Below are 115,343 nucleotides of genomic sequence, written 5' to 3' on the forward strand. Positions count from 1 at the left end.
CGGCTGGCCGCCCAGCATGACGGATGGAGATTCGACCTCCACCCGCGTGTTGAACAGGTTCATCGCCGGTGAGCCGATGAAGGAGGCTACGAAGGTGCTGGCGGGGCGGTGATAGATATCGAGCGGATGACCGACCTGCTCCACATTGCCCTTGTTCATCACCACCAGCCGGTCGGCCAGCGTCATGGCTTCCACCTGATCATGGGTGACGAAGACGGAGGTGGCCGACAGGCGCTGGTGCAGTTTGCGGATTTCGGCGCGCATCGTCACACGCAGCTTTGCATCGAGGTTGGACAGCGGTTCATCGAACAGGAATACCTGCGGTTCGCGGATGATTGCGCGGGCCATGGCCACGCGCTGGCGCTGGCCACCGGAAAGGGCGGCAGGCTTGCGTTCGAGATAGTCGGAAAGGCCAACGATCTTGGCCGTTTCCTCGATGCGGCGCAGGCGCTCAGCCTTGGGAACGCCTGCGACCTTCAGCGCATAACCGATATTGCCTGATACCGTCATATGCGGATAAAGCGCGTAGTTCTGGAACACCATGGCGCAACCGCGCTCGCGCGGCTCCAGCGTGTTGACGACGCGCCCGCCAATGGCGATTTCACCTGACGTGATATCCTCCAGCCCGGCGATCATTCGCAGAAGTGTGGACTTGCCGCAGCCCGAGGGGCCGAGGATGACGACGAATTCGCCGGTTTCGAAAGTGAGATCCACGCCGTGCAGGGTCGGGGTCTTGCCATAGGATTTGCGGACCTGCCGAATATCGATCTGAGCCATGATATTAAGAACCTTGTTGTTGAGAGCCACGCGTCGCGTCGTCACTTGTCGGATGACACGAGACCGCGCACGAACCAGCGTTGCAGGAACGCCACGACGAGAAGCGGCGGCATGATGATGATGAGGGAACCGGCAAGCGTGACGTTCCAGTCCGGCGTGCCGTCCTCCGAAGGCAAAAGGGCACGCAACGACATCATCACCGTCTTGTAGGAGGGGTCGGTGACCATCAGCAGCGGCCACAGATACTGGTTCCACGAGGAGACGAAGAGAATGGTGGTTAGGGCCAGCATGTTGGTGCGCGAGAGCGGCAGCAGCACGTCGAAAAAGAAACGCACGGGGCCGGAGCCATCCATGCGCGCCGCCTCCGCAAGTTCATCAGGCAGGGTCATGAAAAACTGCCGGTAGAGAAAGGTGCCGGTGGCCGTGGCGACAAGCGGCAGCGACAGGCCCGCATAGGAATTCAGCAGGTTCCATTCGACGTTGACTTCGACACCGCTCACCAGCGCTATAAGGTAACGGAACGGCTGGAACACATCCGCTGCCACGGCATAGGTCGGAACGGCGCGAATTTCGAGCGGCAGCATCAGCGTGATGAAGACGGACCAGAAAAACAGGTGTTTCAGCGGCGAGCGGAAAAACACGATGGCGAAGGCGGTCAGAGCGGAAAGGGCTACCTTGCCCGCTGTGACGAGCGAGGCCATCACCAGGCTGTTGAACATGGCGTTGCCCAGATTGGCGCGGTTCCAGGCGGTGCTGAGATTTTTGAAAAGCTCGCCCTGCGGCATGAAGCTGAAGGGCGTGTGATTCACCTGCTGCACCGTCTGGCTGGCGCCTGCCAATACCACGATGAAGGGGCCGATAAGAAGCAGAAGTCCCGCGACCATGACCACGTAGGTAAAGGCGTCGGCATAGGGCGTGCGCTGTATCATCTCTCAGGCCTCACTTGTAATGGACGCGCCGCTCGATGAAGCGGAACTGGATGAAGGTGAAGACCATGATGAGGCCGATGAGGACGATGGTTTGTGCCGAGGCGCCGGAATAGTTCAGCCCTTCGAAGGCCTCGGTGACGATGCGGTAAACCATCACATCGGTGGCGCGGTTGGGGCCGCCCGCCGTCAGCGAATGCACGATGCCGAACGTGTCCTGGCCGACGAAACCCTCGGTCATCATCGTCACCATCAGGAAGAACAGCGTAGGTGCGAGCAACGGCACCTGAATGTCTATAGCGCGGCGGATCGGGCCGGAGCCATCCATCGCCGCAGCTTCCGTCAGCGAACGGGGTACGGATTGCAGGCCGGCAAACAGGAAGATGAAGGTGTAGCCCGCCCATTTCCAGATAAAGATGGCGATGACGAGCGTCAGTGCATGTTCGCCGTATTTCGCCGGGTTCCAGATATCTGGCCAGGCGGCGTTGAGTGAAGCGGCCAACCCGCGTTCCGGCGACAGGATGAAGCGGAAGGCCATGCCTGCGGCGGGACCTGCGATGGCGAAGGGCAGGATATACAGAACCCGGAAAAATCCGGAGCCGGGAAGCTGGCGGTCGACGGAGAGCGCCAGGGTGAGGCCGATGAGGATGGCGACGAAGGGGCCGACGGTCGCGAAGATCAGGCTGACGGTAACGGAATGCCAGTAGAATGGATCAGAGAAGACTTCCTGGAAATTGGCAAAACCAACGAATTCTGCCGCGCCGCCGAAGGGCGGCTGGAGGGTGAAGGCCCAGTTGATCACCGCCGCCACGGGCCAGTAGAAGAACAGGAGGATCAGTGCCAGCTGCGGCAATGCGAACAGCAGCGGCAACCATGTGCTTTTGAAAACGGCGCGCTTTTCCATGAAATATCCGAAACAGAAAATGGCATTAAGGGTTTGCCCGCGCGGAGACGGGCAAACCCAGGCGAAAAGGACCGCTTAGTTCAGCTTGGCGCCGGCATAGGTCTTTTCGAAGCGGCGCAGGCCGGCATTCGAGCGCTCGACAGCCTTGTCGAGTTCGGTCTGAATATCGGCGTTCTGCATGAAGATGGCTTCGAGCGAGGTCGAGACTTCCTTGCGGATCTGCGTGAAGCCGCCGAGGCGGATGCCGCGGGTATATTCGGAAGGCGGCGTAAACGTGAGGCTTTCGATTGCCTTTTCACGGCCCTTGTAGGGCGCCTTGTCGTAGAAGCCGTTGGCCTTCATGGCGTCGAAGCCGGTCTTGGTGACCGGGATGTAGCCGGTAACAGTTGACCACCACTCAACCATATCAGGCTGCGCGATGAAGTTCAGGAATGCGGCCGCACCCTTGTATTCAGCTTCCGGACGACCAGCCATGACCCAAAGCGAAGCGCCGCCAACCAGCGAGTTGTGGCGCTCGGTGCCCTTCCAGATCGGCAGCATGGCGACGTCCCACTTCACGCCCTCAGGCATGGTCTTGCCGACGGTGCCATGGCCGGCAATCGAGGACATGAACATCTGGCAGGTCTGCGAGGTGAAAGCGGGCAGGATGTCCATGCCGAGCTGCTTGGTCTTGACGACGAACAGCTTCTCGTCCTGCATCTTCTTGAAGAATTTGACCTGATCAACGAACTTCGTCTTGTTGATCGTCAGTTCGGCGTCGAGGCCCTGATAACCGTTGCCCTTGGTGGCGATTGGCTGGTTGTGGATGGCAGAGAACTGTTCCATCAGCATCCAGGTGTCGAAATTAAAGGCCAGCGGGCATTCGAAACCGGCCGTCTTGAGCTTCCGGGCGGCTTCTTCAACCTGTTCCCATGTGTCGGGCTTGAAGGTGATGCCGGCTTTTTCGAAAGCGGTGACATTGTAATAGAAGACCGCAGTGGAGGAGTTGTAGGGGAAGGAGTTCAGCTCGCCGTCAGCCGTTGCATAATAATTGGCAATGCCGGGGAAATAGTTGTTCCAGTCGATTTTGTAGCCGTTGTCGGCCATCAGCTTCTTGGCGGGAACGAAAGCCTTGGACAACATCATGTCCAGCGTGCCGGCATCGTAGATCTGGGTAATGGCGGGCTGCTTCTTGGCGCGGTAGGCGGCAATGGTGTTCTGCAGCGTGGCGTCGTAGTCGTTCTGCGACGTGCAGACGATTTCGAATTCAGCCTGGGAGTCGTTGAACTTCTTGCAGGTTTCCTGAACGCGGTCGCCGAGATCGCCGGAAAGGCCGTGCCAGAATTCGAATTTGGTCTTTTCTGCGTGGGCAGCCGTGGCGCCGAAGGCGGCGGCAATGGCAACGCCTGCCACGAAAGAGGTCAGAGCGGAAGATTTCATAAGTTGAGCCCCGTTGATGGAGTAATGGCATGACCGGCGAGGACGTCACGTCCCCAACACGAAGCCACGGGCTCTGCTAGCAGCCGTCTTTGACGGATCGCTTACACTTTGTTGAACGTTTTGTGATGAGTGAAGATACAGGTACGCATAGGCGTCCAGGGAAAATCAGATAAACGGGTTTTATCTGATTTTCCGTTGCTTTTCAGTTCTTTACTTAAAATGTCTTTCTTCGCTACTTGTCGCTGAATGACTTGTTAGCATCAACCTCGACGTGCCGCTTCGATGGTGGCGACGTCGATTTTCTTCATATCCATCATTGCCGCGAAGGCACGTTTGGCCTCGGCGCCGCCGGCAGACATTGCTTCCATCAACACCCGCGGGGTGATCTGCCAGGAGATTCCCCATCGGTCCTTGCACCAGCCGCAGGCACTTTCTTCTCCGCCGTTGCCGACGATGGCATTCCAGTATCGGTCCGTCTCTTCCTGATCCTCCGTCGAAATCTGGAACGAGAAAGCCTCGGTGTGCTTGAATGTCGGCCCACCGTTGAGGCCGATACAAGAGACGCCTGCCACCGTGAATTCCACCATCAGCACGTCCCCCTCCTTGCCGGAGGGGTAATCGCCCGGCGCCCGATAGACGGAATTGACGGTACTGTCGGGAAAGGTCTCGGCATAAAATCTGGCTGCGGCCTCGGCATCCCTATCGTACCAGATGCAGATCATGTTCTTCTTCACGGCGTGTTCCTCCCAAAAGAAAGCCCCATTCGGTAAACAATGTCGCCATGCGCCGATCGTTCCGAAAGGAGGCGGGAAGGTGCAATTTTGCAAAGGAATAAAGGTTGTGCGTCATGACGGTGCCGGCGCGATGATCAAACGCGACGCGCATGGATATTTAAATCCAGCGCCTCACCCTTCGGTGATAGGCATCATATGCCGGGCCCAGCCGCGCCCGTTCTGAAGAATAAATATGAAACAATGTCTCTTTGTAACGTGAAGCGCGTGCTTGACCTAATATGCAGATTATTGCGGCAGGAAGACGCGTATTGCCCAAATTTCGCCCGTACCATCAACTCGCGTGATCAACGTCAAGATTATCCTTAAATATTATTTAATAATGTAATCATATTGTTGGTGAACGATTTTCAGTAGAAACTGTCCAGCTGCCATCGGAGGATCGCGCGTGAGTTTTCTTGATCGTGGTGCCAATGCTTTCGCGGTTCTTGCCGCGCTCTCCAAATCTCAAGCCATCATCGAATTTGATATGGCCGGAAAGATTCTCGCCGCCAACGAGAATTTCTGTCGTGCGCTCGGTTACGAGCTGGCGGAAATAGTCGGCAGACATCACAGCATGTTCGTTGAACCTGAAGTCGTGTCATCGCAGGACTACAAGGCCTTCTGGTCAAAGCTTTCGGCCGGCCAGTTCGATCAGCGGCAGTACAAGCGCATTGGCAAGGGTGGCAGGGAAGTCTGGATCGAGGCCTCCTATAATCCGGTGTACCGTCGCGGCAAGCCGGTGAAAGTGGTCAAGATCGCCACGGATATTACCGAGCGCAAGCTGAAGGCGGCGGAAGATGCGGGCAAGATCGACGCCCTGTCGCGGGCGCAGGCCATCATCGAGTTCTCTCCGAACGGCGAGGTCCTGACGGCCAACGAGAATTTTCTGGCGGCGCTCGGCTATTCGCTCGCCGAGGTGCAGGGAAGGCATCATTCGATGTTCTGCGAACCCGCCTACACACAGTCCCCGCAATATGCGCAATTCTGGAAAAGGCTTGCTGGCGGCGATCTGGTGGCGGATGAATTCATGCGGCTTGGCAAGGGCGGTCGTAAGGTTTTCATTCAGGCCTCCTATAATCCGATCTTCGATTTGTCCGGCAAGGTGTTCAAGGTTGTCAAATTTGCCACCGACGTGACCGGACGTGTTGAAAATGTCGAAAAGCTCGCGCAGTCCCTGACCAATCTGGCTGACGGTGATCTTTCGCAGAGCATCGATAAACCCTTTATCCCCTCGCTTGAAAGATTGCGGTCCGACTTCAACGCTGCCTCGAAAAAGCTCAAGAAGGCCATGACGCTGGTCTCTGAAAATGCCGGCGCCATTTCTTCGGGGTCGAATGAAATAAGATCCGCGGCCGACGATCTCGCCAGACGTACGGAACAGCAGGCCGCCTCTATCGAGGAGACGGCTGCGGCCCTCGAGGAGATCACCACCACCGTCAATGATTCAAGCCGCCGGGCGGAAGAGGCTGGAAAAATCGTCGGCCGTGCCCGCGACCACGCCGAACATTCAGGTCAGGTTGTGCGCGATGCGATCAGTGCCATGGACCAGATCGAAAAATCGTCGCGTGAGATTTCGAATATTATCGGCGTTATCGACGAGATTGCCTTTCAGACCAATCTGCTTGCGCTGAATGCAGGCGTGGAAGCTGCCCGCGCAGGCGAAGCAGGCAAGGGTTTTGCCGTGGTTGCGCAGGAAGTTCGCGAACTTGCGCAACGCTCGGCGACGGCCGCAAAGGAAATCAAGAGCCTGATCAACGCGTCTGGCACGCAGGTTGAAAACGGCGTTGGCCTTGTTACCAAAGCGGGCTCTGCCTTGCAGGAAATCGCGGAACAGGTGCGCGACATCAACACCAATGTCGTAGCGATCGTCGATGCCGCGCGCGAACAGTCGACCGCGCTCGCCGAGATAAATCAGGCAGTCAACACCGTTGACCAGGGAACGCAGCAGAATGCCGCGATGGTTGAGGAGCAGACGGCTGCCAGCCACAGCCTTGCACGGGAAGCGGCAGCGTTGTTTGAGCTTCTAGGGCAATTCCGGTTCGATGACGCATCGCACTCGACATCGTCGTCGCGGAGCGGCTTCGAGCAGCAGGCTACCTTTGCCACTCCGCGTCGCCCGGCATCCCGCCCGCTTGCGGTGCGCGGTTCCGCTGCAGTTGCCGTCGAACATGAGGATTGGCAGGACTTTTAAGCACACAAGATGGCCTTGCCGACGCGGAAATGCGACTTTTATTCTGGACGCATGGAAGCCTCGGCAAGGCCCAAACCGAAGCTTCCATTGAAGAAGAGCCGTAGGTCTGGGCATATCTTGCAGAATGCCTGATAATCGGCGTATCGGGCGTGGGATTTGCGGGGAGTTTTGCTTGGCGGGGATATCGACACGCTGCGTGGGTCTTGCTCTGTGGTTGCTGGCGCTTGCCAGTGGCACGAGCGGGGCCGAGGAGAAGGCCGATGGCAAAGTCTCCTGCACCTACACCCATGATGTCGCGCCGGAATTGTGCATCCGTGTCGAAAGCTACAATAACGACCTGTGTCACGCCATCGAGGTTCTGGCCGGGCGCCACGCCGTTCCGCCGGATTATTTCGCCCGGCTCATCTGGCGGGAAAGCCTGTTCCGGGCCAATGCGGTCAGCCCGAAGGGCGCGGAAGGCATAGCGCAGTTCATGCCTGGAACCGCAAAGCTGCGCGGTCTCAAAGACAGCTTCAACATAATCGCCGCACTCGAGGCCTCTTCCCGGTATCTGTCCGAGCTGAATACGCAGTTTGGCAATTTCGGTCTCGCCGCCGCAGCTTATAATGCGGGCGAGGCGGGATTGCGGAATTTTATCGCGACCGGTCGGCTGCCGACGGAAACCCGGGATTATGTGTTTGCGATAACGGGATATCCGGTTGAGAAATGGAAGGACAATCCGCCGGAAAAGGCGGCCCCGGCATTGGATGAGACCCGCTCCTTCATCGATGCCTGTCTGCGTCTGGCCGATACGCGAACGATGAACGATCCTGTCCTCATCTCGTCGGCCGACTGGGCGCCCTGGGGCGTGCAGCTTGCCGCGCATTATAATCCGGCGGTGGCGAACCGGCTTTTTACCCGCGCCATTGGCCAACTATCCGGGTCGCTTAATGCCGAGCGGGCTTTGATCGTGCGGCAGCGAGGCGGCAATTTCGGTTCGCGCCCGCGTTATGCCGCCCGCATCGGCCGCGATACACGCGCCCAAGCCAACGAGCTTTGCGGCGAAATCCGCCAGGCCGGCATTCCCTGCACCGTGTTCCGCAACAGATGAGAACAGCTGTATGACCCTGTCGATCATAACAAGTTGATCAGCATCTGGGTCGCACCTCCTTTCAGAGCAAAATTATCGAGCCTAGATTGCAACGCTGACGACGGAACGTGTCGGCTGATGGTATTCTGTGAGGGAAGAAAACTGAAAATGAGATGGCTTGAAACGGGGTGTCTGGTCGGCGTGCTGGCCGCCATTTCTGGGTGCGCCACGACCGGGCAGACGGACGCATCGCGAACGGTGGCGAGCCTCGTGGGCCAACCCCTGGATGCGGCTATCGCCAGACTTGGCCGTCCTAACAAGGTGGTCATCGAAAAGGGCGCGACGGAATCCTATTGGCTGAAGGTGGATGTTGAGACCTATGCCGGCCTCTCCAACAAGCGGGAAATCCGCACCTTGAACGGGCAGGTGCGGATATCGGAAACGGAAGGCATGAAGATCAAGGAGCATCGCCGCGACTGCATCATCAAGATCACCGCGGATCCCGCTTCCACCATCAAGACCAGCGAAATCATCGGCAATCCGGCCAATTGCGAGAACATTATCAATCGCCCAAACACCTGAGACGGTCGCATTCGCGACTGTTGCATCGCTTCGAACGACCGAACCACCGTAAGAGGTGGATTGTGGGCGATCTCCTAATATGCGACCATCCGTGCCGGAGGATGCGTGCATGGTATCGACGCTGTCGCATATACGGGAGATCGAACGTGTCGGCATGGGCGCGGTCAGCCCGCGTGATACGCCGGTCATCCAGTCCTGGCTGCGCTGCCTCAATGACTACAAGCTCGACCCAACGATTGCGCAGGAAGCCTATATCGTGCCCGAGCTGAAGCTTCGGGAGCATCGCGAGCAGGCCGAGGAGCTCATCCGTATCGGCCGCTCCGGTCTCGAAGCCCTGTTCAACCAGATTGCCGAGCAGAATTACGTCCTGCTGCTGTCGGATGCGCGCGGCGTTACCGTCGATTTCATGGGCGACCCGACCTTCGACAACCAGTTGCGGAGGGCGGGGCTTTACCTTGGCTCGGAATGGTCGGAAAACCGGGCCGGCACCTGCGCTGTTGGCGCCTGCCTCGTTTCCGGCGAGCCGGTGATCATCCATCAGGATGACCATTTCGATACCAGCCATATCGGGCTGACCTGCACTGCGGCGCCCGTCTTCGATACGCTCGGCGATCTCACCGCCGTGCTCGACATTTCCCAGTTGCGCTCGCCGACGGCCAAGGCCAGCCAGCAACTGGCGCTGCATCTCGTTGCCTCCACCGCGCGGCGCATCGAGCTTGCCAATCTCATGACCCGCACCCGCAATGACTGGGTGTTGCGTCTTGCCCGTTCACCTGAGTTTCTTGACGTCGATCCCGATGCGGCGATCGCCCTTGATGGCAGCGGACGTATCACCGGCATGACCCATGGTGGCTTCGGGGCGCTGGCGCGCTCCATGAACATGCACGGCCTTGCCACCCGCGATTTTCTCGGCCAGCCGATTTCCTCGGTCTTCGATATCGATGTGGACGACCTGCCGCGCTTCATGCGCGGGCGGCCGAATGGCGAGCGGCTTTTGCGCGCCCGCAACGGTCTGGTGCTTTTTGCCAGCGCGATCGCGCCCGCCGTCAGCATTCGCGCTCCTGTCACGCCAGAGCCACGCTTGCCGCGAGCGCTGAGGGACATGAGCAACGGCGATCCGGCGATGGAAAAGGTGCAGGCGCGGGCAGCAAAGCTTGCCGCCCGCGATATTCCCATCCTCATTCAGGGTGAGACGGGCAGCGGCAAGGAATATCTGGCACGGGCGATCCATGACAGCTGCAACAGCGACGGTAATTTCGTCGCCGTCAATTGTGCGGCAATCCCGGAGCATCTGATCGAATCCGAATTGTTCGGCTATACGCCAGGTGCCTTCACCGGCGCCAGCCAGAAAGGCAAGCGCGGTCTCATCGAGGAGGCAAGTGGCGGCACTTTGTTCCTGGATGAGATTGGCGACATGCCGCTTTCTCTTCAAAGCCGCCTGCTGCGCGTGCTTTCGGAAAACGAGGTGCAGCCGGTTGGCGCATTGAAAGCCAAGCCGGTGCGTCTGAGAGTACTGTCCGCATCGCACCGCGATCTTGTCGAACTGGTGAAGGAAGGCCGTTTCCGGCAGGACCTCTATTATCGCCTGAACGCCGCAACGGTGACGCTGCCGGCGCTGCGGGAGCGCGAGGATCTCGGCTGGCTGATCGATCAGTTTCTCCGCCGCATCGAGAAGGAAAACGGCGAGACCTACAGGATCGATAAGGCGGCACGGGCAATTCTGCTTGACCATGACTGGCCGGGCAATCTGCGCGAACTCTTCAATGCATTGCGGGTTGCAGCCGCGCTTTCCGATGGCGGCAAGATCGATCCGGGTTGCCTGCCTGAACACCTTTTTGCCGAAGTCGCCACCGATGATGCATTGCGCGATGACGACGATCTGCGCCGGGCGCTGAAGGACTGCGGCAACAACGTCTCGGCGCTGGCGCGAAGCCTCGGCGTCAACCGCTCCACCATTCACCGCCGTCTCAAACGCCTGAATTGACTGCGTCCGAACCGGTGCGTCCATTGCAACACCTGTTGCACGGAACCTGTTGCATTCTGCCGGCGAGCCTCAGAGCTGAATTTGTAACCAATTGAAAATACGTCAAGATATGGCGCAAGCCATTCTGGCATGCCGCTTGCTGATCTTTCTGTGCAAGAACTACAGGAGGAAATGCAATGAAAGCACTGCGCTTTCACGCCGCCAAGGACCTACGCATCGAGGATGTGGATATGCCGCCCGAGCCCGGTTCGGGTGAGGTGCTCGTCGAAAACAAGTTCTGCGGCATCTGCGGCACGGACCTGCACGAATATGCCTATGGCCCGATCTTCGTGCCGAAGGAGCCGCATCCTTTCACCGGCGCGCACGGGCCGCAAATTCTCGGTCATGAATTCGGCGGTGTCGTAAAGGCCGTAGGCGAGGGCGTTAGCCATGTAAAGCCCGGCGACCGGGTATCGATCCAGCCGCTCATCATGCCGCGCCATGGCGACTATTATGCTGATCGCGGTCTTTATCACCTGAGCACAAATCTCGCTCTCGCCGGTCTGTCCTGGCATTCCGGCGGCATGGCGCAGGCCGCTCTTCTCAACGACTATAACGTCCAGCCGATACCCGATGCGCTCTCCGATCAGGAAGCGGCCCTCATCGAGCCGACGGCAGTCGCGGTTTATGCCTGCGACCGTGGCGGTGTCACGGCCGGCAGCAGCGTGCTTGTGACCGGTGCCGGGCCGATCGGCATTCTCGTCGCCATGGCGGCCAGGGCGGCCGGTGCCTCGCAGATATTTCTTTCCGATCTCAACGACACGCGTCTGGCGCTGGCGCGGGCGGCGCTTGGCGAGGTGCGCACGATCAATCCCAAGACGGAAAAAGTGGGCGATGTCATCCGCGCCGAGACCGAAGGCAATGTTGGCTGCGATGTCGCCATCGAATGCGTCGGCAATGAATATGCGCTGAAGAACTGCGCCGATGCCGTGCGCAAGCAGGGCGTTGTGGTGCAGACCGGCCTCCACCCCGGCGAAAACCCGCTGAACTGGTTCGACGTGACCTTCAAGGACATCGATATCCGCGGCTCCTGGGCCTATCCGACTCACTACTGGCCGCGTGTTGCCCGGCTGATCGCCAGCGGCCAGATCCCGGCGAGCCGGATCGTTACCAAAAACGTCTCACTCAGCGAGGCGGTCACGGAAGGGTTCGACCAGCTGCTCGACCCGGCCGGCAAGCATCTGAAGATCCTGATCGACCTGTCGCGATAGGCCGATTTGAAGTGCGGGGCGGTTGAGGAGCCGTCCCGTTTCCACATTGAGCAGGAGGAGGAATACATGCTCGACAAGACCCCCACCACCCGCCTTCAGGCGCTTCTCGATACGTTCGGGGCAGCACTCGAAGCTGGCCGCATCGATGATGCCGTTAATCTGTTTGCCGAGGATTGCTACTGGCGCGACCTCGTTGCCTTTACCTGGAACATCAAGACCGTTGAAGGTCGCGATCAGGTGCGCGACATGCTGCAGGCGCAGCTTTCGACGGCCAGACCCACAAACTGGCGCATCGCTACCGGCGAGGAGGCAACGGAGGCGGATGGTGTGCTTGAAAGCTGGATCACCTTCGAGACGGCGACAGGGCGCGGCTACGGCCTCGTGCGCTTCAGGAACGGGCAGATATGGACGCTGCTGACGGCGCTTTCCGAACTGAAGGGCCATGAGGAAAAATCGGGCTTCACCCGCCCGCTCGGCGCAAGGCACGGCCAGAACCTTGGTGCCAAAACCTGGATGGAGGAGCGCGAGGAGGAAGCGCGCACGCTCGGTTATGACAAGCAGCCCTATACCGTCATCATCGGCGGTGGGCAGGGCGGCATCGCGCTCGGTGCCCGGTTGCGCCAGCTCGGCGTGCCGACGATCATACTCGAAAAGAACGAGCGGCCGGGTGATAGCTGGCGCAAGCGCTACAAGTCGCTCTGCCTGCATGACCCGGTCTGGTACGACCATCTGCCTTACATCGATTTTCCGAAGAACTGGCCGGTCTTTGCTCCCAAGGACAAAATCGGTGACTGGCTCGAATTCTACACGAAGGTGATGGAACTGAACTACTGGACCCGCTCCACTGCCCAATCCGCCAAGTGGGACGAGGCGGCGAAGGAATGGTCGATCGTCGTCGATCGCGATGGCGAGGAAGTCGTGCTCCGGCCAAAGCAACTGGTCTTTGCCACCGGCATGTCCGGCAAGGCTAATATTCCGGATTTCAAGGGGCGCGAGCGCTTCAACGGCGATCAGCACCATTCCTCGCAGCATCCGGGGCCGGATGGGTACAAGGGCAAGAAGGTCGCCGTGATCGGTTCCAACAATTCGGCCCATGATATCTGCGCCGCACTCCACGAAGCGGGTGTCGATGTGACCATGATCCAGCGCTCGACGACCCATATCGTCAAATCCGATACGCTGATGGATATAGGGCTCGGTGCGCTCTATTCCGAACAGGCGTTGGCGAATGGGGTGACGACGGCGAAGGCCGATCTCATCTTCGCGTCGCTGCCCTACCGGATCATGCATGAGTTCCAGATCCCGCTTTACGACAAGATGAGGGAGCGCGACGCTGATTTTTACGCCGCACTGGAAAAAGCCGGGTTCCAGCTAGACTGGGGTGCGGATGGCTCGGGCCTCTTCATGAAGTACCTGCGGCGCGGCTCCGGTTATTATATTGATATCGGCGCCTCGCAGCTGATCATCGACGGCAAGGTGAAGCTTGCCGCCGGTCAGGTGGACGAGATCACCGAAAATTCGATCAAGCTCGCTGACGGCAAGGAGATCCCTGCTGACGTCATTGTCTATGCGACGGGATATGGTTCGATGAATGGCTGGGTCGCCGATCTCATCGATCAGGAAACGGCCGACAGGGTCGGCAAGGTCTGGGGTCTCGGTTCGGATACGCCGAAAGACCCGGGGCCGTGGGAAGGCGAGCAGCGCAACATGTGGAAGCCGACGCAGCAGGAGGCGCTGTGGTTCCACGGCGGCAACCTGCACCAGTCGCGGCATTATTCGCAATATCTCGCCTTGCAGTTGAAGGCGCGCATGGAGGGGCTTCCTACACCTGTCTATGCATTGCAACCGGTTCACCACACACGCTGACCACGGGTATTTCGATCGATAAAGGTAATGCAGAAAGGGGGCGGAACATTCCGCCCCTTTTCTGAATCCAATGCGGGCAATGCCAAACGGACGCCGCCCGGTTTCTGTGGATCACGGCAACCGCTGTTGTTAGTGTGAGCCTCTGCGCATATGTTGGAAAACTCAATATCGATTTCCGGCCAAAGCGGACAGAAGAACAATGACCTCCCAGTTGGATTTTTTTGCTTCCGCGACGGTGCGGCTTCCTCAGGCTGAGCGCGGGCGAAAAGCGGGTGGTCGTGAAACGATGCAGAAATCGGTTCCTGATGATGAGGCCTTGGTCGAATATCTCGAATCCACAGGCAATTACCGCGTCCTGCGCAAGTTGCAGCCGCGAGCGATCTGCGAGCAGCCGCGACCGGGGTTTCCACGTCAGGGCGTGATCCTCGACACCGAGACCACGGGCCTCAACCATCGAACCGATGAGATCATCGAAATCGGCGTCATTACCTTCACATTCGACGATCAGGGCACGATCGGGGATGTCACCGGGGTCTATGGCGGTCTGCGACAGCCGAGCACTTCCATTCCGGAAGAAATCACGCGCCTGACGGGTATCACCGATGAAATGGTTGCCGGACAGACGATAGACATCGACCGGCTGACCTCCCTTGTTGAAGGTGCTGATCTGATCATTGCCCACAATGCCGGCTTCGATCGTCCGTTTTGTGAGGCCTTCTCGCCGATCTTCCGCAATAAGGCCTGGGCCTGCTCCGTTTCTGAGATTGACTGGAGTGGTTGGGGTTTTGAGGGCAGCAAGCTCGCCTACCTCATCGGGCAATCCGGCTATTTCCATGACGGCCACCGAGCAGTCGACGATTGTTTCGCTCTGCTGGAGGTGCTGGAACAGGTACGCGCCGGCCAAAGCGGGACGCCCTTCATGGAACTCCATGAAGCCAGCCAGCACTCCCGGGTTCGCATTTACGCGGAGAACAGCCCGTTCGACATGAAGGATCATCTGAAAAAGCGGGGCTATCGCTGGTCTGATGGTTCCGATGGCCGGCCGAAATCCTGGTGGGTGGAACTGGCGGAGGAAAAGCTCGAAGAAGAGCTGCATTTCCTCCGAACCGAAATTTACCGCTGGGACGCCGATCCCACGGTCAAGTATCTGACGGCATTCGACCGGTTCAAAGCCGGCTAGAAAGAAACCGCGACGGCCGTACCGTCAAGTTTGCACAGCTCTGCGTTTTTTTTGGTGTTTGTCGATTTTCTTGCTCAAAATTTGAGCGAGTAGGCGCGAGCTTTTTCGCGGCATTTTGATTTTAAAACAATATCTGTTCTGGCACGGGCTTTGCTTTCAGTCTTGTATGCAAGATTTACATACCAAGCAGGACCGTCAGATAAACATCGAAGAAGCCATCGTTTCCGGCATTCTTTCGGCGCGCATCCGGCCGGGCACGCGGCTCAGCGAAAATCAGCTGGCTGGACTCTTCTCCGTTTCACGTACGCGGGTACGGGAGGCGATGATGCGGCTGGAAACACGTGGCATCGTCCATGTCAGCGCGCGGCGAGGGTGGTTCGTCGTCGAGCCCTCCGCCGAGGAGGCGATGACCATCTATGAGGCGCGGCGGATTATCGAATCCGGATTGCTTCGCAGCATGCGGATGCTGTCGGAGGAGGGGCGCAAGGTCCTCGTCGCGCATCTTGAGGAAGAGAAAGTCGCGATAGCCGCAGGTGACCGCCAGCGCCTTACCTGCCTCATGGGCGATTTTCATATCCGCATCGCCGAGCTTTGCGGCAATGCCGTGCTCATCGAGCTGCTACGCGATCTGACCGCCCGGACAATTCTGATCTCCATGCTCTACCAGTCGGAGTTTCATGCCCTCCAGTCCCATGAGGGGCATTGCCGTATCTTCGACGCGATGGCTGCGGGCGATTTCGTGAGGGCGGCGGAGCTTTCCATCGAGCATCTGGACGAAGTGGAAACCGGCCTCGACCTCACACGACGCCCCGATCCTCTCGCCGGCCTTCGCCGGTCGCTCGCCCTACCGGAAATGAATGGCGGCGATCCGGATAAAATTCACATGCAACACAATCAACACAAGGAGAATGACATATGATCTTCAGACGGACCCTCATCGCTGCCGCCGCCATGGCTGCCGCCTTTGGTCTTTCCGCGCCCGCCAAGGCGGATGCCCTTGCCGACATCACCGCACGCGGCACGCTGCGTGTGGCCGTACCGCAGGATTTCCCGCCCTTCGGCAGCGTTGCTGCTGATATGACCCCGCAGGGCTATGACATCGACATGGCCAAGATGATCGCCGACAAGCTGGGCGTGAAGGTGGAACTCGTCCCGGTCACCAGTGCCAACCGTGTTCCCTATCTCCAGACCAATAAGGTCGATCTCGTTATCTCCAGCCTCGGCAAGAATCCAGATCGTGAAAAAGTTATTGATTTCTCTGATGCTTACGCGCCTTTCTTCAACGGCGTTTTCGGCCCGGCCGATGTCGCGATCTCCAAGGCCGAAGACCTCAAGGGCAAGACCATCGCCGTCACGCGCGGTGCCGTCGAGGACCTGGAACTGACGAAGGTCGCGCCTTCGGACGCCACCATCAAGCGTTACGAGGACAATAACGGCACCATCTCGGCCTTCCTTTCGGGCCAGGTGGAAGTTGTCGCGACCGGCAACGTGGTTGCAGCCGCCATCCTCGCCAAGAACCCCCCGAAGCGTCCGGAATTGAAGTTCCTCATCAAGAACTCTCCCTGCTACATCGGCCTCAACAAGAACGAGCCGGCCTTACTGGAAAAGGTTAACGCCACCGTAGCTGCGGCCAAGGCCGACGGCTCGCTGAATGCGATCGCCACTAAGTGGCTTGGCCAGGATCTGCCGAAAGACCTTTGATCATCGTTTGCCATGGTCATCCCGGATCCGCCGGGATGACGCCTTTCTCCACCGGCGCAAGGGGACTGTTTCTTGAGCTATCAATTTGATTTCCTGTGGCTTGGCGAATATTGGCCACAAATTGCCAAAGGCATCGCCATTACCAGCCAACTCACGCTGGTCGGCGGCGTGGTCGGCGTTTCACTTGGCATCGCCTGCGCCTGGGCCCGGGCGCTCGGACCTTCATGGTTGAAGCCCATCGTCGGCACCTATGTGGAGCTCATCCGCAATACGCCTTTTCTGATCCAGTTGTTTTTCATCTTCTTTGGCCTGCCATCGCTTGGTTTCAAGCTTACAGAGCTGACCGCGGCCAATCTGGCGATGATCGTCAATCTGGGCGCCTATAGTTGCGAGATCATCCGCGCCGGTATTCAGGCGACGCCGAAGGGCCAGTTCGAGGCGGGCGCGAGCCTTGCCATGACGCGCTTCGAAACGTTTCGCCATGTGGTGCTCACACCCTCGCTGCAACGCATCTGGCCGGCGCTTTCCTCGCAAGTGGTGATCGTCATGCTCGGCTCGGCCGTCGTTTCGCAGATTGCGGTGGAAGACCTGACCTTTGCGGCGAACTTCATCCAGTCGCGCACGTTCCGCGCCTTCGAAGCCTACATCCTGTCAACCGTCATCTACCTGCTGCTCGCCATCCTGTTGCGGCAGGGCATGCTGGCGCTCGGCAGCTTTCTTTTCCCGAGGAGGGCGCCACGATGACTGAATTCACCTTTTGGGACATTCTGCGCAACCTGCTGCTCTCCACCCGCTGGACGCTGTTGCTATCGCTCGTTTCCTTCATCGGCGGCGGTATGGTGGGCATCGTGCTTTTGTGGTTGCGCATCAGCCCGCGCCGGGCTTTGAACCGCGCTGCCCGCATCTATATCGAAGTCTTTCAGGGCACCCCGCTGCTGATGCAGCTTTTCATCGCTTTTTTCGGCCTCGGTCTCCTCGGGGTCGATGTTCCGGCCTGGCTTGCGGCTGGCGTGGCGCTTATCCTCTGGACCGCTGCCTTCCTTGCGGAAATCTGGCGCGGCTGCGTTGAGGCGATTGCGAAGGGCCAGTGGGAGGCGTCCGCCAGCCTTGCCATGGGCCGCCTGCAACAGATGCGCTACGTCATCCTGCCGCAGGCGCTGAAGATCGCCATTCCGCCAACGGTCGGTTTTTCCGTGCAGGTCGTCAAGGGCACAGCACTCACCTCCATCATCGGTTTCGTTGAACTGTCCAAGGCCGGCACGATCGTCACCAATGCCACCTTCCAGCCCTTCACCGTCTATGGCCTGGTTGCTCTCATCTATTTCGCCCTCTGCTGGCCGCTGTCGAAATCCAGCCAGTTCCTAGAAAGGAAGCTCAATGTCGCTCATCGAAATCACTGAAGTCCACAAGAGCTTTGGCGACAATGAGGTGCTGAAGGGCATAAATCTGGATGTCGAACCCGGCGAGGTGATCGCCATCATCGGCAAAAGCGGCTCTGGAAAATCGACGCTGCTTCGCTGCATCAACGGACTGGAGACGATCAGCGCCGGCTCGATCCAGGTGGCAGGTGCGCAGTTGCTGGACGATGAGCTGCATCTGAAGGCATTGCGGCTGAAGGTCGGCATGATCTTCCAGCAATTCAACCTCTTTCCGCATCTGACGGCCGGCGGCAATGTCATGCTTTCGCAGATGGTGGTGAAAAAGGTCACCAAGCCGGAGGCCGAGGTGACGGCGCGCAGGATGCTGGAGCGTGTCGGGCTGGCGCACAAGTTCGATGCCTATCCGGATGAACTGTCCGGCGGCCAGCAGCAGCGCGTGGCGATTGCCCGCGCCCTTGCCATGCAGCCTATCGCCCTTCTCTGTGACGAGATTACCTCGGCGCTCGACCCCGAACTCGTGTCTGAGGTGCTGGCCGTCGTGCGCGAACTGGCAAAGGAAGGCATGACGCTGCTGATGGTGACGCATGAAATGAAGTTTGCCCGCGACGTCTGCTCGCGCGTTGTCTTCATGCATCAGGGCCGCGTTCACGAAATCGGGCCGCCGGAAGATGTTTTTGCCAATCCCCAGACGCCGGAACTCAAGCAGTTCCTTGGCATGATTTAAGCACAGTACCGACGCACGCGACCGGAGCGGTGCGTGCGTCGGCAGTAGCCTTTGTGTTGTGTTTGCCGGGAAAATGTCCGCTATTCCAGTAGTGTCAGCCAGTTCGTTTCGATGGCACTCTTTTCCCGATTTTATGTTTCCCTGTCGGTCGCTCAGATCGCATACAATTTCCGCACCAAATCGAAAACAATCGATGTAAATTTGAGCAGGCCGGTGGCGGGACTGGCGGACACATCGAAATTCCCTTTTTATATCAATGACAAAGCCGATTGGCACGGCTCCTGCATGACAAAGACGTCGCAGGAGAGTGTTCATGAGCAAAGCCGCAGCAATCGACATCGCTTCCGTTTCCAAGATTTATGGCAACACCACCGCGGTGCATGCCATAAGCCTCAAGATACCGGCAGGAAGTTACTGCTGCCTGCTCGGTCCTTCGGGCTGCGGCAAGACCTCGACACTGCGAATGATCGCCGGCCACGAAAGCATTTCAAGCGGCGATGTCAGGCTTGGCAATGTGGTCGTCACCGATCTGCCGCCCGCCAAACGCGGCACGGCAATGATGTTCCAGTCCTATGCGCTGTTTCCGCATCTCGATCTCGTCGACAACGTTGCCTTCAGCCTCAAGATGAAGGGGGTGGACAAGGAAGCGCGCCGCGCCAAGGCGCTGGAGATGCTGCGGCTGATGCAGCTCGAACCCTATGCCACCCGGCGCCCGGCCCAGCTTTCCGGCGGGCAGCAGCAGCGCGTGGCGTTGGCTCGCGCGCTTATCACCGACCCCGAGGCGTTGCTGCTGGATGAGCCGCTTTCAGCACTCGATCCTTTCCTCAAGATCCGTATGCGGGCCGAGCTGAAGAAGCTGCAAACCTCGCTCGGCATCACCTTTGTTCACGTCACACACAGTCAGGAAGAGGCAATGGCGCTGGCCGACGTCATCGTCGTCATGAATGATGGCCGCATCGAGCAGGCAGCGACGCCGCGCGAGTTGTTTGAGCGCCCGGCTACCGCTTTCGTCGCCCGCTTCATGGGCGATCACAATGTCATTTCCGGTCGGTTCAAGGAAAAGAACGGCGATCTCGTCACGCTGGAGGTTGCAGGCGGCGGCACCTTCACGGCAGGCGGCGTTGCCCCGGATGACGGCGCGGTCGATATCGCCGTTCGTACCGACCGTGTGCGCGTCGGCGAGGCGGATCAACCCGGTTTCGGTTTTACCGGTATCGTCTCGAATGTCGAATATCGCGGTGCAAGCGTGAAGATCGCCGTGACCGGCGCGGGCATTGAGGATTTCAACGCCATCCTCAGCGACGTCGCCTTCTTCGAAAAGCCGGTAAAGACCGGCGACGCCATACCGCTTTCATGGAATGCGGCCGATGCCGTCGTGCTCGGCCGGGTAGAGAAGTGACCCCAAAAATAACCAGAGGAGAACTTTGAAATGACCGACAACTCCAACAGCAACAAGGGCCTGTCCCGCCGCGGCCTTCTAAAAGCAGGTGCCGCCGCAACAGGCGCGGCCATCGGCTCCGGCCTTGTCACCGGTTTCCCGACCATATGGGCGCAGAACCCGATCACGATCCGCCAGTTCGGCACGGGTGTTTCGAACCTCAATGCGATTGCCGAAAAGTGCAAGGCTGATCTCGGTATCACACTGGAGATGACGGCGACGGATTCGGATGCGGCCGCGCAGCGCGCCGTGACCCAGCCGAACTCCTACGATATCGCCGATATCGAATACTGGATCCTGAAGAAGGTCTACCCGGCGGGTGTCATTCAGCCAATGGAAATCAAGAAGCTGAAATATTACGACAAGATCGTTCCGCTGTTTAAAAACGGCAAGCTGACGCCCGATAGCGTTGTGGCCCAGGGTACCGCCCCGCACACGGTCGGTTTCGTCGAAAAGCCCGGCGACAAGAAGTTTGCGAAAAGCGAAACCGATTATTTCACCATGGTTCCGACCATCTACAATGCCGATACGCTCGGCATTCGCCCCGATCTCGTCGGCCGCGATATCACCAGCTGGGCCGATATCATGGACCCCAAGTTCAAGGGCAAGGCCTCTATCCTCAACATCCCCTCCATCGGCATCATGGATGCGGCGATGATCATGGAAGCCATGGGCAACATCAAATATGCCGACAAGGGCAACATGACGAAGGAGGAGATCGACAAGACCATCGACTTCCTCATCAAGGCCAAGAAGGACGGCCAATTCCGTGCCTTCTGGAAGAGCTTCGATGAAAGCGTCAACCTCATGGCGTCGGGTGAAGTCGTGATCCAGTCCATGTGGTCGCCCGCCGTCGCCGCCGTTCGCTCCAAGGGCATCGCCTGCAAATACCAGCCGCTCAAGGAAGGTTATCGCTCGTGGGGCGGCGGCCTTGGCCTTGCCAAGCACCTCTCCGGTGCCAAGCTGGATGCGGCCTATGAGTATATCAACTGGTACACCTCCGGCTGGGTCGGCGCCTACCTCAATCGTCAGGGCTATTACTCCGCCGCCATGGATACGGCCAAGGAACATATGTCGGCCGACGAGTGGGGCTACTGGGTCGAAGGCAAGCCCGCGCAGGGCGATATCATCGCGCCTGATGGCAAGGTCATGGAAAAGGCCGGTGCAGTGCGCGACGGCGGTTCGTTCCAGGAGCGCATGGGCAAGGTCGCCTGCTGGAACTCCGTCATGGACGAGGACCGCTACATGGTTCGTCGCTGGAACGAGTTCATCGCGGCCTGATCTTCTCGCCTTTCGCAGACATGAGGCCGCGCCGACGCGGCCTCTCTTTCACAGGCAGCCAGCAGGAGAAAAGCCTTGGCGACAGTCAGATTCATCGGCGTGAGCGAAAAAAAGGACAAGCCGTCCCGCAGCTTCGCCCTGCCGCAGAAGCTTGTGTCCTATATTCAGGCCACACCGCTTTTCCTGATCCTCGGCTTTTTCCTGCTTTTACCGATCGTCATGATCGCCGTCGTCAGTTTCTGGGATTATGATTTTGCCCAGATGTATCCGGGTTTCGTGACCTTCAACTATACCGAGACGCTCGGTTCCTGGGTCACGTGGCAAACCTATATCAACACGCTGAAATTCGCCGCCATCGTCTGGGCGATCACGCTGTTCTGCGGTTTCTGGGTCGCTTATTTCCTCGCTTTTCATATCCGCACCACCACCATGCAGATGGTTCTGTTCCTCGTCTGCACCGTGCCTTTCCTGACTTCCAACATCATCCGCATGATTTCCTGGATTCCCGTTCTCGGGCGCAACGGGCTGGTCAACAGCGCGCTGGTCAGCGCCGGCATCGTACCTGCGCCAATCGAATGGCTGCTCTATTCGGATTTTGCCGTGGTGCTGGCCATGGTGCATCTTTATACGCTTTTCATGGTCACACCCATCTTCAACACGCTGATGCGCATCGATAAATCGCTGATCGAAGCGGCGCGCGATGCCGGGGCGACTGACTGGCAGACCCTCTGGAACGTTATCATTCCGCTTGCCAAACCGGGCATGGCGATCGGCAGCATCTTTGTCGTGACGCTTGTCATGGCCGATTTCTCCACGGTTCAGGTGATGTCCGGCGGGCAGAGCGCGTCGGTGGCACTGATGATGAAGAACCAGATGTCGCTGCTGCAATATCCCGCGGCGGCCGCAAATGCCGTCATCCTGCTCATCCTCGTTCTTCTGATGGTCGCGGGCATCCTGCGCATCGTCGATATCCGCAAGGAGCTGTGACCCATGCATTCGGAAAAACGCGGCCGTGAATTCTATGTCCTCGCCTTCTTTTTTCTGCTCTTCGTGCTGTTCCTCTACGGCCCGCTGTCGGCGATCCTCATCCTTGCCTTTCAGGGGCCGAATGGCGGACTGACCTTTCCACTCAACGGCGTTTCGCTGCACTGGTTCGGCAATCTTTTCGAACAGCAGGCGGTCGGCGATTTTGGCGGCTCGTTCCGCCGTTCCTTCGGGCTTGGCGTTATGGTCATGGTCGTCACGGTGCTCGTCTCGCTTTTGGCGGGTCTCGCTTTCCGGCGCAAATTCATCGGCGCGACGCCGCTATTCTATCTTTCCGTCGCAAGCCTCGTGGTGCCATCGATCATCATATCACTCGGTATCGGCGTTCTTTTCCAACAACTTGGGCTGGAACCTTCATGGTATACATCAGCATTTGGCGCGCACCTGACCTGGACGCTGCCATTCGGCGTGCTCATCATGCTGGCGGTTTTCAACCGCTTTTCTCCATCCTATGAAGAAGCCGCCCGCGATCTCGGGGCATCCGCCTGGCAGACCTTTGCCCATGTGGTGCTGCCGATGATTGCACCGAGCCTGATAGGCGTCGGCCTGTTCGGCTTTACGCTTTCCTATGACGAATTTGCCCGTACGCTGATGACGTCAGGCACCTACAACACCCTGCCGCTGGAAATCTACGGCATGACCACCAACGTCACGACGCCAGTGCTTTACGCGCTCGGAGCCGTCACGACCCTTTTCTCCTTCCTGGTTATTGCGGCCACGCTTGGCCTGATCGTTACTCTGAACCGTCGCCATTCGCGTTGATGAAAAAACAGAACATGCGCATCCTCGTCATTAATCCGAATACGACGCAATCCATGACGGCGACGATCGCCGACGCGGCGACGCGGGCGGCCAGTTGCGATACGGAAATCCTGGCAGTGACCTCTTCCATGGGGCCTGTCTCCATCGAAGGATATTACGATGAGGTTTTCGCGGTACCCGGCCTGCTGCTCGAGCTTGCCAAGGCGCCGACGCTTGGTGCCAGGGCAGCCGTCATCGCCTGTTTCGACGACACCGGGCTCGATGCGGCCCGCGCGCTCGCCGACATACCCGTAATTGGGATTTGCGAAGCGGCGGTTTCAGCCACGGCATTCATCGCGCAGAGGTTTACGATCGTTACGACGATGGAGCGTTCGCGGCTGCCGCTCGAACATCTCGTTCACCGTTATGGCATGTCTGCCCGCTGCAATGTGCGTGCCGCCGATATTCCCGTCCTGTCGCTGGAAGATCCGGCATCAAATGCCAGGGAGAGGCTGCGGGAGGAGATTTCACTGGCCCTGCGTCAAGATCGCGCCGAAGCGATTGTGCTTGGCTGCGCCGGTATGGCGGATCTCACCGCCGAGTTGCGCAGCGAATTCGGCGTGCCTGTTATCGATGGCGTCGCTGCGGCGGTGAAACAGGCAGAATCGCTGGTATCGATGGGGCTTTCGACCGCCAAGCGCGGCGCCTACGCCACGCCACTCGCCAAGCCCTATCGCGGATTGCTTGAAGCGTTCGGGCCGGACAGGCTTGCCGGGGTATCTGTGGACGGTTGAAACAGCCGTTCCAATGTGTTCGGGCGGTGACGCGGTCTGCCGTAAAATGCACGCGAATATTTCCCAGAAATCGGCGACGGATTTTGCGCGGGTCTGCGTTAAAGTGGCAAGGTGCGGGACATCCTCACTGAAGCCGCCGTCATTCCGCATGGATTTCGCCCGTGTCCGACAGGACAGTACGGAGACAAAGCCCGATACATGGTAAGCGATCCGGATGCAGATTTGGTGGCGGATGTCGCTGCGGGAGATGTCCGCGCGATGCAGGCTCTGGTGACGGCCAAACTGCCGAGGATCATGGCGCTTGCCACGCGTATGCTGGGTGATCCGGCACAGGCGGAAGACATCGCGCAGGAGACCTTCCTGCGGATATGGAAACATGCAGGCACGTGGCGGCAGGGGCGTGCGAAATTCGACACATGGATCCACCGGGTGGCGCTGAACCTCTGTTACGACCGCTTGCGAAAGCGCCGGGAAATATCGGTTGCTGAGCCGCCCGAACAGATTGACGGCAGTGTGCTGCCCGATGCCGCCCTGCCATATGATGGTGACGAGAGCGGTGCCGTGGCGCGCGCCTTGCAGGCCATACCCGCGCGACAAAGGGAGGCGATCGTTCTGGTCTATTATCAGGAGATGTCGAACCGCGAGGCGGCTGATGTCATGCATGTCAGTGTGGACGCACTGGAAAGCCTTCTGGCGCGTGGCCGCCGGGCACTCCATGCGATTTTGAATGAGGGCGACCAATGAACGGGGCGAAGAAGACGCTCATGGATAACAAGGTTTTTTCCGATCTTGTGGCTGCCTATGGTGCCGATCCACAACGCTGGCCGGAAGACCGGCGGCTGGAGGCCATGGCTTATGCGGAGACGGCAGACGGCAGGCGCCTGATTGCGCAGGCGGCACCTCTCGATTTTATGCTGTCGGCATATCGTCTTCGCGACCCTTCGGCCATGCTCAACGCGAAGATCATGGCGCAGGCAAAGGCGCAGACCACCAGACGCAGATGGATCGTCCGGTACGGGCTGGGTGCGGGCATGATCGGCATCAGCCTTGCGGGCGCGCTGACGGGAGCGGTTGCCGTCATCAACCTCACGCCACCGCCCGCCCTGACATTGGGCGATACGTTGACCGCGTTCGGAAACCTGCAAACCGAAAACGAAATGACCGAGGAGACGAAATGAGCGATCAGAATTTCCGCTGGATAGTCGTTGTCCTTCTCGTCGCGAATACGTTTCTTGTCTGCGCGCTTGCCGGCGCAGGGTTCGTTTATCTGCGGAACGACCCGGCCGCTGCCGCTGCCCGCATGCCGCTTGCGGGCGAACAATTGCCAAAGACCGAAAGGGAGGCCTTCCGGCGCAGCCTTAGCGATGCACGCAGGACCATGCGGGAAACCTCCGCCGAGGCGCGCCAGGCGCGTATCGAGGCGGCGTCCCTGATGGGGGCAGAAACGCTTGACCCGGAGGCATTGTCCGCAGCGCTTGAGCGTGCCCGCAAGGCGGAATATGAGGTCCGCGCCGCAACCGAGATGCAGGCCGTGGAGTTCGCCCGCACATTGTCGCTAGAGGCGCGGCGCCGGCTGGCGGAAGGCTTGCTCGCCCGTGAGGCGCCGAAACCGGCCACGAAATAATCACATTTCAACAGCGACGGATTTTGGCCCTGGCGCCCGTTGAATGGTCGATAACGAAACGGAGTTCGTATCGGCCATGTCAAATTCCAGGGAATTGGATGCAGCACTCTGTCTGTGGCGTTTCGGCCTCGGCGCGCGTGAAGGCGATATCCAGGCGATCAAAGACGACCCGCGCGATCTGTTGCGGCTGGAAATTACCGAACGCGCCACACCAATTCCTGTCGGCGCACAGCTTCATTCCAGCGCCGATCTTCTGATATCGCTGATGGCGTATAACAAGGAGATCAAGGCCGAGCGTGAAAAACCTGCTGTCCTCACAGTCGCGGCCACCACCGGCGCCGCAGGTGCGACCGCAGGGGCCATGAGCCCACCATCGCCGGCAATGGCAACTGCCGCAAACGCTATGGACAATGCGGGCATGATGCCGCCTGCCAGTGCTTCACAGGACAAGAAGCCGGACGTGCCGGCCACCAAGCGCCCCTATTTTCCCCAGCAGATACTGCTTGCGGAGGCGGACGCCCGCTTCAACGGCACGATACGCCAGCCGCTGATCGGTTTTGGCGAGCGGTTGGCAATGTTCTGGGCCAATCACTTCGCGGTTGCCACCGGCAAGGGCGGTGATGTGCACATTCTCGCCGGCGCTTTCGAGCGTGAGGCGATCCGTCCGCATGTCTTCGGCAATTTCGAGGATATGCTGGTCGCAGTCGAGACCCATCCCGCCATGCTGTATTTTCTCGACAATCAGCAATCGATCGGACCGAATTCGCAGGCCAACAGGAACGGCAAGCGCGGGCTCAACGAAAACCTCGCGCGCGAAATCATGGAACTGCATACGCTCGGGGTGGATGGCGGCTATAGTCAGGCTGATGTTACAGCACTTGCCCGCATCATCACCGGCTGGAGCGTCTATCGCGACGAGAAGCGTCCGGGTCCGCTTGGCCGATTTTCCTTCAACGCCAACAACCATGAACCCGGCGACCATGCCGTGATGGGCATCACCTATGGTGAAGCGGGGGTAGAGCAGGGGCGGCGGGTGCTGCGCGATCTTGCGCACCATCCGTCCACCGCGCGCCATCTCGCCTACAAGCTCGTACGTCACTTCATCAGCGACCAGCCACCGCCGGAGCTGGTGGCGAAACTTGCCGCCGCCTACACCAAGAGCCACGGCGATCTTTCTGCCACCTATATGGCGCTGATCGAGGCTGAACAGTCTTGGAGCCCGGCGCTGACCAAGCTCAGACCTCCGTTAGATTTCGTGACGACCGTCATCAGGGCGAGTGGAATAGTGCCAAAACCCGAGCAGGTAATTTCCGTGCTCAACGCGTTGGGACAGCCGCTGTGGAACCCCTCCGGACCGAACGGTTTTGCCGATGTCACCGATAGCTGGGGTTCTTCCGAGGGCCTGGCGACGCGTATCGATGCCGCCAGTCTGTTCGCCCATCAGGTTGCGGGTTCAATCGATCCGCGCGACTTCATCGCAGACCGGCTGGGGCCACTTTTGTCCGAGGAGACGAAAAAGGCCGTGCAGCGGGCTGAGAGCAAACCGCAGGGACTGACGATTGCTTTCCTTTCCCCCGAATTCCAGAGGCGTTGACCATGCTGTGTGAACATCTTTCCCCAACCCGCCGCGCTCTTCTTGGCACAGGCGGCGCGCTTTTTGCCTGGGCCTTCATGCCGCGTTTTGCTTTTGCTGCCGGCGGGCGCGACCCACGTTTCGTCACCATCATCCTGCGCGGCGCGCTCGACGGGCTGACCGCCGTGCCGCCCGTCGGCGACCCCGACTATGAGGCGCTAAGGCAAGAGATCGCCATGCGCACTGAAGGCGACAATCCAGCCCTCGCGCTGGATGGTTTCTTTGCGCTCCATCCATCCCTTCGCAATTTCCAGCGGCTGTACCGGAAGGGCGAGGCAGCGGTGGTCCACGCCAGCGCCACCGGTTATCGTGACCGTTCGCATTTTGATGGCCAGGATGTGCTGGAATCTGGTTTTCCGACCCCCGGCCATGTCGAGACGGGTTGGCTGAACCGTCTGCTCGAACAGTTGCCGGCGGGTGAAACCATCAATCCAGCTGCGGCCGGGCAGCGGGTGAGCGGCCTTGCCATTGGCGCCAGCGCTCCGCTTGTCATTCGCGGCAAGGCACCGATATTGGGATGGGCGCCATCCGTTCTCAAACCCGCCGATGGCGATCTCGCTCCGCGCCTTGCCGATCTCTACGGCCAGACGGACCCGATGCTGGCGGCATTGCTTGCCGAGGGCATCGAAACCGGCAGGATCGCCTCCGGCGTCGATATCAAGGCGCGCGGTGGTCCGGGTGATCCTGTTGGCATGGAGCAGATGGCGCGGGGTGCAGCGCGGCTGATTGCGCACCCGGAAGGGCCGCGCGTTGCGGCGCTGGCTTTCGAGGGTTGGGACACCCATGCCCATGAGGTCGAGCGTCTTTCAAAATTGTTGAGCGGGCTGGACAATGCGCTTGCCGCCTTCGAGCAGGAGCTGGGGCCGGTCTGGAAGGATACGGCCATATTGGTCGCGACGGAATTTGGCCGTACCGCCCGTATCAACGGTACGGAAGGAACTGACCACGGAACGGCAACAACGGCCTTTCTCGCCGGCGGCAGCATCCGTGGCGGGCGTGTCATCGCCGATTGGCCCGGCCTCAAGCTCGCGCAGTTGCGGGATGGGCGGGACCTTGCGCCCACGACGGATATTCGCGCGATCATCAAGGGCCTCGCGGTCGATCATCTCGGCGCAAGCGCTGCCATGCTCGACAAGGCGGTCTTTCCCGGTTCGGAGGCCATCCGGCCCATGAAGGGACTGATCGTCTGAGGCTCGAAATGACGTAAAAACGAAGATATGGAGCGCGTCGAACGATCCCGTTCATCGAGGATGCGCTTCCGCCTCTTCATATCCCTGTCATAATAGTGTCTGATATCGATATCGTTTTTGATACGGACATTGTGTAGACGAACAGCCGTTGCACGCTCAGGGAGCTTTTTCGTGAAGTCGTCAACGCAAACCATCCGCACTGAAGCGGCCACCCCTCGAAGCGGCACGCCCGGCGAAGTTTTTACGGCGTTCCTGAAGCTCGGGGTCACCTCCTTCGGCGGTCCCATCGCCCATCTCGGTTATTTTCGCGATGAGCTGGTCTTGCGGCGTAAATGGATCGATGAGGCGGGTTATGCCGATCTCGTGGCGCTCTGCCAGTTCTTACCGGGGCCGGCCTCCAGCCAGGTCGGTTTTGCCCTTGGGTTGCTGCGGGCAGGGCCGCTCGGTGCGCTGGCGGCCTGGACGGCCTTCACCCTGCCATCCGCTATCCTCCTGCTTCTCCTCGCCATGGTCGCCGCGTCGATAGAAGGGCCGGTCGGTACCGGCCTGTTGCATGGCCTCAAGATCGTTGCGGTCGCCGTGGTGGGGCAGGCCGTCTGGGGCATGGCAAAGAGCCTTGCCCCAGATAGACAGCGTGCCAGCATCGCGCTCGTCGGCATCATCTGCGTCGTGTTTGTCGCGGGGGCTTTTGGCCAGATTCTGGCGCTTGCCTTGGGTGCCATTGCGGGGCTTTGCTTCTGCCGCAGCGAGGCCGCGCGTCAGGCATCCCATCTCGCATTCCGGGTGCCGAAAAGTGTCGGATACATTGCGCTTGCCACTTTCGCGCTCCTGCTGGCCTTCCTGCCGGTCTTCGCGGCGATGGCCGGCTCGCAAGGCCTCTCATTGTTCGATGCGTTCTATCGTGCCGGCGCCCTTGTCTTTGGTGGCGGCCATGTGGTGCTGCCATTGCTCCAATCGGCAGTGATTTCCTCGGGCTGGGTGACTGAAGATGCGTTTATCGCCGGTTACGGTGCAACCCAGGCCGTTCCCGGCCCGCTGTTCACCTTCGCGGCCTACCTCGGCGCTGTGGTGGGGCCGCAGCCGAACGGTATTGCGGGAGCAGTCATTGCGCTTGTCGCGATCTTTCTGCCGGGCATGCTACTGCTCGTCGGTGCGCTGCCCTTCTGGGAGGGGTTTCGCAAGCACCTTCTGGCGCAGGCTGCCATGCGCGGCGCAAATGCCGCCGTCGTTGGCATTCTCGGGGCCGCGCTTTATGATCCGGTGTGGACAAGCGCCATATTCATGCCGAAGGATTTTGCACTTGCGCTGACGGGTTTCATTCTGTTGACGGTGTGGAAGACGCCGCCATGGATCGTGGTGGTCATCTGCGCGATTGGTGGCGTTCTGCTCGCCCTGTCATAGGCCGTCTTGCGCAGGACCGATATTGGTAAACATCCAGTCCGAGAAGGCCTGCATGGCTGGTGTCGGCGGCTTTGATTGCAGCCTCGTCAGCCAGTAGCTGCCGAGCGATATGGTGACGGGGAAGGGCTGGACGATAGCCCCGGATGCCAGATGCCGCGAGAACATCGATGGCGGGGCAAGCGCCACGCCGAGCCCTTGCAATGCGGCCTCCATCATGCCGAGCGAGGTATCAAAAACGATGCCGGCATTCACCTGCGCCACCGGTGTTACGCCAGCCGCTGCAAACCACGTGGCCCATTCGTCAGACCTGTAGCTACGCAACAGCGTGGCGTCCGCGAGATCAGCGGGGGATTTCAGTGTCTCCGCCAGTTTCGGCGTACAGAGAGGCGAAAGGGGCGCCTCGAAAAGCCGGAATGCATCCGTGCCATGCCAGGAGCCCTGGCCGAATCGAATAGCGAAATCGAGGCCTTCGGCGGCCATGTCCACGCGGTTGTTGTTGGTGGAAACGCGCACGTCGATGAACGGGTGCCGCTTTTGAAATTCCCTCAGCCGCGGCAGCAGCCAGCCCACCGCAAAGGTTCCCACGACGCCCAGAAACAGCAGTTCGCGCACCTGACCGGCTTCGATCCTGTCGAGCGTGATCGCCATCTGATCGAAAGAGCTGGTGACCGTCGGTAGCAGGGCTTCGCCTTCCGCGGTGATTTTCAGGCCTCTTGGAAGCCGTTGAAAAAGGGAAACCCCCAGTCGTTTTTCGAGGCCCTTCACCTGTTGGCTCACAGCCGCCTGCGTCACGCAGAGTTCTATGGCCGCGCGGGTGAAACTGAGGTGCCGCGCTGATGCCTCAAATGCCCTCAAGCCGTTCAGTGGAAGAAATTGCCGAACCATTCAAGACCTAGATTTTGTTATGCCTCGTCCGAGATATCATGATTTGTTCGTGCAATGTAGGGCGGTTAAACGTCTTTCGCTGGGGACGGCGCAGGCGCCGAAAATCCACTTGAGGTTTTGGAGAACGCGAAAGATGAAACTTAATCGCAGACATATTGCATTGGCCACATTGATCTCGACGAGCCTGTTCACGCAGACTTTTGCCGCTGATGATGCCAGGCTGAAAGCGATAACGGATCCAGCGATCAAGCCGGTGATGGAGAAGAACGGTATTCCGGGTCTGGCCGTTGGCATCAGTGTCGATGGCGAAAACCACGTCTTCACCTACGGTGTCATGTCCAAAACTACGGGCCAGCCGGTTACCCCGCAGACGCTTTTCGAGCTGGGTTCCATCAGCAAGACATTCACGGTCACGCTCAGTACCTATGCGGAGACGCAGGGGAAACTGTCACTGTCAGGCAAGGTCGAAGACTATCTTCCCTCCATGAAGGGCAAACCGTTTGGCGATGTCACGCTGATGCATCTTGGCACCCACACCGCCGGCGGCTTTCCGTTGCAGGTACCGGACAGTGTCAAGACGGAGCCGCAGCTTTTGGCCTATCTCAAGGCCTGGAAGCCCGCATACAAGGCGGGAACGCACAGAACCTACGCCAATCCCAGCATCGGAATGCTCGGATACGTCACCGCAAAGGCCATGGGCCAAAGCTATGACAGCGCAATGCAGGACGTACTGTTTCCGGCGCTTGGATTGAAGAGCACCTTCACCGTGGTGCCCAAGGCAAAGATGGCCGATTATGCGCAGGGTTATAAGAGAACCGGCGAACCGGCCCGCATGACGCCAGCCATTCTCTCATCGGAGGCTTACGGGGTCAGATCGACGGCGACCGACATGATCCGTTTCGTCAATGCGAATATGGGGCTGGAAAAGCTGGACGGAAAACTCCAGCAGGCGATCGCCAACACTCATACGGGATATTTCAGCGTTGGCGCGATGACGCAGGATATGATCTGGGAGCAATATGCCTACCCAGCCGCGCTGAAAACACTTATCGAAACGAACTCCGGCGCCTTGCTCAAGACGGTGCCGGTATCGGAAATTTCGCCGCCGATGAAGCCGCGTGGCGATGTCTTCATCAACAAGACCGGCTCCACCAACGGTTTCGGAGCCTATGTGGCGTTCATACCGGAGCAGAAACTCGGTATCGTCATTCTGGCCAATAAAAACTATCCCAATGAGGATCGTGTTGCCGTGGCTTACGAGATTTTGAACGGACTCAAAAGCTCCGAATGATGTCAATGCTGGCGTAAACGCGTACAGGACAAGGGTGGCATTTCGGTCGTATTTCATTTGCTCGCCGACATTGTCTTCCTTGCCCTGAAAGCATGCATTTCCGACCCTGAAAATCGGCGTATGCCCATATTTTGAGCGCTTGTAATCAAGGCTCAAAAATGGGCTTGACGTCTGCCGAAATTTCTCACCAAATGAACCAATGTTCGATTGGTTCACGCAAATGGTGCGGCTTGGCGACAAACCCTAACGACAATTCAAACTACGCTCTGGCGAAGCTTCGCGAGTATATTCAGACGAAGAATCTCGCGAATGACGGCCGCCTGCCGACGGAGCGGGCATTTGCCGAGACCTTCAATGTCGGCCGCCGGTCAATCCGCCGTGCTCTGGAGGTTTTGGAGGCCGAGGGTCTTATCTGGCGTCGCCAGGGGGCCGGAACCTTTGTGGGCGAAAAGCCGGACGATTGGTCCATTCAAGTGACCGAAATGGTCGCCAGCACCGATATCATGGAAATCATGGAAGTCCGCCTGCGCATCGAACCGCAACTGGCGCAGCTTGCAGCCATGCGCGCCAAGCCCGCCGAGGTGGAGCGCATGCGCGCGCTCGTCAAGAAGACCGGCGAAAGCACGGATGCCGATGCCAAGGAATTGTGGGACGGCTCGCTCCACCGCCAGATAGCCCAGAGTGCTGGCAACAAGCTGTTCCTGTCGATCTTCGATGTCGTGAACCGTATTCGCCAGGACGATGCCTGGCAGTCGATACGCGAACTCGCCCGGCGCAGTGGCACGAATGGCAAGGCGTCTTTCGAACAGCATGTCGCTATCGTCGATGCCATTGCCGATCGCGATCCGGCGCGTGCCGGAGAGGCAATGCGCCAGCACCTTCTCATGCATCAGGAACGATTGATCCGCGCCACTTCGCTCGGGTTTCAGGAGGAGAGCGCTGCGGAAGACCGTGCGGCGAAGAGCATCAACGAAGCCGACAATCCGCTTACTCCGGCCTCATAGGCCGCGGACGAAAACCCGCCGGTCCTTCGGGGCTGGCCAATGACAAAAGTCAAAGAAAACCAGACCAGAGGATCGAACATGAAGAAAATCTACACACTGACTGCGGCGCTGTTGGCAAGCGCGTTTCTGACCGCACCAGCTATGTCTTCCGAATTGCGCATCGGCCTCAACGATGACGCGGACGTGCTTGATCCCGCGCAATCGCGCACCTTCGTCGGCCGTATCGTCTACACCTCCATGTGCGACAAGCTGGTGGATATCTCGCAGGACATGAAGATCGTTCCCCAACTTGCCACCGAATGGGCCTGGTCCGAGGGTGGCAAGGTGCTGACGATGAAAATTCGCGACGGCGTGAAGTTCCACGACGGCGAGACGCTGGATGCGGCCGCCGTCGTTGCCACCATCGAGCGCAACATGACCCTTCCGGAATCTCGCCGCAAGAGCGAGTTGTCCTCGGTTGAAAAGGTTGAGGCCACCGGGCCGCTGGAAGTCAAGTTCACGCTGAAGACGCCCGATGTCACGCTGCTTGCCCAGCTTTCAGATCGCGCGGGCATGATCGTCGCGCCGAAGGCCGCCAAGGAACTGGGCGCGAATTTCGGCTCCAAGCCGGTTTGCGCCGGACCGTTCAAATTCGTCGAGCGCATCCAGCAGGACCGTATCGTCCTCGAAAAATTCGCGGATTATTGGGACAAGGACAAGATCAAGGTCGACAAGATCGTCTACTTGCCAATTCCCGATACCACTGTGAAGCTTGCAAACCTCCGCTCTGGCGATCTCGACATTGCCGAACGTATCTCGGCGTCCGATGCGGAATCCGTCAAGAATGACCCCAAATTGACCTATGCGGACGTGATCGGTCCGGGCTACATGGCCATGTATGTCAACATCAACAACGGCGCGCGCGCTGACAATCCGCTCGGCAAGGACAAGCGCCTGCGTCAGGCCTTCTCTTACGCGATTGACCGCGAAGCGATCGGCCAGATCGTGTTTGAGGGTACGTCCAAGGCTGGCAATCAGTCATTCCCGCCGACAAGCCCCTGGTTCAACCAGAACCTGCCGGTGCCGCCACGCGATATCGACAAGGCCAAGCAGCTGATGAAGGAGGCTGGCTACGAGAAGCTCGATATCGAACTTCAGCACGCCAACAACACCACGCAGACGCAGATGATGCAAGTGATCCAGTCCATGGTGGCGGAGGCTGGCTTCAACGTGACGCTGAAGGCCACCGAATTTGCGACGCTTCTTTCCGAACAGACCGCCGGCAACTATCAGCTCAGCCGTTCCGACTGGTCTGGTCGTATCGATCCCGATGGCAATCTTCACCAGTTCGTCACCTGCAAGGGCGGCATCAACGATGTGAAATATTGTAATCCTGAAGTCGACAAGCTGCTGAACGAAGCACGCGCCTCGACTGAAGATGCGGTCCGAAAGGAGAAATACGATGCGGCAAGCGTCATCCTAAACGACGACATGCCGATCATCTATCTCGGCCACCAGCCCTATGCCTATGCCATCTCCAAGAAGGTCAAGGGCTGGGAGCCTTCGCCTGATGGCATGATCCGCCTTCTCGGCGTCAGCAAGGACTAAGCGCTTCAAATCCGCCGCACGGCTTGCCGTGCGGCCCTCCAGAACGTGCACGAACGGGGGCAATGCCATGCCTGTCTATATCGGCAAGCGACTGCTGGTCGCGATCCCGACGCTTTTGATCATCTCCATCTTCGTCTTCTCGCTGCAGAAACTGTTGCCGGGTGATCCTGTTCTCGCCATGGCGGGTGAGGAGCGTGATCCGGCGACGATTGAATTCCTGCGGGAGAAGTATCGCCTGAACGACCCGGTACCGCTCCAGTACATCAACTGGCTGGGCGGCGTGGTGACCGGCGATTTCGGTATTTCGCTGAGGACCAACCAGCCGGTGCTGGAACTGATCGGCCAGAAGCTGCCGGTAACCATCCAGCTGGCTGTGATGGCGATGTTCTTTGCGATGGTCATCGGTATTCCGATCGGCATTCTGGCCGCCGTCAAGAAAAACACATGGATCGACTACACCGCCAATATCGTGGCGCTTTCCGGCCTGTCGATCCCGAATTTCTGGCTCGGTATCATGCTGATCCTGCTGGTTTCAGTGAAGCTCGGCTGGCTGCCGGCATCCGGATATGAATCGATATTCGTCGACCCCGTTCGCTCCATCGAGACGATGATCATGCCCGCCTTCGTGCTCGGCAATGCGCTTGCGGCAACGTTGATGCGCCACACGCGTTCGGCAATGGTCGCGGTTTTGAGTTCAGACTATATCCGCACCGCCCGCGCCAAGGGGCTTTCGCCGCGCGAGATCATCCTGTCGCACAGTTTTCGCAACGCGCTTCTGCCCGTCATCACGCTGTTGGCACTGCTTTTCGGTGAGTTGCTGGCCGGTGCGGTTCTGACGGAGCAGATATTCACCATTCCCGGCTTCGGCAAGATGACCGTCGATGCGGTCTTCACCCGCGATTACGCCGTCGTCCAGGGCATCGTGCTCTGCACCGCGGTCGGCTTCATCCTCATGAACCTGCTGGCGGACATTGCCTATGTCCTGCTTAACCCTCGCCTCAGGGCGACGATCTGAGGCCTGATATCATGACCGCTCTCGATCAAAACCTGTCCGTACCGGTGCCGCGGCAGGAAAGCCGCGCCTGGAAGAAAATGAAGCGCAACAAATCGGCGCTGGCCGGTCTGATTATCGTGCTTTTCTTCACGGTACTTGCCGTTGCAGCACCGATCCTGCCGATTGCTGACCCTATTGCGACCAGCTGGTCGGCCATCCGCAAGGCGCCGTCCGCCGCCCACTGGCTCGGCACCGACGATCTTGGCCGTGATATCCTTTCGCGCATGATTTATGGCGCGCGCGCCTCGCTGATGGCCGGTGTTGTCTCCGTCATGATTGCGGTGGTCATCGGCGTGCCCTTCGGGTTGATCGCCGGTTATTTCGGTGGCTGGGTGGATATGGTCATATCGCGCATCACCGAAGCGCTGCTGGCTATGCCGTTCCTCATCATGGCTATTGCCCTTGCGGCCTTCCTCGGCCCGAGCCTTACCAACGCGATGATCGCCATCGGGCTTTCCGCCATGCCGATTTTCGTTCGGTTGACCCGTGGTCAGGTGCTGGCGGTCAAGATGGAAGATTATGTCGAGGGGGCAAGGTCGATTGGCCTCAACCACTTCGACATCATGACACGATACATCCTGCCAAATGTCTTTGCTCCCATCATCGTGCAGGCGACCTTGACGGTTGCGACGGCCATCATTGCGGAAGCGAGCCTGTCTTTCCTCGGCCTTGGCCAGCAGGCACCGGCGCCGTCGTGGGGTTCCATGCTGAACACCGCGAAGAACTTTCTGAGCCAGGCGCCGTGGATGACGATGTGGCCCGGCATTGCAATTTTCCTCGTCGTCATAGGCTTCAATCTCCTGGGCGATGGCCTGCGTGATGCGCTCGATCCGCGCGAAGCATGATTTCTCATAAGGAACTGACTGAATGACCGAATTTACCACACGCCCCGAGATCCTTGGCACATTCGGCGTCGTCACCTCGACGCACTGGATCGCATCGGCCGTGGGCATGGCAATCCTCGAAAAGGGAGGTAACGCCTTCGACGCAGCGGTTGCCACCGGCTTCGTGCTGCAGATCGTCGAACCGCATCTCTGTGGCCCCGGCGGCGACATGCCTGCCGTCTTTTATTCAAAGAAGAAGGACAAGGTCGAAGTCATCTGCGCGCAGGGGCCTGCTCCGAGTGGCGCCACCATCGAGCACTATACCTCGGAGGGGCTTAAGCTGATCCCCGGCGATGGTCTGCTTGCAACCGTCATTCCCGGAGCCTTCGATGGCTGGATGCTGATGCTGCGCGACTACGGCACGATGAGCGTGCGCGAGGTGCTGGAACCAGCCATCTATTATGCCGAATACGGACATCCGACTCTGCCGCGCGTTTCCGCCACCATCAAGGGGCTGGCGGAATTCTTCGAGAAGGAATGGCCGACATCCTACGAGACCTGGCTGCCGGGTGGTGCCGCACCCGAGCCGCACGCCCTTTTCAGGAATCCTGTACTTGCGGAAACCTACAAGCGGATCGTCACTGAATCCGAAGCGCGTTCGGGTCGCGAAAACCAGATTGAAGCCGCACGCGACGCTTTCTATCGGGGTTTCGTAGCGGAAGCCATCGACACTTACGTCAAGACCGCTGAAGTCATGGATGCAAGCGGCACCAAGCACAAGGGCGTGCTGACGGCGCAGGATATGGCCGACTGGAGCGCGACCATCGAAGCGCCGCAGACGCTTGATTATCATGACTGGACGATTGCAAAGACGCCTGCCTGGGGGCAGGGACCGGTTCTGTTGCAGTCGCTCGCCCTGTTGAAAGGCTTCGATCTTGCGGCCATGGACCCGTCCGGCCCCGATTTCATCCACACCATCGTTGAGGCCATGAAGCTCGCCTTTGCCGACCGTGAGGTCTATTACGGCGATCCTGATTTCGGCCAGATTCCGACGGAATATCTTCTCTCTGAAGGCTACAATGCCGGGCGTCGTAAACTGATCGGCACCGAGGCATCGCTCGATCTGCGTCCCGGCATCGTGCCGGGTTACGAGAAGCAGGTGGACGCCACCATGGCCATGCTCGCCGAAATGAGCGGCAAAGGCACCGTCTACGAGCCCACCATGTCGCATCTTACCGAAAAACGCGGCGATACCGTGCATATCGATGTCATAGACCGCTGGGGCAACATGGTCTCAACCACGCCGTCCGGCGGCTGGCTGCAATCATCGCCAATCGTTCCGGGATTGGGCTTTGCGCTTAATTCCCGCGCCCAGATGTTCTGGTTGAAGGAAGGCCTGCCGACCTCGCTTGCACCGGGAAAACGCCCGCGCACTACGTTGACACCCTCGCTTGCGCTGCATCAGGGACGCCCTTCCATGGTGTTCGGTACTCCGGGCGGCGATCAGCAGGATCAGTGGCAGCTGCCCTTCTTCCTGCGTTATGCGCATCACGGCAAGAACCTGCAGGCGGCCATAGACATGCCGCTGTTCCATACCTCGCATTTTCCGGGCTCGTTTTATCCGCGCACCAGTTCGCCGGGCGAGATCATGGTGGAAAGCACCGTGGGTGATATCACGCTGCAGGAGCTTCGCCGCCGCGGACACAAGGTCACCGTTGCCGATGCGTGGTCGGTGGGCCGCCTGACTGCCGCAAAGCGGGATGCCGATGGCCTGCTGCGGGCCGCCGCAACCCCGCGACTGATGCAGGCCTATGCTGTGGGACGATGACATCATGAATACGACACCTGTTCTCTCCGTTAGAAACCTGACCACTTCTTTTCTCGTCGATGATGCTTGGAAGAGCGTCGTCCGTAACGTCTCCTTCGATGTCGCTCCGGGCGAAACCGTCGCGATTGTCGGCGAGTCCGGTTCGGGAAAGTCCGTCACCTCGCTGTCCATCATGCGTCTGCTTAGCCCCGCTTTCAGCCGGATTGAGGGTGAAGTTCTCTTGAACGGGCGCAATCTTCTGGCGCTTTCAGAGAAGGAAATGCGGGGCGTTCGGGGCAACGACGTCTCGATGATATTTCAGGAGCCTATGACGTCGCTCAATCCGATCTTCACGATCGGCCGCCAGATTTCCGAGGTCCTCATCCGGCACAAGGGCTTTTCGAAGCAGCAGGCAAGGGCGGAGACGGTCCGGCTTCTCGAAAAGGTTCGTATTCCCAACGCGGCCGGTCGCTTCGACGAGTATCCGCATCAGTTTTCCGGTGGCATGCGCCAGCGCGTGATGATCGCAATGGCGCTCGCTTCCCGGCCGAAACTGCTGATCGCCGATGAACCGACGACCGCGCTCGACGTCACCATTCAGGGCCAGATTCTCGATCTGATCAAACTGCTTCAGGAAGAGGAGGGCATGTCGGTCCTCTTCATTACTCATGATATGGGCGTCGTGGCGGAGATCGCCGACCGCACCATTGTGATGTTCCGGGGCGATGAGGTCGAGACCGGACCAACCGGGGATATATTCCAGCGCGGCAAGCATCCCTATACGCGGGCGCTGCTTTCGGCGGTGCCGAAGCTCGGCTCGATGCGCGACCGGCAGTGGCCGACGCGCTTTCCGGTCCTCGACATGAAAACCGGCCTGTCGACCGAGCCGGTAGAAGTGGCCGAAACGGTTGCGAGCGGACAGACACCTGTCCTGTCGGTCAAGAACCTCGTGACGCGGTTTCCCATCCGCTCCGGCCTTTTGGCCCGGCAGACGGGTGCGGTTCACGCGGTCGAAAACGTCTCCTTCGATCTGTTTCAGGGGGAGACGCTTGCACTGGTCGGCGAGTCCGGTTGCGGAAAGTCGACGACCGGCCGCTCGATCATGCGTCTTGTCGAACCGACGGCCGGCGAGGTTTCGCTCGATGGTTACGATGTGATGCGGCTCGATACCATTGGCCTGCGCAATATGCGTAAGTCCGTACAGATGATCTTTCAGGATCCGTTCTCGTCGCTCAATCCGCGCATGACGGTGGGTACGGCGATTTCCGAACCCTTCATCAAGCACAAACTGGGCACCACGAAGCAGGCGAAGGAAAAGACTGCCGATCTCCTCGAAAAGGTTGGTCTAACCGCCGACATGGCGAGCCGCTATCCTCACGAATTTTCCGGCGGCCAGCGCCAGCGCATCGCGATTGCCCGTGCGCTTGCCCTCGATCCGAAGGTCATTGTTGCCGACGAAAGCGTGTCAGCTCTTGATGTTTCGATCAAGGCGCAGGTCTGCAACCTGCTCCTCGACCTGCAACAGAGCCTCGATCTCGCCTTCCTCTTCATCTCCCACGATATGGCGGTGGTGGAGCGCGTCAGCCATCGCGTCGCGGTGATGTATCTCGGCGAGATTGTGGAGATCGGCCCGCGCGCTGCTGTTTTCGACAATCCGCAACATGCCTACACGAAGAAACTCATGGCGGCAGTGCCGGTACCCGATCCGGCGCGACGCGGAATAAAGCGCGGCATATCCAACGATGAACTGAAAAGCCCGATACGGCCGATGGGATTTCAAACGCCGACGCGAAACTATAAAACCGTTTCCCCGGGCCATCTGGTTCAGGTTGTTTAAGGCAATTCTGGCATTCCGGGTTGAAAAACCGTGAAGTTTCGCACCGCTATCCGCTATTCTGAGCGGAATATTTTTTACAGCCTCGCTCAACGCGCGTCGTCAAAAGTGGTTCCCATATGAATCGAAAATAAAACGTTCGATTCAATGCGCCGCATATTCTAGTTTGCGCGCGAATGAGGTGCATGCCGGGAATTTACAACTGTGATTAGTTTTTCGCCTTTTGCTCAGCGAAGCCTGTTTATGCTCGCTGTAGGTGTTGCAATATTGACCGGAATGGTCGCCACTTCGCTGTGGCTGGTGCAGGTGAACAACCGGTACTCGCAAGAAACAGCCGAGTTGCGCCGTGTGCGGGCTGCCATTCTCGATATCCTGACGTCGATGCAGGACATTGAAACGGGGCAGAGGGGTTATCTGCTGACCAACAACATCGAGTATCTGAGCCCATATCAGGAGGCCTTGAGCCTGTTGCCGCAGAGGCAGTCCAGACTTCTCGAAGTGCTGAAGGACCAGAAGCAATACGAGCAGGATCTGACGGATCTCGGTAATGCCGTCGCCAACAAGCTGGCTGAAACCCAGGAAACCATCGATCTGCAAAAGGCAGGACGCATCACCGAGGCAGTCGAAGTCGTCCGTGAGAATGACGGCAAACGGTTCATGAACGAAATCAGGGCGATCTTGTCGAAGCTGCAATCGCAGACCGACGATCGGCTCCGCATCATCGTCGGAGACCAACTTGGCGCCGCCAATACATTGCAATGGGTAACGCTCGGCGGCACGCTGGCGATCCTGCTTGTTGTCGGCGGTTCAATCTTTCTGGTTTTCACATATATCCGTGCGTTGAACCGGTCTCGGGAAGATGTTGACGAGTTAAATCGCCATCTGGAGGAGCGGGTTGAGGAAAGAACCCGTGATCTTCGCAGCGCCAATCAGGAAATTCAGCGCTTCGCCTATATCGTCACGCATGATTTGCGTGCGCCGCTCGTCAATATCATGGGGTTCCTCTCCGAATTCGATACGTCCCTGAAGCCGGTCACCGCATATGTGCTCGCAGACGGCAAAATGCCTTCCGACGACGTGGTTCGGGATGCCAGACTGGCTGTCGAGGAAGATCTTCCCGAGGCGATCAGTTTCATCCGCTCTTCGACACGCAAGATGGACCAGCTGATCAATGCGATCTTGAAGATATCGCGCGATGGTCAGCGAAAGCTGCAACCGGAAAAAGTCGACATAGAGACATTGCTGTCATCGCTCTCCGAGACGGTTCGTCACCAGATCAATGCCAATGGCGGCGAGATCAGTGTCGAGACATCAAAGCTGACAGTCGTGACGGATCGTATCTCTCTCGACCAAATCCTTGGCAATCTTTTCGACAATGCGGTGAAATACCAGATGCCGGGACGACCGCTGCGATTGACTGCCCGTGCTTATCCGTCCGGGCGGGGTGCCATCAGCATCGAAGTCAGCGACAACGGGCGTGGCATTGGCGAGCATGATCTGGAACGGGTGTTCGAACTCTTTCGCCGCGCCGGTGATCAGGATCAACCGGGGGAAGGCATCGGCCTTGCCCATGTTCGGTCGCTAATAAGAAGTTTAGGAGGAGACATTAAGGTGAGTTCCGAACTTGGCAAAGGCAGTACATTTACATTGCTGTTGCCGAGCGATCTCAGAAAAGTGACGAAAGAAGGCGAAAAATGAAGGCAACCGGTCAAGAGGTAACGATCATTATGATCGAGGATGACGAAGGTCATGCTCGGCTGATCGAGAAGAACGTACGTCGCGCAGGTGTGAATAACGAGATCATGCCCTTTACGCTCGGTGCAAAGGCACTCGACTACATCCTCGGTGAAAACCGCGATGGCGTTGTCAGCAAAGATCGATATCTTCTCGTTTTGCTCGATCTTAACCTCCCTGATATGTCGGGTATCCGAATTCTCGAGGAGATCAAGAGCAACGAATATACGCGCCGTTTGCCGGTGGTCGTTTTGACGACGACGGATGACGAAACCGAGATTCAGAAATGTTATGACCTTGGTGCAAATGTCTATATAACCAAGCCGGTCGACTACGAAGGCTTTGCGAGTGCGATAAAGAACCTCGGCCTGTTCTTCTCCGTAATTCAAGTACCTTGAAGGCATGATGGCATTGCGCGTTTTGTATGTTGATGATGATCCGGCTCTGGCGCGGCTTTCCAGCCGGATCCTTGGTCGTCACGGAATGGAGGTGGTCCATGCCGCATCCGTGGCGTCCGGGCTCAAGATGTTTCAAGACGAGCAGTTCGATATCGTCGTTCTGGACCATTACTTCCAGACATCGACGGGAATGGAGTTCCTTGCCGCGATTCAGTCCTTGCCGGGGCGGGTTCCCGTTCTTTATGTAACGGGATCGAACGAAGCCCAGATCGCGATCGACGCCCTCAAGGCGGGTGCCGCCGACTACGTCATAAAGAATGTCGGTGACGACTTTTTCCCGCTGTTGCTTACGGCTATCGATCAGTCGCTGGAAAACCATCGTCTGCGTCAGACGAAGGAGGAATCCGACCGGTTGCTGGTAAAGGCCAAGGAACATGCGGAAATGATGGTGAAGGAGATGAACCATCGGGTCGCCAACAGCCTCTCGCTGGTATCCGCCATGATTCGCCTGCAGATAAACACCATCAAGTCTGAGGAAGCCGAAGTCGCCTTGCTGGAAACCCAAAGCAGGATTTCGGCGATCGCCGGCGTTCACCGCAGCCTTTACAATACCGACAATATAGGTCTGGTATCGCTCAATTCGTACCTGACGTCGATCATCGATGGGTTGTTTCAGGCGGTTCCCGGATCTTCGTCCATTACCGTCGAAACATCGCTTTGTGACATCAGCCTCAAGGCAGACCATGCCGTAGCTCTGGGTGTCATCATCACCGAGCTGCTGACCAACGCGCTGAAATACGCTTATCCAGATCAATCCGGCACGGTTCGCGTCGAACTTTCGGAAGAAAATAGGCAATTTGTTCTCGTTGTCGAAGACGATGGTGTGGGTTCAAAGCCCGACGCATCTCCGCGTGGTACTGGCCTCGGAACAAAGCTGATTATGGCAATGGCTCAGAACATTGGTGCTCGCGTCGAGCAAACGCATACGCACCCGGAACAGGCCAAGGGAACGCGTTACACGATGACCTGGAGCGAGACGTAAACGCCGATAGCTTCGGTTTTTAAATATAATTCTAATTTAGTGATTTAATACAATTGGCGCCGCGCTTGGGCAGCTGGAACGTAAGCTTGCCTGGGAGTTGACAGGCATGCAACAGCTCAAGGCCCGGCGTCTGTATATACCGGGATGGTCAGGAAGCCGTCTGATGCGAATTGGCTTCAGGCACCTGTTCTGACGATGCCGTCAAAACCATCATCGTGCACGGGCACGCTTGGCAAGAAGAGCGGATGTCGCAGAAATGCGATCAGACTGTTCCTTTGCAAGACGTGCTTCCCGCAGCCGCAAGGTCTTGGCGTCGCGGGATTGCGTGATCGAATCAAGCTCGTCGAGCGCTTTATCCTTTGCGAAGAACGGCGTCTGGATGTTGCTGAAGGCAACCTCGGCCTTCTGGCGCGAGATACTGTATTTTTCTGTCATGGGTGTTCCGGTGGTAAGGCTCGGCATGCGAGCGGAAAACAAAAGGCCAGGCAATTTGCCTGGCCTTGATTGGTTCGGGGTGCTTCCGGCAGTGCCAGTACATCCGTGGTCAAAGGGAAGCAAAACCCGTTAGGCAGCCTGCAGATTGCAGGCCGACATTTTGCCGGACTTGTTGTCGCGTTCCAGGTCGAAGCCGATCTTCTGGCCTTCGACGAGTTCGCGCATACCAGCCCGCTCAACGGCGGAGATATGAACGAAGGCATCTGTGCCGCCGTTGTCAGGCTGAATGAAGCCGAAGCCTTTAGTGGAATTAAACCATTTAACTGTGCCAGTGGTCATGATGAACCCTTTCATAGCGATAGAGGACCCACAGCACTGAGAAGCGCTGCGAACATTGATAGCGATTTTGAAAGGAAAGGTTCGTTCAGAACGCGGTGCCAATCGCGCAACAAGCAAAGCTAAGCAAGCAAATTCGATGGTTCGTTATAGCGTGCTTGCACGGTTGCGTCAACTATTAGTTTTTCTAATTTTCGCGTCTCGACAAAAAGTTGTGCTTGGCCATCCCTTTTACTCGCTCTGCATTGTTTTTAGCGGGAAGGTCTTCACGCAGTATCGCCGTGCGGGCGGATCCCGCACAGGCGTTTTGCCGGACTTTTTTATTGGAGCTCATGCCGCGGTTCAAGGTCTCCCGCTTCTGACACGAGACGTAGGCCGATATCGATCCTGTTTCCCAACAGTGACATTGATCGCTCCTGAACAGGAAAGCTGACAGGTACGGTATCGAGACAATGGTATGTTGTAGGCCCCCGCAAATAGCTGCAAGGGCCATGCGACATCAGATGAGGTCGCGTTTGTAGCGCTCATCCCACTTCCGGGTTTTGACGAGGCTGCCATGTTCGAGTGCCGAAAGTTCTCCGGTCAGGTAGAAATTTTCCCTGTCGGAGCGCATCTCGGTGCGGCTCTCGATCTTGATGCGCCACCCATCCCGGCCAATTTCATATGTCTGGGTGAGGACGTATTTCGCGGAGAGGGGATCTCCGTCGCGAATGGTCAATTCACGCCGCAGACTATGGCTGAGTTCGGTGCCGATGTCGTCAAACCGCAACACGCCCTCGCCGAACAAGCCGCCCACGCCTTCCGTGACATAGGTGTTGATACCCGTCTCATGGTCCTGTTCGGTCCAGCGGCGGACCGTGCCTGGATCGACCTGCGTCATGGGTGTCGATGGGCCGTGGGCAGGGGCCTCGAAACGCACAGGCTTGTCGTCACCGGTGGCACGCACGGGCAGGTCAAGCGCGCTTTCTGCAACGGAAACGCTGATCGTCGCATCGTAAGGCGATGTCCATACCATCGGCCAGTAGGCCGTGGCGATGGCGAGTTGCAGCCGGTGCCCTTTGGCAAAACGATAACCGCAATCATTGAGCTTGATTACGACATCGTAAAATTTGCCGGGTTCCAACGCTTCCGGATTTTCGTGGCTATCGCGGTGGGTCAGGTTGAAAACCTGATAACTGACACGTGTGGCACGGCCATCCGGCAGGACGTCGTTGAGGCGCAGTGAAATCTGCGCGACTGGGCAATCTGCGGCAATGCGCAGACGCGCTACCGGCGCACCGAGAATATCGAAATCCTCTTCCATCAAGGCGGTTTCGAAAACGAGCGCGCCACCGTTGTCGAGCCGCTGATCGGTTGGATGTTCGCCGGGGCATCCGGTCGCCATCCATTCCCCGCCCGCCTTGCCGTGGCTTTGCGGCGAACGAATGCTGAGAATTGCCGGTTCGCTTGCCGTATCGCGCAGTTCCTTCGCTGCACCGGGGTAAAGCGAGCGGGTTGCAATTTCGGGCGAAGGCCATGTTGCTTCGCCCACCCAGCGGCCTTGCGTCGTCGTCCGCGTACCGGTCGGTTCGATCGTGTCGCTGACGAAGGCGCGCAGCATCGGCTCGTCCATGACGCCGGTTTCCTTGCCTTTCAGCCAATGGTCCCACCAGCGCGTTGCTTCCTGCAGGAAGCCAATTGCGGGACCGGGAACACCATCTTGGGGGTAGATATGGCCCCACGGACCGATGATGCCGCGACGCGGGACCTGAAGGTTCTCCAGAAGCCGCGGGACGGCATTGGTATAGCTGTCCGCCCATGCGCCGATGGCAAGGACCGGGCATTCAATTGCGCTCCAGTCTTCGCAGACCGAGCCGTGTTTCCAGTAATCGTCGTAACGTTGGTGTTCCAGCCAGAGTGCGGGAAAGAAGGGGAGCTTCTCCAGGCGCTCGATCCAGCTGTCGCGCCACGTGTCGCCGACGATCTCCGGATCGAGCGGACGGCTCTGATAAGCAAGCATGATGGTGCCCCACCACAGATTGTCGTTCAGCAGCAGGCCGCCCATGTAGTGAATGTCGTCGGTATAACGGTTGTCGGTCGAATAGGCGGTGATGACGGCTTTCAGTGCCGGCGGACGGCGGGCGGCGACCTGCAGGCCGTTGAAGCCGCCCCAGCTCTTGCCCATCATGCCGACATTGCCGCTGCACCACGGCTGGCGGGAAATCCAGTCGATCACCTCGAGTGCGTCGTCCTGTTCCTGCTTCAGATATTCGTCTGCCATGTGGCCATCGGATTCGCCTGTGCCACGCATGTCCACGCGAATTGCGGCATATCCCTGGCTGGCAAAATAGCCGTGCATCGGCTCGTCGCGCCCGCGGGTTCCGTCTCGCTTGCGATAGGGAATATACTCGAGAATGGCGGGAACCGGCGATTGTTCCGCGCCCTCCGGCAGCCAAAGGCGAGCACCAAGGCGTACGCCATCGCTCATGGGAATCCAGATATGTTCTTCAATACGTATTGTCATTTGGGGTATTCCAGTCGGGTCATTTGAAGCGGGCATCGCTTTGCCGGGAAACAACAATGAAAGAATGCGAGGCGACACCCATCAAAGAGTGAACCGCCCCGCAGATCATGCGGCGGGGAGGCCACGTTTTGCCAGCACGCCATCCAGCCAGTCGCGCCGCAGTTCGGGGACCGAGGTTATGAGCTGTTCTGTATAGGGTTGGTAAGGAGGTGCAAAAACCTCCTTGGTCGTGCCGGTTTCGACAATGCGGCCATGCTGCATCACCATCGTCCTGTCGGCGAGCCGGCGAACGACGCCGAGGTCATGGGTGATGAACAGATAGGAGACGCCCAGTTCATCCTGCAACGAGCGCAACAGTCTGAGAATTTCTTCCGCCACGAGAGGATCAAGTGCCGATGTCACCTCGTCGCAGATGATAAGGTCGGGTCTTGCGGCAAGTGCGCGTGCGATACACACGCGCTGCTTCTGCCCCCCGGAAAGCGCTTTTGGCAGGCGCTCTGCAAACTCCCGGGGCAGACCGATCAGGTCCAGCAACCGGTTCACCTCGGAGGCGCGCTCATCTTCATTCATTCCGAAATAGAACGACATGGGACGGCCAATGATCTCGCCGACGGTGTGGCGTGGATTGAGCGCCACATCCGGAAGCTGGTAGACGAGCTGGATGCGGCGAAGATCTTCGCGCGAACGCCTGGAGTACTTGTCCGCAAGCCGGTGTCCAGCCAGCGAAATGACTCCGGAGGATTGCGGCGGCAACCCGGCAATAACCCTGGCCAAAGTGGATTTTCCCGAACCGGATTCACCCACGACTGCCAGTGTTTCGCCCTTTCGGATTTCGCAGTGAACGTTGTCCAGCACCTTCTTGCGACCGTAGTAGGCGGTGACGTCACGCGCTTCCAGCAGGATTTCACCACCCCTGTTCTGGACGGATTCGCCGGACATGCTGGCTTGGCGTTCGGAAACAAGGCGGCGCGTATAGTCTTCCTGCGGGTGCTCGAGAATATCCTCGGCAGAACCGGCTTCTACCTTTTTGCCATGGCGCAAGACCATGATGCTGTCAGCAATCTGCGCGACGACGGCAAGGTCATGCGTGATGTAGAGGGCGGCGGTATTGTAGCGCTGGATGAGGCTGCGGAGCAGGGCCAGAACCTCTATCTGCGTGGTGACATCGAGTGCCGTTGTGGGTTCGTCCAGCACGAGTATGTCAGGGCGGCATGACATCGCCATGGCCACCATCGCGCGCTGTAACTGCCCACCGGAGACCTGATGCGGGTAACGGTTGCCGAAATTCTGATAATCGGGAAGTTGCAGCGCTTGCAGCAGTTCCAGCATCCAGGCTTCGGCTTCCCGCCGGTTCATGACGCCGTGGTAAAGCGGCCCCTCGATAATCTGTTCGCCAATCTTCATGGCAGGGTTGAACGCCGCAGCTGCACTTTGCGCCACATAAGCGATGCGCGCACCGCGCGCCGCCTCACGACCGGCGCGATCCACCGTCATCAGCGAAACGCCATTCACGACGATTTCTCCACCAACGATTCGGCAACCGTTTCGGCCATATCCCATGGCGGCAAGCCCGATGGTGGATTTACCGGCGCCGGATTCACCGATCAGCCCTTTGACCTCACCGCGCTTGAGATCCAGATCGATACCATCAACCAGAATTGCTCCATTCGGTGCAGCAACTTTCAGGCCGCGAATTTGCAAGACCTCATTGTTACTCATCGGTCTGCTCCCTGAATTGCGCTGCGGCCAGCCAGCAGCCAGTCCACGACGAGATTGACGCCGATGGTGAGAACGGCGATGGCAGCGGCCGGATAAAGCGGTGCGTAGAGGCCATAAAGAATGGCCTGCTGGTTGTCCTTCACCATGCCGCCCCAGTCTGCGAAAGGCGGCTGAACGCCAAGCCCGAGAAAGGACAGACCGGCCACGAACAGAAAGGTGAAGCAGAAACGCAAGCCGAATTCCGCAATGAGCGGCGGCAGGGCATTGGGCAGTATCTCCCTGAACACCAGCCAGATCAGGCCTTCTCCGCGCAGGCGCGCGGTCTCGGCATATTCCAGCACATTCACGCCCTGGGCGACAATGCGCGCCAGACGGAAGACGCGGGTGGAATCCAGAAGCGCAATGGTCACTATCAGCACGGGGATGGACGAGCCTAGCGCCTGCAGCACGACAAGAGCCGAGATCAGCACTGGAATACACATGACAGTGTCGACGATGCGCGAGAGAACCATATCGAGCCAGCCGCCGAAGATAGCCGCGATGAAACCAAGCGTGATGCCGATTGTGAAGGAGAGCAGGGACGCCGCCAGCGAAACGCCGATGGAGATTTGCGCACCGGCCAAAAGGCGCGACAGCATATCGCGTCCGTTCTGATCAAGGCCAAACCAGTGCATTGCCGAAGGCGGATCGAAAGGCGAACCGACGATCTCCTCCTGCCCGAAAGGCGCGATATGCGGACCGGCTGCGAACAGGACGATGTTGACCGAAATGATGAAAAGACCGACCCATGCGGTTGGGGTGATGGTGCGGAGCATTTTCATCGGGGATGCCTCAGGCGCGGGTTAAGCGCAATTGCCGACACATCGGCAATGATGTTTAGAATGACGTAGGTTGCGCCGAAAACGAGGGCTGCCGCCTGTACCAGTGGAAGGTCCCGCTTCGAAACGGCATCGACCATGAAACGGCCAAGGCCGTTATAGTTGAACACGGCCTCTACCAGCACCACACCGGTGATGAGATAGGCGATGTTGAACGATACGACGTTGACGATCGGGGCCGCGGCGTTGGGAAGCGCGTGGCGAAGAACCACGCGTTTGGTCCGCAATCCCTTGAGATAGGCTGTTTCGACATAGGCCTGATCCATCACCGCAAGAACGGCGGTACGGGTCATGCGCAGCATCTGCGCCACAGTCACCAGAACCAGCGTCAGAGCAGGAAGCGTGGTGGCTTTCAGCCAATCCGCAAAGCCCATGCCCGGATAGGTGTCGGCTAGGCTCGGCAAAAGATTGTACTGCACGGACACGAAAAGGATCAGCAACAGGCCCAGAAAATACTCCGGAAGGGAAACAAAGCCCAGCGCAACGATGTTGACAGCCCGATCGAACAGGCTGCCGCGCCAGATGGCACTGAACAGACCCAGAAGTACGGCAACCGGAACGGACACGACGGCGGCATACAGCGCCAGCGCCATGGTGTTCCAGAACCGCGGCCATAAGAGAGCTGCAACGGGCTGGTGGTTTGCCAGCGAATTTCCAAGGTCGCCGGTTACGAAACCGCCGAGCCAGGAAAGATAACGTTGCAGAAGGGGCTGCTCCAGACCGAGATCGGCGCGCAGCACGGCGAGAGATTCAGGCGTCGCATTCTGTCCGAGTATTGCCGACGCCACATCTCCGGGAAGAAGCTGAGTGCCGGCGAAAATAAGCGCCGACACCAGCAGAAGCGTCAAAATACCCAAAGCAATGCGCTTCAGGATAAGCTTAGTCATTATGCGTCCAACCAGACCTTTTCAGCGAGACGGGCACCCATGAAGTTGAACATCGGATGCGTGGTCACGCCCTTCAGTTTCTTGGATGTCGCATCCAGATAATCTCCGAACATCGGGATCATGGCGCCGCCCTCATTGGAGATGAGCGCCTGAAGCTCGGCATAGATTTCCTTGCGCTTCGCATCATCGAGAAGTGCACGCGCCTCAATGAGTTTCCTGTCGAAGTTTTCGTTCTTCCAGTGCGTATCATTTTGCGCCGAGGTGGACTGGTAAGCGATGGTCAGCATCTGGTCTGCTGTCGGGCGTCCGCCCCAGTATGACATGCAGAATGGAGCTTTCATCCAGACATTGTCCCAGTAGCCATCGGCGGGTTCGCGCTTGATAGAAACATCGATGCCGCCCTTGGCCGCACTCGTGCGGAAAATCGCCGCTGCATCCACAGCGCCGGAGAAGGCGGCGTCGGAAGCGGAAATCTCTACCTTGAGCGTATCGAGGCCAGCCTGCTTCAGATAAAACTTCGCCTTCTCGGGGTCGTAGGGACGCTGCACCAGATCCGCGGCATAAAAGCGGTCAGAACTCGGGATCGGATGATCGTTCCCGATGCGGCCGTAGCCACGCAGCGCGGTTTTCAAAAGCTGCTCGCGGTCGATGGCGTGCTTGATGGCAAGGCGGATATTGTTGTCCTTGTATGGCGCCTGCGTGCAATCCATCAGGAATGTGAAGTGCTGGCCGCCAGCCGATTGGACGATGTTGAGGTTGGGGTTACGGCGCAGCAGGTCTACTGTCTTGAAGTCGAGCTGGTTGATCGCATGGACCTGACCCGACATCATGGCATTGGTGCGTGCGGCGATATCGTTGATGACGATGACTTCCACGGCGTCAACGTGAGCGGCATTCGGCTTCCAGTAATTCGGATTACGGGTAAAGCGCGAACGAACGCCCGGATCGTAGCTTTCGAACACGAATGGCCCGGTGCCGACAGGTTTGCTGAAATCCGTCCAGCCTTCCGGCACAACGAGGAAATGGTAGTCGGACAGGATGTAAGGAAGGTCGGCATTGCCGCTTTCGAGGACGATCTTGACCTCGGTGTCGGAAAGCTTGTCGACGCTCTTAAGCGCAGACGCAACCGAGCGTGCTGCAGAGGTGGTTTCGCCACGGTGCAGGTTGATGGAGTAGATGACGTCTTCCACCGTCAGGGTCTTGCCGTTGTGGAAGGTGACACCCTGACGCAGCTTGAAGACCCACTCCACGGCGCCGGGCTGCGCTTCCCAGCTTTCGAACAATTCAGGCACAGCGTGATTGCTTGCATCGATCTCGACAAGGCCGTTCATGATCATGAAGGCCTGATTGACCGGCACCCAGTCTTTCAGGATGCGGGGATCGAGATTATCCGTGGTGCTGCCGCCGCCGATACCCAATTTCAAAACGCCACCCTTCTTCGGTGTGTCCGCGCCTTGCGCACTGGCGTCTGTGATGAAACCGGCAGAAAGCGCCGCGAGGCTGGCCGCGCCGGCAAGAAAATGCCGCCGGTCGAGCGAGAAGGAAAAGGGGGAGGATGTCATGTTTGGGTTCCCTGTTTTTTATCGGGGCCGGACGAGGCGCGGCTGGCAGTGGCGTATCGTACTCGACGGTTCGGCACTAGATACCGATGCGCGCAGGGGGGTATGATTTTTGCGCATGGGGTCATGAAATCTGAGCGCATCCGGTTATCTGCGAAGCGGAGTAAAGGGATGCGCCGGAGCGGGTCCGGTGTAGCAGGCGCTCGCCGGGCGGGCGTGTTTATGGAGTGGATACAAATGGGGCTAGCGGATCTTGTCGGCCTTGCAGGAGCGTTTTTTTATCTCTTCGCCTATGCCCTGTTGCAGCTACGACTTCTGACGATAGAAGACTGGCGCTACACTCTCTTAAACGTTCTGGGTGGCGTGTTTCTGATCTACTCGCTGATATGGAATTTCAACCTCGGCTCACTGATTTCACAGGTCGCCTGGCTGCTGTTCACCATCATCGGCTACGCGCGGTTCCTCCTGGACCGGCGCCGCAAAACACCTCCTGCGCAGGCATGACGGGTTTCAGCGCGCGGTTTTATGGTTGTCTGCAATCAGCCAATCGGAAACCTCGCGCACAATTTTACGCTGGTGGCGATCTGCCGGTCGCATCAGGTAAAATTTGCCTTCCGAGCGCATGGCATGGGAATGCACAGGAACGAGCGCTCCGCTATCCAGTTGGTCGCGGATGAGCCAGGTCCACCCAAGCGTTGCACCAAGCCCCTGCGATGCCGCCGCGACGCAGAGGCCATAGTCTCCGAGTTTCCACTGGATTGCATCCTGTGGCGGCAACAGGTGTGACGAGCGCCACCAGTCGCTCCAATCCTGCCATTCCCGCATCGAATCTTCGATGGAGATCAAAACCGGTGCCCTCTGCTCCATAAGATTGGTCATGCCGCGGGCAGAAACGGGGACGACCTCCTCCTGGCCGAGTTCCGATAGCCAGACGCCAATCGGTCTTTCCTTGCGATAGAAAATAGCCAGGTCGAATTCATCCAGACGCAGATGCGCCACATCGTCAGTTACCCGCACCCGCAATTCGATGCCGGGAATATCGCGTTTCAGTTTCTGCAGGCGAGGCATGAACCATTGATCCGCAATCCCGCGAGAGCAGGCGATGGTGATTTGGCTGGCGCCGGTCCACGAGCGGACGCCGTCCGTAACACTTGCGATATCGAGGATCAGCCGCGATATATCGATCGAGTAGTTTTCGCCGATGGTCGTCAGTCGCACGCCTGTCGGCACGCGCTCGAAAAGCTTGGAGCCAATGAACGCTTCCAGCTTGCCGATCTGCCGGCTGACGGCGCTCTGCGTCAGGCCCAGCTCGTTGCCCGCGCGGGAGAAGCTGCCCAAACGGGACGCTGCCTCAAAAACAACAAGCGCCTCCAGCGGCGGCAATCTAAAAGACGGTTGCATTCAGGTTCCCAAAAACAGAGTTTGCGATCCGATACACCGCCGCCGCAAACTCTTCAATTTTTTTTGGGATTCCATGCTGCGCTCAGGCTTTGCCACTAGCGCCTTTCTGTTACCCAAGACTAGGGCTGGCGGTCCGGCATTATCAGCCAGAACAATTGCACGAGGTCGCGCCAGGTTCGAGCCAGATCCTCGGCCGTCGATGTCAGCTCCCTGTAAATATAGATGCCCGCAAGCGTGAGAACGGCTGCAAGCGTTAGAACGGCCAACAGCACCCAAGGCCAGATGAGGCGTTTGCTCTTTGGCTTTGGTTCGGGCTTTGTGTCCAGATTGGGGTTCAATCACCGTCTCCTCATTCGCTTGAGGACTATGACGAAAACCGCGGGACTGCAACCGGAGGGGATACATCGCGCCCCTTCAAACCACTGGCACATAAAAGAATAACAGGTCTGCATTGACTGGGGCGGGGCAGTGAGCCGCGCCGCCTTGACGCCGCTTCACCCTTTCGCAGCGGTCGGAACGCGAAGCCGGCATCTGCCACAATTGTGGAGTTTTTGCCACGAAAACATCAAGATTCATTCAGCCACAGTTCACCGGCAAGGGCGCTAAATCCCTCCATCCCGGAAGGAGGGAGATGAAATGCGTAAGATGATTTTAAGCGCTGGAATAATTCTCGGTGCCCTGTTCGGCAGTGGCGCGAACGCGATGCCTGTCGGTCAACCGGCCGCACCCCTGGCATCCAACGTTCAAAGTGTGGACTATGCTTGCGGACGCGGCTTTCATCTATCGCCGCGCGGATATTGCCGGCCCAATGGACCGCCGAGATATGAGCGCGGCTGGGACAGACGTGATCGCTGGGAAGCCCGCAGGGAGTGGCGTGAACGTCAGGCCCGCAGAGAATGGCGCGAGCGCAGAGATTGGCGCGAACATCGCGAATGGCGAGACCGTCGCGACTATCGATGGTAATGAAAACAGGCCCTCTCCGAACCGGGAGGGCCTTTTCCATCTGGGTGCGTCTTGAGTTTTTAGCGACGATCTTCAACGCATAGATTGATCGGTTTGCGCCAATTGCCGTCATAAATCATTTGGGCCGAACTCTTCCCAAATGATCCAAGGTTTTGACGCGTTTACCGGGAGTGCCACAGAACTGATCGGTGGAAATTCGACCTTTACTATCTTCCGTCATAATGGGGGCAATGGACCAAGAAGGTGCGGTCATTCCATAGCCCGTTATTCTAGCTTCCCGGTGCTGCGGCTGATCCTGCAAGAATGCCGCCATCGATGTTCAGTTCGGCCCCAGTCATATAAGTTGCCTCGTCAGATGCGAGCAGGACTGCGAGTGCGGCTACCTCCTCGGCCCTGCCAAAGCGTTGCATGGGCGTTTCTTTGACCAGCGCGGCTTCACGATCTTTGCGATCTGGGCCATTTCCCAACATCGGCTCCCACATCGGTGTCATCACGGCTGCAGGGTGAATTGAGTTGCACCGGATGTTCAGGCCCTGACCGGCGCAGTATAGGGCCACGCTCTTGGTGTGGTTGCGGACGGCGGCCTTGGATGAGGCGTAGGCCGCTGCCATTGGAATTCCGACAAGCCCTGAGCGTGAGGAAATGTTGATAATCGACCCCGCACCATTTGCTCGCATGGCGCGGATGGCATAACGGCAGCCCAGAAAGGTGCCATCCAGGTTGACCGCATGAACCTTGTGCCAATCAGCAAGTTGGGCATTTTCTGGATCATGGGCTGGCGGGGCCCCTTCGAACGGTCCTTCAAAGCCTGTTATTCCCGCATTGTTGACGACGACGTCCATCTTGGGAAATTGACTGGCAATTTTCGCCCAGTCTGCCTCGCATGCGACGTCGAGACGGACAAACCTCCCGCCGATTGAGCCTGCGGTCAACAAGCCGCCATCCACGTCTATATCGGTAACGATGACCTGTGCGCCCTCGTCAGCAAACGCTTGGGCGATAGCCGCACCAATTCCGCGCGCCGCGCCGGTCACGAGTGCGGTCTTTCCAGAAAGTCTGGGCATGAATGTTCCTTTGATGCAAATGCTGAGCTAGCCAACGCGTCGTTTTAAAAAGACTGCGCTGTCATCGACGTAAGTCCGGATTATCGGCGATCTTTGTCCATGGTCATAAACTCCTCATCTGCATCCTTTATCTACCCACCACCGTCTTATCGGTCAAGAAATGCACCGTACTAGTCCGCCGATGGCTTCAATGGACGAACTCCACCGGCGCGCATAAGCCCGCCGGCATCTGTCATGCGCAGATACTCCAGTCACGTTTCGACAAACAGATTTTCGATCGCAAAATCGATGAAAGCGCGCAGCCGCGGCGCCATGAAGCGGGCTGATGGCCAGACAATTGAAAACTGGCCTGGTGCGGCGAGATGTTCGTTCAGGACCGTCTCGAGCAAGCCATCCCTGATGGCGTCCGTCGCCAGGAATTCAGGCATGTAAGCGAGCCCCATCCCGTCAATCGCCGCCGCCCTTATCGCCTCCATATTACCGCAGGTGAGGGCGATACGCATGCTCGACAGGGGGTTGTCGCCGTTTTCCAGCAGCCATTCCTGAAACCTGCCGGAGGTCGGAAAGCGGAAGCGCAATGCTTCATGCTCTGGCAATTGGCTGGGGTGCCGGGGCGTGCCCATTCGTTGAAAATAGTCCGGCGACGCGCATAAAATGAAGCGGAATGGACCAAGACGCCGCGCTATCAGGCTGGAATCATCAAGCTCGCCACTGCGGATTGCAGCATCAAAGCCGCCCTCGATCAGATCGACACGCCTGTCGTTAAAGTCGAGTTCCAGATCGATATCGGGATAACGCCGGCGAAATTCAGGCACGATCGGCAGCAGAAAGCGGTATCCGATTGTCGGAAGCGTCACGCGCAGACTGCCGCGGGGCAGGGCCAGATTGTCCGTTACTGCTTCATGTGCGTCGCGCAGATCGGTCAGGATGGACCGATACCGCTCAAACAGCATTGCCCCTTCATTGGTCAGAGAGACCTGCCGGGTGGTGCGATTGAACAGCCGTACGCCCAGAGATGCCTCCAGTCGGGCAACGCTCTTTCCGACAGCAGAAGGTGACAGCCCCAGGCTCTGCCCGGCCTTGGCAAAATTCAGCCTTTCGGCAACCCGGACGAAGGCATCGATCTCGCTCAACTTATCCATTGTCACTGATTAGAGAATTTTAATCCGCAATGAAAGGCCCGTGAGGCCGATTGTCGAATTCATGTCGTCTGATGAGGATGGATGCCGATACGCGACCTTGGTGTCGCGATGCCATTTCACGATTGGAGTTCGCATGAACGACGCCCCTCATAGAGCCTCAGCCAGCCGGAATTCGGTATTGGTGGCGGTGTGTCTTGCCGCCTTGACCCTTCCTTTGAACTTCTCCGCCGGTGCGGTTGCCACACCGGCGATCGGGCAGGACCTCGGGGGATCGCCTGCATCCCTCACCTGGATCACCAATGCCTTCATGCTGGCTTTCGGAAGTCTTCTGATGGCGGCAGGCGCGCTGGCAGATCGATATGGCAGAAGGCGGGTGTTCTTGATCGGCCTTGCGCTGTTTACCGGCTTCTCCTTTGCGCTTGGATTTGCGCCTTCGGTGTGGATCATCGATCTGCTACGTGCCGGTCAAGGCGTGGGCGCCGCCGCGGCCCTGGCCGGAGGTACGGCCGCACTTGCGCAGGAATTCGACGGCCACGCTAGGACGCGTGCCTTTGGGTTGCTTGGAACGACCTTCGGCGTCGGTCTTGCATCTGGTCCGCTGCTGACGGGATTGATGATTGAAACGGTCGGATGGCGGGCAATATTCCTTGCCGGCGGCCTGATCGGCCTCTTTGCCCTGATCCTCGGCCCGCCACGGATGCGTGAAACGAGGGATCCCAATGCGGCGGAACTCGACTGGCTGGGCGCTGCAAGCTTTACCCTCACACTCACCCTCTTCACCGTTGCGATGATCGAACTGCCTGTTCTCGGGTCTAACGGTATCATCGCTTTCAGCACAGGATTTGCGTTTTCGCTTGCAGCCTTCGTCTTGATCGAAATGCGGGCGGCGCGACCGATGCTGGACTTATCGCTGTTCCGTTATCCGCGGTTCGTGGGGGTGCAGCTATTGCCAATCGCCACCTGCGCCTGTTTCGTTGTTCTTCTTGTTATCATCCCGTTGCGCCTCATCGGTATCGAGCAACAAGGAGCAATCGGGGCGGGGTTCATCATGTTGGGACTGTCGGCTCCGATGCTGGTGGTGCCTATAGTCGCGACGATGTTGGCGCGTCATGTTTCGCCGGGCATGCTCTGCGGCATCGGCCTGCTGATCGCCGCCTCTGGCCTCGTCTGGCTTGCCGGCTTCACTGCAGAGGATGGAGCCATGATCGTTCTGCCCATGCTCGTCATCGGGGTGGGCGCAGGCCTGCCATGGGGCCTGATGGATGGCTTGTCCGTTGGCGTCGTGCCGGTGGAGCGTGCGGGAATGGCGACCGGCATATTCAGTACCGTGCGGGTTGCCGGTGAGGGCATCGCGCTTGCAGTCGTCAGCGCCGCCCTGTCGGCATTGACCTCAGCATCCCTCGGACGGCTGGCGCCTTTGTCTACGACCCTCTTGAATCAGTCAGGTCAGCGTCTGGCAGTGGGCGACCTGGCGGGTGCAGCGGCAATATCGTCCCACATCGGGGACGACCTGTTGCGGGATGCCTATCAGACTGCGTTTTCGACACTTTGCTGGTGGCTTGCCGCGGTGACGACGCTATGCGCCATCGCAGTCCTGTTCCTGCTGCCCAATAGTACTGCGGTCGCCGACAAGGTGACGGCTCCGTAGATTATCGGGAACGAACACGGTGTTCCCGGTTGGGCATGGAGGAGGAGAGTCCAGTGATGCGGCCGAAGAACATTTGCGGGCATATCCTTTGATATGCTCCGCCGGCCCGCCTTCCGGGCGATCTCCTACTCATGTGCCGTTGTTCAATGAACTAGACTACGGGAGCAGGCAAGATCGCCTCTTTCACAGCCAGTTCTGCCATAGCGAGGGCGGCATCACGGGTTTTGGCGGCGGCAATAAACCGGCCGTTGTGGCAGAAACTCGCGCCTTCAATGCCGCAAACGGCTTCCAGATCGCCATTTGTAAGGCCAGCCCATGCCGCAGGCAGGTCTGCCCGCAGTTCAAAGCCTTCATCTGCGCGACGGATACCGGTCAGACACCAGTCCTTGTCACGCGGGTGAACGACAAACAGCAGATTGTCGGCGCCTGCCTTCACAATGGCGGGCCGAAACGGCATCCCCATCGGCAATTCCAGAATATGACCTTCACCGGCATCGACGATAGCCTGCATTACAAGCGCCTCGGCGCGCAGTTTCGCAGCGCTTTTGGCTATTTTTGCCTCGACGAAGCTGCGGGCAATGACGAGCGCCGCGTGGAAACTGCGATCATCGGCTTCGGGGTCGGTCTCGTCAAAAACAGGTTTCAGAGTTTCCAGCAGGACAGGCAGCGTCAGCGCAACCAGTGGCCCGGCGACGGAGGGGCTGACCGCACCATTGTCGACCAGATCGACCGGCAGCACAAAGCTGCCATCGAAAGAGGTATGGACGGTTTGGACAAGTTCATCGGGGATGCCGAAGGCGGCAAGATAGTCCCGGCCGAAATGCTTCCAGATCAGTCCGAATGAACTATATGGCTGACCGTCATCCCTCAGCGGCGCGCCGCGCTGATGGTGATCGAATATCCTGCTTGTCGCGTCATAGGCGCCGCCGACATCGTAGATGATGCGGTCCACGCCGGGGGTGATCCATTCCGGCGCCCGGCTGCGGACGATGCGTGCCTGCGGGAAAAGTCGGGTCAGGATGACGCTGGACAGCAGTTCGTCGGCATGGAAGCCACCGGAATGGGTGACGAGAAAATCCGGGATCATGTCAGGATAAGCCTTGTTGCTTGCGGGAGGTCCGCCTGGAATTGAGGCACCTGATACCCTTTGCCCGACGCCATCTCAACCCGTCATTCGCCGCTTCTGTATCATATTGCCGGTTCGGGACTGGCTCCACTCGTAGTGGAAGGTAACGCCGCTCCCCTTATCGCCTTCCTGCACTACGTTGATTTCCGTGTTTCGTATGTACTGGAAAACCCATAGGTATTGCAGTCGGGGAGGAGCGGCATTTGCCTCTTCGTCAGGCGGCATCCAGAGAGAGGGTCAGGTCGGCGACCAGATCGTCGGGATGTTCGATGCCGATTGACAGCCGGATCGTGGAATCAAGCACACCAATGCGCTGGCGGACGTCGGCCGGAACACCCGAATGCGTCATCGTTGCAGGATGGGAGGCGAGAGATTCCGTACCGCCAAGGCTGACCGCGAGTTTGAATATCGTGAGAGCGTTGAGGAATTTGAAAGACGCTGCCTGCCCGCCCGCAATGTCAAACGAGAAGGTCGATCCCGCACCGGTGCATTGATCTGCAAACACCTTGCCAACCGGGGACGCCGGATCGTGAAACGGCAGATAATGGATTTTCTCGACCTTGGGATGCGCCTTCAGGAATTCGGCCACCACCTCGGCATTGCTATTTGCCCGCTCCATGCGGATTTGTAGCGTCTCAAGCGAGCGCCCGAGCATCCAGCACGAATGCGGGTCGAGCTGCGTGCCTATCGCTCCGCGTAATGCCTTCACCTGCTTCATGACATCCTTGCGACCGAGCGCTGCTCCGGCAATGAGGTCGGAGTGCCCGCCAACGTATTTTGTCAGTGAATAGAGCGAGATATCGGCACCGTGCTCGATAGGCCGCTGGAACACCGGACCGAGGAGTGTGTTGTCGCACGCGATGATTGGCCTGTGCCCCTGCTTCTGGCCGATCACGTCGGCAACGCGGCTGATCATAGCGATATCGACAATACTGTTTGTCGGGTTGGCGGGGGTCTCGATGAGGATGACGGATACCCTGCCTTTCGCCATCGCAGCCTCTGCGGCGGATATCACCGAGGCCTCGCTGACACCATCGGCGAAACCTACCGCCGAAACGCCGAAATTGTGGAAGGTCTTGGCCAGCAGCGTCTCAGTGCCGCCGTACAAAGGCTGGGAATGGAGTACGGTGTCGCCGGGCCGGACGAAAGCGAAAAGCGTCGTCGAAATGGCGGACATGCCGGACGAGAAGAGCGCACAACTCTCGGTGCGTTCGTAAACGGCAAGGCGGTCCTCGACGATCTCGCTATTGGGATGGTTGAAACGCGAATAGACGAGGCCTGCACCTCTGCCTGCTGGCGGCTCCTTGCGGCCGGAGACATAGTCGAAGAAGTCGCGACCGTCCTCCGCCGACTTGAAGACGAAGGTCGAGGTCAGAAACACAGGCGGCTTCACCGCTCCTTCCGACAATTCCGGATCGTAGCCGTAATTGAGCATCTGGGTTTCAGGATGGAGAGCGTGGTTGCCGATATGGGTTTTAGACGGATGCGGTGCAGTCATTTGCGGAAGGTCCTCCTCAACAGACGTTGAACTGTCCGCAGCTTACATCCAATCAAGCCAAAATACCTTGCATTCTGAAGCGTGGATATGTCTGATGAAGCAATATATTGCGGAGAATTGTGCTTTATGTCGCAAAAAATTGCAGATCCGATCGACCGGCGGATAGTCAAGGAGCTGTCTGCCGACGCAAGGATCACCAACAACGAACTTGCCGAGCGAGTCGGCTTGTCGGCATCTGCATGTCTGCGGAGGCTGCGACGGCTGGAAGAGACGGGGGTGATTAAAGGTTATTCCGCGATCGTCGATCCGGCAATCGAGGGATGGACGATGACCGCGCTTGCATCCATCCGCCTCAGTCGCCAGCACGATGACGAAATCCAGATGTTCGAGGCGGCCGTTCTGGACTGGGACGAGGTTCTGGAATGTCACCTCGTCACGGGTTCGAGGGACTACATGCTCAAGGTCATGTGCGGTGGGCTCGAGGACTACGAGCGCTTCATCAAGGAGAAGATCGCGAAGCTGAAATGCGTCGACACCATCGAGACCAGCTTTGTCATGAACACGATCAAGGCGCGGCGCATCTGAGCTTTGCTAGAAGCTCCGCGCCCGGTGTGTTCAAGCTCCGAGAACCGGAGCTTGAACCGTTTGGGGGTGCGATCGGACGACTTACTCGGCCGTCGCCTGGATATCGACCTTGTCGAGAAGAAGCATCGGGTTTTCAGACGCTGCAACCAGATCAAAAAGACCAAGACCGTTTGGTCCAGTGGAGCGGGCGGTAACCGTAAGAGTACCTGGGTTGTTGATGAAGCGAAGCAACGCGTCCACCGCATTCTTGAGTTTGGGCTGTTCAGCTGCGATCTGCTGCAACCCCGCGCTTGCCACGAGTGTCAGAACACCGCGCACTTGATCCTCGGTCATGTCGTTTTGCAGAGCATACAGCTTGATAGCCTTGGCCATCATGCCTTCGTCCTTGATCGTCAGCTTTACCTCGCGACCCGCGAGCCCCAGGAGGGCGGCCTGGGTACGATTGGTGTCGAAGGAGAAGAACTCCTCCGTGAACCCGCTCGCCAGACCGGAAAAATTGACGCTGCCAATATCCTTGCCGCGCATGGAGATTTCCCGGATCACCAGGTTCTTGTTCGGTTCATCCCAGCCGGCGGCAAGGGCATAAGACAGGGCGAGTGCCTCGAAACCCAGTTTGCGGGCTTCGACAAAAACTTCCTCGGTCGAATCTTCCGGGATCGGAAGAGAAAGGTCATCCTGCCTGATCACGATATCTGTGGGTATGCCGTTAAAGGGCTTTGTCAGACCCATCTCGAAATTCCTGAGCGTGAACTTGATGCGCTCAGGCACGCCCTCCGTCTTTTCACCAGTCTCGTCGTCTGTCTGTTCCGGGGCGGCGACATCAACATTGATGCCTCCGACGCGGACGGTGCCCAGTTCCGGTATCAGGTGATTAAACGGGAAAGTCTCGATCTGCTTGTCGTCAAGCCCGACGATTTTGGAGAGACTCTCGATTGTGGAACTCCAGTCAAAGCCCTTGAGGCTTGCCTCGGCGACTTCGATCGTGTCGACGCCATTTCCGATCGACATGCCATTCAAGCCGAAGTCGAGCTTACGGCTGTCCATCTGCATATCGATACGATCAATGCCGACCTTGACCCTTTTGCCGGCAGCCCCTTCGCTTTCATCAGGTGCGTCGGCCTTGAACCCGAGCAACTGCATGTTGCTCTTGCCAATCATATCGAGAATGGACAAGGCCTTGGCGAAAATTGCCTGGCGTTCCTGAGGTGAAAGCTCGTCGGTATTTTTGGTCGCCGAAAGCGCGTTCATCGTTTCCAGAAGCGGCTCGGCCGGCATGCGGGCGCTGAAGCCGTCGCTGCGTATTTCATCGTAAGTGAAATGACCGTCTCCGTCTGAGAACGAGATTTTGCTGACGGAGAGCGGGCCATAGAGAAGCTTTGCGTCCTTATCTTCGGGACCCGCTTTTTCCGTATAGAGCCTTGCGAGGTAAGCGGCATCGAAGTCCTGCCCGGCTATGGCGCCGGTCGATACGACCAAGTGCTTCTTCTTCATCGCGCCAGTGCTGTCCGGTAGATCCATCTGGATGTCGTAGCTGGCATTGTCGATGGAATATCGGGCGACCCGGCCTTTGGCGATGTCCGAGAAGGCTACGTTCTTATAAACAGTCTTCTGCTCGGTGGTGGCGATGGACTGCGTGAATGTCATCTCAGGCGTGGAAATACGCTCTGCTGCAAAGCGCTCTATGCGCTTAGGCAGAGAGTTGGCATTTCCGTCTCCGGATACTTCAGCCGCATCCGGTTTTGTGAACGCGGCATTCTCGACACGCGCATGCGCCATCGAGATCTTGCCGGTTGGCACATCAACATTGATGTCGTTCAGCTCCAGTGCGCCATCCAGGAAAGGAAATTTTGGACGTCCATCGATAGCGGCAATCCGGATGTTCTTGCCATCGGCAAGCGGCAAGGCCAGTTCGCGAATATGAATCTGCCCGAGGAAATCAACCTCAACGGAACGGGCAGTTGCGCCAGTGCGAGCAACGAGTTCGCTGACCTTTGCTTCGTAGAAGGCCTTACCCCCGATGACGCCTGCAGCAGCAACAGCAATAATCGCAACCGCTGCCCATAAAGCTTTGGTCCGGCCCTTACCGGTTTGGGTATTTACCTGTTCCACGAAATTGGTCCTCTCCGACGCGATTTGAAACTGCACGCCTTTTAAGCACGCGAAAGTTGCTCCGCAAGTGGGCGCTAGCGGGACAGTTGGAGAACTTGTCCCAAAACGCAAAACGCCGGGTCCGCTCCTGACCAAACATCAAACGGGACCGCCTGGCATTTTGCAGATCATAAAGGTCAAGAATGCTGGGCAGCGCCAACGCGGTGCCGGTTCGAGCGTCTCAGCTGCCGCCCCTCACTGGACAATATAGTAGACATAGTCCACCATATTGTTTCCGACGTATGAAGCGTCGGCCAAAGCGAACAAAGTTACAAAAAAACAAGGGGAACTTATGTCGCATCCAACCACGTCAGCCGACGTGGTGCTGTCCGTTCGCAATCTCACGGTGGATCTTCCGCCGGGAATGGAGCGCACCCACGCGGTCAAGAATATCTCTTTCGACCTCCACGCAGGTGAAATCCTGTGCATTATCGGTGAATCCGGGTCCGGCAAATCCGTCACTGCCAGCACGATCATGGGGCTCTTGTCGCCCGTGATAAAAGTCAGCTCCGGCGAAATCCATTTCAAGGGAATGGACATACTTGCGGCCAGGGAAGATAAAATCCGGCCGCTGCGTGGTCAGGCGGTCTCAATCATTTTCCAGGATCCGCTCTCCGCGCTCAATCCGCTGATGACAATCGGGGATCAGATCGCCGAAGTGCTTGAAGCGCATGGCTATGGAACGCCTGAAACCCGCAAGACCAAGGTTCTGGATCTACTTGAAGAAGTCGGTCTTCCCGACCCGCCTCTGATGCGGCTGCAATATCCATTCCGTCTGTCTGGCGGACAACGCCAGCGGGTCATGATCGCCATGGCTCTGGCACTCGATCCAGATGTCCTGATTGCCGATGAGCCAACAACCGCTCTCGACGTTACCACCCAGGCGCAGATCCTTGAGCTCATCCGCAAGATACAGAAGCGCAAGAACATGAGCGTCATGTTCATCACCCACGATTTCGGCGTCGTTGCCGAAATTGCCGATCGCGTCGTGGTGATGGAGAAGGGATATCTTGTGGAGCAGGGAAGGGCCGACCAGGTTCTGGTCAATCCCGTCCACCCCTATACCCAGCGACTTGTCGCTGCGGTTCCGCGGATGCGGAGCACTGAGCGTTCAGTCAGCGAAGAAGCTCCCGTCGTTCTCAAGGTCGAAAATCTTGAGAAGGAATATCGCAGCTCCGGCTCGTTTTTCCGAAAGGCCCGTATCGTCAAGGCAGTCAATGGTGTCAGCTTCAAGCTTCACAAGGGCCAGACCCTTGGTATCGTTGGCGAAAGCGGGTCGGGCAAGTCCTCGCTCGGGCGTGTCCTGCTGAAATTGCTGGAGGCGGATGGCGGTTCAATATGCTTCGATGGCCGTGACATAGCAGCGATGGACGAAACGACGTTTCGATCGTTGCGACCCTATATCCAGATGATTTTTCAGGATCCTTTCGCGTCGCTTAATCCCCGCCATACGATCGGCAGGATCTTGACGGTCGGCCCCGTTGCCCACGGAATGGCTGTGCATGAGGCGAGAATAAAGGCTTTGGGAATTCTGAAGCTCGTGGGGCTGGATGAACAGGCCTATGACCGTTACCCGCACGAATTCTCCGGCGGCCAACGCCAGCGCATCGGCATTGCCCGTGCACTGATGTTTGATCCGGTCGTCCTTGTGGCCGACGAAGCCGTGTCTGCTCTCGACGTTTCCATACAGGCGCAGGTTCTGGAGCTTCTGGCGCGGGTGCAGGCTGAAATGAAGGTGGCGATGATCTTCATCACCCATGACTTGAGAGTCGCAAGCCAGATTTGCGACGATGTGCTTGTCATGCACAAGGGAACGGTTGTCGAACAGGGGCCGCCGACAAAAATCTTCCGGTCGCCGGCCCATCCCTATACCCGCAAACTCGTTGCTGCGATCCCCGGTGCGGACTGGGAACCTGCGGCAACTGCCGTCGGCACATAACATCGAAGTCTGACGAGCCGGACACCTCGTCAGACTTTGCATCGCGCGACATCAAAGACCGATTGCACCGCCGGATTATCGTGGATCCGGCGGCGCGAGAGGTTTTCCTTTTAAAGGTCTGATTTAAATAATAAAAATATGATTTCAGGAATAAAAAGTAGTTGCGTTTGTCTACTAATTATCCTTTCATTCAGTCACGAAACTGACATACGACATGGCCGAAAACCTGCACTGCGGCACGCCGGGAAAGCGTGTGCGCCAATGTCGATCTTTGACCATTCGAACGGAAACTCCATGTCCAAACCAACTGAAAACCCGCCGACATCGCCAACTGATATCAATCTCGACGTGCTTGAAGACACGCTGAGCTTTTACATCCGCACGATCAACCTTGCCGTATCGCGCGATCTCGATGCCCGGCTGGACGGGCTGGATGTGGCGAAGGGAACTGGAAAGATCACGACCCTGCTGCTCGTCGATGACTACCCGGGTATCCGTCCTTCAGTGATAGCTCATCTGACGATGCGGGACCGGTCTGCGATGGGCAGGATCATCGACCAGATGGTGTCGCACGATCTGATACGCCGGGAAGTGTCGCAGGAGGACAGCCGCGCCCAGGAGCTTTACATCACCGAAGCCGGAGCGGCACTTGCAACGAAAATCCGGGAGATCGTTCCGCAGCAATCGCGCGATTTCTTCAGCTTCATCCCGGAAGACGAGCAGAAGCAGGTTATCGACATTTTGCGTCGCGCCTACCGCCATATTGTGGGGCTAGCATGATGGAACGAACGACAAAACGCGTTGCTCTCATATCCGGTGCAAGCCGGGGTATAGGCGACCATATCGCTGCTACTCTTCTTGGCGAAGGCTGGTCGGTATCGCTTGGTATGCGCAGCCCGTCGCTGCCGCAATGGGCTGTGGGTCACGAGGGACAGGTCCATCTTGCCCATTATGACGCAAATGATGCGAGTGCGGAGAAGCGCTGGGCCGATGAAGCGTATCAGCATTTCGGTCGTATCGATGCTGTCGTGGCCAATGCCGGCATCATGATACCGAAGACAGTGATCGAAGCAGACGACGAAGACATCGACGCCATGCTTGCGGTCAACGTCAAGGCACCGAGAAGGCTGGTTAAGGCCGCCTGGGAGGCGTTGAGCGAGAGCGGTCGTGGCCGGGTCATCATCCTCGCTTCCCTCTCCGGCAAGCGGGTGAAGTCCGCATCTGCCGGTAGCTATTCTCTCTCCAAATTCGCGGCGGTCGCGCTTGCGCATGCCATCCGACAGGCGGGCTTCGAAAGCGGCGTGCGCGCGACAGCCGTATGCCCCGGTTTCGTTGCGACCGATATGGCGACCGCCTTATCCGCACGGCCGGCGGATCAAATGACCCAGCCCGCCGATCTTGCCCGCATCATTGCCATGCTGCTGTCCTTACCGAATGAGGCTTCCGTCGCCGAATTCGCCATCAATTGCCAGCTTGAGGAGTTTTTCTGACATGCCCGGTCCTTATGTCGTTCCCGTCCATGGCGATGCGGAATTGCCGAAAGAAGTCGATGTCGTCGTCATTGGCGGCGGCATTATCGGCACCTCCACCGCGCTTGAACTCGTCGATCAGGGGCTGCGTGTTGCGCTTTGCGAAAAGGGCGGTATCGGCCACGAGCAGTCGAGCCGCAACTGGGGCTGGGTGCGCATTTCCCGCCGCGATCCACGCGAGGTGCCCTTGATGGCAGAATCGCTGCGCATCTGGGCGGATCTCAATCGTCGTACAGGGCGGGAGACTGGTTTTAAGCGTTCCGGCATCGTCTTTACATGCGCAAACGAAAAGGAATTTTCCGAGCACGAACGCTGGAACCGCAATCTGGAAGGCTACCAGATTGAAAGCCGCATGCTGAGTGCAAAGGAATTCAAGGCGAAATATCCTCATTCCAACATGGATGTCGCCGGTGCGCTCTATACTGCCGGTGATTGCCGGGCCGAGCCGCAGCGCGCCGCGCCTGCCATTGCGGAAGCTGCCCGCGACCGCGGCGCTTTCATTCTGACCGAATGCGCCGTGCGCGGTCTGCAGCTCTCCGGCGGCAAGGTGTCGGGTGTCGTGACAGAGCGCGGTGAAATTGCCTGCAAGGCGGCGGTCATGGCGGGTGGCGCGTGGTCCAGCCTGTTTCTCGGCAACAACGGTCTCGATCTGCCGCAGCTTAAGGTCATGAATTCCGTGCTGCGCACAAAGCCGCTGGAAGGCGGCCCGGAAGAGGCAATCTGGTCGAACGGTTTTGCGATCCGCAAGCGCCTCGACGGCGGATATACGATCGCGAACGGCTTCCAGAACATCGTCGACATCGTGCCCGCATCTTTCCGTTATGCACTGAAATTCCTGCCGGCTCTGCGGCATGAGTGGCGCTCGCTCGACCTGCGCCTGACTGGCCGCTTTTACGATGAATGGCGCATTCCGCGCCGCTGGGCGCTCGATGAGGCTTCGCCCTTCGAATATAATCGCGTGCTCGATCCCGTTCCGGCCATGGACATGACGGACGGCGCCTTTGCCAAGCTGAAGAAAGCCTTCCCCGTTTTCGAAAAGGCCGAAATTTCGCAGCGCTGGGCGGGCATGATCGATGTGACGCCTGACGCTATTCCGGTCATCGACAATATCGACGCCATTCCGGGCTTTCACGTTGCAACCGGCTTTTCCGGCCATGGTTTCGGCATCGGCCCGGCGGCTGGAAAACTCATGGCTGATATCGTCACAGGCCGCAATCCGATTGTCGATCGTCGCGATTTCCGTTTCAGCCGCTTCAGCGACGGTTCGAAGATCGAACTGGTCAGCGGCTTTTGAAATGAGAAGTCCGGCGGTCAGGTGCCGCCGATCCTTTTGACGCATGAGGCAGGCAACTGCTGATGGGAGTAGTACCGCCCAAAGAGGCGGAAGCAAAAATAATCGTCGTGTTCAACCATCGGATCAAGGGGAACTAAAAAATGTCCGACCAGAACAAGCCGCTTATCAATACCACCCGCCGCCAGGCACTCGGCCTTTTGGCGCTCGGCGCATCCGGCGTCGTCCTTTCCGGTCTTCCGGGTTTTTCCCGCGCCATGGCGCAGGACAAGGCCGCCAAAGGCCAGCTCACGGTCGGCTTCTCGCAGGAGCCTACCGTGTTCAATCCACATATGCCGCATATTGAAGTAGACGAAGGCATCCATTTCAGCATCTTCGACCCGCTGTTTTATGTCGACGAGAAAGGTGCCTTCGTGGCAGCTCTCGCCGCCGAAGTGCCGACGGTCGAAAACGGCGGCATTTCCGCCGATGGTCTCAACTGGAAGGTCAAGCTGCGTGACGACGTCAAATGGCACGACGGCAAGCCGTTCACCGCTGAAGACGTAAAGTTCACGCTTGAACTTCTGGTCGATCCCAACTTCCGTTCATGGCGCAAGACCGGGCACGAATTCGTAAGGGATTTGACCGTGGTTTCGCCGACGGAAATCACCTGGAAGATGGAAAAGCCCTTCGCGCCCTATCCCTCGATCCTTGCTTCCACATTTATTACGCCGAAGCACCTCCTAGGTGCGGAAGCTGACCGCAATACCGCCGCCTATAACAACGCGCCGGTCGGAACGGGCGCATTCAAATGGAAGGAGCGGGTTGCGGGTGACTACATTCTGCTCGACGCCAATACCGAGTATTTTGGTGATGGCCCGCATATAGAGCGTCTGGTCTACAAATACGTACCCGACCTGAATGTGATGTACACCCAGTTCAAGACCGGCGACATAGACGTGGTGGGCCTGCAATGGATCACACCCGACCATTATGACGAGGCCAAGGATCTCGCCGGCAAGGTGGTCAACGTCGTGCCGGGCTCGACGATTGAATCCCTCTCGTTCAACATGGAACGTCCACAGTTCAAGGAGCCGGCGGTAAGAGAGGCGCTTTATGCGGCGATCGACAAACAATCGATCATCGAGGCACTTTATTACGGTTTGCCCACACCCACCGAAAGCTACGTTCCGCAGCAGTCTTTCTATTACAATCCAGATCTTCCCAAGCATGAATATTCCATCGAGAAAGCTAAAAAGCTGCTCGACGATGCGGGCTGGGCGCCCGGGGCGGACGGCATTCGCGCCAAGGATGGCGTGAAGCTCGCCTTCACCTGCTCCACGACAGCGGGCAATCACATCCGCGAACAGGTTCAGCAATACATGCAGCAATCCTTCAAGGATATCGGCGTGGAGATGACCATTTCGAACCTGCCGCCAGCTGTCATGTGGGGTGACTACTGGATGCTGTCGAAGTTCGATTCGGTTATCGTCGGGCTCGACTTCCTGACCGGCCCGGATCCCGATACCTCCGACTTCTTCCGCTCGACGTCGAGTGCTGCAAAAGGCGGCTCGGGCCAGAATACCTGGCAGTTCGTCAACAAGGACGTCGATGATCTTCTGGCCAAGGGCGGCAGTCTCTTCGTGCCGGAGGAGCGCAAGGCCGTCTACCTGAAGATCCAGGAGATCATGCGCAAGGAGCTGCCGCTGTTGCCGCTGTTCCAGTACGCGACGGTGCGTGGTCACAAGCAGGGCGTCGAAAACGTGAAGCCAAACGTCAATAACCGTATCGATACCTGGAACGTTGCGACCTGGCGTCTGGCGTAAAGCCTGCCGCAGACAGGGCTTTATGCCCGATCCATGTGAAGTGCCGGCTTTGAAGCAGCCGGCACTCTGACGGCTATTCGTGGATGGTGCTAGCCAGTTCCACGATGCGACCTGGAGTCTCATCATGCTGACCTTTCTTCTCCATCGGATATGGCAGAGCCTCGTACTTCTGCTGCTTGTCTCGATCATCGGTTTTGCCATCCTCAACCTCGCGCCTGGCGGGCCATTGTCGCAATTTGCCCTGACGCCCGGCATGACGCGGGAGGCGCTTGATCGCATCGCCCACCAGATGGGTCTCGATCGACCGTTGCCGGTGCAATATCTCGAATGGGCCTGGCGCCTGCTGCAAGGCGATTGGGGGAAATCCTATCGCGACCAACGTCCGGTTCTCGATATCATCTCCGGGCATTTGTTTGCGACCCTGCTGTTGATGGTCTCATCAACCGTCGTATCCATCCTTGTCGGCACTTGGATCGGTATCAAGGGGGCGACCAAACGTTACACGCTGTTCGATTACACCGCCACGGTCGGGGCCATGGTCGCGCTTTCAATTCCCACCTTCTGGTTCGGACTGGTGGCCATCTATGTTTTCGCGCTCAGGCTAAAATGGCTGCCGGCGGGCAACATGTATACGATCGGCGATCAGTCTTTTTATGACTATGCAATTCACCTGATCATGCCGAGCCTGGTACTCGCCCTCGTCAACATCGCCGTCTGGAGCCGCTACATGCGGACTGCGACGCTTGACGTCATCAATCAGGATTTTGTCCGCACCGCCCGCGCCAAGGGGCTGACCCCGCGCCGGGTTCTGATGAAACACGTCGTCGGCAATGCACTTCTGCCAATGATTACCCTTGCCGGTCTGCAGCTCCCGACGATTCTCGGCGGCGCCCTCGTAACGGAGACGGTCTTTACCTGGCCCGGCATGGGCCGCCTGTTCCTCGATAGCCTTGGTTATCACGACTACCCTGTCGTGATGGGGCTTCTGATGTTTTCCGCAATTCTCGTGCTCATCGGAAGCCTGCTCGCTGACCTCATGGTCGCTCTCGTCGATCCCCGCATCCGGCTCGGATAGAGCCGGATCGACGAAACGCCGCACTCAATCGAAGGAAAGACCATGTCCGCTGCAACCCTCCATCCCTCACAGGCCGCACCGCGGTTTCACTGGTGGCAGAACCGCACGCTGCGCCGTTTCGCCCGCCACAAGCTTGCTGTGCTCGGCCTCATCATGATCACCGTCATGATTTTCGCCTGCGTGGTTGGGCCCTATCTCTTGCCTTACGACGAATTGTTCATCGATCTGCGCGCCCGTTTTGCCCCGCCGATGACCGGTTACCATATTTTCGGCACCGATCCGCTCGGACGCGACATAGCCGCGCGCCTTTTCAATGCCGGCCGCATTTCACTGCTGGTCGGGTTTTTCGCCATGGTGCTGTCGACACTAATCGGCACCATCATCGGTGTCGTTGCCGGTTATTATGGCGGGCGCATCGGCGCGATACTGATGCGTTTCGTCGATGCCTTTCTGTCTTTCCCGAGTATTTTCCTGCTTCTCGCTCTGGCTGCTTTCGTCAAGCCGAGCCCGTTCATGATCACGGTTATCATTGCCGTTACGAGCTGGATGGAAATTGCCCGTCTGGTTGAAGCGGAAGTGCGGTCTCTGCGCGAACGCGACTTCGTCATGGCAGCCCGTATGCTGGGCCTGCCTAATGGCTGGATCATGTTCCGGGAACTGCTGCCGAATGCTGTCGGCCCCATCATCGTTGCCGCGACCCTGACGGTCGCGCGTGCCATCCTTCTGGAGGCCTATATCAGCTTTCTCGGTTATGGCATTCAGCCGCCGCTGCCGAGCTGGGGCAATATGCTGAACGGAGCCCAGCAATATCTCGACAAGGCGCCCTGGCTCGCCATCGTGCCGGGCGTCGCCATCACGCTTGCCGTCACCAGCTTCAATTTCATCGGTGATGGGCTTCGTGATGCGCTCGATGCGCGCAGCGACCTGAACTGAAGGTTTCGGTAGATGGTTTCGTTCTCACCCTTTGACGTGACACTGTGGTATGCGACCGCGGCTTCAGCACCGCATACGGAGCCTCTTTCGGGTCGCGTGCAGGCCGATGTCTGCATCGTCGGCGCGGGTTATACCGGTCTGACGACCGCATTGGAGTTGGCGAAAACCGGCATCAATGTCGTGCTTCTGGAGCGGCAGGAAATCGGCTTCGGCGGTTCGGGCCGCAATGCCGGACATTGCACCCCGACCTTTACCCATTATAGCCTACCAGAGCTGCGCAGGATGCTGGGCGAGCCCTGGGCGGAACGGCTGATCGAACGGCAGACGCGGGCGAATGACCGCGTCTCGAGCATGATCCGCGACTATCAGATCGACTGCGAATGGGTACAGAACGGCTATGTGATGGGCGCACCGCATAAGGGCGCCATGGATGAGATCAGGCGCAAGGTCGAGACCTATAATGCGGTGGGCGCGAAAACCCGGCTGCTCGACCGTGACGAGGTGGAAGCGGCCACCGGCAGTCCGCGTTTCGACGGCGGCTGGCTGCACGAAGAGGCAGGTCACCTCAATCCGCTCGGTTACGCCCGCGGTCTCGGCCGTGCTGTCATCCAGGAGCGCGGAAAGATATTTACCGGCTCGGCAGTGACGGGTTGCGAACGCGACATAACCGGAGGCTGGAAGGTCAAGACCGATCGCGGAGAAGTGGTCGCGTCGAAAGTGATCTTTACCACTGGCGCTTATACGGTTGGTGGTTGGCCCAAGCTGGATCGAACCTTCAAGATTCAACGCGTGTTCGTTGCTGCCACGCAAATTTTGTCCGAAGAAACACGCCGGACCGTCCTGCCGCAGAACACGACCATTCATGATGGTCGCGGCGATATCTACGTCTACAAATACAATGCCGAAGGCCGGATCGTCGCATCGATGTTTCCCATGGGACGCCGCGGCCGCGACATGGCCTATACGAGACAGGTCATGAGCGAACGGCTCAAATGGCTGCATCCAAAGCTCCGGGAAGAGATCCGCTGGGAGTATTTCTGGTTCGGCGAACTCGATATGCAATATCGCACCGTACCGCGGTTTTATGGTCTCGCGCCGGGCGTTGTGGCTTTGACCGGTCTTTCGGGCCGTGGTGTGCCGACCGGCTCGATGCTCGGTTCCATTCTTTCGGAATGGGCGCTTGGCAAGCCGGAGAACGAGCTTGCCCTGAAGCTGGAACCACTGAAGGCAGCTCCCTTCTTTATGGGTTTCGCACCCGCAATGGCGCTGCGTTACTACCGGCTGCGCGACAACATATCCACGAAACTAGCTGGGGCGGAACTGCCGCCCCATGCCTGAACCGGCGCGGCCCCAAGGTCCGTGCCAACATTGACAAAGCAAGGAGAATTCCCGTGACCATGCCGATTTTCAATATTTCCGATGACGTGGATCTTGTTCCGGCCATGCCCGCCGAAGGCCGTGAAGGCGGTTCGTATCGTCGCCAGATATGGCAGGACCAGATCGAAAATGGCACGATCGTCGCAGTCTGGAAGGCCGAGCCCGGCATCTACAACTATCCGGGTCGTGACCTCGAGGAAACTTTTGTCGTCGTTGAGGGTGAGGCAATGTATTCGCAGGCCGAAGCCGAACCTGTGAAGATCGGTCCCGGATCGATTATCAGCATCGCCAAGGGCGTGCCAAGCCGCCTCGAAATCCTGTCGCCGTTCCGCAAGCTCGCAACTGTCATCCCGAAGCCGTGAGGTTTGGGGGAGGGGTGCCTGCAGACTTAAGGCGGGCTGTGTCCTGTATTCGCGGCACGAGGATTTAGATCTCGCCGATCTGTCTTTCGTCACAGCAATCCGGTGCAACGCTGATGGTCCGACAATCAAAGATCTAAAGAAACAGGGCTCCGAGGAGACGCAGAGCCCTGTTTGCGTTCAATGGTTTGGGAAGCAGCTGGTGCAAAACAGGCCACTCATTTGAAACATCCTTGTGACCGTCATCCCTTTTCCAGCGCCAGCCGGTGCGAAAAAGCGGTGCCAGGGCCAGGGCGTTGATCCCTTGCTTATGGGGGCGTGCATCGGACATACTTGCACTCGAACCACAAAGGACCAAGGGCAAGACGAGCCAGCGACGTTAGTGCCGGCTCGCGGAGCCATGCGGGAAGATTTTACCTCATGAATACGCGATTTCTCGAAACTTTCCTCTGGGCTGCACGACTGAACAGCTTTTCGGCGGCCGCGGAACGGTTGAATACCACCCAGGCGTCGGTGTCCAACCGAATTGCCGCCCTCGAAAGGGAGCTTGGCGTCGTGCTTTTCACGCGCGATGTGCGCTGCGTCAACTTGACACCTGCTGGTCGTCTGGCGCTGCAGCATGCCGAAAAGATCGTCAATCTGACCGGTGAGTTCCGACAGATCGTGAGTAGCCGGGAGGCGCTGAGAGGCACCGTGCGCATCGGTGCTGCCGACACGATCGTCTATGCCTGGTTACCGCTGCTCATTCGCCGCATGAACGAACGTTACCCCGGCGTCAGCCTGGATCTGACCATCGACACCAGCCTGAAACTATCCCAGCGCATTCAAAACGGTGAGGTGGATGTCGGTTTCATCATGGGGCCGATCATGGCTGCAAATATCTACAATTCACCGCTCTGTACGTTCGAGTCCTGTTGGGTTGGCGCGGTTGAATTGCCGCTGCCGGAAACGGGCGTCACACTCGAAGATATCGCGCATTTTCCGTTACTTACCTTCTCGACAGGCTCGCAGCCACATCAGGCGTTGCGCGCGTTGCTCGATTCTCACGGGTTGTCCGACAGCCGCATCTATAATTCCAATTCGCTGTCGATCATGACCCGCCTTGTGGCCGCGGCCGTTGGGGTGGGCGCTTTACCGCGTGTGCTGGTGGACGGCATCATCAAATCCGGTGAGGCGCGTATTCTCGACATTAGTCCGTCAGTACCGCCCCTCACATTTCACACCGTTTATCAGGAGCGTGGCGACAACGCGATTGCCCGGGCCATTGCCGATATGGCGACGGAAATCGTCAGTGAAACCACCACGCAATGGATGACGGCTGCCGCCTAAATTTTGCGCTGCAGCGCAAAATGATTAATCTATAAGCTTACCTTATGGGTTTCGATAGAGTTTTTCCGTTTGTAATGAAAACAGTTCCCGTTCTTAATTCTCCTCGCAACATGAGAGGAGAGCAACGTGAAAGTCTCACTTGTTCAAATGAATACCCAGAATGACAAGGCAGAAAACCTTAAGGTTGCTGCCGATCTTATTGAGAAGGCAGTCAAGGCGGACAATCCTGACCTTGTTGTTCTTCCGGAATACTTTGCATTTCTTGGAGATAATCCCCAGGAGATGCATGAGAGCGGGGAGGAATTCCCTGACGGCGAGATTTACACGCTGCTCTCGGGGCTGGCCAAGAAGCACGCGATCACGCTGCATGCCGGCTCCATCGTCGAGAAGGAAGGCAATCGATTTTACAATTCGACGCTCGTTTTCGGGCCGGATGGCAAACAGATCGCGCGTTACCGCAAGATGCACCTGTTCGACGTCGATACGCCAAACGGCATCAGCTACCGCGAATCCGACTCCGTTGCCCGTGGCGAAGAAGTCGTGACCTACAAGGTTGGCGACAAGACGGTCGGTTGTGGCATCTGCTACGATATTCGCTTCCCTGAACTGTTTCGCGCCCTGCGGGACAAAGGTGCAGACGTCATCGTTCTGCCAGCGGCCTTCACCCTGATGACAGGCAAGGACCATTGGGAAGTTCTGGCGCGCGCCCGTGCCGTCGAAACCCAGACCTACTTTCTGGCCGTCGGCCAGATCGGCACCCATGCGGGTGGCAAGAAGGCATGCTGGGGGCATTCCATGGTCATCGATCCGTGGGGCCACATCGTCGCCCAATGCTCCGACAGCGTTGGAACGGCCGGTGCCGTCCTTGACTTCGACTATTCGGCCAAGGTGCGCGCCAACGTACCGGTGGCGAACCACCACGTTCTCTGATCGGAGAAAGACTCAATGTTTATCGCCAACCCCATGCCCGAACAGATCGGTGCCGACATCATCGAGCTTCTTGAGAAGGTCGAAGTCGCAACGATCGGTCACGTGCTTCACTCCGGCTTCGTCGATCCTGAAATCCGCGCCGTCCTTCCGGGCAAACGTGTGGCAGGCACTGCCGTCACGCTGCGCATCCCCAATGCGGATTCGACCATGCTCCACTATCTGTCGCAGTTCGTGCGTCCCGGGGATATCGTCCTCATCGACCGTTGCGGCGATACCCGTCACGCCTGCTGGGGCGGTGTTATCACCAACACCATGAAGATGGCCGGCGTTAAGGCCGGCGTCGTTGATGGCCCGGCGACCGACTTCTCGGAGTTCGCCAAGGTCGACATGCCGATGTGGTGCCGTGGTCCTTCGCCCATCACCACCAAGATCCTCGGCCTCGAAGGCGCGATCAACGTTCCGATCAGCGTCGGCGGCCAGGTGATCAATCCGGGTGATGCGATCCTGTGCGATGAAAGCGGTGTTGTCGCTCTTCATCCAAGCCAGGCTCGAGCCATGGCTGAACGCGCCATCGGCATGCAGGAAGCCGAACTCGTGCTTCTGGAGCGCCTGCGCAACGGTGAGAAATTGCCGGACATTTCTGGCGCCAACAAGCTCGTTCAGGCCAAGCTGAGCGCCTGACATCGTCTTATGGGTGGCGGATCAGTCCGCCACTCCAAATAACAATAGAGGAGAACAGGACAATGAAGAAAACAATACTTCTGAGTGGGATTCTCATGCTCGGCGCGGCCGCTCTGCCGGCGCACGCCCAGCAGACCGTGACGTTCCTCGGCTATAGCGGCCTTTTCCAGGAGCGTTACACCAAGGCCGTCATCGAACCTTTCATGGCGGCTAACCCTGATATCAAGATCGAATATTTCCCGCAGCAGGGCTCTGCTGCAATGCTCGGCTCGCTGCGCGCCCAGAAGGCTGCGCCGCAGTCCGATATCGCTCTGATGGACGTCTCCGTCGCCAAAACAGGTACGGACGAAGGTTTGTTTGACAAGATCGACGAAAGCGTAACCAAGAATGTCGCCGACCTCTATCCTAATGCCCGCTTCGAAGGCGTGGCCGGGGTTGGCGTAACGTTCGACAATCTCGTGCTCATCTACAATACCGATGCCATCAAGACGGCTCCCGACAGCTGGAACGCTCTGAAGGATAGCGCCCTCAAGGGCAAAGTCGCCATGCTGAGCGCGCCCGATATCGTCGGTATCGGTACCACCATCATCATGGACCATATGAATGGCGGGACTGATTTCATCAAGAACATCGATGCCGGCATCAATGCTATGGCTGAAGTTGCTCCAAATGTGCAGACCTGGGAGCCGAAGCCGGAAGTCTATCCGAACGTTGTCAACGGCCAGGTTTCGCTGGGCGTGGGCTGGAACGCCCGTAGCCAGGTGAATGCTGACGGTTCCAAAGGCAAGATGAAGGTGGTTCTTCCGAAGGAAGGCACGATCCTCCAGATCAACACGCTCAACCTCGTCAAGGGTGGTCCGTCATCCGAGGCTGCGCGCAAGTTCGTTGATTATGCGCTGAGCCCGGAAGCCCAGGCTGCCTTTACCGCCGCCATGTATTATGCGCCGACCAATTCCAAGTCCTCTGTCTCTGCCGATGTGAGTGAGCGCACGGTCGTCAAGGCGATGGACAAGGTCATCCCGGTGGATTGGATTGGCCTCTCGAAGGTCCGCGACCAGATTACGCAGGACTGGCGCCGCAAGGTCATTCCCCTCAGCCGTTGAGACTTCTGCGCAGAGCGCAAAAAAATGAAAGGACTTCCGCGGCTCCCATGGCAGTCGCGGAAGCAGCATACCAAAACACTCGGATCATCTCCTCTGAAGGCGCTGGGGCGGAAGAGGTGGGAGCCGACGCGGACATGCATTCCGAGCGGGGCCTAGGCCTGCACTAGGGGAGGCACCGCGGAACGGCGCAGCGATTTTTCGCGGCGCTTGCGTAGATCAAGGGCCAAGGCATTTCCGATTCCCTGCGGGTCGGAGATGTTCTGGAGAAAGGCAAGAAGCCAGAATGGGAACTTCAGATACCATGCAGCCAGGATTCCTCTCGATTCGTTCACTGACCAAGCGCTACGAGACAATCGTCGCCGTGGATAATCTCAATCTCGAGATTCCCAAGGGCGAACTGGTTGCCTTCCTTGGTCCTTCCGGCTGCGGCAAGTCGACGTCGTTGCGCATGATTGCAGGCCTCTCTCCTGTCTCCTCGGGGTCTATCCTGATCGACGGCAAGGACGTGACGAAACTTGCGCCTTATAAGCGTGACATTGGCCTCGTTTTCCAGAGCTACGCGCTCTTCCCCCACATGACGGTCCTCAAGAATGTCATGTTCGGTCTTGAAATGCGCAAAGTGCCTGCTGCCGAGGCGGAACGCCGTGCCCGTGAGGCCATTGCCATGGTGCGTCTGGAAGGGCGCGAGGACCGTCGCCCCGCCCAGCTTTCCGGAGGCCAGCAGCAGCGCGTCGCACTGGCGCGCGCCCTCGTCATTCAGCCGTCCATTCTCTTGTTTGACGAACCTCTTTCCAATCTAGACGCAAAGCTGCGCGACGAGATGCGCGCCGAGATTCGCCGTATCCAGAAACAGCTTGGCATCACTTCCATCTTCGTCACGCATGATCAGGTTGAGGCGCTCAGCATGTGCGACAAGGTCGCTGTGCTCAATGGCGGGCACCTGGAACAGCTTGGCACGCCGCACGATCTCTATGAGCGCCCGGCCACGGCATTCGTCGCCTCCTTCGTCGGTCGCACCAACAGGCTGGTCGGCAACGCCGCCGGTGACCGCATCACGGTTGGCGATGCGGTGCTGCGAGCGCCCGGTGCGCACAGCGGTAAGATCGACCTGATGGTACGGCCGCATCGCATGGCCATGACCGTCGCTGGCGACGCCGTCCCCGATTTCGACGGAGCGCCCGTCAATCGCATCGCCGGCGAAGTCCGCGATGTCTATTATGCCGGCGACATCCTCCACTACGAGATCGCCGCTGGCGGGCAGACCCTGTCCGTGGAACGCGCGACCTCCGGCGGTGAAACGCCGGTCGCGGCAGGCAGCGCGGTCAGTCTCGTCTGGCGCGTGGAGGATACTCTGGTCTTCGGAGCAAACCGATGACGGCGGCGGTCATGATCACGGCTCCCGGTGGCCGTACCTCTTCCATCGTGTTTCTCGCAACCCTTCTTCTTGGACCCATCATTGCGGTCAACGGTCTGGCCTTCGTGTTGCCCGTCTTCAACCTGCTGCTGCTTTCCTTCCGCGAAAGCCTCGGCGGCGGCGGTCTCGGTGAAGCCCATACGCTCGACAACTGGTCGTCGACACTGACCGACGGTTTTTACATCGAGCTGATTGGTCAGAGCATCCTGACCAGCCTTATGATCACCGTTCTCACGCTGCTCGCCTCCTATCCCATCGCCCTCTACCTTCACCGGGCGCAGGGTCGCTGGAAAACGCTTTTGCTGGTGCTGGTCATTTCGCCGCTGCTCACCTCGGCGGTGGTGCGCACTTATGGCTGGATCGCAATCCTGGCGGATGACGGCCTCATCAACAACATCCTCTTCGCACTGGGCGCGCAAGGCGGGGTGCGTCTGCTGTTCAACAAGATCGGCGTCGTCATCGGGCTTACCGAAATCCTGATGCCCTATATGATCCTGGCGCTCCTCGCCGGCTTCGGCAGGCTTGATCCTCGCGTCGAGGAAGCTGCGGAAACGCTCGGCGCATCGCCCTGGAAAGTGTTCTGGCGGATCATCGTGCCGCTCACCATGCCCGGCGTGGCCCTGGGTTGCCTGCTCTCCTTCGTGCTGGCCGTCAGTTCGTTCATCACTCCCAAGCTGCTCGGCGGTGGCCGCGTCTTCCTTCTGGCAACAGAAATCTATGATCAGGCCATCGTGACGCTCAACTGGCCACTCGCCGCTACGCTTTCGATGATCATCCTCGTGATTTTCGGTGCCGCCCTGGTGCTCTATTCCCGGCTTCTGCGGGCCATTCTGTAAAGGAGATCGAAGATGGAAGAACGTCCCGCTCCGCTGGCGCTGAAAATTGTCGCCTTCATCATGTTCCTTTTCCTCCTTGCGCCCGTGGTGCTCGTCGTGCCGATCTCGTTTTCGGCCGACAGCTACATGACCTTCCCACCCTCCGGGTGGAGCCTGCGCTGGTATGTGGATCTCATGCACAATTCCAAGATGATCGGCGCCCTCGGCACCAGCACGCTCCTTGCGGTCATCGTTACCGTGCTGTCCATGCTGATTGCGCTGCCCGCCTCCTATGCCATCGTGCGGATGCGGGTGATTGGCGCGGATACATTGCTCGCCTTCTTCACCGCGCCGCTTCTTCTGCCGACCATCGTTCTTGGCCTTGCGATCCTGATCGTCTTTGCCGGTGCGGGCCTGCTCGGTACATTCACGGGTCTGGTGATCGCGCATCTGATCATCGTGTTGCCCTATGCGCTGCGTGTACTCACCACGTCGCTTGCGGGCCTGCCGCTGATCTACGAGGAGGCCGCGTCCACGCTCGGGGCGTCACCTCTTACCGTCTTTCGCCGCGTCACCATGCCGATGATCGCGCCTGGCATCGTTGCAACAGCAGCGCTTTCCTTTCTCGTCTCGTTCGATGAAGCCGTGATTTCGCTGTTCCTCACCGGTCCGCGCATCACGACGCTCCCCGTTGCCATGTATCAGCATGTCGAAACCCAGGCTGATCCGCTTGTTGCCGCCATCTCCGTTCTTCTGATCGTGCTCACGCTTGCCGTCGTCCTGATCGTGGACCGCACGGTGGGCCTCACGAAGACTTTCGTGAAGTAAGGGGCCGGAAAAATGGCTTATCGACAGATCGCAGCCGGCACGACCTATCGTTTCGACGATCTGAAAACCCTGATGGCAAAGGCGACGCCGGAAAGGTCCGGTGACCAATTGGCCGGGATCGCGGCGGAAGGGCCGGTGGAGAGACTGGCGGCGCAGATGGCGCTGGCCGATCTGCCGCTTTCCACCTTTGTTGCACAGGAATTGATCGCCTCGGACGAGGACGAGATTTCGGCCCTGATCGCGCGCCAGCACGACGCACTGGCCTTCGCGCCGGTGTCTTCTCTGACGGTTGGTGAATTTCGCGAGTGGCTGCTCAATTCCAAGGTCGGGCACGCGGAACTTGAAGCGGTAAGTTGGGGTCTGACACCGGAAATGGTGGCGGCAGTCTCCAAGATCATGCGTCTGCAGGATCTCGTGACGGTATCGGCCAAACGGGAAGTCGTGACCCGTTTTCGCAACACTATTGGTCTTTCCGGCCGCCTTTCCACCCGCAACCAGCCAAATCATCCGACTGACAGTTCCCGCGGCATCGCCATCTCGGCCATTGACGGGTTGCTGCTGGGGAGCGGCGATGCGGTGATCGGTGTTAACCCGGCCACCAGCGCTGTGACGGACTATATCCGCGTCGTGCAGTTGCTTGACGATCTGCGGCAATGGCTGGACATTCCAACCCAGACCTGCTGCCTTGGCCATGTGACGACGGCTATCAAGGCGATGGAGCGCGCTGCACCCGTCGATCTGGTTTTTCAGTCGATTGCGGGTTCCCAGAAGGCCAATGCGGGCTTCGGCATTGATCTTGCCGTTCTGCGAGAGGCTCATGAGGCTGGTCAGTCGCTGAAGCGCGGAACTATCGGCAGCGACCTCATGTATTTCGAGACGGGGCAGGGGGCTGCCCTGTCGGCCGATGCGCATTTTGGTGTCGATCAGCAAACGATAGAGGCGCGTGCCTATGCCGTGGCGCGCGAATTCTCGCCGCTTCTGGTGAATACCGTCGTCGGCTTCATCGGTCCGGAATATCTCTATAATGGCAAGCAGATCATTCGCGCCGGGCTTGAAGATCATTTCTGCGGAAAGCTGCTTGGCCTGCCGATGGGTGTCGACGTCTGCTACACCAACCACGCCGATGCCGACCAGGAAGACATGGACGTGCTGCTGACCATGCTGTGCGCCGCTGATGTGAACTTCGTCATTACCGTGCCAGGCTCGGACGACGTCATGCTGAACTACCAGACGCTTTCCCATCACGATTCAATCTATGCCCGCGAAACGCTGAAGCGTCGGCCTGCGCCGGAGTTTGAGGAGTGGCTGGTGAATATGGGCGTGACGGATGCCGCCGGCCATATGATCGAGAACCCTGCGCTGATGAACCGCGGGCTTCGCGAACTTGATTTTCTTGGAAGGGACGCCGCCTGATGCGTGACCGCCGGCCCTCCCTCATCTCCAGCCCGCCGGAACGTCTCAAGGCCCTGCGTGTGGCAACCGATGCACGCGTGGCGCTCGGCCGCACGGGTGCAAGCCCGCCCACGCGCGCGGTACAGACATTTCTGTTGGATCATGCGCAGGCGCGCCAGGCAGTGTGGCGTCCGCTGGACATTGAAAAAATGGAGCGTGACTTGCGCGCTTCGGGTGCGGATGTCGTGCATGTCGCAAGCCGCGCGCAGGACCGTGCGGATTACCTGCGCCGACCCGATCTCGGCCGTGCTCTTTCAGACGAAGGCCGTCTGGCGCTCGACGGGCAGGCCAAGGGAGCCGATGTCGCATTGGTAATCGCCGACGGGCTTTCCGCAACGGCTGTGGAGATGAATGCAGTGCCGGTGGCAACGGCATTGCTTAATTTACTTGCAAGCAACGGACTGACGGTTGCGCCGCTCACACTTGCCACGCAGGCACGGGTTGCGCTGGCGGATGATGTGGGAGCCGTGCTCGGCGCAAAGGTGGCGGTGATCCTGATTGGCGAGCGGCCGGGCCTTTCGGCAGCCGACAGTCTTGGCGCCTATGTCACCTTCAGGCCGGAGACCGGGCTGCCGGATTCCCGACGCAACTGCATTTCCAATATTCGTGATGGTGGCGTGCCGCCCGTCGAAGCCGCGGGGAAGATCATGACCCTGATCAGCGCCATGTGCCAGCAGGAGACAAGTGGCGTGACGCTGGTTGAATTCGAAAAGCCGCTGACGGCTTTGTCCGACTAGAAACAAAGCAGATCTCATTCATAGCCACGAACCGGCAAGGTGCATCGGCTCGATCCGTTGCGCCTGTTGATTTCGCTTTCGAACCACGAAAATAAAGGCAAGTCCATGGTCCAGAGCCTCTCCACAGCATTCGACGTCGCCGTCATCGGTGCCGGGGTGGTCGGCTGCGCGGTTGCCCGTCGTTTCGCACTGGCTGGTGCAAAGGTCGTGATCATCGAGAAGGGGTCCGATATTCTTTCCGGGGCATCGAAGGCCAACAGCGCTATCCTCCACACCGGCTTCGATGCGCCTGAAGGCAGTCTGGAACTGGAATTGGTGAAGGCAGGCCGGGCAGAATATCTGTCCATCCACAAGCAGATGGGCCTTAGCCTCGTTGAAACCGGCGCGTTGGTCTGTGCGTGGAATCCCGACGAGGCGCAAAGCCTGGAGGCGATCGCCGAGCAGGGGCGACGCAACGGCATTGCCGAGCTCGGTCTGCTCACGGCCCGGCAGGCCCGGGAATCCACGCCCGGCTTGTCCCACCGTCTTGTCGCAGCACTCGAAGTTCCGGGTGAACATGTCATCGATCCCTGGTCCGCGCCGCTGGGCTATCTTACGCAAGCGGTGGCGCTTGGCGCGCAGCTGGTGCGCAACGCCGAAGTCCTGTCCGGTGCGTTTGATGGCGCGTGGCAGATAGAGACGACGGCGGGTTTGATCCTTGCGGCGAGCGTTGTCAATGCGGCCGGATTGTTCGGCGATATCGTCGATGCGCGGCTGGGGCTTGTCCCAGACTTCACCATCAAGCCTCGCAAGGGACAATTCGTCGTTCTCGACAAGGCCGCCCGTCGGCACGTGCCGCGCATCGTCCTGCCCGTTCCCACCGAAATCACCAAGGGCATCGTTGTGTGTCCAACCGCCTTCGGCAACGTTCTCGTCGGCCCGACGGCGGAAGAACAGGATGACCGCGAGCGTGCGACGGTAGAAACGGCGGCGCTGGAAGCGCTGCTGACGCGCGGCAGGGAGATCGTTCCGGCACTCGCCTCCATTCCCGTGACCGCTATCTATGCCGGCTTGCGCCCGGCCTCCGAGAAGAAACATTACCGGATTTCCGCACGGCCGGACCGGCGCGCGATCACGCTTGGCGGCGTGCGATCCACCGGTCTCAGTGCGGCACTTGGTCTGGCGCAGCACGCTCTGGCGCTTCACGAAAGTTTCGGCACGCGCTTCATGCCCCCGCCCGCAGTGCCTCATGTGACGATGCCGAACTTGAGCGAAACCTGCGAGCGGGACTGGCAGCGCGCTGATCATGGCGAAATCGTCTGCCATTGCGAGCTTGTCACCCGCCGTGAGATCGAGGCGACATTTTCCAGCCCGGTGCCGCCGGGTGATTTCGGAGGTCTGCGGCGGCGCACCCGCGCCGGCATGGGGCGCTGTCAGGGATTTTACTGCAACGCCCGGCTGGCCGCGATGACGGGCGACCGTCTGGCTGTACCGCTTGCGGTCCGTCCGGGAGACGATCGATGAGCTCCCGGAAGCCTTTTCAGCAGACGCAAGAAAACATTCGGGATGCAGATGTAATCGTGGTCGGCGGCGGCCCGGCGGGCGTGGCGGCAGCGCTGGAGCTGAAAGCACGCGGTGTTGCGCGTGTAACGATCCTCGAGCGTGAGCCAGCCCTTGGCGGCGCACCCCGTCATTGCACACATTCGCCTTTCGGCATGCGCGAATTCGGACGCGTTTATTTCGGCCCGGCCTATGCGCGACGTCTGCAGCGGCAGGCGCAGGATGCGGGCGTTGATGTCCGCACCGGTCATTCCGTGGTGGAACTCGGACAGGACGGTACGCTGCTGGTTACGTCTGCGCGCGGCGTGGAAACGTTGAAGGCCCGGCGCATTGTGCTGGCGACCGGCGCGCGGGAAAAACCACGCTCAGCGCGGCTCCTGCCGGGCGACCGGCCGGTGGGAGTGATCACCACCGGCACGCTGCAATCCTATGTCGCCTTTCACGGCATCATGCCCTTTCGCCGGCCGCTTATCCTTGGTTCGGAACTGGTTTCCTTTTCCGCGCTTCTCACATGCCTGACGCATGGCGCGCGGCCGGTGGCGATGATCGAGCCTGAGCCGGAACCGCTGGCGCGGTCGCTTTTCCGGTGGTTTCCCCGATTGGTCGGAGTGCCGTTTTATTGCCGCGCAACACTTGTGGACATTCGTGGGAGCGGTCGTGTCGAGGAGGCCGACATCCGGCTGGCAGATGGCCGTATCCTTACCGTCAAGTGCGATGGTGTTCTCCTCACCGGGCGGTTCACGCCGGAGGCAACGCTTCTGAACGCATCCCCTGTTGATGTGGCGGCAGGCAGCGATGGCCCTACGATCGATCAGGACGGCCGGATGGCCAACCCGATGTTCTTCGCCACGGGGAACGTATTGCGGGCCGTGGAAACGGGTGGCTGGTCGTTTCGCGAAGGCCGCCGCGTGGGTGCTGCCGTTGCCGACGATCTCACCCGCGAACCCTGCAACGCAAAGGCAGCGCGTATCGCTTTCGCCGACCCGCTCAAACTCGCGGTACCCACCATGGTGCGATCGGGGGGACTTGACCGGCCGGCTTTTCCCGATTTTCAGCTGCGCTTCATCAGACGTGTTCAAGGCAGGCTTTCGCTTCATCTTGATGGAACGGAAGTGTGGAGCAAGTCCGGCCGGTGGCTGCCGGAACGCCGTGTGCTCGTGCCCATTCCCCGCGCCGCCGTTGAGGCGACCCAGATTGCCTTTCACTTTCAGGAGACGAATTGATGCGCATAGCGGCGATCGATCAGGGAACGACGTCGACCCGATGCCTTGTGATAAGCGACGATGGCACGGCGCAACTCGTCTCAAGCCTGCGTCATGCACAGTTCTATCCAAACCCCGGCCATGTGGAGCATGATCCGGAAGAGCTGTTGCGCAACATCCGCGCGGTACTGGCCGATGCCGGGCCGGTAGATGCGATCGCGATCGCCAACCAGGGCGAGAGTTGCCTGGCGTGGGATGCCGAGAGTGGGGAAGCGCTTTCGCCGGTCATCGTCTGGCAGGATGCCCGCACCGCCGAAGCCCTGGCCGCTCTGCCCCAATCGGCTGCGGAACGATCGAAAGAGATTTGCGGATTGCCGCTCGATCCCTATTTTTCGGCGAGCAAGCTGTCGTGGTTGCTAAGGCACAATCCGGCGGTGGCACGGGCGAGAGCCGAAGGGCGGTTGCGCCTGGGCACCACCGACGCATTCTTTCTGGATCGGCTTGCAAGCTGTTTCCGCACCGACCTTGCAACGGCCTCGCGGACGGGACTGCTTGATCTGGCAACCGGTGCCTGGAGCCCGGAACTCTGCGCTCTTCATGGGGTGCCGCTGGATTGCCTGCCCGCAATCGGTCCTGTTAATGGCGGCTTCGGTTTCATCGAGGGAACGCCCATTCGCGTTTCCATCGTCGATCAGCAGGCAGCGCTTTATGGGCACGGCTGCCGCAAACCGGGCGATTGTAAGATAACCTTCGGCACGGGCGCCTTCCTGTTGGCCATCGCTGGTCAAGAACGCCCATTGGCGGGGGAGCTTCTGCCCACCATTGGCTGGCAGAAGCAAGGCGGCGCGGCCATTTTCGCCATAGAAGGCGGGGTTTATGACGCCGGTGCCGCGCTGGAATGGGCGCGAAAGATCGGCCTTTATGTTGACAATACCGAACTTGACGGTTTTGAGGGTTCATCGGCCGTTCGTCGTGGACTGGTGTTCGTGCCCGCATTTTCGGGCCTTGCCGCGCCATATTGGGATAGACAGGCCGTACCGCTTTTCATCGGCATGGACCACGCAACGGCGCGGAGTGACATGGTGCGCGCCCTGCTTGAGGGCATTGCGTTGCTGACGGTTCGGTTGATCGAAGCCGCGCAGACTTTCGTTCCCATCGGTGATACGATTTCGATAGATGGCGGCCTGTCGAACAGTCGCTATTTCGCCCGTTTCCTGGCCGCTGCCAGTGGTCGGACCATCTGCGTTCCGGCCATGCGCGAGTTGACGGCGCTTGGTCTCGCGGAACTGTGCGATATAGATGTAACCGCCATGCGAAAAGATGCCGAGATATTCAAACCCGACGGATCGGTCGAAGAAGCGGATCACGCTCGCTTTGCACGCGCCATAGGCAATGCGAGGGGCTGGTCGCGCGGTTGATGTCCACTTGGAATAGCCGGTTCATCGGCAATATCGGTGTGATCCAGAACGGCCGCCCGCTCTAGCGGCGGCTTGGTGGCTGAGCGTGTTGTTCCTGCAACCCAAAACCTCCACGCGCGGCGCGGCTTAAATTACCAAATCTTTAGTTGTGTACCAGTTCGCCAATACCTAGCTTTATGGCGAGGCTGCATCCGTTGTGGATATGAGCAAGGAACCGGTAAGCCCGTTTCCTGTTGTTATCCAGGAACAGAGCCTTGGTTCAAGGTCGAGATACCCCGTCATGACTGTTCAGGACTGCAATTCGCGCCACTTTCGTCTGCCTCATCAGCGTAACCGAGACATTTCATGATGCGCACCGGACTGGATTTTGCACCGGGCGCGCCTGGCATAGAAGCGCGCTGGACGTCGAGCGCCAAAAACGGGGTCGGCACTGCGCTGTCGGAAGCATCGCCTATCTGGTTCACGCTCAGCCACGGCATTCTGAACGAGGTCTATTATCCGAGGATAGACAGTGCCTGCACCCGCGATCTCGGTTTTGTTGTCACTGGGCCTGAGGGTTACTTTTCCGAAGAAAAACGCGACTGCGTATCCGTCACCCGCCCTTTTAAAAGTGGAATTCCGGCATTTCACATTACCAATACGGCGACGGATGGCTCGTTCAGAATCGAGAAACAGGTGATCAGCGATCCCGCGCGGGCCAGTGTTCTTCAGCAGCTTTCGTTCATTCCCCTGAAGGGACAAATTTCGGATTATCGCGTGACTGCGCTGCTGGCACCTCATCTCGTCAATGCAGGCAATCTTAACTCGGCTTGGATTGGCGACTATGAGGGACATCAGGTCCTCTTCGCGACCGGCCGTTCACGATATCTTGCGCTTGTCTGCGATCTGCCCTGGCGGGCAGTCAGCGCCGGTTTCGTGGGTGTTTCCGATGGTTGGCAGCAGTTGCATCGGCACGGACGCATCGTTGAAGAGTACCAGCGAGCCGATGACGGAAATGTCTCGCTGGCAGGTGAGATTGACTTCAGTGGTGTCAATGGCGCGGCAACATTGGCGCTCGGCTTTGGCGAGACGGAATATGAAGCGGCTGCGGCGGCCGTTTACAGTCTGAAGCATGGCTTTGAACGGGCGCACGAGGCCTACGTTGCCAACTGGCGCAACTGGCAAGACCGGCTGGAAACGCTCGACCGCGATACGCATCACGGCATCAATTCCTATCGGGTGTCGACAGCAGTGCTCGCCGCACATCGTGCCGCTGACCGGCCTGGCGCTGTTGTTGCAAGCCTGTCGATCCCATGGGGAGCATCGAAGAGCGATGACGATCTCGGTGGTTATCATCTGGTCTGGCCGCGCGATCTGGTGGAAGCGGCCGGCGGATTTCTGGCGGCCGGCGATCACCACGAGGCGCTGGCGATCCTCAATTATCTTCGTCAGGTGCAGCAGCCATCGGGTCGCTGGCCGCAAAATCTCTGGCTGGATGGCAAACCCTATTGGCCGGGCGTCCAGATGGATGAATGCGCCTTTCCGATCCTGCTGGCGGATATGCTGCATCGACATGGTCACCTGGATCATGCCACGCGGGCGGATTTTATGCCGATGATCCACCGCGCCGCAGCCTATATTCTGGCAAACGGCCCGACGACCGGGGAGGACAGGTGGGAAGAGGATGCCGGCTACAGTCCCTTCACCCTTGCCGTCGAGATCGCTGCGCTGCTTGCCGCTGCCGACCTTATCGATATGGACGGTGATGCTGCCGTAGCCGTACATCTACGGGAAACGGCTGATTGCTGGAACGAGCAGATCGAACAATGGACCTTTGCCGGTGACGAGACATTCTGCGCCGCGCTTGGCATTTCCGGCCACTATGTTCGCATCGCTTCGCCTGACGCGACCGACGTAGCTCGACCAGTCGGCGATACGCCCATCCGCAACCAGACGCCGGACCGTTCCACGCTGCCGACCAGCGACGTCATCAGCCCCGATGCGCTTGCCCTTGTTCGCTTCGGCCTGCGCGCGCCTGACGATCCGCATATTCTCGCGACGATCAAAGCAATCGACCATTGCCTGCGTGCCGATCTGCCGCAGGGGCCTGTATGGTATAGATATACGGGAGATGGATATGGTGAGCACGCCGATGGAGCAGCATTCGACGGCACCGGGCAGGGGCGGCCATGGCCGCTTTTGACCGGCGAACGCGCCCATTACGAGCTTGCTGCGGGAAGGCGGGAGGTGGCCGAAGCGCTGCTGGTAACGCTGGAGAAATCGGCCGGTGGAAACGGCCTTTTCCCCGAGCAGATCTGGGACCAGCCCGACATCCCCGAATACGAGCTTTTCTACGGCCAGCCCTCAGGAAGTGCGATGCCGCTGGTCTGGGCGCATGCTGAACATATCAAACTTCTGCGGTCGCTTGCAGATGGTTCCGTTTTCGACATGCCCCCGCAGGGTGTGGAACGCTACATCATCAACAAGACACCGTCGCACCTTCGGATCTGGTGTTTCAATAACAAGATTGCCGGGATACCGGCCGGCAAGATGTTGCGGCTCGAACTGACGGATGATGCTGTCGTGCACTGGAGTGCGGATGGCTGGGTGACGACCAGCGACACCAGAACGATTGCTTCCGGCCTTGGCACATATTTCGTCGACTTGCCCGTTCAGGATATGGCGGCGGGCGACGCAATCGTTTTTACTTTCTTTTGGCCAAACACAGGGAATTGGGAAAACCAGGATTTCACCGTTCGCCTCGGCGAATGAAGTACATATCGCGCATTGGACAAATGGAGTGTCAGTATGCAGATCGGAATGGTTGGGCTTGGACGAATGGGCGCAAACATGGTGCGCCGTCTTCTGAAACAGGGTCATGATTGCGTGGTCTTCGACGTCAATCTCGACAATGTCGCAGCATTGGTGAAGGAAGGCGCAGTTGGCGCGACCTCGCCGGACGACCTGGTCGCGAAGCTGTCACCGCCACGCGCCGTCTGGCTAATGCTGCCCGCGGCAATAACGCCGAAAATTGCTCGTGACTTTGCCGCCAGACTGCAGGCGGGCGATGCCATCATCGATGGCGGCAACTCCTTCTACCGGGATGCCATCGATTTGGCGGCGGAATTTGCGCCCCGTAGCATCGACTTCATCGACACCGGTACATCCGGTGGCGTCTGGGGTCTGGAGCGCGGCTATTCTCTGATGATCGGTGGCCCTTTGGGTGCCGTGCAGCGGCTCGATCCGATTTTTGCCTCCCTTGCTCCCGGTGCGGGCCAGGGCATCGCGGCCGATCCCGTCACCGGCACGGCGCCAATGGGATATTTGCATTGCGGACCGTCAGGCGCAGGGCATTTCGTCAAGATGGTTCATAATGGCATCGAATACGGTGTTATGGCCGCCTATGCGGAAGGCCTGAATATCTTGAAGGCAGCGAATGCCGGCACGCAGCACCGGGAGGCCGATGCGGAAACGGCGCCGCTCGCCCACCCGCAATATTACCAGTTCGACATCGATCTTCCTGCCGTGACGGAGGTCTGGCGGCATGGGTCCGTCATCGGCTCGTGGTTGCTCGATCTGACGGCGGAGGCGCTGAAGCAGGACCCTCATCTCGACCAGTATGGCGGGCGGGTGTCAGATTCAGGCGAAGGGCGCTGGACCCTTCAGGCGGCCGTCGAAACGGGTGTTCCTGCGCCTGTTTTGGCTTCTGCCCTATTCGAGCGCTTCTCCTCACGCGGTGAGGCGGAGTTTGCCGGCAAGGTACTCTCGGCCATGCGCAATGCCTTTGGTGGCCATCTGGAAAAAGCAAAATGAGGGCGCCGGCCATGGATAAGCAGCGATCGGACGTGCTCGTGGTGTTCGGTGCCACCGGCGACCTTGCCTACAAAATGATCTTTCCTTCCCTTTACGCCATGGTGAAACGCGGCGCGCTTCAAACGCCAGTCATCGGTGTCGCCTTCGATGACTGGTCGCGCGATCAGCTGATCGCAAGGGCGCGCGACGCGGTTACCAGCCACGTCGACAAGATCGATGAAGCCGTCTTCGAAAAATTCGCTTCTCAACTGCATTACGTGTCCGGCGACTACCGTAACGAGGCGACATTCGAAAAGCTGCGCGCCGCACTCGGTGACCACGGTCATCCGCTTTATTACCTCGCCATTCCGCCGTCACTGTTTGAAACCGTCGTGACCGGGCTTGATAAGGCCGGGATAGCCGCCTCGGCACGATTGATGGTGGAAAAACCGTTCGGCCGCGATCTTGCCACGGCGGAGGCGCTGAACCAGTCGCTGCACGCGGTTTTCGAAGAGGACGCCATTTTTCGTATCGACCATTTTCTCGGCAAGGAGGCGATTCAGAACCTTCTTTATTTCCGGTTCGTCAATGCCTTTCTTGAGCCGGTCTGGAACCGCGATCATGTTGAAAGCGTGCAGATCACCATGGCCGAGGATTTTGGCATCAAGGGACGCGGAAAGTTTTATGACGAGGTTGGATGCATCCGGGATGTGATCCAGAACCATCTCATCAACGTGCTGTTGCTACTGGCCATGGAGCCACCGGCAACAAGCGCTTCGGATGATCTTGTCGATGAGAAAGTGCAGATCCTCAAAGCCATGCCACCGCTCAGCCGCGAGGATGTAGTGCGTGGCCAGTTCGACGGTTATCTCGATGAACCCGGCGTTGCGCCCGGCTCAAGCCGCGAGACCTTTGCCGCCGTGCGGTTTCGCGTGGCCACATGGCGCTGGAACGGCGTGCCTTTCTTCATCCGCGCCGGAAAGAACCTGCCTGCCCATGCAACCGAAGTTGTGGTGCGTTTCAAGCGGCCGCCGATAGCGCTTTTCGGCGATGTTGAGGCGGCGGCCGCAAATTATGTGCGCTTCCGGCTCGGGCCAGATATCGCCATCGGCATTGGCGCGCGCCGCAAGGCTGCCGGGGACGGTATGCTCGGCGAGGCGGTGGAACTGGGCGCTGTCGATGACGGCATCGGCGACATGGCGCCTTATGAACGGCTGATCGGCGATGCGATGGCAGGCGAACGCCAGCTTTTCACCCGTCAGGATGCGGCAGAACTCGCATGGAAAATCGTTGAGCCCATTCTCGACGACCCGGCCGTGCCGCCACGCTATGCCGTAGGAAGCTGGGGTCCGGTCGAGATGGAGAGTTTCGCGCCGCCAGGCGGTTGGGTTGATCCGGAGTGACGCCCATGCCGGCAAATACCACGGACGGTAGTTCAATGACACAGGATCGGATCGTTCTAGCGATCGATATCGGCGGCAGCCACGTCAAGATCCGCTCAAGTGCAGGTGGCGACGAGCGCAAGGTCGAAAGCGGCAAGGCGATGACTGGACCAGAAATGGTCATAGCCGTAACCGCCATGGCGAAAGACATGACCTATGACGTCATCGCCATGGGATATCCCGGTCCGGTCGTCCACAACAAACCGCTTCGCGAACCGGTCAATCTGGGTACAGGCTGGGTCGGTTATGATTACGCCGGCGCTTTCCGCTGCCCCGTTCGTATCGTTAACGATGCGCTGATGCAGGCAATCGGCTCCTATCAGGGCGGGCGCATGTTGTTTCTCGGTCTCGGAACAGGCCTGGGAGCTGCGATGATCGTCGAAAACGTGGCCCAGCCGATGGAGATCGCTCATCTTCCCTATCGGAAGGGCAAAACGTACGAGCACTATCTCCGAGAGGCGTATCGCGAAGAGAAGGGCAATGCCAAATGGCAAAAGCGCGTCACTGATGTCGCAGAGCGTCTGACTGCCGCCCTTGAACCGGATGAGGTGGTCATCGGCGGCGGTAATGTCGAAAAACTCGATACCCTGCCGCCCGGATGCCGCCGCGGAGACAATGCGCTTGCTTTCGAAGGCGGATTCCAGCTGTGGAAGAACCCGAACCTCATCGTCTAGCCGGTCAAATATGCCAGGTAGGCTGCTGCTTCGATAACCACGCAATCGGTGCGGCGTAGCCTCTACCTAATCGGTTGGAGGCTTCTCGGCCGACACCCACTTGTTCCGGCCTGTCTGCTTGGCGCTCAAAAGCGCAGCGTCCGCCCGTTCCAGGACGCTGCTCACGGTTCCAGCACCCGGCGACGTTGCGATACCGATGGATATGGTGATCGAGTCAAGCAGACGGCCCCGGTAGGTGAAAGGTGCGCGCTCGACCGCGTGCCGGAGTTTCTCCGCAACCTTGATGGCATCTTCAATGCCCCCAGCCGGCATGAGCACGGTGAATTCCTCGCCGCCGAAACGGAATAGTTCACCCAGATCGCCGACAGCTTCCGACAGCACCTGGGCGACATATTGCATCACCGCATCTCCGGCATCATGGCCAAACCGGTCATTGAAGCGCTTGAAATGGTCGATGTCGAGCATCAGACATGCAAGCGAATTGGTTGGCTTTTCAATATGCCTGTTCAGCGTCTCATCAAGCGATCGACGGTTCAAAAGACCGGTCAGGGCGTCTTGCCGTGCCATGCCAACCAGCCGCTGCCGAAGCTGGAGGTTTGCAACGGCAAGGCCTATATTTTCGGCGAGAAGTTCGAGATATAGCCGCTCTAACTCCAGCGTCTCGCTACTCTGCGGAATCTCAAGATACAATAAGCCGACGGTGTCGCCCAATGCGGTGAGCGGTATGCACAGGCCGGTTCCGAAACTGCCATGTAGGTGATGGCAGACAACATCGTCTCCGCCGGGGTTGCTGGCGTGGGGACGTCCGCGACGGAGAGCCCAGCAATCGTCTATCGAAAATTCCGGGGCGGAAAACGAAGGATCGGACCATTGTCCGGTCGATTGGAGAACCGAACTGTTTTCCTTGAGAACAAGCAGGCGGCCGGCAATGGCAGGGAAAATTTGCGGCATGAATTTCGAAACGACGTCGGACAATTCTTCCTGATTCTGGCAGGCCTGAATCCGATGCATCATCTGCAGGATCAGGTCCTTGATGCGTTGATTCCTGCGGTGCTCCGCGTCAAGCCGTTCCCGTTCCAGCCCGTTGCTGCGGAAGATCCTGATAGCCTGGTTCATTTCACCGATTTCGTCACGCCGGCCTTCGTCGGGCAGGTCGATACTGTAATCCTGCCGGGCAAGGCGCGTGACGATGTTGCTCATTTTGATAAGCGGCAAGGCAACGCGTCTGCTGAGGACAAAATAGAGTACGGCCACAAACATCAGGGCGGTGAGCGCAAGCATCACCTTCGCGATCGATCCGTAGAAATCGCTTCGGTCTTTAGCCTGGTCAACCATTGCCTGCGAGCGGGCCGCAATGGCTTCTCTCAGCGTCGCGACGGTTGTCAGCAGGTCCGTATGCAGTCGATAGTGCTCATCGCCGAACAGGACCTGCTGTGCATCGTTCTCGCGGCCGGATCGATAGAAACCGATTGCATCGCGCTCCATCTTGTCCAGTGCGTCGGCGCTCTTTCGGATTTCCTGAAATGAGCCTGCCTCTTGCGGCGAAACACCAAGAGCTGCGAGTTTGTCCAGGGTGTTTTCAAGGTGCTTTTCCTGATCTTCGTCGACGTAGAATTTTGCGAGATGTTGCTCGTCGCCCCGCATGACGTAAAGACGCGCCTCCTCGGTGCGCTCGTCCGCAATGATCGCCAGTTCTTCGGCGAGATCGGTCAGTTCGAGATGATTCTGGATTGCCACCCGCTCTTGAGAAGCGCTTCTGGCCGATAGAATGAATGTGGTCGCCGATACTGTCGTGAGCACGAGGGTGACAGCATAAGCCAGGTTCGTGATGGTACTAAGTCGCATGATGGCGCCGTATGCTTGCCGCACGGCATGAAAACCGGGTGCGGCGGGGTCCAATTTCAGAGTCTGCTTATGTTAGGCCATCTCGTCAAACGGGAAGTCAACACGCGGTTAACCGTCAATAAGATCTGTCGCACCGCGGGCCAAGTCAGGCACCCCATGGCGATGCACCTGGACCGTCTCCACCAACGGTCACAATATCCGCCAGCGCGATTCCGGTATGTCGGCAGCGGGTCAGAAAGCCATGTATTTAGAGGCTTTTGAAAAGCCCCGCGCAGCAACGGAATTATATTTCACGGCGCATCACAAAGTCGTGAAACCTTTCGACGCATCGTTCGTTTAGCGCCCATGATCGATAATGACGCAGGACCGAAGCCGGTCGTTGGTGCCGACGAGACTGGCACCCAAACAGCATCCGAAAACGATGCCCATGAAAACGATGATCCGCTCCCGCCAGAGGAGATGGAACCTGCTTTGGGCTTGACGCCGGAGGAGGCCGAGGAGGCTCGCAGAAAATATCTGCTGAAGCGTTTCTGGATCAGCGCGCGAGGGTTCTGGAGCCGTCGCGGCGATCGGCTGGCCTGGCTGTTTTCGCTCGGGCTTCTGGCTATGATCGGCATAAATGTCGGCTTCCAGTATGGCATCAACGTCTGGAATCGCGGGATTTTTGACGCGATTGAGAAACGCGACGCGTCGACGGTCTATTTTCTCGGATCCGTCTTTCCGCTGCTCGTCCTGGGAAGTGTCTTTATCGTGACCTCGCAGGTCTATGTCAGGATGCGCATTCAGCGGCGCTGGCGTTCCTGGCTGACAAAGTCGCTCGTTGGAAGATGGATTGCGAATGGCCGCTATTATCAGCTCAATTTGATTGATGGTGACCATCAAAACCCCGAGGCAAGGCTCTCGGAGGATATGCGTATTGCCACCGAGGCGCCCGTGGATTTTGTTTCAGGTGTCATCGCTGCATTCGTATCTGCCTCGACTTTTATCGTTGTCTTGTGGACGATTGGTGGCGCTCTCACGGTCTCTATCGCGGGTGTCTGGATCACGATCCCCGGCTTTCTCGTGATTGCGGCTGTTATCTATGCAATCATCACATCCAGTTCCATCGCCTTCATTGCCCGCAACTTCGTCAAGGTTTCCGAAGTCAAGAACCAGGTTGAAGCGGAGTTTCGCTACACGCTTACGCGCGTCAGGGAGAATGGTGAGAGCATCGCCCTGCTTGGCGGCGAAGACGAGGAGCGCAGCGATCTGGACAAGCGCTTCGGCAATGTCCGGCGGCAGTGGCGTCTCATGGCGCAGCAATACATGCGCACCACGGTCGTATCGAATGGATCGATGTTGATTGCCCCCGTCGTACCGGTTCTGCTGTGTGCGCCGAAGTTTCTCGATGGAAGCATGTCTCTTGGCGAGGTAATGCAGGCTGCTTCCGCTTTCACCATTGTCCAATCCGCATTTGGCTGGCTGGTCGACAACTATCCCCGTCTGGCCGACTGGAATGCCTGCGCGCGACGTGTTGCCTCCCTGATGATGTCGCTCGATGGCTTGGAGCGGGCCGAAAAGAGCGACACTCTCGGTCGGATCGTGCGCGGCGAAACGGAAGGCGAGACAATACTCAGCCTCAAGGATGTGTCCGTTTCTCTCGGTGACGGAACGGCCGTCGTCAAGGAGACGGATGTCGAAATCGGCGCGGGTGAGAGAGTGCTTGTCGCGGGGGAATCGGGCTCGGGCAAAAGCACACTGGTTCGGGCCATTTCCGGTCTCTGGCCATGGGGTGGAGGCAGTGTCAATTTTCGCGCCGGCAGCCGATTGTTCATGCTGCCGCAGCGGCCATATATTCCGGCCGGCACGCTACGTCGGGCGGTCTGCTATCCGCAACCGGCCGAGAGCTGGACGCCGGAAGAGATCGGGGCCGCTCTCGACAAGGTCGGTCTGGGTCAACTCAAGGACAAGATTGAAGACGAGGCACCGTGGGACCAGACGTTATCAGGTGGCGAAAAACAACGGCTGACCTTCGCACGTCTGTTGCTGAACGCCCCCGACATCATCGTCATGGACGAGGCGACGGCGGCTCTGGACGAGAAAAGTCAGGACAAGATGATGCAGACGGTAATTGATGAGCTACCCGATGCGACGATCGTAAGCGTAGCGCATCGTGCCGAACTGGAAGCGTTTCATAGCCGGAAGATCACATTGGAACGGCGGGAGGGGGGCGCAAAGCTTGTCAGCGATATCGATCTCATTCCTCGCAAGGCGAGAGGCTCCATGCTTCGGAGAATAGTCAAGCGGAGGTGATGGCACCGACGCTTGTGCTGACCTGCTTGAATGCCGGGGTAAGAGAGTTGGTGGCCGCCTCATTGTCGTTGGGGAGAATTCACCGACCACCTTGGCGAGAACGAACACAATGAGGGCTTGCCGCGGATCTAAGTGCAAATCGGAACTTCTGCTGTCACGGCACCCCGGAACAATCGTGCATTTTGTTTGTTGGTTGGCATCCCTAAAATGGCAACAAGGGGCAGCGTGTTATGAATAAATTCTTCACTCGCTTCGCAAGCGCTATAGCTTCATTTTCCGGCTCTCCAACGGCTTTCATGGTGGCTCTCGGAACCGTGCTCGTCTGGGGGATAAGCGGACCGCTGTTTGGGTTTTCGGAGGTCTGGCAACTGGTCATCAACACGGGTACGACCATTGTCACCTTCCTGATGATTTTCCTCGTGCAGAATTCACAGAACAGGGATTCCGCAGCGATGGAAGCAAAACTGGACGAGCTGCTGCGCGCGGTGGAGCAGGCGCGCGGTGACTTCATTGGGATCGAGCACCTCACGGAAGAGGAAATCGAAGAGATTCGTGCACGTCTCGAAAGGGAAAGCGGACCGGATAGCGATAAGCCGGCACCCCATCATGCCATGGCCCGCTTGCTTTCCCGACGTTAGTGGCATTTACCGTTGGCAGGCGCGCTCTATGCGCAGAGAGAATTCGCCTCGGGTCAAAAGTGGCTCGAAGCCGTCATCGAAACGTCCGAGGCGGATCAGACCTTTCGAGTATCGGTAGCTGTCGTAATAGAAGACTAGATTACCCCATGGCGCGTAATAAGCGATGTCGCCGGGACGTGCGTTATCGAACGGCGTGTCCGTCACCTGCGTCAACTTTCGAGGCAGATATGCGATTTTCTCGTTGGTCGAATAGTCTTCGATCGTGAGATCGAGCGGCAGCATTTTCATGAGCTCGCGTGCCGACGGGTTGTCAAACAAGGTCGCGGTCATGCTGTGACCACCAAAGGCCATTCGGAAACTCATCAAGGATACCTCCGTTTTTGTTACCTGACCGAACAATGCGGACGGGAAAGCTATGGCCGCGGTAGCCAGCCCAAGAAATAGACGCCGGTCGATCATTGGAATGCTCCCATGCCGAACTTCTTTACGAGGATATTCTCGATGATTTGAATGCCAGCGCTGACGCGGCCAGGAGCAAACCTGCGCTTGCCAGGAAAGTCATGCGGTAGCCGGATGCGTCGTAGAGAAATCCGCCCACTATCGCACCGGCTGATATCGCAAGCTGGATGACCGCAACCATGAGACCACCTCCGGCTTCCGCATCCTGCGGCAGTGAGCGGGCGAGCCACGCCCACCAACCCACTGGCGCTGCGGTGGCGATCATTCCCCAGACCGCAAGCGCTATCGCCGCGACAGGGAGACTGTTGCCGAAGGCAACAAGTATCACGGCCGTCACCGCCATCAGAGCCGGGATGACGATCAGAACGCGATACAGGCGGTTGGCGAGAAAATAACCGATAAGGCTGGTGCCAACGATGCCGGCAACTCCGATGCCCAGAAGAATGAAGGTGAGTACCGAGATATCTACTCGTGTCACAGTTTCGAGAAACGGGCGGACATAGGTGAACAGCGTGAACTGGCCCATGAAGAAGACCGAGACCGATGCCATGCCGATAGCGATCAAAGGACGGTTCAGTAGCCTGAATGCATTCTTTGACGTTTTCCCGGGGAGGGGCTTCATGGAAGGGAGGCTTGCCAGCTGCCACAGGAATGCGATCGCCGCGACGGGGACGACAGTGAAGAAGGCACCTCGCCAACCGATGATCGATCCGAGAAACGCGCCGAGCGGAGGAGCAACGACAGTTGCCAGCGCGTTACCGCTGTTAAAGATTGCAAGCGCTCGGGGAACGAGATGCTCCGGTACAAGACGCATGGCTGTCGCCACCGATATGGACCAGAACCCACCGATCACTATCCCGATGAGCGCGCGCCCGACCATGAATATTTCATAGTTCGGTGCGATCGCCACGGTCACGCCAGAAAGGGCCATCAGTGCCGTCAGAGCAAGCAACAGCAGCTTACGGTCCCACTCTCCCGCGAGATACGAGACAAAGAGGCTCGTGACGACGGCGAAAGCGCCGGAGATCGCGATCGAATGTCCGGCCGATCCTTCGCTGATGCGCAGTTCATCCGCGATCGGCGTCAGCAGGCTGAGAGGCATGAATTCAGACGCGATCAGGGCGAAAACGCAGAGCGTCATCGCCAACACACCGCCCCAGTTTGCGGATCGGGATCTGGCTTCCCCTGTGGAAATTGTAGTTTCTATCGACATGGTACGGCAGCTTTTCTTGGCTATTGCTTCAACGGTCTTCCGCTGCTGATGGGAGGCAGTGAGGTGAACATAAGTCATGAAGCATCTTGCAATAAGCCGCCTGTCACGGGATGCAGTCATGAACGATGCTCATCAAAGGGTCTTGTTTAGCCGCGCCCGGCCTGCTTGCGTATTATCCACGTCGATGCAGGGGCTCGGTTCATTCATGAATATCGCTCATGACGGCATGCCTTCGCCGCGGTCTAATCTCGCGACAATCTCCGATCTATCTTTTGAACGACGCTGCTGCATCACCCCTCAAAGCAGCCCACCGGCCGCTCGTCACGGCAACGACAATGGAGAGTGAAGTGAGCAATCAGAACGAAAACGCTTTTACGGGAGAGGGCCTGGACATGGGCCGCCGTGGCCTTCTCAAGATTACGGGTGTCGGCATCGCCGCGATTGGCGCGGCGTCAGTGATGGCGGTATCGAAGGCAGAGGCGCAAACATTGAAGATGACGCAGGATTGGGACAAGGTTTTTCCGAGGAGCGAGAAGGTCGATCACCAGAAGGTCTCGTTCAAAAACCGTTATGGCATCACCCTGGCGGCCGACCTCTACATGCCCAAAACCCGCAACAGCGTCGGAAACCCCGCAATCGTGGTCAGCGGACCGTTTGGCGCGGTCAAGGAACAATCGTCCGGCCTTTACGCACAGACGATGGCCGAACGCGGTTTCGTCACTCTGGCATTCGATCCTTCCTATACAGGTGAGAGCGGCGGCGAACCGCGCAATATCGCGTCTCCCGACATCAACACCGAGGATTTCAGCGCGGCTGTGGACTACATCGGCCTGCGTCCCGAAGTCGATCGCGAACGGATCGGCGTCATCGGTGTCTGCGGCTGGGGTGGCATGGCGCTCAATGCCGTGGCCTCGGACAAGCGTGTGAAGGCCGTGGTTGCCAGCACCATGTACGATATGACCCGCGTCATGTCCAAGGGCTACAACGACAGCGTCACGCTGGAGCAGCGCACGGCGACCCTGGAACAGTTGAGCCGCCAGCGGTGGGTCGATGCGGAAAAGGGTACACCTGCCTATCAGGCGGCCTACAACGCGGAAGTCGGACCCGACGCGCCGCAGTTCATGGTCGATTATCACGACTACTACTCGACACCACGCGGTTATCATAAGCGGGCGGTCAACTCCCGTAACGCCTGGTCGCAAACAACGCCAATTTCGTTCATGAACATGCCGATCCTGAGCTACATCGCGGAAATTTCGCCGCGCCCGGTTCTATTCATTCATGGCGAGAAGGCCCATTCTCTTTATTTCGCAGAGACCGCGTATGCGGCGGCGGCCGAACCGAAGGAACTCCATGTCATTCCCGGCGCAAGCCACACGGACCTCTACGACAAGATGGATGTGATCCCCTTCACCAAGCTCGCCAGCTTCTTTGAGCAGCACCTGTCGGCTTGATACGTCCTGCAGTGACGTAACAGCTCAGGAGCCCGCCCAAAGCGGGCTCTTTTTCTGTTAGTGCGGCATGAGCATTATGCCATAATCAACAGGTCTGGATGCAGGAGGCTCATGAATGGCACGCGATACCGTCAACGATCTTGCAGCTTTCATTGCTGTTGCCCGAGAACAGAGCTTTACCCGGGCGGCGGCGAAGCTGGGCGTATCGCAGTCAGCATTGAGCCACACACTTCGCCAGCTTGAAGCCAGGTTGGGCGTGCGTCTCCTGATGCGGACGACCAGAGCGGTTTCACCGACGGAGGCGGGCGAGCGGCTGCTAAACGGGATCGGTCCACATTTCGACGAGATCGAAGCGCATGTCGATGCGTTGAACGAACTGAGGGAAAAGCCGGCGGGAACGATCCGTATCGTCGCCGCCGAGTACGCGATCACCTATGTCCTCTGGCCCAAACTCAGGAAATTTTTGCCTCAATATCCCGACATCAAGGTCGAGCTGATCCTCGACAACGGACTGACCGACATCGTGACGGAGCGTTATGATGCGGGGGTGCGTATGGGTGAACATCTCGCGAAAGACATGATCTCCGCAAGGATCGGTCCCGACTTTTGTCTCGCTGTCGTCGGATCGCCCGCCTACTTCAAGAACCGACCACACCCGAGGCATCCCAAGGACCTGGTCGGCCATGATTGCATCAACTTCCGGCTGCCGAGTGCCGGCGGCTTTTATGTATGGGAGTTCGAGGACAAGGGCCGCGAGATCAAGATCAAGGTCGATGGCCAACTCGCCTTCAACAACAGTTTCAATTCGCTGGAAGCCGCGCTTGACGGCTTCGGGCTTGCCTACATCCCGGAGGAAATGATCCTTCCTTATGTCGCAGACGGCCGGCTGGTTCGCGTGTTGCAGAAATATTCCCCGCCCTGGGACGGATATTACCTCTATTACCCCAGCCGTCGCCAGGCATCACCGGCGTTCGTCAGGGTTTTGGAGGCCCTGCGATATCGGGTTTGACGGGAGTTGTCGGCCCCCTTTGGATGTCCGCAACCCGGAACGATCCATGTCCGACTTTCGTCTTCTCTGCGCTCGCTACGGCTGACAAGTCCTTATCCTAGATCAGCAGATAGCTGGCTTCAGAAATGCGTTGAACAATGGCTTGCCCTGCAAGGACGATAATGTCGCCCTCCATCGGTTGATGAGGCCGCAGCAAGTGTTTGTCGATCGTCAGCAGGAAATGCGATGAGTGCAGTTCGCCTGGGGAAATGGAGATGTAAGACCAGCGATGCCAGGCAAATGGCATGGTGGCGAGGCCCATTCCCAGCAATCCCTTGAGGCGCATCGACCATGTTGACGAGGACTTGGCGTGGCGCGCAGCATCGGTTGCAACGGCACCGTCGACAATATGCTGTTGGTTCCAGGTTGTCTGGCCATGGTTGATCTTCCATGCTTCGGGGTCATCGTTTGCCAGATCGATCCTCGATTTTACCGGCTCGGCGATCAGCGCGACGTTCGGACTGAGCAAGCGTGGAACAAAAGAAAACGGTAGGCTGCGGATTTCGCGCAGGGGCGCGTTGACGCGGATAAGCTGCGCCAGACACCGCCAGTCGAAACCCTGATGTGACGTATGGTGCGCGGGCACCCGGTCCAGCCGGTATAAGCCTGCCCAAAAAGTCTCTTTCAGATTGCCGGATTGCCGATTATAGCCCATGAGGGCCGAACCCCAGTTCTTGATCCATACGGCTGGCCCGACTTCGACGGGTACCGTAACCAGGAAAATGCGGGGACGAACGATCGCGCACACGTGCTCGATGACACGGACGGTGCGGTTGAGGTGGATATGTTCAAGCGTTTCCAGCGCGATGACGATGTCGGCCTCGATCGTTTCGTAAAGGCTCTCGTCGGTGGCGTCGCCGACGATGAAACGGCAGTTTTCGTAGTTGCTGTAGCGATTGCGCGCGGCCTCGATGAAGATTGGATCGTAGTCGATACCGACGTAATCAACGTCGAACTTTTCCAGAATATGTCCGACCGCGGTTCCGGGGCCGCAGCCGATATCCAGTATTCTGACCTTCCGATTGCCGACGTCCTTCTGCACTGTTTCGAGGACCTCAAGCAGCTTTCGATAGCGGCCTGCATGCAGAAAGCGCGTCAGCCAGTTGAAGTTCTGCATTTTTTCGTAAGTCGTCGCGAACGTACCCATCCAATCCGCCTCCATGAACCGTAGATGATGTCGTCTCGCGCTACCTGTTATCGTAAAGATCGTGCGCGACCCGGCGTTGTATTTTTGAAGTCTGGCACGGCCTGCGTGACCTGCAACTCGACCAAAAGGCTTAAGTCGGAAGCGGGGATACCCACCCTGCCTCCTCTTAAAGGCAGATGTCGACGTGGTGGACAGTGAATCAGCCAGTTCTGACCGGCCGTCCTCTCCCTTTTGGTATGCTGCCGATGCGCAGGGCCTCGTTATACCTTTCAAGGAGGCGCCATCCGGGGCCGGAACCGCTGGGAGATGTGGTGGATGGTAGACAAGAGAGCCTTGATTATCGGCGTAACCGGGCAGGACGGCGCTTATCTCAGTGAATTGCTGCTTGCCAAGGGATATATCGTGCACGGCCTGAAAAGGCGGTCTTCCTCATTCAACACCGGCCGGATCGATCATCTTTATCAAGATCCCTTCGAGGAAAACCTTCGCTTTCGTCTTCACTTCGGTGACCTGACGGACGCAACGAACCTGTGCCGGGTCATTCAGGAGGTCCAGCCCGACGAGATCTATAATCTCGGCGCCCAGAGCCATGTCCAGGTCAGCTTCGAGACGCCGGAATATACGGCAAATGCGGATGCGCTTGGCACGCTGAGGCTGCTGGAAGCCATGCGCATTCTGAACCTCGGCGACCGTTGCCGGTTTTATCAGGCGTCCACATCGGAGCTGTTCGGGGGGATGGGCACTGTTGCTCAGCACGAGGGTACGCCGTTCTATCCAAGAAGCCCCTATGCTGCGGCAAAACTCTACGCATACTGGATGACGGTCAATTACCGGGAAAGTTACGGCTTTCACGCATCCAACGGCATTCTCTTCAACCATGAGAGCCCCATTCGCGGGGAGACATTCGTCACGCGGAAAATCACGCGCGGCGTTGCCGCCATCGAACGCGGTCTCATGAGCAAGCTGCGTCTTGGTAATCTCGACGCAAAGAGGGACTGGGGGCATGCGCGCGATTATGTTGAAGGCATGTGGCGCATCGTGCAGCAGGAAATACCCGAGGACTATGTGCTCGCAACCGGCGAGGCACATACGGTGCGGGAATTCGTTGAGCTTGCTTTCGGCGTGGTCGGCAAGACCATCGAGTGGAACGGCGATGGCCGTGACGAAGTGGGATACGACGCCAAAACCGGCAATACGATCATCGAAATCGATCCCAGATATTTTCGTCCCGCGGAAGTGGATTTTCTTCTCGGCGACCCCAGCAAGGCGCGCAGGAAACTCAACTGGAGCCACTCGACTTCCTTTTGCGACCTCGTTCAGGAAATGGTCGAAGCGGATCTTCGCCTCGTGATGTTGGAAGAGGGAAGAAATGAATTCGTCGCATAAATCGCAAGAAATCCCGTTCAGCTTGAATGGCAAGCGCGTCTGGGTTGCCGGCCATACCGGAATGGTCGGCTCGGCACTCGTGCGACGTCTCCAGCGCGAAAATTGCGAAATTCTCAAAGTCTCTCGCAGCGAGCTTGATCTGACCCGACAGTACGAGACGGAGCAATGGATGGCGGCGGCAAGACCTGAGGTCATTTTTGTCGCTGCCGCCAAGGTTGGAGGCATCGCGGCAAATGCGGCCTATCCGGCGGACTTTCTTTACACCAATACGCTAATTTCGATGAATATCATGAAATCAGCTGCCGATATCGGTGTTGAAAAGCTTCTCTGGATGGGATCTAGCTGCATTTATCCGAAATTCGCAGCACAGCCGATCACGGAAAATTCCCTTTTGACAGGCCCCTTGGAGCCGACCAACGAGGCCTACGCGATTGCGAAGATCGCGGCGCTCAAGCTTTCCCAATTCTACTCCAGTCAGTACGGCCTGAATTGCGTCTCCGTCATGCCGACCAATATTTACGGGCTGAACGACAATTTCGATCCGCAAAGCTCACACGTCATTCCTGCGATGATCAGGAGAATGCATGAAGCGAAAATCAGCGGCCAGAACAAGATTGTACTATGGGGTACGGGCAGTCCTCTGCGCGAGTTTCTCCATGTGGACGATCTGGCGGATGCCTGTTGCTTCCTCATGAAATCATCGGCGCATTTTCCGCTGATCAACATCGGCTCGGGGCGGGAGATATCCATCCGAAATCTCGCCCACCTGATTGCAGGCATCGTCGGCTACGATGGGCAGATCGTTTTTGACACCAGCAAACCGGATGGAGCCCCCAGAAAGCTGCTCGATTGCTCGCGGCTCAACGCGCTTGGCTGGAACTCGACGGTCGAGCTCAGATACGGAATTCAGGATTTGTATGAGTGGTGGCGACAACCGAAGTCGCTGCAATCGGATATGTTACGACAAGCGGCAAGATGAGATCGCCAAATGCCCTGATATTATCGATTTTGCTTGCCGCCCTTGTGCTCGCATTTTCGGGTCTCTCGTCTGCCGGGCAGCCTGCGGTGCGGGGAGGGCTAGAGCAAGAGCAAAAGCAAGGCAGCCAACCTGATCCACGCCAGTTCGGTTTCCCGATACCTGTTCCAGAACCACGATTGCCGGATGATGCGGATGCCTTCAATCCGCCGTGGACAGGGGTAGGCGGCAAGGGGCCGGCAATCGCGGAAATTTCGAGAACGGCGGGCCCTGGCGAGGTTGTCTCGATGACCGGTGTCGATCTTGATGGACGAACGGGTTTCGAAGTCTTTTCGCAACACCCCGGTGCCGCGGAGGGCGTGGTGACGCCGTTGGCGTCGCTGACGGCTGACGAGACGGCGGCGACGCTGCTGCTGCCAGCCACGCTTCCTTCATGGTCCACCTACCTGATCAGGCCCCAGGGTAGCACTGTTCAAGGGCGCAGCTTCGCAATCAATCGCACGGAAAGCTGGTGGATCGGGCCCGATGCCGCAGCGCCGGGAGCCATCGTCTCGGTCTATGGACGCAACCTTTCGCGGTCCAACGGGACCAGCCAATCCTATCTCTATATCAAGCCGGTCGCTGTTGCCGGGTCGTATGTTCCGGCAATCTCCGTCAACCCCTTCAAGGTCGATTTCGAGGTGCCGGCTCTGCCACCGGGTAACTATGAAGTCTGGGTTCACAATACGCATGGCGGCCGCTTCGGCTGGAGCGGTCCGCTGACACTTGAGGTCCTGTCGCAATCGCCATGGGCGGCGCAGGATAAAAAGCGCATCGATGCCAGGCAGTTCGGTGCAACGGGCGATGGCATGACCGACGACACCGCAGCCATTTTGCGTGCGCTCGACGCCGCGGCCGCAACGGCGCCATCGGTTTTGTATTTCCCCGCCGGGATTTATCTCGTGACAAAGCCTTTGATTGCGCCCGCCAATGTGGCGTGGTTCGGGGAAGGGGTGAACAAAACGGAGATCAGGCTGAACCACAGGATTGATCAGAGCATGGTTGTCGTTAACGGCGACGACACCCGGTTCGGAAACCTGACCCTCAATGCCAACCGCAACATTGCGGGTAAACCTCTTCTTGCTTTGCGCAACGCCAAAAACACACGGCTGGATTCCGTACGTATCGACGCCTGGGGCGTGCCAGCGTTCGATGCTCAGGACACCGTAGGTCTTTTTGTGCATTCGTCCGAGCTGATCGAGAACGGATCCTTTTACGGCGCGAGCCGGCAGGTGTTTTTCTCCAACAATCGGTTTCGGATGACGGGTTACGGCGAATCCGTCGTCGCGCTATGGGGTGGGCGCGATTTCGCCATGACGGGCAACGAGCTGACAAATGCGGATGAAAGCCGCGACGACGGTCATGGCATCGGACGTTTTTTTGTTGGCCAGGCGCATTTCGGGAGCATGCGAAACCTCTATTTTGAGAAAAACATCTCGCGAAACGCCGCGCCCCACGACTGCACCAAGGTCGATTGCAACAAGGGCGAACAGATCTGCTTCGAGATCGTCGGGAGCAAGCTTAAAAACGATTTCGTCCGCGCTTCCTCGAGCTCGGTTACCTTCAAGTCCCTGTCGGATCTGGAGGATACCAAGCCGGGCGGATTCGATCTCGTCATCGTTGGCGGGCGAGGGGCCGGGCAACACCGTCACATCGCGTCGACGGACGGTTCTGTTGTTCTGCTCGAGCAACCCTGGAATGTCGTGCCGGATCGAACGAGCCGTTTTGCTCTGGCAGCGACCGCATCGAGGGCCGTGATATACGATAATGTGTTCGATGGCAGGGCAAGCTATGCGGAGCACGATTCCGATTCCACCGGCGTTCTTCTCTACGGCAACGTCTATGACGTGGTGGTCGACAGCAACCGCATCTCCCAGATGCGACACGGCATGATGACGGTTGCGCTGGACTCGACGCGGGGACTCAGCCCGTATTTCCTGCAATATTCCAACAACAGTGTGACACGCAGCAACAGCGGCCTCTATGTCGGCACGACATTCGCGGATTCCGGGGTTGCCGGCATCTGGGGCGGTCTGGGGAATATTTATCGCAGGAACAGGTTCACGGATATCGCCTATATCGGCGTCGAATATGAAACCTGGAACCACTCCGGCGCCGACTATAATGGGACGGTCTTCGATGGAAATACCTTCGCCAACGTCCGTTACGGCTTCGTAGATGCCTACAAACTCATGTGGACGCACGATGGCAGCTTCAAGGCCGGACCGGCCGAACGCTCAAGGCGGATCAACACGGTGCTCTACGACAATCATTTTACCCGAGGAACGCCAGGGCCCGTTCAAAGTGCGGGTTTCGTGACGATGCATCCGCAGAACAGCTGGATAAATGTCGGCTCTACATGGAGCGGTTTTGCAGTGGGAAACGAGGGGCCAAAGGCCGGCACCGTTAAATCGTCCTCCAATGCTGCAAGGCTAACACCTGATTGAACCGGATTCTATTCCCCGAAAACCCCGGCAAGGTACCTCTAATGACGTATCTGCGGTGAATTGACGAGCTGCCGGAAAGTGGCGAATATGGCTCAATCAATCAAGGCAATGCGATGCCACGGGCCGTTTAGATTAAGGCTCGACGGTTTTCAGTTCAGGCGAGGGGACCGACGGATCGTTCGTTACTCCATGAGTGGCGAGCGATCTGTGGTTCCAGTTTGACGAGGTAATATTCTTGCAAATTTCAATCTCAACCCGTCGGCGCAACAAGATTTGCGCGGCGCTGGTGACGGTTTGTGCCGAACGCAAATAGGCTCGCCCGGTTGAACGAGCGAGCCCTCCCAGTTACCGGGTAACCCCGGTTGCCAGGGACCCGCCAAAGTATCAGGGGGCGACGGGTTACTCTTACAAACCGCTTTTATCGTTTCGGTTCAATCTAGCTATAAGCGGTAGGGTTCGCATCCATCCATGTGCTGTGTGCCGAATTTTCGCGCTTGGGGTAAAAGTATAGGGACAAAAGCGTTAGAGGTTGAGAGACGTTACTTGGCGGCCCCGTTTTCCGCCGCCAAATTGAGCCAGGCATGCACGTCGGTCGCTGTGATCCAGATCCGTCCATCGAACGCGAACATTCCCTTCTCGATTTTGGATGCCGCTATCGTTGCAAACACGTCGACGAATTGCGCCAGACGTTGCGCATCGCACCGCGGTGGGGACTGGATGTCGTTCAGGGCATCCTCTGTCACATGGACGGGCTGCAGCCCTTTCTCGCCGTTCACGATGATGACGGCACGCTGCCTGACCATATGATAACCAACCGGAACGTTCGCAGATTCCATCTCCGTCTCCCTGGCAGTGGTACCGGTCGTTTCTATTCTGTGGAGGAAATCGAGATCCTACCGATCGGAACGCCGGCAAACTCTGCTGATTGGTGCTGGTCCTGCGAGACCGCTGGAGGGCACTATTGAGGATAGCAAATTGCGACATGGCGCTATAGCTCTCCAAAAGCGGTAGCTGCTTTCAGGGCCGCTCAAGCAGGGGCGTCGGAGACGCTCGTCTCTCTTAGTTGACGCTTCCTGTGACGACTGCCGCTGAAACAGGGTCTCTGCCGGATACCGACAGGCGGACGCGCACAACGTCTCCCGCCCGGACCTGCGTATGCTCGTCCGCAGCTGTTTCGCGGTATGTACCTGCAACCTGACGCACGATGAAGAATTTTGTTTGGATCATGTCCTCGAGGCTGGAAACCCGCCGCGCCGTCGAGCCGATCTCGGCCATGGATTGAAGGCTGAAGGCCAGCTTTTTCTTCAAACGCATGATGTCCAGGGAGGTTTCCCGCAATTCGGTCGCAGCGTCATTGTGCCTTTTGCTTTTCAGCTCCAGAATACGCCGCTCTACTTCGCTTTTGTTTTGTTGCGCGCGCGCCAGAAACGATGTCGATTCCAGCACCTGCTGGTTCATGGATAGTAGTTCGCGCTTACGCTCTCTCAGTGCTGATTCTGAGGCTGCACCGCGCGTGACAAGTTCCTTCGATGCGTTGACGTCCATGTCGAGCAACTCTAGTTGCTGGGTGCGCATGACGTTGCTTTTCTGGAGCGTGTCTATCTCCTGAATGAAGTTCTGTCGTTGGACCTCGAGGTTTGTCTTTTCGTCTTGCTGCGCCGAGAGGCGAAGGCGAAACAGACTTTTTTCAGATTCTACGATCTTCTCCAGTGCGGTGCGATCCCGGACAAGTCCGATTTCGTCGCCCTTATACTCAAATTCGGTGTCGTTGAGTTCCGCTTCCAGTCGGACGCGCCGGATATCCTGCGACAGGAGTTGCATCGACATGTCTTCATATTCCTGCTGGGCCGAGATCAACTGTATGCCCGAGGTATCCCTCTGTGCATTCGACTCGCGCAATCCGCCGCCGAGTGCGAAGAGCTCAAGCACGATCATGCCGGGACGGTATTCATATTTTCCCGGCTTCTGAACGTCGCCGACAACGAAGATCGGAGCATATTCCTTGACCGCAACGGCAACGGAGCGGTTTGCCACATGGCTTGCCAGATCGCGGCTGATCCGCGCACCGATTTCGTTCACTGTCTGGTCGACCACGTTGACGTTGCCAAGAAGCGGATAACCGATTGTTCCATCTGCACTGACGGGGAAGAGGCCGGTCAGGCCCGGGTCGCCATAGACGGAGATTGTCAAGACGTCGCCGGTAGCGACCTTGTAGTTCGTGCCATCTGCGGCGGCCGGTAATTGGCAAACGGCCAGAGACAGAAAGGTGGTGCTGGTCATCATCAGGGAAAAGCCCCTGGACCTTGTCACGAAGCGCATGTTTCACCTCTCGCTATGGACGACAGCCGGGGGGCGCAGACTGGTCGCCCGTTTCCGCAGCTTGAAATGAGTATTCCAGTCCCGGAAAATCCTCGGCCAGACCGGGGGGTGGCGCTTTTTCGGGCGTCGGATTCCGTTGAGGATGATGCCTGTGATCGGCCGTCCCGCGACCCGCAGCTTGATGACGGCATTTTTCATGCCCGTGCCATCTGCGACGTCCTGCCGGACCACGAATGATACGGCATCCGACAGGGTGGCGATCCGCAACAGGTCCAGGTCATGGGAAACGGATGGGGCCTCGATCAATACCAGTTCGTATCGCTGTCTCGCCTCTGCAATCAGGCCGGCGAAGCGCTTGCTTCCAAGAACAAGATTTGGCGGCAGGTCGCTTTTCTCGGCGACGATGATATCGACCCCGGAGGCCTGATCGCGTTGGATGATGTCGTCCAGAGACACCTCACGGCTGACCGCCTGGCCAACATGCGACGTCGATCCCACATCGAATTCCCCCCCGAGAGCCGGGTTCCGCAGATTGGCATCGATCAGCAGCAGATTAACGCCGCTCATCGCAAGAGATCTGGCAAGATTGGCGATCACGAACGTCTTGCCTTCCCCATCGGCCGAAGAGGTGAAGGCTATCACTTTCGCCTTGCTCTCGGCCAACTGTATGTGGGTCTGAAGGTCGGCAAACGCGCTGTAGAAATCCGCCGCGCCGCTGCTGAATTTTCCGGGCGTGTTCTGGAGCTCTCTAAAGGAAATGCGTGGAATGCTCCCGATGACGTTCAGTCCGGTTTTCTGTTGAAGAGACGTGATGGAGCCAACGGACCGGTCCGTAAAGTTCAGGATAAAAGCTGCCGCCAAACCGGTGCTGCAACCGAGAAGAAGCGCGACCAGTGCCCACAGACGCTCGTCAGGACTGGTCGGTTTACGGGAAGGCATGGCGCTCGATATGATCCGCGCCTCGGCAGTTGCGATACCGTCCTGTTCGATGGTCTGCTTGTAGCGTGCGAGGTATGTCTCGTAGATCGAGCGGTTCGCTGCTGCTTCCCGGTCAAGTTGCCCGGATTGAACCATTGCCATATCCGTCGTGGAAATGGCGCGTTGCACATCATTGAGGCTGGCCTCTACTTCCTGCCGCTGTTTTTCGTTGACCTCGATCTCGTTGCGCAATGCAGCGATGATCTGGGCGATCTCTGAATCGATCTGCTTGTTGAGTGAACTGAGCTGGGAGGATAACTGCGGCCGCTCTGGACTCATGACGGCGCCGCTTTCATCGATCTGGGCAATGGCCCTGATGACCCTTGCCTGCTCGGCCCTTAAAAGCTGGATTGATGGTGAGGACAGAACTTCGGTAATCCCGAGCCCGTCACCGCTTTTCTGCAGTTCGAGCGCTGTGGCCAGGCGCGCCCTTGACCCCGCCAACTTGGCCTGTAGCGTTGTCAGCTCGACATTTAGACTTGAAAGACGCTGCGACTGCAACGGAAGACCACCAGTGTCTATCAATCCGGATTTTTCGCGAAATTGCGAGGCCTGGCGTTCAGACTCCTCGAGTTCAGTCCGAAGACTGACCAGCCGCTCCCCGAGCCATGCGCTGACACGCCGGGTTGCCGTTGTCTGGAGGTCGATCTGATAGTCGATATAGGCTGCTCCGAAAGCATTGGCGACTTTCGCGGCAAGCGCCGGATCGTTGGCGTAATAGGATATGTAGATTGTATACGACCGGCCATCATTCATCACACGAACATTGGTCATGAGGTTATCGATCATTTTCGATGTCTCGGCGTCGTTGCCAAGCACGATCGCGTCGGCGTCCGCCCGGTCGGAGTTGGGTTGCCGCCCTTCGAGCAGTCGATCTTTTTGCAGGATGACGAGAACCCGTTCCGCCATGGACCTCGACCCGATGATGTCGAGTTCGGTTCGAAGCACCGGGCTTTCCTGCGGCAGCGGAGAGACCACGGATTCGGTGGGGAGCGCCTGAAGCTTGCGGACATCAAGCGCAAGGGTTGCCTCGGCCTTGTAACGGATGGGGGTTAGCGCATAGCCGATTGCCGCGATTGCGAAACTGACGAGAAAGCAGATGAAGACGGCTCTGCGCCGCTCCCGCAGTATGGATATGAAGCGGGAAATACCTTCCTGCTCAACCGGAGATGATGACGACTGGATCATGACGGTTCCTGCTGTAAGCGGGGCGTTCGGTAGCGGTCAGTGGATGTCGTGTGCTTAGCGGTCGTACGCCATGTCGCCGATCTTGCAGGCAACTTCCGTGCGGTTCGTTGCTCCAAGCTTCTTCATGATATTGCGGATATGCACCTTGATGGTGCTTTCACAAAGGTTCAGCTCCAGAGCGATATCCTTGTTCGCCTTTCCGCACCGCAAGGCCTCCGCAATAGCCGATTGACGGCTTGTAAATTTCGTCGGAGGAACGGATGCGTGTGCAGTCAGGCCGAACAGACTTTTCATGTTCATGACGCTGCTGGCTGGTATGAAACGGCCGCCCGCGATTGCAAGACTGATCGCCTGGACGCAGACGTCGATGCTGACGGAACTCGATATGTACCCGCGCACGCCAAGAGCGATCGTATCCAGAATGGTATTGATATCCTGATCGTCAGAGAGCACGACGACGGCGGCCGGAGACACGGCAGCCACAATCTCTGCAAGATCGCGGTTTGTCTCTGCGGACGGACCGGGCCAGGCGCTGACCAGAACTGCCGCAGGCATGCCGATTTCCGCGCGTGCCTGTTGCCATTCGCCGAGATCGGAGAAGGTCAGGATGCGCCTGTCCGCATATTGATAGTTGAGACTATGGGCGAGGCATTCCCGCTCCAGCATGCGACGATCTATGATGGCGATATAGCCAGCCGCACTTGCTGCGGCCTGCGGATGCAGTGCGCCTTCCGGCGGGTTTTCGGAGATGTGGTTCTGGATCATGACGACAATGCCCCCTGTATTGTTTTTGGTTTCTTTTAATTTCCGCAAAACGTCGATTTCGTACCGTAAACGGGCCTTCTGCCTGTTCAGGCGAACGTCAGCTTCCTGACGGTAAAGGCTTCCGCAAAACGTGTAGGCGCACGGCATTCCATTCCCCGCAGCCGCGCCAGACCGCGAAAGGTATCCGCATCGAACCAGTCCTTGGATCTCTGTGTTCCAAAATGCTGCAAGAGAAGCTCGACCTTCATGTTCATCGCGTCTTCGCTCAACGGCACGTAGGCGTTTCTTCTGCCGAAATCGCCGTCCCATTTCGGGATTTCGTATTCCATGATCAGGTGATTTCTGAAGATGTTGGATGTGAGCCTGTTGATTTCGCGGTGATCCTGATGCGCGTCCTCGCGGCTATGCGTGAATATGACGTCGGGACTGACTTTGTCGCGCAATGTCAGCAGCCATGACTTGATCTCGCGGCTCTGCGAGGGAAAGTAGCTGTCCTGAAACGATGCCAGTTCAATCGAGTAGGATGCTGCTTTTGCAAGAAAAGCTTCGGCGGAACTGCGTGCCTCCAGGGCGCGCTCGTTACCGGCACTGAGGACGCACCAATAGACATCGAGCAACACGCCCTTTGAAAGCAGGCTGAGTACCGTGCCTCCGACGCCGATCTCAATGTCGTCGGAGTGAGCTCCGAGACAAAGGATCGACAGACGATCACCGGCGGAAGCGAGGGACATGTTTTTCATGGCAGCAGCTTCGTGTTTGACGACTTTCGTGCCATCGAGGCATCGTCTCCAATCCATGGCATGTCACCACGCTCTACCATTGCCTCCAACGTCTGCCAGTCGCGCAGCGTATCCATTGACCGCCAGAAACCCTCATGTTTGTAGGCCATCAATTTATCTTCAGAAATCAACCTCGAGAACGGTTCCAGCACGAGTTCCTCACCCTCGCGCATGTAGTCGAAAATTTCTGGTCGCATCAGGAAGTAGCCGCCGTTTATCCACATGTCGGATGTTTCCGACGACCGAAATTCCCGGACCCTTCCGCTCTCGTCGATCTCCGCCAGGTGGTAAGTGAGGGGCGGTCTGACAGCCAGAAAACAGGCGAGCTTGTCGCTCTTTTCGAATTGGTCAATCATGTCGTCGAGATCGACGTCGGTCAGGCCGTCGCTATAATTGGCAAGGAACATCTTCTCGCCCTTGAGATGATGACGTACGGCCCAGAGGCGCTCGCCTATATTGCGCAATATCCCCGTATCGATCAGGGATACGCGCCAGTCCCTTGGCAGTTCCTCGAGCAATTCCACGCGTCCGGGGCTCGATATGACGCAATCGGCATAGCTTTCCGGCCGGCTGTTGAGGAAGAATTCTTTTATGACGTGCGCCTTGTAGCCAAGGCAGAGGATGAAGTCCTCATGCCCAAAACGGGCGTAATATTGCATGACATGCCGCATGATCGGTTGAGACCCGAGCGGGATCAGCGGTTTCGGGACGCTTTCGGAATATTCCCTGATGCGAGTACCCCTGCCGCCACAGAACAAGACGACCTTCATTGTACCAACTCCTTCGGATCAATGATGGATATGTCGGGAATTGGAACGACGAATTTCCCGCCCCAGTTTCTGATGTCGTTCATTTGTGCAACGATCTCATTCTTGAGGTTCCAGGGGAGAATGAGAACGTAATCCGGCTTCATGCGCTGGATTTCGCTCACGGGCCGGATCGGAATATGCATTCCCGGCGTGAGGCGACCATGTTTGTAAGGATTGCGATCGACTGCAAAATCGATGAAATCGGTGCCGATACCGCAATAATTTAGTAGCGTGTTGCCCTTTCCCGGTGCGCCATAGGCGCAGATCGATTTGCGCATCTCCTTGAGGCGGATGAGGAAAGACAGGAGGTTTCGCTTTGTCTGGCGCACGGCTTCGGAGAAGGCCGTATAGGTCTCTATTCTGTCGAGCCCGGCATTCAGCTCCCGTTCCAGGAGGCTATCCACGCGGGCTTCACGCGGGAACTTGCTGTCCTCGTGCGAGAAAAAGACCCGCAGCGAACCGCCATGTGTGGGGATCTCTTCGACATCGAAAACCTTTAGCCCATGACGGCGGGCCATTTTTTCTATGGTCAGCAATGAGAAGTAGGAAAAGTGCTCGTGATAGATGGTGTCGAACTGGTTTTCCGCGATTAGCTTTTCGATATGCGGGAACTCAAGGGTGATGACGCCTTCAGGCTTGAGCAGCACTTTCATACCGGCGACGAAATCGTTGATATCAGGCACCTGGGCAAGGAC

Annotated in this window: 100 protein-coding genes and 1 pseudogene (1 of these 101 only partly in view); 70 read left to right on the top strand and 31 right to left on the bottom strand. The window is 58.3% G+C overall.

Translation table 11 applies throughout. The annotated features are described in order from the left end of the window. The 5 genes from ugpC to T18_RS18180 form a co-directional block, all read right to left on the bottom strand. Positions 1-777 (bottom strand): sn-glycerol-3-phosphate ABC transporter ATP-binding protein UgpC (ugpC, locus tag T18_RS18160; RefSeq protein ID WP_323455240.1); only part of this gene is annotated, 777 nt, incomplete at its 3' end. Between the two features lie 41 nt (positions 778-818). Beyond that, entirely contained in the window at positions 819-1,706 is an 888-nt protein-coding gene (locus T18_RS18165; protein ID WP_038493768.1) for an ABC transporter permease subunit, read from the bottom strand. Positions 1,707-1,716: 10 nt separating this feature from the next. Then, a complete protein-coding gene (locus T18_RS18170; protein ID WP_035199309.1) occupies positions 1,717-2,607 on the bottom strand; it encodes a carbohydrate ABC transporter permease in 891 nt (296 codons plus the stop codon). A gap of 75 nt (positions 2,608-2,682) precedes the next feature. Then, complete coding sequence (locus T18_RS18175; RefSeq protein ID WP_003517816.1) at positions 2,683-4,026, bottom strand: extracellular solute-binding protein; 1,344 nt, start codon at positions 4,024-4,026, stop codon at positions 2,683-2,685. A gap of 260 nt (positions 4,027-4,286) precedes the next feature. Beyond that, the gene (locus tag T18_RS18180) at positions 4,287-4,760 is read right to left on the bottom strand and encodes a VOC family protein (protein ID WP_025595986.1); all 474 of its coding nucleotides are present in this window, start codon (positions 4,758-4,760) and stop codon (positions 4,287-4,289) included. A 445-nt stretch (positions 4,761-5,205) separates the two neighbouring features. Between T18_RS18180 and T18_RS18190 the strand changes: the two genes are divergently transcribed. From T18_RS18190 to chrA, 23 genes are all read left to right on the top strand, one after another. Then, positions 5,206-6,990, top strand: coding sequence for a methyl-accepting chemotaxis protein (locus T18_RS18190; protein ID WP_003517811.1), 1,785 nt, complete (start codon positions 5,206-5,208; stop codon positions 6,988-6,990). A 196-nt stretch (positions 6,991-7,186) separates the two neighbouring features. Next, positions 7,187-8,080, top strand: coding sequence for a lytic transglycosylase domain-containing protein (locus T18_RS18195; protein WP_038493758.1), 894 nt, complete (start codon positions 7,187-7,189; stop codon positions 8,078-8,080). Between the two features lie 147 nt (positions 8,081-8,227). Next, positions 8,228-8,641: a hypothetical protein gene (locus T18_RS18200; protein ID WP_038493755.1), complete on the top strand. Its 414-nt coding sequence runs from the start codon at positions 8,228-8,230 to the stop codon at positions 8,639-8,641. 109 nt (positions 8,642-8,750) lie between these two features. Further along, positions 8,751-10,625, top strand: coding sequence for a sigma-54-dependent Fis family transcriptional regulator (locus T18_RS18205; RefSeq protein WP_038493752.1), 1,875 nt, complete (start codon positions 8,751-8,753; stop codon positions 10,623-10,625). 176 nt (positions 10,626-10,801) lie between these two features. Next, positions 10,802-11,875, top strand: coding sequence for a 2,3-butanediol dehydrogenase (locus T18_RS18210; protein WP_038493749.1), 1,074 nt, complete (start codon positions 10,802-10,804; stop codon positions 11,873-11,875). A 66-nt stretch (positions 11,876-11,941) separates the two neighbouring features. Further along, positions 11,942-13,741 carry an NAD(P)/FAD-dependent oxidoreductase gene (locus tag T18_RS18215; protein WP_038493746.1) on the top strand — a complete coding sequence of 600 codons (1,800 nt, stop codon included), beginning with the start codon at positions 11,942-11,944 and terminating at the stop codon, positions 13,739-13,741. Between the two features lie 199 nt (positions 13,742-13,940). Next, positions 13,941-14,921, top strand: a complete 981-nt coding sequence (locus T18_RS18220) for a 3'-5' exonuclease (RefSeq protein WP_038493743.1) — start codon at positions 13,941-13,943, stop codon at positions 14,919-14,921. A gap of 166 nt (positions 14,922-15,087) precedes the next feature. Continuing rightward, a complete protein-coding gene (locus T18_RS18225) occupies positions 15,088-15,840 on the top strand; it encodes a GntR family transcriptional regulator (protein ID WP_003517798.1) in 753 nt (250 codons plus the stop codon). After that, positions 15,837-16,622: a transporter substrate-binding domain-containing protein gene (locus T18_RS18230; protein WP_003517795.1), complete on the top strand. Its 786-nt coding sequence runs from the start codon at positions 15,837-15,839 to the stop codon at positions 16,620-16,622. Before T18_RS18225 ends, T18_RS18230 begins: the two co-directional genes overlap by 4 nt. Positions 16,623-16,694: 72 nt before the next feature. Next, on the top strand, positions 16,695-17,366 hold the full coding sequence (locus T18_RS18235) for an amino acid ABC transporter permease (RefSeq protein WP_038493740.1): 672 nt from the start codon (positions 16,695-16,697) through the stop codon (positions 17,364-17,366). Further along, entirely contained in the window at positions 17,363-18,022 is a 660-nt protein-coding gene (locus tag T18_RS18240; RefSeq protein WP_019566432.1) for an amino acid ABC transporter permease, read from the top strand. The genes T18_RS18235 and T18_RS18240 overlap by 4 nt, the downstream gene beginning before the upstream one ends. Beyond that, positions 18,000-18,725 (top strand): amino acid ABC transporter ATP-binding protein, encoded by a 726-nt coding sequence (locus T18_RS18245; RefSeq protein ID WP_019566431.1) that lies wholly within the window; start codon positions 18,000-18,002, stop codon positions 18,723-18,725. The genes T18_RS18240 and T18_RS18245 overlap by 23 nt, the downstream gene beginning before the upstream one ends. A gap of 313 nt (positions 18,726-19,038) precedes the next feature. Next, positions 19,039-20,124, top strand: coding sequence for an ABC transporter ATP-binding protein (locus T18_RS18250; protein ID WP_038493737.1), 1,086 nt, complete (start codon positions 19,039-19,041; stop codon positions 20,122-20,124). A 30-nt stretch (positions 20,125-20,154) separates the two neighbouring features. Continuing rightward, on the top strand, positions 20,155-21,444 hold the full coding sequence (locus T18_RS18255; RefSeq protein ID WP_003517786.1) for an ABC transporter substrate-binding protein: 1,290 nt from the start codon (positions 20,155-20,157) through the stop codon (positions 21,442-21,444). Between the two features lie 75 nt (positions 21,445-21,519). Then, the gene (locus tag T18_RS18260) at positions 21,520-22,431 is read left to right on the top strand and encodes an ABC transporter permease (RefSeq protein ID WP_038493733.1); all 912 of its coding nucleotides are present in this window, start codon (positions 21,520-21,522) and stop codon (positions 22,429-22,431) included. A gap of 3 nt (positions 22,432-22,434) precedes the next feature. Next, entirely contained in the window at positions 22,435-23,250 is an 816-nt protein-coding gene (locus T18_RS18265) for an ABC transporter permease (RefSeq protein ID WP_003517782.1), read from the top strand. A gap of 14 nt (positions 23,251-23,264) precedes the next feature. Continuing rightward, complete coding sequence (locus T18_RS18270) at positions 23,265-24,023, top strand: aspartate/glutamate racemase family protein (RefSeq protein ID WP_038493729.1); 759 nt, start codon at positions 23,265-23,267, stop codon at positions 24,021-24,023. A 198-nt stretch (positions 24,024-24,221) separates the two neighbouring features. Then, entirely contained in the window at positions 24,222-24,767 is a 546-nt protein-coding gene (locus T18_RS18275) for an RNA polymerase sigma factor (RefSeq protein ID WP_038493726.1), read from the top strand. A gap of 20 nt (positions 24,768-24,787) precedes the next feature. Continuing rightward, positions 24,788-25,201, top strand: coding sequence for a hypothetical protein (locus T18_RS18280; RefSeq protein WP_233283675.1), 414 nt, complete (start codon positions 24,788-24,790; stop codon positions 25,199-25,201). Next, positions 25,198-25,647, top strand: coding sequence for a periplasmic heavy metal sensor (locus T18_RS18285; RefSeq protein WP_003517770.1), 450 nt, complete (start codon positions 25,198-25,200; stop codon positions 25,645-25,647). Before T18_RS18280 ends, T18_RS18285 begins: the two co-directional genes overlap by 4 nt. A 43-nt stretch (positions 25,648-25,690) precedes the next feature. Further along, on the top strand, positions 25,691-27,241 hold the full coding sequence (locus tag T18_RS18290; RefSeq protein WP_038493719.1) for a DUF1800 domain-containing protein: 1,551 nt from the start codon (positions 25,691-25,693) through the stop codon (positions 27,239-27,241). A gap of 2 nt (positions 27,242-27,243) precedes the next feature. Then, a complete protein-coding gene (locus T18_RS18295) occupies positions 27,244-28,470 on the top strand; it encodes a DUF1501 domain-containing protein (protein ID WP_038493716.1) in 1,227 nt (408 codons plus the stop codon). 171 nt (positions 28,471-28,641) lie between these two features. Next, the gene (gene chrA / locus T18_RS18300) at positions 28,642-29,871 is read left to right on the top strand and encodes a chromate efflux transporter (protein WP_038493713.1); all 1,230 of its coding nucleotides are present in this window, start codon (positions 28,642-28,644) and stop codon (positions 29,869-29,871) included. Here chrA and T18_RS18305 read toward each other — a convergent pair. Continuing rightward, entirely contained in the window at positions 29,866-30,756 is an 891-nt protein-coding gene (locus T18_RS18305; RefSeq protein ID WP_035199295.1) for a LysR substrate-binding domain-containing protein, read from the bottom strand. The two genes, chrA and T18_RS18305, sit on opposite strands and share 6 nt — an antisense overlap. A 133-nt stretch (positions 30,757-30,889) precedes the next feature. On the opposite strand from T18_RS18305, the gene ampC reads away from it, so the two are divergent. From ampC to T18_RS18355, 10 genes are all read left to right on the top strand, one after another. Continuing rightward, the gene (ampC, locus tag T18_RS18310; protein WP_038493710.1) at positions 30,890-32,047 is read left to right on the top strand and encodes a class C beta-lactamase; all 1,158 of its coding nucleotides are present in this window, start codon (positions 30,890-30,892) and stop codon (positions 32,045-32,047) included. Positions 32,048-32,238: 191 nt separating this feature from the next. Continuing rightward, positions 32,239-33,051 (top strand): FadR/GntR family transcriptional regulator, encoded by an 813-nt coding sequence (locus T18_RS18315; RefSeq protein WP_038493707.1) that lies wholly within the window; start codon positions 32,239-32,241, stop codon positions 33,049-33,051. A 78-nt stretch (positions 33,052-33,129) separates the two neighbouring features. After that, positions 33,130-34,638, top strand: a complete 1,509-nt coding sequence (locus T18_RS18320; RefSeq protein ID WP_019566419.1) for an ABC transporter substrate-binding protein — start codon at positions 33,130-33,132, stop codon at positions 34,636-34,638. A 67-nt stretch (positions 34,639-34,705) separates the two neighbouring features. Further along, positions 34,706-35,653, top strand: coding sequence for an ABC transporter permease (locus tag T18_RS18325; protein WP_003499573.1), 948 nt, complete (start codon positions 34,706-34,708; stop codon positions 35,651-35,653). Between the two features lie 11 nt (positions 35,654-35,664). Next, a complete protein-coding gene (locus T18_RS18330; RefSeq protein ID WP_013761355.1) occupies positions 35,665-36,537 on the top strand; it encodes an ABC transporter permease in 873 nt (290 codons plus the stop codon). A gap of 22 nt (positions 36,538-36,559) precedes the next feature. After that, entirely contained in the window at positions 36,560-38,344 is a 1,785-nt protein-coding gene (locus T18_RS18335; RefSeq protein WP_038493702.1) for a gamma-glutamyltransferase family protein, read from the top strand. A gap of 4 nt (positions 38,345-38,348) precedes the next feature. Further along, positions 38,349-40,160, top strand: coding sequence for an ABC transporter ATP-binding protein (locus T18_RS18340; RefSeq protein WP_038495759.1), 1,812 nt, complete (start codon positions 38,349-38,351; stop codon positions 40,158-40,160). Positions 40,161-40,400: 240 nt separating this feature from the next. Continuing rightward, positions 40,401-41,855, top strand: a complete 1,455-nt coding sequence (locus T18_RS18345) for a sensor histidine kinase (RefSeq protein WP_038493699.1) — start codon at positions 40,401-40,403, stop codon at positions 41,853-41,855. Beyond that, positions 41,852-42,289 carry a response regulator gene (locus T18_RS18350; protein WP_003517744.1) on the top strand — a complete coding sequence of 146 codons (438 nt, stop codon included), beginning with the start codon at positions 41,852-41,854 and terminating at the stop codon, positions 42,287-42,289. Before T18_RS18345 ends, T18_RS18350 begins: the two co-directional genes overlap by 4 nt. A 4-nt stretch (positions 42,290-42,293) precedes the next feature. After that, positions 42,294-43,331, top strand: coding sequence for a sensor histidine kinase (locus tag T18_RS18355; protein ID WP_038493696.1), 1,038 nt, complete (start codon positions 42,294-42,296; stop codon positions 43,329-43,331). Positions 43,332-43,541: 210 nt separating this feature from the next. Here the strand turns inward: T18_RS18355 and T18_RS18360 are convergent, their stop codons facing one another. Both T18_RS18360 and T18_RS18365 read right to left on the bottom strand, forming a co-directional pair. Next, on the bottom strand, positions 43,542-43,766 hold the full coding sequence (locus T18_RS18360; RefSeq protein ID WP_003517740.1) for a hypothetical protein: 225 nt from the start codon (positions 43,764-43,766) through the stop codon (positions 43,542-43,544). 129 nt (positions 43,767-43,895) lie between these two features. Further along, positions 43,896-44,105: a cold-shock protein gene (locus T18_RS18365; protein ID WP_003517737.1), complete on the bottom strand. Its 210-nt coding sequence runs from the start codon at positions 44,103-44,105 to the stop codon at positions 43,896-43,898. 224 nt (positions 44,106-44,329) lie between these two features. On the opposite strand from T18_RS18365, the pseudogene T18_RS27775 reads away from it, so the two are divergent. Continuing rightward, a pseudogene (locus T18_RS27775) lies at positions 44,330-44,535 on the top strand (type II toxin-antitoxin system VapC family toxin); the annotation flags it as partial. A 66-nt stretch (positions 44,536-44,601) separates the two neighbouring features. Here the strand turns inward: T18_RS27775 and T18_RS18375 are convergent. The 5 genes from T18_RS18375 to T18_RS18395 all read right to left on the bottom strand — a co-directional run bounded on the left by T18_RS18375 (position 44,602) and on the right by T18_RS18395 (position 51,651). Beyond that, the gene (locus tag T18_RS18375) at positions 44,602-46,605 is read right to left on the bottom strand and encodes a CocE/NonD family hydrolase (protein ID WP_038493691.1); all 2,004 of its coding nucleotides are present in this window, start codon (positions 46,603-46,605) and stop codon (positions 44,602-44,604) included. A 105-nt stretch (positions 46,606-46,710) separates the two neighbouring features. Continuing rightward, positions 46,711-48,324 (bottom strand): ABC transporter ATP-binding protein, encoded by a 1,614-nt coding sequence (locus tag T18_RS18380; protein WP_038493687.1) that lies wholly within the window; start codon positions 48,322-48,324, stop codon positions 46,711-46,713. Further along, the gene (locus T18_RS18385) at positions 48,321-49,145 is read right to left on the bottom strand and encodes an ABC transporter permease (protein ID WP_019566413.1); all 825 of its coding nucleotides are present in this window, start codon (positions 49,143-49,145) and stop codon (positions 48,321-48,323) included. Before T18_RS18385 ends, T18_RS18380 begins: the two co-directional genes overlap by 4 nt. Continuing rightward, entirely contained in the window at positions 49,142-50,089 is a 948-nt protein-coding gene (locus T18_RS18390; protein ID WP_003517729.1) for an ABC transporter permease, read from the bottom strand. Before T18_RS18390 ends, T18_RS18385 begins: the two co-directional genes overlap by 4 nt. Continuing rightward, positions 50,089-51,651, bottom strand: a complete 1,563-nt coding sequence (locus T18_RS18395) for an ABC transporter substrate-binding protein (RefSeq protein WP_038493683.1) — start codon at positions 51,649-51,651, stop codon at positions 50,089-50,091. Before T18_RS18395 ends, T18_RS18390 begins: the two co-directional genes overlap by 1 nt. Positions 51,652-51,885: 234 nt before the next feature. Between T18_RS18395 and T18_RS18400 the strand changes: the two genes are divergently transcribed. After that, positions 51,886-52,152: a CBU_0592 family membrane protein gene (locus T18_RS18400; RefSeq protein ID WP_003517727.1), complete on the top strand. Its 267-nt coding sequence runs from the start codon at positions 51,886-51,888 to the stop codon at positions 52,150-52,152. 6 nt (positions 52,153-52,158) lie between these two features. On the opposite strand, the gene T18_RS18405 is transcribed toward T18_RS18400, so the two are convergent. Both T18_RS18405 and T18_RS18410 read right to left on the bottom strand, forming a co-directional pair. Continuing rightward, positions 52,159-53,049: a LysR substrate-binding domain-containing protein gene (locus T18_RS18405; protein ID WP_013761341.1), complete on the bottom strand. Its 891-nt coding sequence runs from the start codon at positions 53,047-53,049 to the stop codon at positions 52,159-52,161. A gap of 119 nt (positions 53,050-53,168) precedes the next feature. Beyond that, a complete protein-coding gene (locus T18_RS18410; protein WP_003517716.1) occupies positions 53,169-53,387 on the bottom strand; it encodes a hypothetical protein in 219 nt (72 codons plus the stop codon). A gap of 298 nt (positions 53,388-53,685) precedes the next feature. On the opposite strand from T18_RS18410, the gene T18_RS28235 reads away from it, so the two are divergent. After that, on the top strand, positions 53,686-54,012 hold the full coding sequence (locus tag T18_RS28235) for a GCG_CRPN prefix-to-repeats domain-containing protein (RefSeq protein WP_013761339.1): 327 nt from the start codon (positions 53,686-53,688) through the stop codon (positions 54,010-54,012). 269 nt (positions 54,013-54,281) lie between these two features. Here T18_RS28235 and T18_RS18420 read toward each other — a convergent pair whose 3' ends face one another. Then, positions 54,282-55,076, bottom strand: a complete 795-nt coding sequence (locus T18_RS18420) for an SDR family oxidoreductase (protein ID WP_038493680.1) — start codon at positions 55,074-55,076, stop codon at positions 54,282-54,284. Between the two features lie 251 nt (positions 55,077-55,327). Further along, entirely contained in the window at positions 55,328-56,218 is an 891-nt protein-coding gene (locus tag T18_RS18425; RefSeq protein WP_038493677.1) for a LysR family transcriptional regulator, read from the bottom strand. Positions 56,219-56,351: 133 nt separating this feature from the next. Here T18_RS18425 and T18_RS18430 point away from each other — a divergent pair, with 133 nt between their 5' ends. Next, entirely contained in the window at positions 56,352-57,866 is a 1,515-nt protein-coding gene (locus tag T18_RS18430; protein ID WP_233284959.1) for an MFS transporter, read from the top strand. A gap of 151 nt (positions 57,867-58,017) precedes the next feature. On the opposite strand, the gene T18_RS18435 is transcribed toward T18_RS18430, so the two are convergent. Further along, positions 58,018-58,953, bottom strand: a complete 936-nt coding sequence (locus T18_RS18435; protein WP_038493671.1) for an MYG1 family protein — start codon at positions 58,951-58,953, stop codon at positions 58,018-58,020. 253 nt (positions 58,954-59,206) lie between these two features. After that, positions 59,207-60,490, bottom strand: a complete 1,284-nt coding sequence (locus tag T18_RS18445; RefSeq protein ID WP_038493665.1) for a cystathionine gamma-synthase family protein — start codon at positions 60,488-60,490, stop codon at positions 59,207-59,209. 126 nt (positions 60,491-60,616) lie between these two features. On the opposite strand from T18_RS18445, the gene T18_RS18450 reads away from it, so the two are divergent. Then, positions 60,617-61,075, top strand: coding sequence for an Lrp/AsnC family transcriptional regulator (locus T18_RS18450; RefSeq protein WP_013761333.1), 459 nt, complete (start codon positions 60,617-60,619; stop codon positions 61,073-61,075). Between the two features lie 81 nt (positions 61,076-61,156). Here T18_RS18450 and T18_RS18455 read toward each other — a convergent pair whose 3' ends face one another. Next, on the bottom strand, positions 61,157-63,184 hold the full coding sequence (locus tag T18_RS18455) for a hypothetical protein (protein WP_035252595.1): 2,028 nt from the start codon (positions 63,182-63,184) through the stop codon (positions 61,157-61,159). A 331-nt stretch (positions 63,185-63,515) separates the two neighbouring features. Between T18_RS18455 and T18_RS18460 the strand changes: the two genes are divergently transcribed. The 25 genes from T18_RS18460 to T18_RS18585 all read left to right on the top strand — a co-directional run bounded on the left by T18_RS18460 (position 63,516) and on the right by T18_RS18585 (position 92,866). Continuing rightward, positions 63,516-65,162 carry an ABC transporter ATP-binding protein gene (locus tag T18_RS18460; RefSeq protein ID WP_038493662.1) on the top strand — a complete coding sequence of 549 codons (1,647 nt, stop codon included), beginning with the start codon at positions 63,516-63,518 and terminating at the stop codon, positions 65,160-65,162. Between the two features lie 294 nt (positions 65,163-65,456). Then, a complete protein-coding gene (locus tag T18_RS18465; protein WP_026330963.1) occupies positions 65,457-65,942 on the top strand; it encodes a MarR family winged helix-turn-helix transcriptional regulator in 486 nt (161 codons plus the stop codon). Next, positions 65,942-66,652, top strand: a complete 711-nt coding sequence (locus tag T18_RS18470) for an SDR family NAD(P)-dependent oxidoreductase (RefSeq protein ID WP_038493659.1) — start codon at positions 65,942-65,944, stop codon at positions 66,650-66,652. The genes T18_RS18465 and T18_RS18470 overlap by 1 nt, the downstream gene beginning before the upstream one ends. Position 66,653: 1 nt before the next feature. After that, positions 66,654-67,985 (top strand): NAD(P)/FAD-dependent oxidoreductase, encoded by a 1,332-nt coding sequence (locus tag T18_RS18475; protein WP_035199278.1) that lies wholly within the window; start codon positions 66,654-66,656, stop codon positions 67,983-67,985. Positions 67,986-68,125: 140 nt separating this feature from the next. After that, positions 68,126-69,787 (top strand): peptide ABC transporter substrate-binding protein, encoded by a 1,662-nt coding sequence (locus T18_RS18480; protein ID WP_003517694.1) that lies wholly within the window; start codon positions 68,126-68,128, stop codon positions 69,785-69,787. Positions 69,788-69,911: 124 nt separating this feature from the next. Beyond that, the gene (locus tag T18_RS18485; RefSeq protein ID WP_013761327.1) at positions 69,912-70,862 is read left to right on the top strand and encodes an ABC transporter permease; all 951 of its coding nucleotides are present in this window, start codon (positions 69,912-69,914) and stop codon (positions 70,860-70,862) included. Positions 70,863-70,904: 42 nt separating this feature from the next. Then, the gene (locus T18_RS18490) at positions 70,905-71,795 is read left to right on the top strand and encodes an ABC transporter permease (RefSeq protein ID WP_003517690.1); all 891 of its coding nucleotides are present in this window, start codon (positions 70,905-70,907) and stop codon (positions 71,793-71,795) included. Between the two features lie 12 nt (positions 71,796-71,807). After that, positions 71,808-73,133 carry an NAD(P)/FAD-dependent oxidoreductase gene (locus T18_RS18495; protein WP_038493656.1) on the top strand — a complete coding sequence of 442 codons (1,326 nt, stop codon included), beginning with the start codon at positions 71,808-71,810 and terminating at the stop codon, positions 73,131-73,133. Positions 73,134-73,192: 59 nt separating this feature from the next. After that, positions 73,193-73,534, top strand: a complete 342-nt coding sequence (locus tag T18_RS18500) for a cupin domain-containing protein (RefSeq protein ID WP_153793293.1) — start codon at positions 73,193-73,195, stop codon at positions 73,532-73,534. Positions 73,535-73,951: 417 nt separating this feature from the next. After that, positions 73,952-74,860, top strand: coding sequence for a LysR family transcriptional regulator (locus T18_RS18510; protein WP_003517687.1), 909 nt, complete (start codon positions 73,952-73,954; stop codon positions 74,858-74,860). A gap of 147 nt (positions 74,861-75,007) precedes the next feature. Continuing rightward, entirely contained in the window at positions 75,008-75,790 is a 783-nt protein-coding gene (locus tag T18_RS18515; RefSeq protein WP_003517686.1) for a carbon-nitrogen hydrolase family protein, read from the top strand. Positions 75,791-75,805: 15 nt separating this feature from the next. Next, positions 75,806-76,471, top strand: a complete 666-nt coding sequence (locus T18_RS18520; RefSeq protein ID WP_038493653.1) for an RraA family protein — start codon at positions 75,806-75,808, stop codon at positions 76,469-76,471. Between the two features lie 62 nt (positions 76,472-76,533). Next, positions 76,534-77,574 carry an ABC transporter substrate-binding protein gene (locus T18_RS18525; protein WP_003517684.1) on the top strand — a complete coding sequence of 347 codons (1,041 nt, stop codon included), beginning with the start codon at positions 76,534-76,536 and terminating at the stop codon, positions 77,572-77,574. A 301-nt stretch (positions 77,575-77,875) separates the two neighbouring features. Further along, on the top strand, positions 77,876-78,949 hold the full coding sequence (locus T18_RS18530; RefSeq protein ID WP_019566397.1) for an ABC transporter ATP-binding protein: 1,074 nt from the start codon (positions 77,876-77,878) through the stop codon (positions 78,947-78,949). Further along, on the top strand, positions 78,946-79,824 hold the full coding sequence (locus T18_RS18535; protein WP_003517681.1) for an ABC transporter permease: 879 nt from the start codon (positions 78,946-78,948) through the stop codon (positions 79,822-79,824). Before T18_RS18530 ends, T18_RS18535 begins: the two co-directional genes overlap by 4 nt. A gap of 12 nt (positions 79,825-79,836) precedes the next feature. Then, the gene (locus T18_RS18540) at positions 79,837-80,631 is read left to right on the top strand and encodes an ABC transporter permease (RefSeq protein WP_013761321.1); all 795 of its coding nucleotides are present in this window, start codon (positions 79,837-79,839) and stop codon (positions 80,629-80,631) included. A 12-nt stretch (positions 80,632-80,643) separates the two neighbouring features. Then, the gene (locus T18_RS18545; protein ID WP_038493648.1) at positions 80,644-82,044 is read left to right on the top strand and encodes an ethanolamine ammonia-lyase subunit EutB; all 1,401 of its coding nucleotides are present in this window, start codon (positions 80,644-80,646) and stop codon (positions 82,042-82,044) included. Next, on the top strand, positions 82,044-82,820 hold the full coding sequence (gene eutC / locus T18_RS18550) for an ethanolamine ammonia-lyase subunit EutC (protein ID WP_038493646.1): 777 nt from the start codon (positions 82,044-82,046) through the stop codon (positions 82,818-82,820). The genes T18_RS18545 and eutC overlap by 1 nt, the downstream gene beginning before the upstream one ends. Before the next feature lie 105 nt (positions 82,821-82,925). Continuing rightward, a complete protein-coding gene (locus T18_RS18555; protein WP_038495754.1) occupies positions 82,926-84,323 on the top strand; it encodes an NAD(P)/FAD-dependent oxidoreductase in 1,398 nt (465 codons plus the stop codon). Beyond that, on the top strand, positions 84,320-85,582 hold the full coding sequence (locus T18_RS18560) for an NAD(P)/FAD-dependent oxidoreductase (RefSeq protein ID WP_046205615.1): 1,263 nt from the start codon (positions 84,320-84,322) through the stop codon (positions 85,580-85,582). The genes T18_RS18555 and T18_RS18560 overlap by 4 nt, the downstream gene beginning before the upstream one ends. Continuing rightward, positions 85,582-86,979 (top strand): FGGY family carbohydrate kinase, encoded by a 1,398-nt coding sequence (locus tag T18_RS18565; protein ID WP_038493643.1) that lies wholly within the window; start codon positions 85,582-85,584, stop codon positions 86,977-86,979. Before T18_RS18560 ends, T18_RS18565 begins: the two co-directional genes overlap by 1 nt. 345 nt (positions 86,980-87,324) lie before the next feature. Next, positions 87,325-89,730 carry a glucan 1,4-alpha-glucosidase gene (locus T18_RS18570; protein WP_038493641.1) on the top strand — a complete coding sequence of 802 codons (2,406 nt, stop codon included), beginning with the start codon at positions 87,325-87,327 and terminating at the stop codon, positions 89,728-89,730. A 36-nt stretch (positions 89,731-89,766) separates the two neighbouring features. Continuing rightward, the gene (gnd, locus tag T18_RS18575; protein ID WP_013761314.1) at positions 89,767-90,771 is read left to right on the top strand and encodes a phosphogluconate dehydrogenase (NAD(+)-dependent, decarboxylating); all 1,005 of its coding nucleotides are present in this window, start codon (positions 89,767-89,769) and stop codon (positions 90,769-90,771) included. Positions 90,772-90,782: 11 nt separating this feature from the next. Further along, positions 90,783-92,153 carry a glucose-6-phosphate dehydrogenase gene (gene zwf, locus T18_RS18580; protein WP_038495748.1) on the top strand — a complete coding sequence of 457 codons (1,371 nt, stop codon included), beginning with the start codon at positions 90,783-90,785 and terminating at the stop codon, positions 92,151-92,153. Positions 92,154-92,188: 35 nt separating this feature from the next. Next, entirely contained in the window at positions 92,189-92,866 is a 678-nt protein-coding gene (locus T18_RS18585) for an ROK family protein (protein WP_038493638.1), read from the top strand. 66 nt (positions 92,867-92,932) lie between these two features. Here the strand turns inward: T18_RS18585 and T18_RS18590 are convergent, their stop codons facing one another. Continuing rightward, positions 92,933-94,711 carry a diguanylate cyclase gene (locus tag T18_RS18590; protein ID WP_038495745.1) on the bottom strand — a complete coding sequence of 593 codons (1,779 nt, stop codon included), beginning with the start codon at positions 94,709-94,711 and terminating at the stop codon, positions 92,933-92,935. A gap of 345 nt (positions 94,712-95,056) precedes the next feature. Between T18_RS18590 and T18_RS18595 the strand changes: the two genes are divergently transcribed. Both T18_RS18595 and T18_RS18600 read left to right on the top strand, forming a co-directional pair. Then, on the top strand, positions 95,057-97,003 hold the full coding sequence (locus T18_RS18595; RefSeq protein ID WP_038493635.1) for an ABC transporter ATP-binding protein/permease: 1,947 nt from the start codon (positions 95,057-95,059) through the stop codon (positions 97,001-97,003). 230 nt (positions 97,004-97,233) lie between these two features. Further along, positions 97,234-97,641, top strand: a complete 408-nt coding sequence (locus tag T18_RS18600; RefSeq protein ID WP_038493632.1) for a low affinity iron permease family protein — start codon at positions 97,234-97,236, stop codon at positions 97,639-97,641. Positions 97,642-97,647: 6 nt separating this feature from the next. Here T18_RS18600 and T18_RS18605 read toward each other — a convergent pair whose 3' ends face one another. Further along, a complete protein-coding gene (locus T18_RS18605) occupies positions 97,648-98,100 on the bottom strand; it encodes a cyclophilin-like fold protein (RefSeq protein ID WP_233284958.1) in 453 nt (150 codons plus the stop codon). A 25-nt stretch (positions 98,101-98,125) separates the two neighbouring features. After that, a complete protein-coding gene (locus tag T18_RS18610) occupies positions 98,126-99,313 on the bottom strand; it encodes an MFS transporter (protein ID WP_041694691.1) in 1,188 nt (395 codons plus the stop codon). Between the two features lie 392 nt (positions 99,314-99,705). Between T18_RS18610 and T18_RS18615 the strand changes: the two genes are divergently transcribed. Beyond that, positions 99,706-100,767 carry an alpha/beta hydrolase gene (locus T18_RS18615; protein WP_121556219.1) on the top strand — a complete coding sequence of 354 codons (1,062 nt, stop codon included), beginning with the start codon at positions 99,706-99,708 and terminating at the stop codon, positions 100,765-100,767. A 115-nt stretch (positions 100,768-100,882) separates the two neighbouring features. After that, entirely contained in the window at positions 100,883-101,776 is an 894-nt protein-coding gene (locus tag T18_RS18620; RefSeq protein WP_038493626.1) for a LysR family transcriptional regulator, read from the top strand. Positions 101,777-101,873: 97 nt separating this feature from the next. Here the strand turns inward: T18_RS18620 and T18_RS18625 are convergent, their stop codons facing one another. After that, complete coding sequence (locus T18_RS18625; RefSeq protein WP_236760442.1) at positions 101,874-103,235, bottom strand: class I SAM-dependent methyltransferase; 1,362 nt, start codon at positions 103,233-103,235, stop codon at positions 101,874-101,876. Between the two features lie 42 nt (positions 103,236-103,277). Between T18_RS18625 and gmd the strand changes: the two genes are divergently transcribed. The 3 genes from gmd (at position 103,278) to T18_RS18640 (ending at position 107,810) form a co-directional block, all read left to right on the top strand. Beyond that, positions 103,278-104,348, top strand: coding sequence for a GDP-mannose 4,6-dehydratase (gene gmd, locus T18_RS18630; protein ID WP_038493624.1), 1,071 nt, complete (start codon positions 103,278-103,280; stop codon positions 104,346-104,348). Then, positions 104,332-105,327, top strand: coding sequence for a GDP-L-fucose synthase family protein (locus T18_RS18635; protein ID WP_019566378.1), 996 nt, complete (start codon positions 104,332-104,334; stop codon positions 105,325-105,327). The genes gmd and T18_RS18635 overlap by 17 nt, the downstream gene beginning before the upstream one ends. A 176-nt stretch (positions 105,328-105,503) precedes the next feature. Further along, positions 105,504-107,810, top strand: coding sequence for a glycoside hydrolase family 28 protein (locus T18_RS18640; protein ID WP_038493621.1), 2,307 nt, complete (start codon positions 105,504-105,506; stop codon positions 107,808-107,810). Positions 107,811-108,349: 539 nt separating this feature from the next. Here the strand turns inward: T18_RS18640 and T18_RS18645 are convergent. The 7 genes from T18_RS18645 to T18_RS18675 form a co-directional block, all read right to left on the bottom strand. Then, a complete protein-coding gene (locus T18_RS18645; protein WP_038493618.1) occupies positions 108,350-108,646 on the bottom strand; it encodes a hypothetical protein in 297 nt (98 codons plus the stop codon). 223 nt (positions 108,647-108,869) lie between these two features. Then, entirely contained in the window at positions 108,870-110,093 is a 1,224-nt protein-coding gene (locus T18_RS18650; RefSeq protein ID WP_233284956.1) for a polysaccharide biosynthesis/export family protein, read from the bottom strand. A 39-nt stretch (positions 110,094-110,132) separates the two neighbouring features. After that, positions 110,133-112,295, bottom strand: a complete 2,163-nt coding sequence (locus tag T18_RS18655; RefSeq protein ID WP_038493612.1) for a GumC family protein — start codon at positions 112,293-112,295, stop codon at positions 110,133-110,135. 54 nt (positions 112,296-112,349) lie between these two features. Further along, positions 112,350-113,060, bottom strand: coding sequence for a response regulator transcription factor (locus tag T18_RS18660; RefSeq protein ID WP_038495738.1), 711 nt, complete (start codon positions 113,058-113,060; stop codon positions 112,350-112,352). A gap of 86 nt (positions 113,061-113,146) precedes the next feature. After that, positions 113,147-113,800: a PIG-L deacetylase family protein gene (locus T18_RS18665; protein ID WP_026330955.1), complete on the bottom strand. Its 654-nt coding sequence runs from the start codon at positions 113,798-113,800 to the stop codon at positions 113,147-113,149. Beyond that, the gene (locus T18_RS18670) at positions 113,797-114,609 is read right to left on the bottom strand and encodes a glucose-1-phosphate cytidylyltransferase (protein ID WP_038493609.1); all 813 of its coding nucleotides are present in this window, start codon (positions 114,607-114,609) and stop codon (positions 113,797-113,799) included. Before T18_RS18670 ends, T18_RS18665 begins: the two co-directional genes overlap by 4 nt. Next, positions 114,606-115,343, bottom strand: partial view of a class I SAM-dependent methyltransferase gene (locus T18_RS18675; protein ID WP_038493607.1) — the 3' portion only. 555 nt of this gene lie beyond the right edge of the window; 738 of the gene's 1,293 nt are visible here — the last part of the coding sequence; its start codon lies off the right edge, out of view; its stop codon occupies positions 114,606-114,608. Before T18_RS18675 ends, T18_RS18670 begins: the two co-directional genes overlap by 4 nt.

Source organism: Rhizobium sp. TBD182 (genome assembly GCF_001950375.1).
Lineage (GTDB): Bacteria > Pseudomonadota > Alphaproteobacteria > Rhizobiales > Rhizobiaceae > Agrobacterium > Agrobacterium tumefaciens.

Excerpts from the sequence above, each read along its gene's own strand:
- T18_RS18165 (WP_038493768.1), bottom strand. The coding sequence starts at position 1,706 with ATGATACAGCGCACGCCCTATGCCGACGCCTTTACCTACGTGGTCATG.
- T18_RS18170 (WP_035199309.1), bottom strand. The coding sequence starts at position 2,607 with ATGGAAAAGCGCGCCGTTTTCAAAAGCACATGGTTGCCGCTGCTGTTC.
- T18_RS18175 (WP_003517816.1), bottom strand. The coding sequence starts at position 4,026 with ATGAAATCTTCCGCTCTGACCTCTTTCGTGGCAGGCGTTGCCATTGCC.
- T18_RS18200 (WP_038493755.1), top strand. The coding sequence starts at position 8,228 with ATGAGATGGCTTGAAACGGGGTGTCTGGTCGGCGTGCTGGCCGCCATT.
- T18_RS18205 (WP_038493752.1), top strand. The coding sequence starts at position 8,751 with ATGGTATCGACGCTGTCGCATATACGGGAGATCGAACGTGTCGGCATG.
- T18_RS18210 (WP_038493749.1), top strand. The coding sequence starts at position 10,802 with ATGAAAGCACTGCGCTTTCACGCCGCCAAGGACCTACGCATCGAGGAT.
- T18_RS18215 (WP_038493746.1), top strand. The coding sequence starts at position 11,942 with ATGCTCGACAAGACCCCCACCACCCGCCTTCAGGCGCTTCTCGATACG.
- T18_RS18220 (WP_038493743.1), top strand. The coding sequence starts at position 13,941 with ATGACCTCCCAGTTGGATTTTTTTGCTTCCGCGACGGTGCGGCTTCCT.
- T18_RS18225 (WP_003517798.1), top strand. The coding sequence starts at position 15,088 with ATGCAAGATTTACATACCAAGCAGGACCGTCAGATAAACATCGAAGAA.
- T18_RS18230 (WP_003517795.1), top strand. The coding sequence starts at position 15,837 with ATGATCTTCAGACGGACCCTCATCGCTGCCGCCGCCATGGCTGCCGCC.
- T18_RS18240 (WP_019566432.1), top strand. The coding sequence starts at position 17,363 with ATGACTGAATTCACCTTTTGGGACATTCTGCGCAACCTGCTGCTCTCC.
- T18_RS18245 (WP_019566431.1), top strand. The coding sequence starts at position 18,000 with ATGTCGCTCATCGAAATCACTGAAGTCCACAAGAGCTTTGGCGACAAT.
- T18_RS18250 (WP_038493737.1), top strand. The coding sequence starts at position 19,039 with ATGAGCAAAGCCGCAGCAATCGACATCGCTTCCGTTTCCAAGATTTAT.
- T18_RS18255 (WP_003517786.1), top strand. The coding sequence starts at position 20,155 with ATGACCGACAACTCCAACAGCAACAAGGGCCTGTCCCGCCGCGGCCTT.
- T18_RS18265 (WP_003517782.1), top strand. The coding sequence starts at position 22,435 with ATGCATTCGGAAAAACGCGGCCGTGAATTCTATGTCCTCGCCTTCTTT.
- T18_RS18270 (WP_038493729.1), top strand. The coding sequence starts at position 23,265 with ATGCGCATCCTCGTCATTAATCCGAATACGACGCAATCCATGACGGCG.
- T18_RS18275 (WP_038493726.1), top strand. The coding sequence starts at position 24,222 with ATGGTAAGCGATCCGGATGCAGATTTGGTGGCGGATGTCGCTGCGGGA.
- T18_RS18280 (WP_233283675.1), top strand. The coding sequence starts at position 24,788 with ATGGATAACAAGGTTTTTTCCGATCTTGTGGCTGCCTATGGTGCCGAT.
- T18_RS18285 (WP_003517770.1), top strand. The coding sequence starts at position 25,198 with ATGAGCGATCAGAATTTCCGCTGGATAGTCGTTGTCCTTCTCGTCGCG.
- T18_RS18290 (WP_038493719.1), top strand. The coding sequence starts at position 25,691 with ATGGTCGATAACGAAACGGAGTTCGTATCGGCCATGTCAAATTCCAGG.
- T18_RS18295 (WP_038493716.1), top strand. The coding sequence starts at position 27,244 with ATGCTGTGTGAACATCTTTCCCCAACCCGCCGCGCTCTTCTTGGCACA.
- T18_RS18305 (WP_035199295.1), bottom strand. The coding sequence starts at position 30,756 with ATGGTTCGGCAATTTCTTCCACTGAACGGCTTGAGGGCATTTGAGGCA.
- ampC (WP_038493710.1), top strand. The coding sequence starts at position 30,890 with ATGAAACTTAATCGCAGACATATTGCATTGGCCACATTGATCTCGACG.
- T18_RS18315 (WP_038493707.1), top strand. The coding sequence starts at position 32,239 with ATGAACCAATGTTCGATTGGTTCACGCAAATGGTGCGGCTTGGCGACA.
- T18_RS18320 (WP_019566419.1), top strand. The coding sequence starts at position 33,130 with ATGAAGAAAATCTACACACTGACTGCGGCGCTGTTGGCAAGCGCGTTT.
- T18_RS18325 (WP_003499573.1), top strand. The coding sequence starts at position 34,706 with ATGCCTGTCTATATCGGCAAGCGACTGCTGGTCGCGATCCCGACGCTT.
- T18_RS18330 (WP_013761355.1), top strand. The coding sequence starts at position 35,665 with ATGACCGCTCTCGATCAAAACCTGTCCGTACCGGTGCCGCGGCAGGAA.
- T18_RS18335 (WP_038493702.1), top strand. The coding sequence starts at position 36,560 with ATGACCGAATTTACCACACGCCCCGAGATCCTTGGCACATTCGGCGTC.
- T18_RS18340 (WP_038495759.1), top strand. The coding sequence starts at position 38,349 with ATGAATACGACACCTGTTCTCTCCGTTAGAAACCTGACCACTTCTTTT.
- T18_RS18345 (WP_038493699.1), top strand. The coding sequence starts at position 40,401 with ATGCTCGCTGTAGGTGTTGCAATATTGACCGGAATGGTCGCCACTTCG.
- T18_RS18350 (WP_003517744.1), top strand. The coding sequence starts at position 41,852 with ATGAAGGCAACCGGTCAAGAGGTAACGATCATTATGATCGAGGATGAC.
- T18_RS18355 (WP_038493696.1), top strand. The coding sequence starts at position 42,294 with ATGATGGCATTGCGCGTTTTGTATGTTGATGATGATCCGGCTCTGGCG.
- T18_RS18360 (WP_003517740.1), bottom strand. The coding sequence starts at position 43,766 with ATGACAGAAAAATACAGTATCTCGCGCCAGAAGGCCGAGGTTGCCTTC.
- T18_RS18365 (WP_003517737.1), bottom strand. The coding sequence starts at position 44,105 with ATGACCACTGGCACAGTTAAATGGTTTAATTCCACTAAAGGCTTCGGC.
- T18_RS18375 (WP_038493691.1), bottom strand. The coding sequence starts at position 46,605 with ATGACAATACGTATTGAAGAACATATCTGGATTCCCATGAGCGATGGC.
- T18_RS18380 (WP_038493687.1), bottom strand. The coding sequence starts at position 48,324 with ATGAGTAACAATGAGGTCTTGCAAATTCGCGGCCTGAAAGTTGCTGCA.
- T18_RS18385 (WP_019566413.1), bottom strand. The coding sequence starts at position 49,145 with ATGAAAATGCTCCGCACCATCACCCCAACCGCATGGGTCGGTCTTTTC.
- T18_RS18390 (WP_003517729.1), bottom strand. The coding sequence starts at position 50,089 with ATGACTAAGCTTATCCTGAAGCGCATTGCTTTGGGTATTTTGACGCTT.
- T18_RS18395 (WP_038493683.1), bottom strand. The coding sequence starts at position 51,651 with ATGACATCCTCCCCCTTTTCCTTCTCGCTCGACCGGCGGCATTTTCTT.
- T18_RS18400 (WP_003517727.1), top strand. The coding sequence starts at position 51,886 with ATGGGGCTAGCGGATCTTGTCGGCCTTGCAGGAGCGTTTTTTTATCTC.
- T18_RS18405 (WP_013761341.1), bottom strand. The coding sequence starts at position 53,049 with ATGCAACCGTCTTTTAGATTGCCGCCGCTGGAGGCGCTTGTTGTTTTT.
- T18_RS28235 (WP_013761339.1), top strand. The coding sequence starts at position 53,686 with ATGCGTAAGATGATTTTAAGCGCTGGAATAATTCTCGGTGCCCTGTTC.
- T18_RS18420 (WP_038493680.1), bottom strand. The coding sequence starts at position 55,076 with ATGCCCAGACTTTCTGGAAAGACCGCACTCGTGACCGGCGCGGCGCGC.
- T18_RS18425 (WP_038493677.1), bottom strand. The coding sequence starts at position 56,218 with ATGGATAAGTTGAGCGAGATCGATGCCTTCGTCCGGGTTGCCGAAAGG.
- T18_RS18430 (WP_233284959.1), top strand. The coding sequence starts at position 56,352 with ATGAACGACGCCCCTCATAGAGCCTCAGCCAGCCGGAATTCGGTATTG.
- T18_RS18435 (WP_038493671.1), bottom strand. The coding sequence starts at position 58,953 with ATGATCCCGGATTTTCTCGTCACCCATTCCGGTGGCTTCCATGCCGAC.
- T18_RS18445 (WP_038493665.1), bottom strand. The coding sequence starts at position 60,490 with ATGACTGCACCGCATCCGTCTAAAACCCATATCGGCAACCACGCTCTC.
- T18_RS18450 (WP_013761333.1), top strand. The coding sequence starts at position 60,617 with ATGTCGCAAAAAATTGCAGATCCGATCGACCGGCGGATAGTCAAGGAG.
- T18_RS18460 (WP_038493662.1), top strand. The coding sequence starts at position 63,516 with ATGTCGCATCCAACCACGTCAGCCGACGTGGTGCTGTCCGTTCGCAAT.
- T18_RS18465 (WP_026330963.1), top strand. The coding sequence starts at position 65,457 with ATGTCCAAACCAACTGAAAACCCGCCGACATCGCCAACTGATATCAAT.
- T18_RS18470 (WP_038493659.1), top strand. The coding sequence starts at position 65,942 with ATGGAACGAACGACAAAACGCGTTGCTCTCATATCCGGTGCAAGCCGG.
- T18_RS18475 (WP_035199278.1), top strand. The coding sequence starts at position 66,654 with ATGCCCGGTCCTTATGTCGTTCCCGTCCATGGCGATGCGGAATTGCCG.
- T18_RS18480 (WP_003517694.1), top strand. The coding sequence starts at position 68,126 with ATGTCCGACCAGAACAAGCCGCTTATCAATACCACCCGCCGCCAGGCA.
- T18_RS18485 (WP_013761327.1), top strand. The coding sequence starts at position 69,912 with ATGCTGACCTTTCTTCTCCATCGGATATGGCAGAGCCTCGTACTTCTG.
- T18_RS18490 (WP_003517690.1), top strand. The coding sequence starts at position 70,905 with ATGTCCGCTGCAACCCTCCATCCCTCACAGGCCGCACCGCGGTTTCAC.
- T18_RS18495 (WP_038493656.1), top strand. The coding sequence starts at position 71,808 with ATGGTTTCGTTCTCACCCTTTGACGTGACACTGTGGTATGCGACCGCG.
- T18_RS18500 (WP_153793293.1), top strand. The coding sequence starts at position 73,193 with ATGCCGATTTTCAATATTTCCGATGACGTGGATCTTGTTCCGGCCATG.
- T18_RS18510 (WP_003517687.1), top strand. The coding sequence starts at position 73,952 with ATGAATACGCGATTTCTCGAAACTTTCCTCTGGGCTGCACGACTGAAC.
- T18_RS18515 (WP_003517686.1), top strand. The coding sequence starts at position 75,008 with ATGAATACCCAGAATGACAAGGCAGAAAACCTTAAGGTTGCTGCCGAT.
- T18_RS18520 (WP_038493653.1), top strand. The coding sequence starts at position 75,806 with ATGTTTATCGCCAACCCCATGCCCGAACAGATCGGTGCCGACATCATC.
- T18_RS18525 (WP_003517684.1), top strand. The coding sequence starts at position 76,534 with ATGAAGAAAACAATACTTCTGAGTGGGATTCTCATGCTCGGCGCGGCC.
- T18_RS18530 (WP_019566397.1), top strand. The coding sequence starts at position 77,876 with ATGCAGCCAGGATTCCTCTCGATTCGTTCACTGACCAAGCGCTACGAG.
- T18_RS18535 (WP_003517681.1), top strand. The coding sequence starts at position 78,946 with ATGACGGCGGCGGTCATGATCACGGCTCCCGGTGGCCGTACCTCTTCC.
- T18_RS18540 (WP_013761321.1), top strand. The coding sequence starts at position 79,837 with ATGGAAGAACGTCCCGCTCCGCTGGCGCTGAAAATTGTCGCCTTCATC.
- T18_RS18545 (WP_038493648.1), top strand. The coding sequence starts at position 80,644 with ATGGCTTATCGACAGATCGCAGCCGGCACGACCTATCGTTTCGACGAT.
- eutC (WP_038493646.1), top strand. The coding sequence starts at position 82,044 with ATGCGTGACCGCCGGCCCTCCCTCATCTCCAGCCCGCCGGAACGTCTC.
- T18_RS18555 (WP_038495754.1), top strand. The coding sequence starts at position 82,926 with ATGGTCCAGAGCCTCTCCACAGCATTCGACGTCGCCGTCATCGGTGCC.
- T18_RS18560 (WP_046205615.1), top strand. The coding sequence starts at position 84,320 with ATGAGCTCCCGGAAGCCTTTTCAGCAGACGCAAGAAAACATTCGGGAT.
- T18_RS18565 (WP_038493643.1), top strand. The coding sequence starts at position 85,582 with ATGCGCATAGCGGCGATCGATCAGGGAACGACGTCGACCCGATGCCTT.
- T18_RS18570 (WP_038493641.1), top strand. The coding sequence starts at position 87,325 with ATGATGCGCACCGGACTGGATTTTGCACCGGGCGCGCCTGGCATAGAA.
- gnd (WP_013761314.1), top strand. The coding sequence starts at position 89,767 with ATGCAGATCGGAATGGTTGGGCTTGGACGAATGGGCGCAAACATGGTG.
- zwf (WP_038495748.1), top strand. The coding sequence starts at position 90,783 with ATGGATAAGCAGCGATCGGACGTGCTCGTGGTGTTCGGTGCCACCGGC.
- T18_RS18585 (WP_038493638.1), top strand. The coding sequence starts at position 92,189 with ATGACACAGGATCGGATCGTTCTAGCGATCGATATCGGCGGCAGCCAC.
- T18_RS18590 (WP_038495745.1), bottom strand. The coding sequence starts at position 94,711 with ATGCGACTTAGTACCATCACGAACCTGGCTTATGCTGTCACCCTCGTG.
- T18_RS18595 (WP_038493635.1), top strand. The coding sequence starts at position 95,057 with ATGATCGATAATGACGCAGGACCGAAGCCGGTCGTTGGTGCCGACGAG.
- T18_RS18600 (WP_038493632.1), top strand. The coding sequence starts at position 97,234 with ATGAATAAATTCTTCACTCGCTTCGCAAGCGCTATAGCTTCATTTTCC.
- T18_RS18605 (WP_233284958.1), bottom strand. The coding sequence starts at position 98,100 with ATGATCGACCGGCGTCTATTTCTTGGGCTGGCTACCGCGGCCATAGCT.
- T18_RS18610 (WP_041694691.1), bottom strand. The coding sequence starts at position 99,313 with ATGTCGATAGAAACTACAATTTCCACAGGGGAAGCCAGATCCCGATCC.
- T18_RS18615 (WP_121556219.1), top strand. The coding sequence starts at position 99,706 with ATGGGCCGCCGTGGCCTTCTCAAGATTACGGGTGTCGGCATCGCCGCG.
- T18_RS18620 (WP_038493626.1), top strand. The coding sequence starts at position 100,883 with ATGGCACGCGATACCGTCAACGATCTTGCAGCTTTCATTGCTGTTGCC.
- gmd (WP_038493624.1), top strand. The coding sequence starts at position 103,278 with ATGGTAGACAAGAGAGCCTTGATTATCGGCGTAACCGGGCAGGACGGC.
- T18_RS18635 (WP_019566378.1), top strand. The coding sequence starts at position 104,332 with ATGAATTCGTCGCATAAATCGCAAGAAATCCCGTTCAGCTTGAATGGC.
- T18_RS18645 (WP_038493618.1), bottom strand. The coding sequence starts at position 108,646 with ATGGAATCTGCGAACGTTCCGGTTGGTTATCATATGGTCAGGCAGCGT.
- T18_RS18650 (WP_233284956.1), bottom strand. The coding sequence starts at position 110,093 with ATGATGACCAGCACCACCTTTCTGTCTCTGGCCGTTTGCCAATTACCG.
- T18_RS18655 (WP_038493612.1), bottom strand. The coding sequence starts at position 112,295 with ATGATCCAGTCGTCATCATCTCCGGTTGAGCAGGAAGGTATTTCCCGC.
- T18_RS18660 (WP_038495738.1), bottom strand. The coding sequence starts at position 113,060 with ATGATCCAGAACCACATCTCCGAAAACCCGCCGGAAGGCGCACTGCAT.
- T18_RS18665 (WP_026330955.1), bottom strand. The coding sequence starts at position 113,800 with ATGAAAAACATGTCCCTCGCTTCCGCCGGTGATCGTCTGTCGATCCTT.
- T18_RS18670 (WP_038493609.1), bottom strand. The coding sequence starts at position 114,609 with ATGAAGGTCGTCTTGTTCTGTGGCGGCAGGGGTACTCGCATCAGGGAA.